Source organism: Streptomyces sp. ME02-8801-2C, from assembly GCF_033793965.1.
Classification (GTDB): Bacteria; Actinomycetota; Actinomycetes; order Streptomycetales; family Streptomycetaceae; genus Streptomyces.
Genome location: NZ_JARAXP010000001.1, coordinates 500520 through 615862 on the forward strand (window position 1 = coordinate 500520; position 115343 = coordinate 615862).

Here is a 115343-nt window from a genome sequence, read left to right on the forward strand (position 1 = left end):
GTCCCCGACCGGCTGGCACCGCTTCGGCCTCCCCCATCTGGCCGACGCCCCCATGGGAGCCCCGGCCGCCGACGCGGTCACCGTCGCGACCCTGCTCGCGAGGGAGGCGTACGCCGGCCCGAAGCCGACCACGTCGGACGGCGACCCGGTGACCGAGGGGGCCTCGACCGACGTGGACGCCATCCCGGCAGCGCTCGGCGAGCCGGACTCATCGGCTGCCGTTCCCTCCGTGCTGCCCTCCGACGCGGTCGACCTGGTCGCACGTGTGGCCGACTCCGTTCGCCGGACCGCCGTCTTCATCAGCGACCGTCGCGCACAGCCGGCCGACGGTCCCGACCTCTTCCTCACCGCCGAGCAGGCGCTCCTGCTCGGCCACCCCCTGCATCCGACCCCGAAGAGCCGCGAAGGGCTCGCCGAGGCCGAAGCCCGGCTCTACTCCCCGGAGTTGCGCGGCGCCTTCCCTCTCCACTGGCTGGCGGTGGCCCCCTCCGTACTCGCCACGGACTCCGCCTGGACCGAACGCGGCCGTCCCATCCGCGCCGAACAGCTCACCGCTCAGCTCATCGGCACCGCACTGCCCCTGCCCGACGGCTACGCGGCCCTGCCCCTGCACCCCTGGCAGATCCGCGAGACCCGGCACCGCCCACAGATCGCCTCCCTGTTCGAAGCCGGGCTGCTCCGAGACCTGTGCACCCACGGCTCCCCCTGGCACCCCACCTCCTCCGTACGGACCGTCCACCGCTCGGGTGCCCCCGCGATGCTGAAGCTCTCGCTGGGCCTGCGCATCACCAACTCCCGGCGCGAGAACCTCCGCAAGGAACTCCACCGGGGCGTGGAGGTGCACCGGCTGCTGCGCGGCGGACTGGCCAAGCAGTGGCAGTCCATCCACCCGGCCTTCGACATCGTCCGTGACCCGGCCTGGCTCGCCGTCGACGACCCGGACGGCCGCCCCGTCCAGGGCCTCGACGTGATGATCCGGCACAACCCCTTCCACCCGGCGGACGACGTGACCTGCGTCGCCGGACTCGTCTCGCCCCGCCCTCGCCCCCACCTGGGCAGCACGACCGACCCGCGACCGGAGGGACCGGTCCTGCGGTCCCGGCTCGCCGAGGTCGTCACAGGGCTCGCCGTACGAACCGGCCGCCCGCGCGGCGCCGTCGCCGCAGAGTGGTTCCTGCGGTACCTGGAGCAGGTCGTCCGGCCCGTGCTCTGGCTGGACAGCGAGGCCGGCATCGCCCTGGAGGCGCACCAGCAGAACACCCTGCTCCTGCTGGACGGCGACGGCTGGCCCCGGGGAGGCCGCTACCGCGACAACCAGGGGTACTACTTCCGCGAGTCCCGGCGCGCCGAACTCGACGCCCGGCTGCCCGGCATCGGCGAACAGAGCGACACGTTCGTCTCCGACGAGGTCACCGACGAGCGTTTCGCCTACTACCTGGGCATCAACAACGTCCTCGGCCTGATCGGCGCGTTCGGCTCGCAGCGCCTCGCCGACGAACAGCTGCTGCTCGCCGCGTTCCGGCGCTTCCTCAAGGACATCGCCTCGGGCCCCGCCCGACCGCGTACGTCCCTGCCCGGCTCCCTGCTCGACTCACCCGTCGTGCGCTGCAAGGCCAATCTGCTCACCCGGCTGCACGGCCTGGACGAGCTCGTCGGCCCGGTCGACACCCAGTCCGTCTACGTCACCATCGCCAACCCCCTCCACTCCTGACACCCGCGACGACAGCGACTCCCCCGCACCTTCACCCCCGAGGAAACCGACACACCCCATCTCCCGAGAGGAGCGTCCCGTGCCTTCCGTCGACGCGAGCACCGACGCCCGTACCGACTTCACCACCGCCCCGACCGCCGAGAACAGCGAGGACACGCTGGAGCTGCGTCTGCCCGCCGAGTTCGTCGCGAGATACACCGAGAGCGGCGAGAGTGCCGACGATCTCCTTGACCGCATCGGGAACTGGGGACCGAGCCGCACGCCAGCGGGGTCGTTCCACCTGGTCCCCGTCCAGGTCGAGCGCGATCTGCCGCTGATCGGCCGCTGGATAAACGACCCCACCGTGGCCACCTTCTGGGAGCTGGCCGGCACCGAGTGCGTGACCGAGGCTCACCTGCGGTCCCAGCTGGACGGCGACGGACGCAGCGTCCCCTGTCTCGGCCTGCTGGACGGGACCCCGATGAGCTACTGGGAGGTCTACCGCGCCGACCTCGACCCACTGGCCCGGCACTACCCCGCCCGGCCCCACGACACCGGAGTGCACCTCCTGCTCGGCGGTGTCGCCGATCGTGGACGCGGCCTCGGCAGCATCCTGCTCAGAGCGGTCGCCGACCTCGTTCTCGACAACCGTCCTTCCTGCGCGCGGGTCGTCGCGGAACCGGATCTGCGCAACACTCCCTCCGTGTCGGCCTTTCTGAGCGCCGGTTTCCGGTTCGCCGCCGAGGTGGATCTGCCCGTCAAGCGGGCCGCTCTCATGATCCGGGACCGGGGTCTGCGCGATGCGCTGTAGACCCCCTGTGCCCCTTCTGATCCCACTGTGCGCTCCCGCCTTGATCACCCGATTGTCAGTGCCGCCCCGTAGGGTGGTCGCGCTATGACGAAGCCCTCACTCCACGAACTCCTGCACGCTGCCGTCACCGCTGTCGGCGGTACGGAGCGCCCCGGCCAGGTGACCATGGCCGAAGCCGTCGCGGAGGCGATCGACGACGGTTCCCATCTGCTGATCCAGGCAGGCACCGGCACCGGAAAGTCGCTCGGCTACCTCGTACCCGCGCTCGCGCACGGCGAGCGGGTCGTGGTCGCGACCGCGACCCTCGCGCTGCAGCGGCAGCTCGTGGAGCGCGACCTGCCACGGACGGTCGACGCCCTGCATCCGGTGCTGCGCCGCCGCCCCGAGTTCGCGATGCTCAAGGGGAGATCGAACTACCTGTGCCTGCACCGCCTCCACGAAGGCGTGCCGCAGGACGAGGACGAGGGTCTCTTCGACCAGTTCGAGGCGGCCGCCCCCACCAGCAAGCTGGGCCAGGACTTGCTGCGCCTGCGCGACTGGTCGGACGAGACCGAGACCGGAGACCGTGACGGCCTCACCCCCGGCGTCTCCGACAAGGCCTGGGCTCAGGTCTCCGTCTCCTCTCGCGAGTGCCTCGGCGCCTCGAAGTGCGCGTACGGAGCCGAATGCTTCGCCGAGATGGCCCGCGAGCGCGCCAAGCTCGCCGAGGTGATCGTCACGAACCACGCGCTGCTCGCGATCGACGCCATCGAGGGCGCGCCCGTCCTGCCGCAGCACGAGGTGCTGATCGTCGACGAGGCGCACGAACTGGTCTCGCGGGTCACCGGAGTGGCCACCGGGGAGCTCACCCCCGGCCAGGTCAACCGTGCCGTGCGCCGGGCGGCGAAGCTCGTCAACGAGAAGGCCGCCGACCAGCTCCAGACGGCGGCCGAGGGCTTCGAGCGGGTGATGGAACTGGCCCTGCCGGGCCGCCTGGAGGAGGTTCCGGAAGACCTCGGGTACGCGCTGATGGCGCTGAGGGACGCGGCCCGCACGGTGATCTCCGCGATCGGCGCGACCCGCGACAAGTCGGTCCAGGACGAGGACGCGGTCCGCAAACAGGCGCTGGCCTCGGTGGAGTCCGTGCACGACGTCGCGGAGCGGATCGCGAACGGCTCGGAGTGGGACGTCGTCTGGTACGAGCGGCACGACCGCTTCGGTGCGTCCCTGCGGGTGGCCCCCATGTCGGTGTCGGGCCTCCTGAGGGAGAAGCTCTTCACGGACCGCTCAGTGGTCCTGACCTCGGCGACACTCAAGCTGGGCGGAGACTTCAACGGCGTCGGGGCCTCCCTGGGGCTCGCCCCCGAGGGCACTGCGGGCGACGACCTTCCGCAGTGGAAGGGCGTCGACGTCGGCTCGCCCTTCGACTACCCGAAGCAGGGCATCCTGTACGTCGCCAAGCACCTGGCTCGTCCCGCGCGCGACGGCGACCGCGGGGACATGCTCGACGAGCTCACGGAGCTGATCCAGGCGGCGGGTGGGCGCACGCTCGGCCTGTTCTCCTCGATGCGGGCCGCTCAGCTCGCCGCGGAGGAACTCCGTTCCCGCATCCCCGAGTTCCCCATCCTCCTGCAGGGTGAGGAGACGCTGGGCGAGCTGATCAAGAACTTCGCGGCCGATCCCAGGACCTGTCTGTTCGGCACGCTGTCGCTCTGGCAGGGAGTCGATGTCCCGGGCGCCAGCTGTCAGTTGGTCGTCATGGACAAGATCCCTTTCCCGCGCCCGGACGACCCGCTGATGAGCGCTCGTCAGAAGGCCGTCGAGGACGCCGGGGGCAACGGCTTCATGGCCGTCGCCGCCACGCACGCGGCGCTGCTCATGGCGCAGGGCGCCGGCCGCCTCGTACGGGCGACGGGGGACCGCGGTGTGGTCGCCGTACTCGACCAGCGGTTGGCCACGGCCCGGTACGGCAGCTATCTGAAGGCCTCGCTGCCGGACTTCTGGTACACCACGGACCCCAACGTGGTCCGGCGCTCGCTGACCGCGATCGATGCCGCGGCGCAGCAGACGGAGAACGCGCCGGCGGCCGAGGAGGCCGAACAGGCGGCGGAGGCCTAGACACCGATGTGCCGGGCACCGACCTCGGTCGGTGCCCGGCACATTCGCGCGCCTGAACACGGGACAACACAGGGCCCCGGAACCGGCGCAGGGGTTCCGGGGCCCGGCCAGGGGTGGGCCCGAAGGCCCACCTCCCGCAGCTCTCACACGCGGCGGAGAACCGCCACCACCTTGCCGAGGATCGTCGCCTCGTCGCCGGGGATCGGCTGGTACGCGGAGTTGTGCGGGAGAAGCCAGACATGGCCGTCCTCGCGCTTGAATCGCTTGACCGTGGCCTCGCCGTCCAGCATCGCGGCCACGATGTCGCCGTTCTCGGCGACCGGCTGGCGGCGCACCGTCACCCAGTCGCCGTCACAGATCGCCGCCTCGATCATCGAGTCACCGACGACCTTCAGGACGAAGAGCTCTCCGTCACCCACCAGTTGGCGGGGGAGCGGGAACACGTCCTCGACCGATTCCTCGGCGAGGATGGGACCGCCGGCGGCGATACGGCCCACAAGGGGGACGTACGACGCGGCGGGCTTGCCCGCGGTGTCCGTGGGCTGCACGGAAGCCCCTTGGTCGGAACCGCGTACTTCATAGGCGCGCGGGCGGTGCGGGTCACGGCGCAGGAATCCCTTGCGCTCCAGGGCCATGAGCTGGTGTGCGACCGATGAAGTACTGGAGAGGCCGACTGCCTGCCCGATCTCGCGCATCGACGGCGGGTAACCGCGTCGTTGCACGGAGTCCCTGATGACCTCGATCACGCGCCGTTGCCGGTCTGTGAGTCCCGAGCTGTCCGCTCGGATTCCTGGAGGTCGTCCAGGGAGGGACCGCTTGTGTCCCTCGGGATTCGTGGCTTCGTTCATCGCATGCACCGGCTCGAGTCGGCCCTGGGAGCGGTCCTGGGCGGTGATGGTGGCACTGTCTGCGGTGGTGGTCACGTCGGCCCCTCTCGATGGTCTCCCGTGCAGTGCAACGGTAGTTGCTTTCGAAAGGTTGCGCCAAACACACGTTCGAGTGAAAAATTGGCGATGGCCTGCCGCGATCAGATTTCTGGGTGTATGGCTGACGAACTGCCGGGCGGACAAAAGGGCTGATTGTTGTACCCTTCACCGCCGGGGTGGCGACCTCGTGGGCCGGTGGTCAAGTCTGCCACCCGGAACCCCGTCAGCCGGGGAGCGGCCCTCGCTGCGCGCGGTTCTCACCGTATCTCCGCAAGTTCCGCAGCGGTATGGCCGTGCGGCACATGCCAATAGCGTTGCGACACGCGTGTGTGCGGTGGATGTACGGGCCAATCCCCACATGTAGTGGTTGGATTACGGCCGTAGCCCAGAAGTTGTGGTCCCCCGGGTCTTCGGTCCCTCGGGCATCACCTATGCTGGGGGCTGCTTCGAGGGGCTCAAGGGTCCTTGCGAGGCCATTGAGTCTGCTGTGAGGGAGGGTTGGAGAACATGCACTGCCCCTTCTGCAGGCACCCCGACAGCCGCGTCGTCGACAGTCGTACGACCGACGACGGCACGTCGATCCGCAGGCGCCGCCAGTGTCCCGACTGCTCTCGCCGGTTCACGACCGTCGAGACGTGCTCGCTCATGGTGGTCAAGCGGTCCGGAGTCACCGAGCCGTTCAGTCGTACGAAGGTCATCAATGGCGTGCGCAAGGCGTGCCAGGGACGACCCGTCACCGAGGACGCGCTCGCCCAACTCGGCCAGCGTGTCGAGGAAGCGGTGCGCGCCACCGGAAGTGCCGAGCTGACCACCCACGACGTGGGGCTGGCCATACTCGGTCCGCTGCAGGAACTCGACCTTGTCGCCTACCTGCGATTCGCGTCCGTCTACCGGGCGTTCGACTCGCTGGACGACTTCGAGGCCGCCATCGCGGAGCTCAGGGAAGCGCCGCGCCGCCCCGCCGTGGACGACGAAGACCCGGATGTGGGGCGCCAGGAAGACGACCGCGGGTCCGGGGGGACTGCTCAGGTCCCCGTGCCCGCCCACGCCGCCGACTGACCGGCGGGCCGGAACCGGACGGCGCGTTCGGACCCGGCCCCGGATCACGGCAGGCGAAGACCTGCTGCGGGCGGCAGGCAAGAGAGTGCCCGCAGCGCAAGAAACAACACCGTGTCATGGGAACAACGTGACACTTCTGGGCGTTTTGCCCGATACAGGGAGGCGGCATGACAGAGACGGCGAGCGGTCCGGCACGGAGTTCCCGAGCCAAGGGGACGAAGGTGGCCAAGGGCCTGCGCATCGAGCGGATCCACACCACCCCGGGCGTGCACCCGTACGACGAGGTCGAGTGGGCGAGCCGTGACGTCGTCATGACCAACTGGCGCGACGGCTCGATCAACTTCGAGCAGCGTGGCGTCGAGTTCCCCGACTTCTGGTCGGTGAACGCGGTCAACATCGTCACCAGCAAGTACTTCCGCGGTGCTGTGGGCACCCCGCAGCGCGAGGTGAGCCTCAAGCAGCTCATCGACCGCATCGTGAAGACGTACACGAAGGCCGGTGAGGACTACAAGTACTTCTCCTCCCCGGCTGACGCGGAGATCTTCGAGCACGAGCTGGCGTACGCCCTCCTGCACCAGATCTTCAGCTTCAACAGCCCGGTCTGGTTCAACGTCGGGACGCCTCAGCCCCAGCAGGTCTCGGCCTGCTTCATCCTGTCCGTCGACGACTCCATGGAGTCGATCCTCGACTGGTACAAGGAAGAGGGCATGATCTTCAAGGGCGGCTCCGGCGCCGGCCTGAACCTCTCCCGGATCCGCTCCTCCAAGGAACTGCTCTCCTCCGGTGGCAACGCCTCCGGCCCGGTCTCCTTCATGCGCGGCGCCGACGCCTCGGCAGGAACGATCAAATCGGGCGGCGCCACCCGCCGCGCGGCCAAGATGGTCATCCTCGACGTCGACCACCCCGACATCGAGGACTTCATCGAGACCAAGGTGAAGGAAGAGGAGAAGATCCGCGCCCTGCGCGACGCGGGCTTCGACATGGACCTGGGCGGCGACGACATCACGTCCGTCCAGTACCAGAACGCCAACAACTCGGTCCGGGTGAACGACACGTTCATGAAGGCGGTCGAGGCGGGCGGCAAGTTCGGTCTCACCTCCCGGATGACCGGCGAGGTCATCGAGGAGGTCGACGCCAAGGCCCTCTTCCGCAAGATGGCCGAGGCGGCCTGGGCCTGCGCCGACCCGGGCATCCAGTACGACGACACGATCAACCGCTGGCACACGTGCCCGGAGTCCGGCCGGATCAACGGCTCGAACCCGTGCAGCGAGTACATGCACCTGGACAACACGTCCTGCAACCTCGCCTCGCTGAACCTGATGAAGTTCCTCAAGGACGACGGCAAGGGCCGTCAGTCCTTCGAGATCGACCGCTTCGCGAAGGTCGTCGAACTCGTCATCACCGCGATGGACATCTCCATCTGCTTCGCCGACTTCCCGACCGAGAAGATCGGCGAGAACACGCGCGCGTTCCGCCAGCTTGGCATCGGCTACGCCAACCTCGGCGCCCTGCTGATGGCGACCGGTCACGCGTACGACTCCGAGGGCGGCCGCGCCCTGGCCGGTGCGATCACCTCCCTGATGACCGGCACGTCGTACCGCCGCTCTGCCGAACTCGCCGCGGTCGTCGGCCCGTACGACGGTTACGCCCGCAACGCGCAGCCGCACCTGCGGGTCATGAAGCAGCACGCCGACGAGAACGACAAGGCCGTCCGGATGGACGACCTGGACACCCCGATCTGGGCCGCCGCCACGGAGGCCTGGCAGGACGTCGTCCGCATCGGCGAGAAGAACGGTTTCCGTAACGCGCAGGCGTCCGTCATCGCCCCGACCGGCACCATCGGTCTCGCGATGTCCTGCGACACCACGGGTCTTGAGCCCGACCTCGCGCTGGTCAAGTTCAAGAAGCTCGTCGGCGGCGGCTCGATGCAGATCGTCAACGGCACGGTCCCGCAGGCCCTGCGCCGCCTGGGCTACCAGGAGGAGCAGATCGAGGCGATCGTCGCCCACATCGGCGAGCACGGCCATGTGATCGACGCCCCGGGCCTCAAGCACGAGCACTACGAGGTGTTCGACTGCGCCATGGGCGAGCGGACCATCTCCGCGATGGGCCACGTGCGCATGATGGCCGCGATCCAGCCGTGGATCTCCGGCGCCCTGTCCAAGACGGTCAACATGCCGGAGTCGGCGACCGTCGAGGAGGTCGAGGAGATCTACTTCGAGGCCTGGAAGATGGGCGTCAAGGCGCTCGCGATCTACCGCGACAACTGCAAGGTCGGCCAGCCGCTCTCCGCCAAGAAGAAGGAGGACGAGAAGGCCGAGGTGACCGCGAAGACCGAGGCGACGATCCGTGAGGCCGTCGAGAAGGTCGTCGAGTACCGGCCGGTCCGCAAGCGCCTCCCCAAGGGCCGTCCCGGCATCACCACGTCCTTCACGGTCGGCGGCGCCGAGGGTTACATGACCGCCAACTCCTACCCGGACGACGGTCTCGGCGAGGTCTTCCTGAAGATGTCCAAGCAGGGCTCCACCCTCGCGGGCATGATGGACGCCTTCTCGATCGCCATCTCGGTGGGTCTGCAGTACGGCGTTCCGCTGGAGACGTACGTCTCGAAGTTCACCAACATGCGCTTCGAGCCGGCCGGTATGACGGACGACCCCGATGTCCGTATGGCCCAGTCGATCGTCGACTACATCTTCCGCCGCCTGGCGCTGGACTTCCTTCCCTTCGAGACGCGTTCCGCCCTCGGCATCCACTCCGCCGACGAGCGCCAGCGCCACCTGGAGACGGGGTCCTACGAGCCGACCGAGGAAGAGGTCGACATCGAGGGCCTGGCCCAGTCGGCGCCCCGAGCCCAGGAACTGAAGGCCGTCGCCACCCCGACGACCGCCGCCGAAAAGGCGCCGGAGCCCGTGCTGGCACAGGTGCACACCAGCGCCGAGCTGGTGGAGATGCAGCTGGGTATCCAGGCGGACGCCCCGCTCTGCTTCTCCTGCGGTACGAAGATGCAGCGGGCCGGCTCCTGCTACATCTGCGAGGGATGCGGGTCGACCAGCGGTTGCAGCTGACCCGACCGACGGTCCCTGACCGGTGAGTGAAGGAGGAGGGGTGCCGGCCATGTGCCGGTGCCCCTCCTTCGTCGTGTCGTGGGTCGCGTAACCTCCGTCCATGGACAACGAGTTGCGGCGTCATGACGGGGACATGGGCGAGCTCTCGGGGGCCGCCCGGGCCGCGGCTCTCGAGGCGCTGGTCATGGATCTCCGCTCCCCGGATCCCGTCGTGCGGGACGAGCAGGCGTACGTCACGGCCGTCCGCTGGACACCCGGCCTCGACTCGGCGGAGCGGCGGTGGCTCGGGGACCGTATGGCCGGACTGTTCGACGATCCCGACATTCAGGCGCGCGCGTTCGCTCCGCTCGTCCTGGCCCGGATCGTCGACGCGGGGGACTGGCGGCAGGAGTGGTGGGAGGCGTTCGCCGGGTGGTACCCCGGCGAGACCGATCTGCGCGGGTACGACCCCGTGCTCGGCTGGGTCCATGCCGCCGCCCACGGGGCCGATCTCCTGGCGGCTCTCGCGCGGCGCCCGCAGCAGAGCCCCGAACCGTTGCTCGCGTTGATCGTCGCGCGCCTGCTGGCCGACACCGGGCAGGTCTTCGACGCACAGGAGGACGACCGCATCGCTCGTGCGCTGGCCAGGATCCTGTGCCGGCCCGGGCTCGGTGCCGCCGAGTCGGTGGGATGGCTGGACGCCGTCGCGGCGGCGTTCCGGACGGGGGAGCCGGGGCCGGTTCCCCCGTGGGCCTCGAACACCATGCGCACGCTGCGGATGCTCTACCTGCTGGCCGACCGCGGGTTGCTGACGCCGGGAGAGGACGGCCCGCCGAGCACGGTCACCCATCGGGAGGCCGTACTCGACGCCCTGGCCGCCACCCTCGCGATCGTCACCCCCTACCTGCCCTCCCCTTCGGGGAGGGATCAGGTCTGACGCGTGCGGCCCATCTCCTCGGTGAATGTCGCGGGGTCGTCCTCGAAGCCCTGGACACCGGAGTGGAAGTCCCACGACCCGGACTCGTCCCGGACGAACTCGGCGACCGTGGCCGCCGTGGATCCCAGCACGCCGCCGAAGTCGTCCTCGGCCAGGACGGTGTAGCCCTCGCGGATGCGCAGGCCGGGACTGAGGACGCTCACGAACGTCCGGTGCGTGGAACGCTGTTGGATGATCACACCGACCACCACGCGCGCGTACTGCGCGCCCAGCCGGTCGAACTCCAGCGTCATGACCTCGTCCCAGCCGAAGCCCTTGCCGTCCTTGCTGTCCCGGTTGAGTGTGATCGTGCCGTCCGGGGAGCGGCTGTCGAAATGCACCACATAGGCGGGATCGCCGTACGGATCGCTCGCCGGGTAGGTCGCGGCAACGATGTCGAGATCGGTGGGCGGCTGCCCGGCCGGACTCGGATCCCACTTCAGTGAGACTTCGGCCTTGCGGATCCCCTTGTTGAGGGCCTTCACCAGACTTCCCTTCCCCGTTCGCCGTGGGCTCTCACCCCAACTGCCGGTACATCACAGCTGGTTGTCCATCGTGCCACGCGCGCGGGGGCGCTCGCGCGGTTGCAGTCCGCCGGAGCGTGACCGACGCCACGCTCCGAGCCCTTACGATGGCGCGGTGCTGGTCAAGTGGATTCGCTGCACCGTGGTGGACCGCCGCGGTTTCGAACGGGGGCAGCGAAAGTGGGCGGGACTTCTGGGGGAGCCGGGATTCCGGGGGCAGGGCGGGGGCTGGAGCCGGGGGCGTCCCGGCGTGGCGCACGTCTTCGCCTTCTGGGAGAGCCGCGCCTTCTACGACTCCTTCATGGCCCGCTCCCATGACCGGCTCGCCACCGCCCAGTCGGGCACCTTCAAGGACCAGCAGGTCAAACTGTTCGATCACCGTTTCGACGTGAAGACCGGCTTCGAGCCGCGCTTCACGGACTCCGACCTGGTACGGGTGGCACACTGCCGCGTCCACGAGGAGCGCGCCGAGCACTTCGCGCTGATGCAGGAGAAGGTCTGGAACCCGGCGATGGCCGGTTCGCCCGGCATGGTGCGAGGCCTGTTCGGCGAGGCGCCGGGGCACGAGTTCCTGATCCTGTCGATGTGGCGATCTGCCGCCGAGCACGGCAAGTACCGGGCCGAGCGGGTGGAGCGACTGGCGCTGCGGGCCCAGCTGGAGGCGGACGTCGCGGCCCTCGCCGGTGACATCGTCGAACTGGAACCCAGCTGGATAGTCTGAGCCGGACGGCCGATTCGGACGGCCCGAGACGCAACGCTGTGTGTTCCAACGCGCACGACATGTGTGACATACGCCGTATAGGGGTCGTGCAAGTGTCCGGTCGGCGCCGACCCGATCTAGGGTTTTGGCATGGTAAGACCACGGCGCATCGTCCTTGTCCGGCACGGCGAGTCAATGGGCAATGCCGATGACACCGTCTACGAGCGCGAGCCGGACCATGCCCTCGCCCTCACCGAACGCGGCTGGCGACAGGCGGAGGAGACAGGCAAGCGGCTGCGCGAGGTGTTCGGGCAGGAGCAGGTCAGCGTGTACGTCTCCCCCTACCGCCGAACGCTCGAGACCCTGCGTGCGTTCGGCCTGAACCCCGACAACATACGCGTACGCGAGGAGCCCCGGCTCCGGGAGCAGGACTGGGGCAACTGGCAGGACCGGGACGATGTACGGCTGCAGAAGGCGTACCGGGACGCCTACGGGCACTTCTTCTACCGCTTCGCCCAGGGGGAGTCCGGTGCCGATGTGTACGACAGGGTCGGCGGGTTCCTGGAGAGCCTCTACCGCAGCTTCGAGGCTCCTGACCATCCGCCGAACGTGTTGCTCGTGACCCATGGCCTGGCGATGCGGCTGTTCTGCATGCGCTGGTTCCACTGGACGGTCGGGGAATTCGAGTCGCTGTCCAATCCGGGGAACGCGGAGATGCGGATGCTCGTTCTCGGGAGCGACGGCAGGTACACCCTCGACCGCCCGTTCGAGCGTTGGTGCGAGCCGGAATCGTACGGAATCACCGGATAGAGTGACAGGGCGATGACTGCTGATTCCTCTTCCCACGAGCGCCTGGAGCGCGCCCTGGCCAGCCTTCGCGGGCTCGCGGTGGGGGACGCGCTGGGGTCGCAGTTCTTCGTACCCGTGAACCACCCCCTGCTCAAGCTCCGCGAGCTGCCGCCCGGTCCATGGCAGTGGACGGACGACACGGAGATGGCATGCTCCGTGCTGGCCGTGCTGGCCGAGCACCATCGCATCGACCAGGACGCGCTGGCCCACTCCTTCGCGCGGCACCACGACTTCGACCGCGGGTACGGGCCAGCGGTGAACCGCCTCCTGCGACTGGTCCGGGAGGGCGGCGACTGGCGTGAGCTGGCGTCCGCCCTGTTCAACGGGCAGGGCTCCTGGGGCAATGGCGCGGCCATGCGCATCGCCCCTCTGGGCGCCTGGTACGCGGACGATCCGGAGCAGGCGACCCATCAGGCGGAGATCTCCGCCTACCCCACGCATCAGCACCGCGAGGCCGTCGTCGGCGCCATGGCGGTCGCCGCTGCCGCCGCCCTGGTGGCCGCTCCGGGCGGTCCGGTGAGTGCCGGTGCACTCCTCGACGGTGTGCTCGCGCTCATCCCGAGAAGCGCGGTCTCCGCGGGGCTGCGACGTGCCCGGGACATGCTCGACTATGCCGACGCCGGCACGGTCGCGGCCGTACTGGGCTGTGGCCGGCGTACGACGGCGCACGACACCGTGCCGTTCGCGCTCTGGTCGGCCGCGCGTGCGCTGGGTGACTACGAGGCCGCCTTCTGGGCGACGGCCCAGGTGGGCGGCGACGTGGACACGAACTGCGCCATCGTGGGCGGCGTACTCGCTGCGGGAAAGGCCGGGGCACCGCCCTCGGCGTGGCTGGAGCGGACGGAATCACTGCCTCTGTGGGCGCCTGCGGGGGCGTAGCACGCGCGCGCGTGCGGCGTGGGGCTGCCGGGGGCTCACGCGGCGGGTGAACGGAGGCCTTCCGGCTCCTCGAGGCGATCTATCGACGGCCGGCCCCCATCGCGATCGCGCAACCACTTTCCGAACGCCGCTCGGGCCGCGTGGGGCCGTGAGCAGCGACTGGGGAGCCGCTGTCGGGAGATCAGCCGCCCGCCGGGCCCGCGGTGCTCGCCGTGCCTGCCAGGGCCTCCAGGTCGCTCTTGCGGACGCGGATCACGAAACAGGCGGTGGCGAGGGCCAGGACGGCCATCGCGGCGGCCGGGATGAAGGCCGTGGAGATGCCGTGGGCGAGTACCTCGTGGCTCCAGGGGGCGGGGAGTTGCTTGGTTTTGGCGAACTCCGCCTTCTGCTCAGGCGTGGCCTCGGCGAGGAATTTGGGCACCTGTTTCGTCGCCTCGTCGCGGCTGGCCGAGCCGAACACCGTCGTCAGGATGGACAGGCCGAGCGAACCACCCACCTGCTGCGTGACGTTGAGCAGCCCGGACGCGGCGCCCGCCTCGTGCACGGCGACCCCGGAGACCGCCGTCAGGGTCAGCGTCACGAAGTTCAGGCCCATGCCGAAGCCGAACACCACCATCGGGCCGAGGACCCCGCCGACGTACGAGCTGTCGGGGGTGATGAAAGCCTGCCAGGTGAGGCCGAGCGCCGCCAGTGTCGATCCGGCGACCATGAATGGTTTGGGCCCGAGGACCGGCAGGAACCGCTGTGAGAGGCCCGCGCCCGTGGCGATCGCGACGGTCACGGGCAGGAAGGCGAGGCCCGCCTCGATCGGCGTGTAGAGCAGGACGTTCTGCACGAACAGGACGATGAAGAAGAACATGCCGAACATCGCGGCGGCCAGGCTCAGCATGATCACGTAGGTGCCCGACCGGTTGCGGTCGGCGAACATCTTCAGCGGCGTGATCGGTTCCTTCGCGCGCATCTCCACGAAGACGAAGACGGCCAACAGGACCAGCGCCGTGCCGAAGGAGGCGAGCGTCAGACCGTCCCGCCAGCCCTCCTCCGCCGCGCGGATGAAGCCGTACACGAGGGACGCCATGCCCAGCGTCGAGGTCAGCGCGCCCACGATGTCGAAGCGGCCCGGATGACGTTCCGACTCGGCGATGTACATCGGCGTGAGCACGGCGATCAGGATGCCGATCGGTACGTTGACGAAGAGCACCCAGCGCCAGTTCAGCCACTCCGTGAGCATGCCGCCGGCGAGCAGGCCGACGGCGCCGCCGCCGGCCGAGACGGCGGCGAAGACCCCGAACGCCCGGTTCCGCTCCGGGCCTTCGGCGAACGTGGTGGTGATGAGCGCCAGCGCGGTGGGCGAGGCGATCGCGCCGCCGACGCCCTGGAGGGCCCGCGCGGCCAGCAACTGCCAGGGTTCCTGGGCGAGTCCGCCCAGCAGGGAGGCGGCGATGAACAGCAGGATGCCGGTCATGAAGACACGGCGGCGGCCCAGGATGTCACCGGCCCGGCCGCCGAGCAGCAGCAGGCCGCCGAAGGTGAGGGTGTAGGCGCTGACCACCCAGGTGAGGTCGGTGGTGCTGAACTTGAGGGCGTCTTGAATGTGCGGCAGTGCGATGTTCACAATCGTCGCATCGAGTACCACCATGAGTTGGCAGGCCGCGATGACGGTGAGCGCTATGCCGGGATGCCCTTCCCGGCGGGCCGCACCTGGTTTCTGGTCCTTCGTCAATGAAGACGTAGTCACTGTTGGGTCCCCCATAAGAGCACTAGTGAACGCTTGCGTTCACTGTCGCGTCGAACGGTAGTGAGTCCCCGACAGTGAACGCAAGCGTTCACTGAACTCGTCCGCCGGGTCGCCTGTCGGTCGCCCGGGTAATCTCTGCGGTTCACCGCGTCGGCGATCATGGCAATACCGACAATCCTGATAATCCTCGCACTCCCCGCTCCCCCTTGCCCGCTGGAGACAGATCAGATGGTTACTTCGCGCTGGACGGCCGCCCCCGCTCGGCCGGCCTCCCCCCGCCGGCGCGGCGCCGTGCTCGAACGCGCGATCCTCGATGCCGCGCTGGAACAACTCAGTACCGTCGGCTGGAACGGGCTCACCATGGAGGGCGTCGCCGCCGGAGCGCAGACCGGCAAGGCCGCGGTGTACCGGCGCTGGCCCTCGAAGGAGGACCTCGTCGCGGACGCGCTCCAGGCCGGACTGCCGCGCTTCGACCGGGCGCCCGACCTCGGGAGCGTTCGGGACGACCTTGTCGAGCTGTGCCGGCAGGCGCGGGCGGCGATGTTCTCGCGCCCCGGATTCGCACTGCGCTCGGTGATTCACGAATGCGACAGCCCGCAGGTGGAGCGCTTCCAGAGCGTGATCTTCGAAGGTTTCGTCGAGCCGGCCGCCAGGCTTCTCCGGGAGATCCTCAACCGAGGAATCGAGCGGGGGGAGACCCGTCCCGACGCCGCGAACGGCTACGTTTTCGACGCCATCCCGGCGATGATGATGTACCGAGCGAAGGTGTGCGGGAGCGAATGGGGGGAGCGGGACATCGAGGAGATGATCGACCAGCTGATGGTTCCACTGCTGCGGGCGGGGAGGGCGTGAAGTCGCTTGCGGGAACCGGGGTGTCGAGCGGGGTTCCGGGCGGCGTAGTCTAAGAGCGCCATGCCGTACGAAGCACCCACCCACACCGTCGAGCGCTCCCTGCGCGCCACGACCGGAGCGAAGGTCATCGCCGGCGTCGACGAGGTCGGGCGGGGCGCGTGGGCCGGTCCCGTCACCGTCTGCGCGGCGGTCACCGGTCTCCGCCGGCCCCCCGAGGGACTCACCGACTCCAAACTCCTCGCGGTCAAGCGGCGTACCCAACTCGCGGAAGTGCTGCGGAGTTGGGTCACGTCGTACGCGTTGGGACACGCCTCTCCGGAGGAGATCGACGATCTGGGGATGACCGCAGCGCTGCGGCTCGCCGCGGAGCGTGCCCTGGAGGCCTTGCCGGTCCGTCCCGACGCGGTCATTCTCGACGGGAAGCACGACTACCTGGGATCGCCGTGGCAGGTCCGCACGGTGATCAGGGGTGACCAGTCGTGTGTGGCGGTCGCGGCGGCGTCCGTGATCGCCAAGGTCCAGCGCGACAAAATGATGGCCGAACTGGGTATCGACCATGCAGACTTCGGTTTTGCGGCCAATGCCGGGTATCCGTCCCCCGTGCACAAGGCCGCGCTGGTGGAGCGGGGGCCCACCCCGTACCACCGGCTGTCGTGGGCGTATCTTGATGCGCTGCCCCAGTGGCGGCATCTCAAGAAGGCCCGCAGTTGGGCGGTCGGGAGCGTTCCGGAGATCGAGGGCCAGCTCGGCTTCGACTTCTGACAATTCCGTCCGCACTCATGTGCCACCCGCCGACGCGAGTCGCACCGGCGTTTGATAAATATCAGGTCATGCCTCTCATTCCCGAGGAGCCTCAGATTCACGAGAGTGCCCAGGGTCCCCGCGTAGCTCCGGCCAGTGGCCGTACCGCGCAGACCCCTCGTCCCGTACCCGGTCCCCGCCCCGTGGCTGTGCCGCGTCCCGGCCGTCCGGGGCCTTTCCGGCCCACGGCGCCGGCCCAGCGCGCACCGCACGACGCGCCAGCGGCCGTGGCCTCGACCGCGGGCGCGGCCAAGCCCGGGCCGTCCGCGGCTCCGGCCGCCCCTGTCCCTTCCGCCCCTGCCTCCCAGGCCCCGGCGACCCCGCAGATCCAGCTGATCCCGGCCTCGGCCGAGGGCGCGCTGGACGCTGCCGAGGAAGCCGTCGACCTGCTCCTGGAGTCGGGTCGGGCCCCGGGCGAGGTGCTGGTGATCACCACCGGCGATCCGCACCCGTGGGCCGCGCATGAGCTGTCCTTCGGCGAGGCGCCGTACTGGGCGCAGCACGACGCGGGTGACGACGTCTTCTACGCCGACGCCGCCGCTCTGAGCCGTGCCGCCTCCCGTCCCGTGGTCGTCGTCGCCGTCAACGGCGGTGCCGACACGGCCGCTGCCGCCCTTCCGCCGGCCCTCGGCCGAGCCGGTGCCCTGTTGATCGTCTGCGGCGACCCGCAGCAGATCAACTCGGTGCTGGGCGCGCGCGTCTGAACCGGTTCCGGTTCGTCCGAGCGGCCCCGGGAACCGTCCCGGGGACGGCCGGTCCAGCGACACCGGACCGGCGGAGGGCGGGTCGCTGAAGCGGTAACGCACGGTGGGCGCTTCGGCGTTCCCGGACGCGGGCATGCCGTGCCGACAGGAGCACGCGTACGCGTGCGGCTGTCGGGCGCGTCGGCTGCCTGCCGTCCAGCGTGGTCGTGTGCCCGCGTGCGTACGCGCGTGCTGTACCGCTGCCGTACGTCGACCGGCGGACGCCGTTGTCCGCGGTGACGTTCTCTGTGTACGACTTACTGCACGCCGCGGCCGTCACTCCTGGCCGACAGGCGTGGCCGCGCGGGGCAGAGGCCGGCGAGACGCCGGAGAGGTCACGCGGGTCGGTCGATGTGCGCCGGGGTCAGCGGGCTGCCGCCCGGCGCAGGATGTCCGAGGCGGCGCCTCCCGTGCGGGGCATCGGCAACGGCGGAGGTGCCTCGGACATGGCGAAGGGCTCAGGCGGCGAATCCGCGTTCGGGCGGCGCCCGCCGCGGCCCTCGCCCAGCACCTGCCAGCCGTCGCGGGTCAGCGTGATGTACGCGCCGCAGCGCAGCCCGTGCAGTGTGCAGGCGTCACGCAGTCCCCACATCCACGCGCCGTCCTCCTGCGTCCATCGGGCGTCGCCGTCACGGCAGTAGAGCAACACGGCGGTGCGCACCGGCGTACGGCGGCGCAGGTCGTGAGGGATGACCCGGCGCAACTGCGCGAGCAGCGAGTTCCGGAACATCCAGCCGTCGGCCGGAGCCGAGCGACGGGTGAACGAGGCGCTCGCCCGCAGTCGCTCGTCCGGATCGAGGACAGCGACGATGGCGGTCGCCGGCCCCGGGCGGTGCCGGGCGTGCAGACCGCTGACGACCTCGCGGGGATTGCGCAGCAGGGGAATCCCGGCTGCGGCCCACTCCGCGGGTTCGAGCATGCGGGCTGCTGAGTTGGTGGAAGCGGCGGACAGGTCGGCAGACGTCGACATGGATGCCGCGGGGGACGGAGCGAATCCGAAGGTCACGGTCCTCCCTTCGGCTACACGCCCACTACGGGCGGGAGATCGGACTTGGGGAGCGCACACCGCGGCGGAGCCCTGCCGGACCACGGACACGCCGTGCGGGGAGCGGACTCCAATTCTTGCTGTCGAACTGGGTTGCGGCAACGAGCAAATGGGGCCACCGACCGGCTTCTGGTGATCTGTGGATTATATCCCTGCCAGGTGTGTCATTTGTAGATGCCTGGGGTGCCCGGGAACGGGCCGTTGGTCCGCTTGTTCGGCTTGGTTCATCTTCCCGTCATCAGGCTGCGGGGCGGGGACCAGTGGTGACGTTCCCCGCACACTGAGTCAGGCCCTCAGTCACAGGCCGCTGTTGCCGGGCGAACGCCTCAACGTGCGTTCCGTGGAGGCCTGTTATCCGGCTGGAATGCGCCCCTTCCGGACTGTCCCTCAGAGATATGTACGCGCGCGTGGCCGCGCCTCACGCGGTTGACGGATCCTGTGATCGGTCGTGCGCGTCTCGTCACCGCCGGGACGGTCGGCCGATTGGGCCGTTGTCAGTGCTGTGGGGTTGCATGGGGGCATGAACAACCAGGAGCTGCGAGCCGAGGCCGATGCCATCCTTGCCGAGCTGGTCGGTGCCCCGGGAGGGTCCGCGCGGCTGCGGGAGGACCAGTGGCAGGCCGTGGCGGCCCTGGTCGAGGAGCGTCGGCGGGCGCTGGTGGTGCAGCGCACCGGCTGGGGCAAGTCGGCGGTGTACTTCGTCGCCACGGCCTTGCTGCGCAGGCGGGGTGCCGGTCCGACGGTGATCATCTCGCCGCTGCTGGCGCTGATGCGGAACCAGGTGGAGTCGGCGTCGCGGGCCGGAATCCGGGCACGCACGATCAACTCGGCCAACCCGGAGGAGTGGGACGCCATCTACGGGGAGGTCGAGCGCGGCGAGACCGACGTTCTCCTCGTCAGTCCGGAGCGCCTCAACTCCGTGGACTTCCGTGATCAGGTGCTGCCCAGACTCGCGGCCACGACCGGCCTGCTGGTGGTCGACGAGGCGCACTGCATCTCCGACTGGGGCCATGACTTCCGCCCGGACTACCGCAGGCTGCGCACGATGCTGGCGGAGCTGCCGGCCGGGGTACCGGTGCTGGCCACGACGGCGACCGCGAACGCGCGAGTGACGGCGGACGTGGCCGAGCAACTGGGCACGGGAGGCGAGGACGCCCTGGTGCTGCGCGGGCCGCTGGACCGGGAGAGCCTGCGGCTGGGGGTGCTGGCCCTGCCGGACGCGGCGCACCGGCTGGCGTGGCTGGGGGAGAGGCTGGGGGAGCTGCCCGGCTCGGGGATCATCTACACGCTGACGGTCGCCGCGGCGGAGGAGGTCGCGGCGTCCCTGCGGCAGCGCGGTTATCCGGTGGCCTCCTACACGGGGAAGACGGAGAACGCCGACCGGCTGCAGGCGGAGGAGGATCTGCTGGCGAACCGGGTGAAGGCGCTGGTGGCGACCTCGGCGCTAGGGATGGGCTTCGACAAGCCGGACCTGGGATTCGTGGTGCACCTGGGGTCGCCCTCGTCCCCGATCGCCTACTACCAGCAGGTGGGGCGCGCGGGACGTGGTGTGGATCATGCGGATGTACTGCTGCTGCCCGGGCGGGAGGACGAGGCGATCTGGGCGTACTTCGCGTCGGTGGGCTTCCCTCCCGAGGAGCAGGTACGACGCACGCTGACGGTTCTGGAGGAGGCGGGGCGCCCGTTGTCGCTGCCGGCGCTGGAACCGCTGGTCGATCTTCGGCGGTCGCGGCTGGAGACGATGCTGAAGGTCCTGGACGTGGACGGGGCCGTCAAGCGCGTCAAGGGGGGCTGGGCCGCGACAGGGCAGCCATGGGCGTACGACGCCGAGCGCTACGCCTGGGTCGCCAAACAGCGGGCCGCCGAGCAGCAGGCCATGCGGGACTATGTGGCCACCGACGGGTGCCGGATGGAGTTCCTGCAGCGGCAGCTCGACGACGAGAAGGCGGTCCCGTGCGGTCGCTGCGACACCTGCGCCGGGCCCTGGCTCGACCCCGCCGTCTCGCCGGGTGCCCTCGCGGCGGCGACCGGCGAGTTGGACCGTCCGGGGGTCGAGGTCGAGCCGCGCCGGATGTGGCCCTCGGGCATGTCCGCCGTCGGAATCGACCTCAAGGGCCGTATCCCCGCGGGCCAGCAGGCGGCCGCAGGGCGCGCACTGGGCCGTCTCTCGGACATCGGCTGGGGCAACCGTCTGCGTCCGCTGCTGTCGGCGCAGGCCGCCGACGGACCTGTTCCGGACGATGTGCTGGCCGCCGTGGTGACGGTGGTGACCGACTGGGCCCGTTCGCCGGGCGGCTGGGCCGACGGCTCCCCCGACGCGATGGCGCGACCGGTGGGCGTCGTCGCCATCCCCTCCCGCACTCGCCCGCAGCTGGTCGCCTCCCTGGCCGGGGGCCTGGCCCGGGTCGGCAGACTTCCGCTGCTGGGCAGCCTCGCCTACACCGAGCAGGCAGACGAGTACGCGGCGCACCGCAGCAACTCGGCCCAGCGTCTGCGCGCCCTGGCGGCCTCGTTCACCGTGCCCGCGAGCCTTGCCGCCGCCCTGGCCGCCACCCCCGGCCCGGTCCTGCTCGTCGACGACTACACCGACTCCGGCTGGACCCTGGCCGTGGGAGCGCGTCTGCTGCGCCAGAACGGAGCCGAGCAGGTACTCCCGCTCACCCTTGCCGTGGCCGGGTGAGCGGGGTGGGCCGTCGCTGAGCACACATCCTCCGCCCGGCGTGGACTTTGATGTGCCCCTGATCGAAGTTATCCACAGGCTCAAGCGGAATCTGGAGATCCGCGAGATCGTCACCGCATGACGAATCACGGCGAAACGCATCAGGTCACCCTCCGCACCCCGGCCGAACTGGCCGACGCCCTGCCCTATTTGCTCGGCTACCACCCCGAGGACAGCATCGTTCTGGTCGCGCTGCACGACAGGGAGGGCCGCGGCCGGTTCGGTGGTCGCGCCCGGCTCGGCATTCCCGCGAACCCGGACGACTGGCCCGCCGCTGCACAGCAACTGACGCACGGTCTGGTGACCGGCAGCGAGCGCAGAGGAGCACGGCCCGAGAGCATGGTGGTGTACCTCTGCCAGGAACCGGCCAAGGGTGAGGCCCGGCACGAGGTGCGGGAACGGCTGCGCCCGCTCGCCCAGTTGCTGCGCACCGCGTGCGGTCGTCTCGACGTACCCGTGGTCGAGGCACTGTGCATCGCCGACAACCGGTTCTGGTCCTACTGCTGTGTGACGCCCGAGTGCTGTCCGGACGAAGGGGTGCCCATGGGCCTGCCCGGGACCTCGGTGCTGGCCGCTGCCGCTACCTATGCCGGCCTACAAGTGCGAGGCACGTTGAGCGAGTTGCGGGCCAGGTTCCATCCCTGGGAGACCGCTGCGGCGCTGGAACAGGAACACGCGCTCGACACCGCCAACGCCCGCCTGGTCCCGCGCATCCTCGACAGCGCGAGCCGTGCGGACGTGGCCGAGGAGACCCTGCGACAGGCACACCGGGTCAGGAGCCGCTTCGCCGAGGCCCCCGCCGTGTCCGGCACGTTCCTGGCGGACCTCCGCGACGACGAACTGCTCACGCACGACGAGGCCGCCACGCTGATTCTGGGCCTGCAGGACCGTACGACCCGCGATCGGGCGGCGGAGTGGATGGAAGGCGACGAGGCGGCGCCCGCCCTGCGCCTCTGGAGGGCTCTCGCGCGCCGCTGCGTCGGGCCGTACCGCGAGCACGCCGCGGCGCCTCTGACACTCGCGGGCTGGGTCGCCTGGTCCACCGGCGACGACCTGGAGGCCAGGGAAGCCCTGGCCATGGCGCTGGGTGCGGATCCCGGTTACCTGTTCGCCCGCCTGCTGCACCAGGCCTGCAACGAGGGTCTGGACCCGGAGTCGATCCGCCGCTGTCTGCGCGCGGAGCGCGGCGGCCGAGCACACACGGCAGTCGGACCGCCCCGGACGAGTCCGTCCGTCGAGCGGACCGGGACTGGCGACGCGGGCGAGGAGACGAGCATCGGCTGGGACGACGAGAGGGGCCCCGGCCGGGATCAGGAAATGGGCGTCGGCTGGGACGAGGACCCGGAAGGGTTCGAGGCCGCGGAGCGGCTCGGAGGACCGAGCGGGGCCGACTACGGGCAGGGGATGGACCGCGACGGCCGGATCGACGGCACCGAACCCGCCACGCCGTCCGATGTCGCGGGCCCCCCGTCCTGCTCGACGTCGGTCACCGGCGCCGCCCGGGCGCTGGAATCGGCCACGAGGCGTCGACGGCGGGTAGGCCCGACAGACGGCGCCGATACCCGCCCCCGTGCCACGGGCACGAGCAGTACTCGTCCTCAGACCTCGGGCAGGCCCGTCGTACGTCGACCCAGCGCCGGCGCGGAAGGAACCGCTCCTCGCCGCGGGAGGACGAGGGGGAACGACGCGTGAAGAGGGGCGGGGTGGTTGACGGGCGCCCGGCCGGGAAGCGGGCGCCGGGCGAGCGGGCCGGCGGGGGCGGGACAGACACCTGGCGTGCGCACGATGAGCGGACCGGCTACCGACGACCGAGCAGCGGCGGAACGCCTGAGGAGCGATCCGCCGGTGACGGCACGACTGCCGGGCGGCAACGCGGCCGAGCGCCGGTGAGCGGGCGGTCCGGCAGCGGTGGAACACGCCGCCGGCGATTGAGCAACGGCAGTGCCGCCCACGTACAACTGAGCGACGCCAGGACGGCTCACGGACGCCTCTCCTTCCCGACCACAACGGACAGCCGACGCGATCGTTCCGGCGCGGGCCGGACGCATGCTCCGCCTCACCGCCATTCGGTCGGCTTGTCCCGCCGGAGGCGTGACTCGGGGAAGCCCTGGTCCGTTCACCTGAGTGGCGGAACCCCTGGACGGGCCGAGCCGCCGCATCACCCCCGTCCCGCCGAGGCCCCCTGCCAGGTGCCGAGCGCGCCCTCGGCGCCCAGAGAGCAGAAGAAGCCGCCCATGCATCCGCCGCACCCGCCCTCGGCCGCCGACGACGACCGGCGGGCTGCAAACACACCCGCACCGCCCTTGCGAGGAGGTGGCGGCGGAGCGCCCGGGAGCGGTGGCGCTCCACGTGGCTCGCAGCCGCGCTTTCCGGTCAGCGAGCCCCCTTCCGCACCTCTGCCGAGGGGCGCACTGCCATCGCCCGCGCCGCCTGTTCCCCCTCGAGCACCCTCTGCTGCGGCACCTGCCGCCCACCGTCCCACCCAGCTGCCCCCCACCCACACCACCCTGATCTGCGTCGCCCTCCCCGGACTCGCGATCTCCACGGATCAAGGGCAGCTCACGGGCCGAGGGCTGGAGGGTTTCTATCGCGGGGGCAGGCGCTTGCTCGCCCGATGCCAGGTCCGCGTGGCTGGTCGTGAGCCTCTCCCGGTACAAGCCCGCATGACCGCCGCCGACCGCGCCCGGTTCGTGGGGACGTTACGCGCGACCCCGGACGGCGGGCCGGACCCTGACGTCGTCGTCGAGCGCATCCGTCACGCGGACGGCACGGAGCGAATCACCCTGCGCAGTTCGGCGCCGCGCCCGCTGCGTTTGCCGGTCGAGGTGTCACTCGGTACCGACCTGGCCGATCTGGGCATGATCGCCGCCGGCACCGCCGGCCCCGAACTGCCCGCCAGCGTGCACGCCTTCGGCCTGCGCTGGTCCGGCGCCACCGGCGGCGTCGCCGTCACGGCCGACCCGCCACCCGCCGACGCGCTGGCCTCCGCCGGTCTGCTGCGGTGGGAACTCGAACTGCCCCCGGGCGGCTCCTCGACCCTGGAGCTGCGGATACGGCAGGACGGGGCGGGACCCGTTCGAGCCGTGGGCCGTGCGGCGACCAGCCCTCTCGCGTCGGCACGGGCCGGCGGCGACGATCCACGCGTCGAGGCGCTCCTCGAAACCAGCATCGACGACCTGCAGGCCCTGCTTCTGCGTGACTCCGCGCATCCCTCCGACACCCATCTCGCGGCAGGAGCACCCTGGCGCTGCGGCATGGCCCCGACCGAAGCCCTTGCCGCCGCCCGAATGACACTGCCTCTGGGCACCGGGCTCGCCGCGGGCACGCTGCGGACCCTCGCCCGCACCCAACTCCCGGGTCCGGGACCGAGATCCGGCATGCTCCCGGGACCACGCCGGGACGCGGGCCCACACCTGCCACCGGGCTGCACGGGTACGGAGGCCACACTGCTCTTCCCTGTGCTCCTGGCCGAGGCCCGTCGCTGGGGGCTGCCGGAACAGACGATCGAGGAACTGCTCCCGACCGCCGAGCGCTGTCTCACCTGGCTGCGCGGGACCGTGGACGAGGGCACCTACCTGCCCGATCCGCAGCCCGGCGGCCCGGTGCGCTGCGAGACGCAGGCTCACGCACACCGCGCCGCCCTTCTGGGCGCCGACCTCCTCGACGCCTACGGCCGGCCGGGCGGTGCCGGGTTGCGGCAGTGGGCCCAGGAGCTGCGCATCGCGTTCCGGGCCGACTTCTGGATGGACGACCTGAGCGGCGGCAGACCCGCGGCTGCCCGAACTCCGGACGGGCGTACCGTGCCGCACTTCGGCGCCGTCGCCGCCCATCTCCTCGACACCGGCCTGCTGGGCGCGGGCGAACATGCCCCCGGGCTGCTCGACAAGGTGCAGACCGAACAGCTCGCCCGGCTCTTCGGCGGGCCGGCCGTGGACTCCGGCTGGGGACTGCGCGGCCTGGGCGTCAAGGAGGCGGGATACAACCCGTTCGGCCACCGGAGTGGAGCCGTGCGGGTCCAGGAGACCGCGGTGGCCGTCGCGGGACTGGCCACCGCCGGGTACGAGAAGGAGGCGAGCGCGCTGCTGCGCGGCATCCTGGCGGCCGCCGAGGCGTTCCAGTTCCGGTTGCCGGAGATGTACGCGGGGGAGCAGCGCACGGACCCGGGCGCCCCGCTGCCCCACCCGGCGGCCTGCCGACCCTCGGCGACCGCAGCCGCCTCGGGGGTGCTGCTGCTGGCCACCCTGGCCGGCATCCGGCCGGACGCCCCGGCGAGCACGGTCAGGCTCCGCCCCGTACGGAGCGTGCCCCTGGGCGAGATCAGCCTGACCGGGCTGCGGATCGCCGGTGCCCCCTTCTCCGTACGGGTCGGTCGGCTCGGTGTCGCCATGGTCGAGGAGGCCGCCGCAGGACTGCAACTGGGGGCGTGACCTCGTACAAGATACCTGTCAGGAGAAGGGAAGCGGCCGGTGGCGCACGTCCCCGACCACTGTGGATCAGCCATGGGTGCGGCCGGAGTAGGGAGTGTTTATCGTCAGGCAGACGACTATGATCACGGCATGCCCTACGACCCGTCAGCCTTCCCGCCCTTCGCCGTCACCGTGGACCTGGTCGTGCTGACCGTGCGTCGTCATGCCCTGTGCGCGCTGGCGGTGCGCAGGGGTGAGCCGCCCTTCCAGGGACGCTGGGCGCTCCCCGGTGGCTTCGTGCGGGCCGACGAGGACCTGTCGCAGGCGGCAGCACGGGAACTGGCCGAGGAGACAGGCCTGCGCGCCCACGATCCGATCGCCCCCGCTCAGGACAACGGCGCGCACCTGGAACAGCTCGCGACCTACGGTGACCCCAAGCGCGACCCCCGGATGCGAGTGGTCAGCGTCGCCCATCTCGCGCTCGCCCCCGACCTGCCCGCCCCCAGGGCGGGCGGCGACGCCAACAGCGCGCGCTGGGCACCCGTCGAGGAACTGCTGCAGCAGGGCGGCTACGGCCGGGACGGCGAACAGGCGGCCCCACTGGCCTTCGACCACGCCCAGATCCTCTCGGACGGCGTGGAGCGCGCCCGCTCCAAGATCGAGTACTCGTCGCTGGCCACGGCGTTCTGCCCGACCGAGTTCACCGTCGGCGAGCTGCGCCGGGTCTACGAGGCCGTGTGGGGCGTCGCCCTCGACCCGCGCAACTTCCACCGCAAGGTCACGGGCACCCCCGGCTTCCTCGTCCCCACCGGGGGTACGACCACCCGGCAGGGCGGGCGCCCGGCCCAGCTCTTCCGAGCCGGAGGCGCCACCCTGCTCAACCCTCCGATGCTGCGTCCCGAGGTCTGACACGGCCCCCGCCGCACCCGGTAAAACGGACATAACGCGCTATCTTGCTACGGGTGATCCAGGCCTTCGGACTGTCCAGCAACCCTCGCAAGGAGCTACCGCCCGCCGTCGACGACGTCTCCTTCGAGGCACGTGCGGGCTGCGTCACCACGATCCTCGGTACCCCGGGCGCCGGTAAGACAACGGTGCTCAGGCTCATGCTCGAGCTCCAACCAGGCCGTGGAATCACCTACTTCAGAGGCCGCCCCCTGCATCGCATCGCCCACCCGTCACGTGAGATCGGCGTTCTCCTGGGTGATGTGCCGGGGCACCCCGCGCGTACCGTCCGAGGCCAACTCCGCATGCTGTGCGCGGCCGCAGGCGTTCCGGCCCGTCGTGCCGACGAGGTTCTCGAGGTGGTCGGCCTGGTCAGCCTGCGCGACGAACGCCTGGGCACTCTGGCACGCGGCATGGACCGCCGGCTCGGTCTTGCCTGCGCATTGCTGGCGGACCCGCACACGCTCGTACTCGATGCCCTCACCGACGGTCTGTCCGCTCGCGAACGCCACTGGCTGCACGGCATGCTGCGCGCGCATGCCACCCAGGGCGGCACCGTCCTGTGCACCACCACCGACGCCAAGGAGGCGGCCCGCACCGCCGACCGGATCATCACTCTGGATCACGGGCGACTCGTCGCCGACCAGGGGGCCGCGGAATTCTCCCGCACCCGACTGCGCCCCCGTGTCGCCGTCCGCAGCCCGCACGCCACCCGTCTCGCGGCCCTGCTGACCAAAGAGGCCCGCACGGCGCAGCGCTCCGTGGAAGTCGTACAGGAGACCGACAACCGGCTTTCCGTGTACGGCAGTACGTGCGCGGACATCGGTGAGACCGCGTTCCGGCACGGCATCCTCGTGCACCAACTCGCCGACGAGGTCGGCGACATGGGGTCCGGCGCCGACTCGGCCCGCCAACCTGAGCCCGAGGATCACCGCGAGACACCGGCACCCCGGACAGTCGGCGAGGTCGACGGTGCGACAGGACGGGAAACCGCCACGGCCATGCCCGAGGACGCTGCTGCCCTGGGTCGGGGCTCTGCCGCCCCAGCGCCGACAGAGGTTTCGACAGCCGGCGGAGCCTCCGCGACGGCAACGTCCGCACGCACCCAGGGCGCCCGCCCACGCCCCTGCGACGCCCTCACCTCCGACAGTCTTCCTCCGCTCCCACCGCCCATCTCCGTCCGCCCCGCTCCCAGCCCACTGCGTCCTCTCCGCTACGAACTGCGCCGCGCCGGTGGTGTCGGCACGGGGTTTCTGACCGTGGCCGCCGTGCTCGTCTCGTCCGCGCTCGTCGCCGTACTCCTGGCCCGCATCGGCCACACTCCGCAGCACCGCCTGCTGGCCGCCTGGCCGCGGGAGCTGCCGCTGCCGCCCGCGGCGATCGGCGCCGGGCTGCTCGGCGCCATCGCCTTCGGTGACGAGTTCCGCCATCCCGCCCTGGCGGTGGACCGCGGCACTGTGCCCCGTCGGCTGGGACTGCTCGCCGCCAAGCTGTTCGTCGCCGCGATCACCGGGCTGCTGCTGGCATTCCTCACCGTGGGCTGCGACGCCGAAGTGCTCTACCTCGTCTACGGACGGGACCTGGCACAGGTTCCCGCGGAGTGGCTCCCGCTGACCGCGAGTTGGATCGGCCTCGTGATCGGCTGCGCCTGGGCCGGGGTGCTGGCCGCGGGCATCTTCCGGTCCACCACCGCCGGGCTCGCGGCGGTGGTCGCCGTACCGGTCCTCGTGGTGCCCCTTGTGCAGAAGGCCGTGGAGGGACCGTCCGTGCGAAGTGCGGCCGGGTTCTCCGTGCGGCTGCGGGAACTGTTCCTGGCGCAGTGGCCGTTCGGGGGCGAGCGGTATCTGGCCGCCGCAGCGCGGATGATCGCCCAACCCGTGGGTGGCGCGCTCGCGTTGTCGCTGACTGCCCTGCTGTGCGCGTATCTGGTCACCACCCTGCGAAGCAGGGTCCGATGACGATCGTCCGCACCCTTCGAGTCCTGCCCTGCGCACAACTCCCCGAGGAACGCCCGTTTCTTTCCGATAAGGCGTCAATTGCGACGGGGTGAGCGATCACCCTTTCGTGTGCTTTTCACCAAAGACCTCAAGGGAGTTGGAGGCAGAGCCGACAAAGGATCCGTGAGTACCCTTGCGCACACCATGATGACCGCCGCCCGCTCCGCAGACTCCGGTCTCGTCGGCCCGGGCGGACTCGACCGCTACCCCTACGCCGAGGCCCCCGGGGCCGGCCGCGTGGGAGTTCCTTCCTGGGACGCCGCGGACCCGGAGCTGGGCCGCGTCGGCCGCCGCAGCGCGGGCAGCCGCGGTCGCGGACTGCACGGTCAACTCGTCCAGCAACTGGGCCAGATGATCGTCTCCGGTGACCTGGGCGCGGACCGCCCCCTAGTGCCCGAGGAGATCGGCCAGCGCTTCGAGGTCTCCCGCACCGTCGTCCGTGAGTCGCTCCGCGTCCTGGAGGCCAAGGGCCTGGTGAGCGCCCGGCCGAACGTGGGCACGCGCGTGCGTCCCGTCAGCGACTGGAACCTCCTCGACCCCGACATTATCGAGTGGCGGGCCTTCGGGCCGCAGCGCGACGACCAGCGTCGTGAGCTCAGCGAGCTGCGCTGGACGATCGAGCCGCTCGCGGCCCGTCTGGCCGCCGGGCACGGGCGCGAGGAGGCTCAGCAGCGGCTCGTCGACATGGTCGAGATCATGGGCCACGCCATGAACCAGGGTGACGCGCTGACGTTCTCGCGCGCCGACGCCGAGTACCACTCGCTGCTCATCCAGCTCGCCGGCAACCGCATGCTGGAACACCTTTCCGGGATCGTGTCCGCCGCCCTCCAGGTGTCCGGCGGTCCGATGACCGGTTGCGACCGGCCCACCGAGGCGTCCTTGGCGCACCACGCCCGGATCGTCGACGCTCTCGCGGCGGGCGACGGCGCGGCGGCGGAGGCGGCCATGCGGCAGCTCCTCGTCGTGCACCCCGAGGTCGAGCGCGTGGTCCCGGCCCCGCGCGAGCACTGATCGCGCCGAGGGCGGCGCCGATCGGGAACCGGGTCACTCTCCGGCAACATCGCTCGCTCGCGAACTGCCACTGCCGGGCCTCGTCGGCGCCCGAAAGGGCTCGGTGGGGTCCGGTAGCGGGACGAAGTGGGGGCGGACCGTCCGCAAACGTCCGCCAGGGCTGTGACGACAGCTGTCGGGGCGGGCACAGTGAGGTCGGGACGGTCTGGTTGCGACCAAGACCGACCACTTCTAGCCGCATCTGATCGCTTTTGAGTGCTTACGGGGTGTGACTCGGGCCACGCAGATTGGGCGTAACGCTCGCGGAAGCAGCGCGATGACCTAAGAGGTGACAGCCGCGGAAGGAATACGGACGCCGTTCAAGGCGCTGTGCATCTTCCCGGCCCTTTGCCCGCGCCGTCGGCCCATCCCCAGTCGGCGGTCGTCGGCCCCTGTCCGTAGTGGACGGGGCCGGAAGCCGTTTTCCAACGTTCCGAGAGGTTGTTCGTGTCGGCCAGCACATCCCGTACGCTCCCGCCCGAGATCGCCGAGTCCGTCTCTGTCATGGCGCTCATCGAGCGGGGAAAGGCTGAGGGGCAGATCGCCGGCGACGACGTACGTCGGGCCTTCGAAGCTGACCAGATTCCGGCCACTCAGTGGAAGAACGTACTGCGCAGCCTCAACCAGATCCTCGAGGAAGAGGGTGTGACGCTGATGGTCAGTGCCGCGGAGCCCAAGCGCACCCGAAAGAGCGTCGCAGCGAAGAGTCCCGCCAAGCGCACCGCCACCAAGACGGTCGCGGCGAAGACGGTGACCACGAAGAAGGCCACCGCCACCGCCACCCCGGCGGCTCCCGTCGCCGAGTCCTCCGCCGAGGACGAGGCGCCCGTGAAGAAGGCCGTAGCCAAGAAGACGACGACCGCCAAGAAGGCGGTCGCGAAGAAGACCGTCGCCAAGAAGACGGCGGCCAAGAAGACGACCGCCGGCAAGGACGACGCCGAAGGCATCGAGGACGAGGTCCTCGAGGACGTCAAGCCCGGCGAAGAGGAAGAGGAGGGTGGCGAGAACAAGGGCTTCGTCCTCTCCGACGACGACGAGGACGACGCGCCGGCCCAGCAGGTCGCCGTGGCCGGTGCCACCGCGGACCCGGTCAAGGACTACCTCAAGCAGATCGGCAAGGTCCCGCTCCTCAACGCCGAGCAGGAGGTCGAGCTCGCCAAGCGCATCGAGGCGGGTCTCTTCGCCGAGGACAAGCTGGCGAACGCCGACAAACTGGCCCCGAAGCTCAAGCGCGAGCTGGAGATCATCGCCGAGGACGGCCGCCGCGCCAAGAACCACCTCCTGGAGGCCAACCTCCGTCTGGTGGTCTCCCTGGCCAAGCGTTACACCGGCCGCGGCATGCTCTTCCTGGACCTGATCCAGGAAGGCAACCTCGGTCTGATCCGCGCGGTCGAGAAGTTCGACTACACCAAGGGCTACAAGTTCTCGACGTACGCCACCTGGTGGATCCGTCAGGCGATCACCCGCGCCATGGCGGACCAGGCCCGCACCATCCGTATTCCGGTGCACATGGTCGAGGTCATCAACAAGCTCGCGCGCGTGCAGCGCCAGATGCTCCAGGACCTGGGCCGCGAGCCCACCCCGGAGGAGCTGGCCAAGGAACTCGACATGACCCCGGAGAAGGTCATCGAGGTCCAGAAGTACGGCCGCGAGCCGATCTCCCTCCACACCCCCCTGGGTGAGGACGGCGACAGCGAGTTCGGTGACCTCATCGAGGACTCCGAGGCGGTCGTCCCGGCCGACGCGGTCAGCTTCACGCTCCTCCAGGAGCAGCTGCACTCGGTCCTCGACACCCTCTCCGAGCGCGAGGCAGGCGTCGTCTCGATGCGCTTCGGTCTCACCGACGGTCAGCCGAAGACCCTCGACGAGATCGGCAAGGTGTACGGCGTCACGCGCGAGCGCATCCGCCAGATCGAGTCCAAGACCATGTCGAAGCTGCGTCACCCGTCGCGCTCCCAGGTGCTGCGCGACTACCTCGACTAGGACGCGGTCGTACGACACGGAAGGCCCGGCTCCCCTCAGGGGAACCGGGCCTTCGTGTTGAGCGGTGCGGCTCGTCGCACCGGCGTGCGAGGAGCGCTGCCCGGCGCGTGCGCGATGAAGTGCTCCAGTCGGCGGCGTCCCTCTTTCGTGGCCCGCGCGTGCGGGGCCGAGCTGGTTGGATCACTCTGGGTTTCTCGTGATCACCCCAGAGTGAGGAGCGCGCATGCGTCACCCCTTTGTCCGGGCCCTGTCCCGGACGCTGACCCGGTCGCTGGTTCTGGCGGCCGCGGCGGCCGTGATACCGCTGGCATCCGCCACCCCGGTGGCTGCCGACGGCGTCGTCGTCGGCGGATTCCCGGTCGAGGTGTCCGAAGGCCCGTGGACGGTGGCGCTGTCCAGCCGTGACCGGTTCGGTGGTACGAGGGTGGGGCAGTTCTGCGGCGGCGTGGCCGTCGGCAGGACCACCGTACTGACGGCGGCCCACTGCATGGGCGAGGACGTCCTGGGAGCGCCGCCCAACCGTGTTCGGGATCTGAAGGTCATCACCGGGCGCACCGACCTGACGTCGACTCAGGGCAAGGAGATCGCAGTCCGCGACACCTGGGTCAATCCCGGCTACGACAAGATCAGCAATGCCGGGGACTTCGCCGTGCTCACCCTCGCCGAGGCCCTCCCGCAGGGCTCGGTCATCGGGATGGCCGGCGCCGGCGATCCGGCCTATCGGCCCGGTACGAGCGCCACGGTCTACGGCTGGGGCGACGTCACGGGCGGCGGGGACTACGCGCGCAGGCTGCGGGCCGCGCGCGTGCACGTGCTGTCCGACGCGCTCTGCGAGCGGGCCTATCCCGGCAGCGCCGACGGGACGTATCGAGCGGACAGCATGCTGTGTGCCGGTGAGGCGGTCGGGGGGCCGGATGCCTGCCAAGGGGACAGCGGAGGGCCGCTGGTCGCCCAGGGGCGACTGGTCGGGCTCGTGTCCTGGGGGAGTGGCTGCGGACGGCCCGGCAGCCCGGGCGTCTACACGCGGCTCTCGGACGTCGTACGGACACTGGGGTGGGATACCCCCGCTGCTCCCGGTAACGGCGGCTGAGTGTCCATGTGCGGATTCCGAGGGACCTCGCAGCGCTGGCCCGCTCGACTGGGCCTGGTGGGCCGTGAGCGGCTTGTGAAGCGGGGCTTGTGAAGCGGGCGGCCACTCCTGAGTGCAGGAGTGGCCGCCCGAATCAACCGGCCTGTGCCGGGGGTGGCTCGTCGTCGAAGCGCGGTATCAGCGGTCTTCTTCGGTGGAGCTGGCTGGAACGGTCGTCAGTCGCTCCGTCTCGTCCTGTATCTCAGCGGCGATCTTCTTGAGTTCCGGCTCGAACTTGCGACCGTGGTGGGCGCAGAAGAGCAGTTCTCCGCCGCTCGCCAAGACAACGCGAAGGTATGCCTGGGCGCCGCAGCGGTCGCAGCGATCAGCGGCCGTCAGCGGGCTCGCGGGGGTCAGAACAGTAGTCACGTCGCCTCTTCTCTAGCTCGACGAGCTGTCGTACCAGGGTCAACATCCAACCAGGCCGAAAACGTTCCCGCTCGTGGCTCTTCCTCGAAAAAATCTTTCGAGACGGCTGTCTGCTGCCGGTTGGCGGCGAATGTGCCGTATTGCGTGTCTTTGTGTCTGTACGGGTTCGCGCTGTCTGTCGTCTGTAGGGGTGTTGGTCCTCCCGGCTGGGTTGCCGGTTGTTCTTGAGGACGTGCCCGGAGCCTAAATGGTTCATGCCTGGAAGGGAACGTGATATGTACTTCACTCCAACGAGGGATCGAACGGTTATGCGACTCTGGTTTAGTCTGAGTTTCAGACGAGGGTGGCGTTACATCGGCTCTACCAGGCCTCGGTACCCTCTGAGCGGTGACCGAAGCCGGGCCCTTACCCACCAGGGCCCCAACTGAAATTCAGCGAGGAGCGAACCGCGTGACCGCCGATACGTCCGTGCCGTCCACAGCGCTGCTGGCAGGAGCAGACCGGGACGGTTCCAACTACACCGCGCGGCACCTGCTCGTCCTCGAGGGGCTCGAGGCAGTGCGCAAGCGTCCGGGCATGTACATCGGGTCGACCGACAGTCGCGGCCTGATGCACTGCCTCTGGGAGATCATCGACAACTCAGTGGACGAGGCCCTCGGGGGCTACTGCGACCACATCGACGTCATCCTGCACGATGACGGCTCCGTCGAGGTGCGGGACAACGGCCGCGGCATCCCTGTGGATGTCGAGCCCAAGACCGGCCTTTCCGGTGTCGAGGTCGTCATGACCAAGCTGCACGCCGGCGGCAAGTTCGGTGGCGGCTCGTACGCCGCTTCCGGCGGCCTGCACGGCGTGGGCGCGTCGGTGGTGAACGCTCTCTCGGCCCGCCTGGACGTCGAGGTCGACCGCGGGGGGAACACCCACGCGATCAGCTTCCGCCGCGGCGTGCCCGGCTCCTTCGGCGCCGTCGGTCCGGACGCCACGTTCGAGACCGGCGGCCTGCGCAAGACCAAGCGGATCCCCAAGACCCGTACCGGCACGCGCGTGCGGTACTGGGCCGACCGCCAGATCTTCCTCAAGGACGCCAAGCTCTCTCTGGAGAACCTCCACCAGCGTGCCCGGCAGACCGCGTTCCTGGTGCCCGGACTCACCATCGTCGTGCGTGACGAGTTCGGGCTCGGCGAAGGCGGCAGCAAGGGGGAGGAGTCCTTCCGTTTCGACGGAGGCATCAGCGAGTTCTGCGAGTACCTGGCCGCCGACAAGCCCGTCTGCGACGTCCTCCGTTTCTCCGGACAGGGCCTCTTCAAGGAGACGGTCCCGGTCCTGGACGACCACGGTCAGATGACACCCACCGAGGTCACCCGCGAGCTGGGTGTCGACGTGGCGCTGCGCTGGGGGACGGGCTACGACACGAACCTCAAGTCGTTCGTGAACATCATCGCCACGCCCAAGGGCGGCACCCACGTCGCGGGCTTCGAGCAGGCCGTCGCGAAGACGATGAACGAGGTCCTGCGCACCAAGAAAATGCTGCGCGTGGCCGAGGACGACATCGTCAAGGACGACGCCCTGGAGGGCCTCACCGCGGTCGTCACGGTTCGCCTCGCCGAGCCGCAGTTCGAGGGTCAGACCAAGGAGGTGCTCGGCACCTCGGCGGCCCGACGCATTGTGACGAATGTGGTGTCCAAGGAGCTCAAGGACTTTCTGACCTCCACCAAGCGGGACGCGGCGGCCCAGGCCCGGGTGGTCATGGAGAAAGCTGTGGCCGCCGCGCGTACGCGCATCGCGGCTCGTCAGCACAAGGACGCACAGCGCCGGAAGACGGCCCTGGAATCCTCCTCGCTGCCCGCCAAGCTCGCCGACTGCCGTAGTGACGACGTCGAGCGCAGCGAACTGTTCATCGTGGAGGGCGACTCCGCGCTCGGTACCGCCAAGCTCGCCCGGAACTCGGAGTTCCAGGCGCTGCTGCCGATCCGGGGCAAGATCCTCAACGTCCAGAAGTCGTCCGTGACGGACATGCTGAAGAACGCCGAGTGCGGCGCGATCATCCAGGTCATAGGGGCCGGATCCGGTCGTACGTTCGATATCGATGCGGCTCGCTACGGCAAGATCATCATGATGACCGACGCCGACGTCGACGGCTCCCACATCCGCACCCTGCTCCTGACGCTGTTCCACCGCTACATGCGGCCCATGGTCGAAGCGGGCAGGGTGTTCGCCGCGGTGCCGCCGTTGCACCGCATCGAGCTCATCCAGCCGAAGAAGGGCCAGGACAAGTACGTCTACACGTACTCGGACCGTGAACTGCGCGAGAGGCTGCTGGAGTTCCAGAGCAAGGGGGTCCGTTACAAGGACTCGATCCAGCGCTACAAGGGCCTCGGCGAGATGGACGCCGACCAGCTGGCCGAGACCACGATGGATCCGCGCCATCGCACACTGCGCCGGATCAACCTGTCCGACCTGGAGTCGGCCGAGCAGGTCTTCGACCTTCTGATGGGCAACGACGTCGCCCCTCGCAAGGAGTTCATCTCCAGTTCGGCTGCCACGCTGGACAGGTCTCGAATCGACGCGTGATCCATTCGGGACTCGCGGCCGGGGCGGTACTTCCACGTGCCGCCCCGGCGCCGTTTCTCCACCCCCGGGTGGAGGTCGGTGCCGCTGTGAATCCACCCTCCGTCCACCCCTGCTCCGATCCTGTGACGTGCCGTTTTCCGTAGCGTCGAAGGCGTCGACAGCACCCGCTGCCGGCGTCGCCCCTTCTTCGTCCACGGAGGCCTGCATGTCCGGGCTTGCTGACGCCTTGCTGATCGTCGCCGTCGCCGGCCTGGTGGTCGTGCGACTGTTCCGCACCCGCCGGATAGACGGCGACCGGCGCTGGTGGGTCGTGCCCGTGATCCTGGCCGTCGTGGCACTGCGTGAGCCCGGCCTGATCGACGCCCATCATCGAGCGGAGTCGATCAGTCTGTTCGCGGCCGAGCTGTTCATCGGCCTCGCCACCGGGGCCGGCTGGGCCTGGACCACCCGCGTCTGGGCCGAACCGGGCGGCGAGGTGTGGAGTCGGAGCACCAAGGCGAGCGTAGCCGTGTGGATCATCGGGATCGGTCTCCGTGCCGGCCTCTTCGCCCTGAGCGCGGCGCTCGGCGTCCATCAGGGCACTTCGGCACTGCTCCTCGCTCTCGCGGCGACCCTTCTGCTCCGCGCCGGAATCCTGCGCTGGCGATCGAACTCCCTGCGTGCGACATCCCCGCACCCGGATTCGCTTCGCCCCGCGTCCACGCCCTCGGCGCAACGGCAGAACACGGCCTACGGTGACAGCGTGCCTCTGCGGAAGGAGCACCTGTGACGAAGAACGACTGGTTGCGCTGGCCTTCCAGGGAGGCGCTCGGCCGCGAGGGCCGCACCCCCAACCGCCGTCGGCTCGCCTGGGCCACCCGGCTGCTGATCCTCGGCATGCTGCTGTGGGGAACCGTCAGCAGCAGCCCGCCCCGGGGCAGCGACTCGGCTCTGGCCGTCGGGGGAGTTCTCCTCGCCGCCCTGCTCGCCTGGGCGCTCCACCGGACAACGCTCCAACACCGACTGTGGCCCTCTCTGGCGCTCCTGCTGCTGCTTCAGGGCCTCGCGGTCGCGGGTCAGGCTGCGGGGTTCCGGGTACCGGCACTCGTCCTGTGGTGCGGGTGCGCGATCACGGCGCTGGAAAGACTGCCCCTGTCAGCCGCAGTGCCCACGAGCGTGGTAGCCCTCGGTTCGTACGCGGTGGTCGATAACGACCCCTTGCTCACCACAGCCGTCACCAGCATCGGTCTCGCGCTCGCCGGGTACGTTCTGAGGCTCGACGCCGAAGCGCGTGGCAACGCCCAGCGGCTGCTTGCCCAGGAACGAGCCGCGCGGGCAGCCGAAGCGGAGTCGGCGGCGCTCGCGGAACGGGCCCGGATCGCGCGGGAGATCCACGACGTGCTCGCGCACAGCCTCTCGGCGCAACTGGTCCACCTGGAAGCGGCCCGCCTGCTGATCGAGCGGGGCGCCGACCGGGACCGGATACTCGAACGGGTGGTCGCGGCGCGGGGAATGGCCCGTGACGGTCTGGCCGAGACGAGACAGGCCCTGTCCGCGCTGAGGGGCGAGATGTCCCCGCTGGAGGACTACCTGAGCGAAATCGTCGGCGTGACGGACGATGTGGGCGTCACCATTACGGGTGAGCGCAGACCGCTGCCGGCGGAGGCGTCACAGGCCGTGCGCCGGGTGGCCCAGGAGGCGCTGACCAACGTCCGCAAGCATGCTCCCGGCGCCAAGGTCCAGGTGCGGCTGGACTACAGCGAGCACCAAGTGACGCTCGACGTAAGGGACTCGGGCGGTTCGCCGGGCGAACTCACGGGGGTGGGCGGCGGGTACGGTCTGCTCGGCATGCGCGAGCGTGCCGAGTTGCTGGGCGGTTCGCTGGATGCCGGGCCGGACGAGAAGGGTTTCGTGGTGACCTTGAGGGTGCCGACATGACGGCGGATGCCGGGCGGGAACCCGCGCGGGTCGTGGTGGCGGACGACCAGACCGTCGTACGTGAAGGCATCGTGATGCTGCTCGGCCTGCTGCCAGGGATCGAGGTCGTCGGAGCGGCAGGGGACGGGGACGAGGCCGTCCAGCTCGTCGCACAACTCGCGCCGGATGTTGTGCTGATGGACCTGCGCATGCCGCGTTGCGACGGCGTCGAGGCGACCCGGCGGATCAGGGCCGAGTACCCCGGGACCCAGGTCGTGGTGCTCACGACGTTCGCCGACGACGAGTCGCTGTTCCGCGCGTTGCGGGCAGGTGCGCGTGGCTATCTCACCAAGGACGCGGACGGCGACGACATCGTCAGGGCGGTGCACAGCGTGCTGTCCGGGGACGCGGGGCTGGCGCCGAGCATCCAACGAAGGCTCCTGGAGCGGCTGACGGAGTCCGAGAATAAGCCGGCCCCGCCCGCGGAGCCGCCCGACGGGCTCACCACGAGGGAGGCCGAAGTGCTGATACTGATCGCGGACGGCCTCAGCAATCAGGAGATCGCGCTCAAGCTCCATGTCTCCACGGCGACCGTGAAGACTCACATCAACAACCTCTTCGCCAAGACGGGGATCAAGGACCGTGCGCAGGCGGTGCGTTACGCCTATGGAAAGGGGTTGGTGCGGCCTCCCACAGCGTGAATCACCTAATGGGGTGAACACCGTGGCGAAGAAGAGTCGGGGATCTTCCCGTTCTGTCCATCCTTGGGCATGCAGTCAAGCACCGGTCGTCCTCGCAGGCGCGGGGGCGGTCCTAAGAGTTCGGCCGAGACCCACGAAGGTCATGCCGCCGTCCCGACCCATGTGGAGACGGGCGGGGACACGCGGTTCGACGACCCCTGGTACGACGCGCTCGCCTCTGGCTGGGGCGAGTTGGACGGGACGGGCGCACCCGCTCCCGTTGTCCCGCCCATGCGCCGGGAGCAGGAGAACCGGGGCTGCGGTGCGGCCGACGTCTATCTGGAGGTGCAGCGCAGCGCGGCCTTCCAGGAGGTGCGCAGGCGGTACCGCAGGTTCGTGATTCCCGGCGCCGCGGTCTTTTTCTCCTGGTACGTGGGCTATGTGGTGACCGCGACCACGGCGCCCGGGTTCATGGCGCGGCCCGTGGTGGGCGCGGTGAACGTGGCGATGCTGGCGGGACTCGGGCAGTTCCTGACGACCTTCCTGTTCACCTGGGCGTATGCGCGGCACGCACGGTTGCGCAGGGACCGGGCGGCGCTCGATCTGCGCTGGGACACCCAGGAACTGACGCGTGGCCTCCGAGGTGGTGGATCGTGACCGGCAACCATCAGATGCTGGCGCTGGCGCTTTTCAGCGCCTTCGTCGCCGTCACGTTGGGCATCACCACGTGGGTCAGCCGACACCGTCAGGGTTCGGCGGAGGAGTTCTACGCGGGAAGTCGGCTCTTCTCCCCGATGGAGAATGGTTTTGCCATCGCGGGTGACTACATGTCCGCCGCGTCCTTCCTCGGCATCTCCGGCCTCATCGCACTCTTCGGGTACGACGGGCTGCTGTACTCGGTCGGATTCCTGGTGGCCTGGCTGGTTGTGCTGTTCCTGGTCGCCGAACTGGTGCGTAACTGCGGGCGGTTCACGCTGGCCGACGTCATCGCGGCGCGGATGCGGGAGCGGCCGGTGCGGATCGCGGCGGGAACTTCGTCGGTCACCGTGTCCGTTCTCTATTTGGTGGCGCAAATGGTGGGAGCGGGCAGCCTGGTCGCGCTGCTGCTGGGCGGGACCAGCGAGGCAGCACAGTCCTGGACGGTGATCGCGGTCGGCGCGCTCATGGTGATCTATGTGTCGTTGGGAGGGATGCGAGCCACTACCTGGATCCAGATCGTCAAGGCGGTCCTGCTGATGGGCGGAGCGATCGCACTGACCATGCTGGTGCTGGTGCGCTTCCACGGCGACTTCGACCAACTGCTGCGCACGGCGGCCGAGCGCAGTGGACACGGTGACGCGTTCCTCGCCCCCGGGCTGAGGTACGGAGGTGACTGGACCTCGCGTTTCGACTTCATCAGCCTGGGGCTCGCCCTTGTGCTGGGGACGGCCGGACTGCCGCACATCCTGTCCCGCTTCTACACTGTGCCGACCGCTCGGGCAGCGCGTCGCTCGGTCGTCTGGTCGATCGGGCTCATCGGCGGCTTCTATCTGATGACGATCGTCCTCGGCTTCGGCGCGGCAGCGATCGTGGGACCTCAGGCTGTCCGCGGCTCGAACGCGGCCGGGAACACGGCGGTTCCGCTGCTGGCCCTAGATCTGGGCGGCGGCGCGGACTCCACAGGCGGAACGGTTCTGTTCGCGATCGTCGCCGCCATCGCCTTCGCAACCATTCTCGCCGTGGTCGCGGGCATCACGCTCGCGTCCTCGGCATCAGTGGCCCACGACCTGTACGCGTCGCTGCGTCGCCCGCGCGCCAAGCCGCGCAGCGAGGTGGCCGTGGCCCGCACCGCGGCGGTCGGCATCGGCGTCGTCGCGATCGCCCTCGGTCTGCTGGCCCGAGACCTCAACGTCGCCTTCCTGGTGGGCCTCGCCTTCGCCGTCGCGGCGTCCGCGAATCTACCGGTGCTGCTCTACTCCCTGTTCTGGGGCGGCTTCACCACCCGGGGTGCGGTGTGGTCGGTGTACGGGGGGCTGGTTCCGTCGGTGGTCCTCGTGCTGCTGTCGCCGGTGGTGTCGGGCAGCCCTGATTCGCTGTTCCCGGGAGTGGACTTCCAGTATTTCCCCTTGCAGAACCCGGGTCTCGTCTCGATCCCGCTGGGATTCCTCGCCGGCTGGCTCGGCACGGTTACCTCGGCGGAGGACCCGGACAAGGCCAAGCACGCGGAGACCGAGGTGCGGTCGCTCACGGGAGCGGGCGCCGTTTAGGGGCGGTGATGTCAGGCTCGTAGGCCCCCTGCGGTGGAGGCAGGACGCTCAGGGGGCCACCCATGCGTACCGGTGTTCGGGGCGGCCTGTGTCGCCGTACTTGAGGGAGAGGCGCAGTCGGCCCGCCTGTTCCAGGTGGCGGAGGTAGCGCTGGGCGGTGGAGCGGCTCAATCCTGTCTCGGCGGCCACCTCGTGAGCCGAGAGCGGGTGGCCGGCGCGGTGGAGCACTCCGCAGATGAGGTCCGTGGTCGGTTCCGAGTGGCCGGTCGGGAGGCCGGGGGCCGAAGGTGCCGGCGGGGTGCGCAGCGCGCCGAAGATCCGGTCGACCTGCTCCTGGCCGGTGTGGTCCCGGTCGCCGACGCGGTCGACCGTGCGGCGCAGGGCCGCGTAGGAGTCCAGGCGGGCGCGCAGTGCGGCGAAGGTGAACGGCTTGACCAGGTAGTGCAGTGCTCCCACGCGCATCGCGGCCTGCACAGTGACGACGTCGCTTGCCGCCGTGATCATGATGACGTCGGTGCAGTGGCCCTGTTCCCGCATGCGGTGGACGAGTTCGAGCCCTGTCTGGTCGGGCAGGTAGTGGTCGAGCAGGACCAGGTCGATGGTGCCCTGCTGCACGGCGGCCAGGCCCTGGGCGGCACTGTGCGCACGGGCGGCGACCCTGAAGCCGGGAACCCTTCCCACATATCTGGCGTTGATCTCCGCGACGCGAAGATCGTCGTCCACTACCAGGACGTCAATCATCGGGCCTCTCCCTCAGGGCCGACGAGCACAACAGACTCTTGCAGACGAAAGAACGACTCGCGTCCAGAAGACCGATGTTGTGGCATACGCCATTCCTTCCGCCATCGAACTACGGCGCACGGGCAAGATCTTCACACTTCCGTCAGGTCCCCCTGTGCCTCAGGAGCGGGTCGCCCAGACGTAACGGTGCTCCGGGCGGCCCGCGTCGCCGTACTTGAGCGTCAGTCTGGCGCGTCCCGTGCGCTCCAGGAGCTTCAGATAGCGCTGGGCGGTCTGGCGGCTCACCCCCGTCCGCTCGGCGATCTCCTGGGCCGACAGGGGGCCTTCGGCGTTCACCAGGGCGCGGCGCACGAGTTCCGCGGTGGTGGGGGAGTGCCCTTTGGGCAGTTCGGGCTCGGGTCCGGAGGACAGGGCGCCGAAGATCCGGTCCACCTCGGCCTGTTCGGCCTCGCCGCCACCGTCGAGGGTGCGGCGCAGCTCCGCGTACGCCTCCAGCTTGGAGCGCAGCCCCGCGAAGGCGAACGGCTTGACCAGATACTGCAGCGCCCCCTGCCGCATCGCCGCCTGCACAGTCGACACGTCCCGGGCCGCCGTCACCATGATCACGTCGGTCTCGTGGCCGCGCCGGCGCATCTCCTGGACGACCGACAGGCCCGTGTCGTCGGGCAGATAGTGGTCCATGAGGACGAGGTCCAGGTGCGGGAGCAGCTCCAACTGCCGCAGCGCCTCGGCCGCGCTGTGAGCCTCCCCGGCGACGTGGAAACCGGGCACCTTCTCCACGTAGGCGGCGTTGACGCGCGCCACGCGGATGTCGTCGTCCACGACCAGTACCTCGATCATCGCGGCTCCTCCTCGGCGGCGGTGGCGCCCGTGTCCGCAGTAGCGGCCGGCTCCAGTGGTGGTGGTGCGTCCGGGACGCGCGCGTGCTCCGCCTCCGGGGCGCGGCCGGGGCGTGGTTGCGGCGCCGGGTCCGGCTCGGCGAGTGCCTCCGGCAGTACGACCATGAACTCGGCGCCCCCGCCGTCGGCATCGGCCACGCGCGCGCTTCCGCCCTGCCGCTCCGCCAGCCGACGTACCAGGGGGAGACCGATCCCGCGTTTGCCGTGCGCCGGCGGCTTCTTCGTGGACCACCCCTCCGTGAAGATCAACTCGCGCTGTTCCGCCGGGATTCCGGGCCCCGTGTCGCGCACCCGGAGGATCGCCGTACGGCCCTCCGCGCGCAGCTCGACCTCCACGCGCGCGTGCGCGGTACCGGCGACCGCGTCCAGCGCGTTGTCGACCAGGTTGCCGACGACGGTGACCAGCCCCCTGGGATCGATCAGCCGGTCCGGGAGCAGTGTCCGGTCCGAGACGAGCAGGGCGACACCGCGCTCTGCCGCCACGGTCGCCTTGCCGACCAGCAGAGCCGCGAGCAGCGGATCGCGGATCTTCTCGGCGACCTGCTCCGCGGTGGCCCGATGGTCGCCCACCACTTCGCCCACGAACTCCACGGCGTCGTCGAACATCTCCAGTTCGAGCAGGCCCAGGAGCGTGTGCATGCGGTTGGCGTGTTCGTGGTCCTGGGCACGCAGGGCGTCGAGCAGACCGTGCGTGGAGTCGAGCTCGCGGCCGAGTTGTTCCAGTTCGGTCCGGTCACGGAGGGTGGCCACGGCGCCGCCGTCGTCGGTGGGCATGCGGTTGGCGACCAGCACCCGCTGGCCGCGCACGGTGAGCAAATCGGTTCCGGTCACGCGGCCGGCCAGCACATCGGTCGTACGTCCGGCGCCGAGCGCCTCGTCCAGTGAGCGGCCCACGGCCTCCTCGCCGATGCCCAGCAGGCGCTGTGCCTCGTCGTTGAGGAGCCGGACGCGGCCCGCGCGGTCCAGGGCGACGACCCCCTCGCGGATGCCGTGCAGGACGGCCTCGCGCTCCGCGAGCAGCGACGCGATGTCCGAGAAGGCCAGGTCGCGGGTCTGTCGTTGCACCCGTCGGGAGATCAGCCAGGCGGCCAGGGCGCCCACAGCCATGGCGCCGCCCGCGTAGGCGAGCAGCCCCGGGATCGCGTGGAACAGCCGGGCGCGCACGCTGTCGTACTCGATGCCGACCGAGACCGCCCCGACGACCCTGCCGCCGGTGTCACGCAGCGGCACCTTGCCTCGGGCGGAGCGGCCCAGGGTGCCGCTGTCGATCTCCATGACCTCCTTGCCCGCCAGCGCCTGGCGGGGGTCGGTGGAGACCACCCGGCCGATCTCCTTCGGATCCGTGTGCGACCAGCGCACGCCCCGCATGTCCATCACCACGACGTACTCGGCCCCGCTGGCCTTCCGGATCCGCTCCGCCTCGGCCTGCACCGGCCCGTCGACCGACGGCTTGCTGTCCTGCAGGTCTTCGGCGATCTGCGGCTGGGCCGCGGTGGTCTGCGCGATGGCCAGCGCCCGGCGCATCGCCTGGTCGTCCAGTTGGTCGCTGAGCGGCGCGAGGAACAGCCCGGTCGCGAGCACCGCCACTCCCGCGGCGATCGCCACCTGCATCAGCAGCACCTGCGAGAACATCCGCTTCGGCAGACCGAGGCGCAGGCGGCGTACGGGGGGAGTGGGGCTCATACCCATGACGGTACGGGGACGAGCGGCCCAGGCCGTAGTGGGGTGACGTGGATCGCTTGATCAATGCGTGTACAGACCGTGCGCGGATATGTACGGGTGCTTGACGGGTGGACTGTGGGCCGCCCGGGTCGACGCCGTACGGATTGACGCGTACGGATTGACGCCGTGCGGTCAGCGCGGCGGAGCCGCCGACTCCAGTTCGCGCACCGCCACCACGTCCAGCCGCGCCGGTGAACCCAACGCGGATCCGCAGCTCTCCGGGCGCGGCGGCAGCGAGGCGCCCTGCGTCACGGCGACACTCCACCGACGGCCGTCCGTGTGGGCGACGGTCACCTCCCAGTGGGGCGCCGAGCCGTCTGTGTGTTCGACGCTGAGTGCGTCCATCGCGTATTCGTGCACCGCCGAGCGGACGGCCAGTTCCGCGGCCTGTCCGGGCCGCTCCCAGGCAGAGCCGCCGCGGCAGCCCTCCACCTCGAGACGCCCTTCGCGCACGCCCTGGAGGATCTCCTTGACGTGCGGGGCCTGGGCGCGGCCGTACGCGTATCCGTACGGAAGGACGAGCAGCGTGGGGGAGAAGCGGTGACCACCGAGGTGCGTGACCTCCCAGGCGCCCTCGACCCCGGAGGCGGCCAGCTCGGCGGCGAGAGGGCGGCCGAGCAGCGCACAACAGCGGTCGCGCTTGCCGTTGGTGCAGACGAGGGCGAGGGGGTCGCCGGTGTGGGGCCGCCCCTGAAGCACCGTGTCGAAGGTGCGTGGGTCGCCCTCACCGAGAGCGGCGAAGTCAAGGTCGAGCAGCTGTTCGGGGTCACATGTCGTGGCACTGTGCAGCCAGACGTCTCCGGGCGTGGTGTGGGCCGCGTACACCTGCCGTACGGCGGATGGCCCGAAGTCGGCATGCCGGCCTGGGCGGCGGATCAGGGCGATCCGTACGCCGGTTCCCTCGGCGGCCTTCTCGAGGGCGCGGCCGAGAGCAGGGTCCAGATGGCTCATGGTGAGCGCCTGGGCACCCCACGGTCCGGGCTGCTCCACCAGCAGCCAGGTCCTCGCGGTCGCCGCGGTTCCCGCGATGGGCTCGTCGAGGTCCCGGGAGACGGTTGCGCACCTACTCACAGAGGTGAGCCTAACCTGACTTGGGGTGGGGCGACTTCCAGCCGCGCGGAACGGGTGGTCCAGCCCCATCCGGCTACTCCGGGAGCGGTTGCGGAGGGCGCTCACCCACGTAGGTTCCGGACGGGCGCATCCGCAGCGGACGTTCGCCGTACTCCTCCAGGGCGTGCGCGATCCAGCCCGCCGTACGGGCGACGGCGAAGATCGTCTCGCCTGCCGACGCTCCCATGCCGCAGGCGACGGTGAACACGGCCAGGGCGAGGTCCACGTTGGCGTGCAGCGGGGTGTGGCGGGCGGCGGTGGTCACGATGTCGTGGGCCGCGGCGAGGGCGGGAGCGGCCTGCGGCATCTCCTCCAGGAGCGCGAAGAGGGCACGCGCGCGTGGATCCTCGCCGGGGTAGAGCCGGTGACCCAGCCCCGGGACACGGCGGCCCGCCCGCAGCTCGGCTGCGACCACGGGAGCCGCGTCGCCCTCGTCGAGCACGTCGACGAGCATCCTGTGCGCCAGACCGCTGGCGGCGCCGTGGAGCGGGCCCTCGAGGACGCCGAGCCCGGCCGAGACGGCTGCGTAGGGGTGCGCGCGGGCGGACGCGGCGACGCGAACGGCGAGGGTCGAGGCGGCCAGGTCGTGGTCGACGAGGAGACCGAGTGCCGTGTCCAGGGTGCGCAGCGAGGCCTCGTCGGCGATCCGGACGGAGAGCCGGGCCCAGAGGCGGTGCGCCAGTGAGCCTTCGTCGCGGTGGCCGGCCGACAGTGGCGGCAGGGCGGCGACAAGGGTGGGGATGAGGGTGCGGGCTGTGCCCAGGACGGTGTCCTCGGAGAGGTCGAAGCGGAGTGGATCGACCGCGGCCGCGGCGATGGCGGCGACCCGGAGGCGGTCTACGGGGTCGCTGTGTTCCGGCAGCGCGTTCACGGAGCGGCGGGCGGCGGCGACGAAGGCCTTGGGCGCGGTGAAGGTGACTCCGGGACGCAGAGTGCCGGTCCACAGCCACTCGGCGACTTCTTCGTAGGAGTGGCGAGAGGCCAGTTCGGTGGCGTCGACGCCCCGGAAGTAGTACCGGTCCTTGTCGATGAGGGTGAGCCGGGTGCGTACGGACAGATCCCCGCCGGATCCCGGACTTCCGCCGCTCTCCCGCTTGTTGCGGCGGGCGAGCGACTCCACCTCGCGGGCGTCGAAGGTGCTGCCGCGGCCACCGGGGTCGCGCCGGCTGTCGAGCTGACCGCGACTCACGTACGCGTACACGGTTTCAGGCTTCACGCCGAGCAGTTCGGCGGTCTCCTTGGTGCTCAGGCGGCGGCTCGTGTGATCGGGTGCGGGCTCTTGATCGCGCATGGGTGTCACCGTATCCATCTGGACTGTATATTGATTGGATCAATATTGACATCGTTTCAGTCAATCATGGACAGTCGAATCAAGTCCAAGGAGGAAACATGTCGATCAACCGGGCCGCTACCGCCGCAACCGCCGCCGTCGACGTACCGCGGGGCCTCGCGGGCGTCGTCGTCACCGACACCCGAATTGGGGACGTCCGGGGGGGCGAGGGCTTTTACCACTACCGCCAGTACTCCGCTGTCGAACTCGCGCAGACCCGGAGCTTCGAGGACGTCTGGCATCTCCTCGTCCACGGGGGACTGCCGGACGCGGATCGTCTCGCCGCCTTCACCGCGCAGACCGCGGCGCTGCGACGGCTGCCCGACGAGGTGCGAGCGGCCCTGCCGGCGATCGCGGCGGCGAGCGGCCGGTCCGGACCGCTGGCCGGAATGCGCACGGCGCTGTCGCTGCTCGGCGCGGCCAAGGGCTTCCGTCCCGTCTACGACATCGACGCCGAGCAGCGATGCGCGGACGCACTGGCCGCCTCGGCGGCCGTACCGACCGTGCTGACGGCGCTGTATCGGCTGGGCCGGGGCCTTGACCCCGTGGAGCCGAGGGGTGACCTCCCCTATGCGGCCAACTACCTGTACATGTTGACCGGATCGGAGCCGGACCCGCTGCACGCCAGGGCGATCGAGCAATACCTGATCTCAACCATTGACCACGGATTCAATGCATCAACGTTCACGGCTCGGGTCATCACGTCGACGGGCGCGGATGTGGTGGCGTGTCTGGTGGGAGCCGTCGGAGCGCTGTCCGGCCCGTTGCACGGAGGTGCCCCGAGCCGCGCGCTGGACACCCTGGACGCGATCGGGACGCCGGACCGCATCGACCCCTGGATCCGCGAACGCGTCCTCGCCGGTGACCGCATCATGGGCTTCGGACACCCGGTCTACCGCACCGAGGACCCCCGCTCCCGCATGCTGCGGGGAATCGCGGAGCAGTTCGGCGGCCCGCTGGTGGATCTGGCGGTCGAGGTCGAACGCCGGGTGGAGGCGATCCTGGCCGAATTGAAGCCGGGCCGTGAGCTGCACACGAACGTCGAGTTCTACGCGGGCGTGGTCATGGAACTGTGCGGTCTGCCGCGCGAGATGTTCACACCGACGTTCGCCGCGGCCCGCGTGGTGGGCTGGAGCGCCAACATCCTGGAGCAGGCGGAGGACTCGAAGATCATCCGGCCGGCGGCCCGGTATGTGGGGCCCGTACCCCCGGTGGCGGTACCGGGCGCCGCCTGAGGCCAGGAGGGCGGTACCGCGCGGGTCGCTCACTCGGCGACGATTTCTCTGGCTCGTATCCTGGGGCGGCATTCGTTCCTCGTACGTGTGCGAGGCCATGAGCCGGTGTGCGCGCCGGCGTGAGAGAGGTCGCAGAGTGAGTCAGCCGAGTCCGAGCCAGAGCCCTCGGCAGATCCCCGTCATCGTCCTCGCCGGCTTCCTCGGTTCCGGCAAGACCACTCTCCTCAACCATCTCCTCCACCGCAGCGGTGGCAGCCGTATCGGCGCCATCGTCAACGACTTCGGCGCCATCGAGATCGACGCGATGGCAGTCGCGGGAGCACTGGGGGACTCCACGGTCTCGCTGGGCAACGGATGTCTGTGCTGCGCTGTTGATGCGAGCGAACTTGATGTCTATCTTGATCGACTCACTCAACCCTCGGCCCGGATCGACGTCATCGTCATCGAGGCCAGCGGGCTCGCCGAACCGCAGGAACTCGTACGGATGATGCTCGCCAGCGAGAACCCCCGGGTCGTGTACGGCGGGCTCGTCGAGGTCGTCGACGCGGTCGAGTTCGACGTCACGCGCGTGAAGCACCCCGAGATCGACCGGCACCTCGCCCTCGCCGATCTCGTCGTCGTCAACAAGGTCGGGCAGGTCGCCGACGGCGGTGAGCGCGTCCTGAGCGCAGTCCACGGGCTGGTCGACCGGGCGGCTGTCGTGTCCGCCGACTACGGGCGCGTCGACCCCGAGTTCCTCTTCGACTGCCGGCCGAGCGAGGAGCGCATCGGTCAGCTGACCTTCGACGACCTGCACGATCACGGCAAGGACGAGGACGAGGACGGTCACGACGAGAACGGCACGGGAGACCATTCAGGGCATTTGCACGCCGCCTACGACAGCCTCTCCTTCATCTCCTCGACGCCCCTCCACCCGCGCCGGCTGATGGACTTCCTCGACAGCCGGCCCGAAGGGCTCTACCGCATCAAGGGGTACGTCGACTTCGGGCCGCACGACCCGCGCAACCGGTACACCGTGCACGCCGTCGGGCGGTTCCTGCGGTTCTACCCGGAGCCCTGGGCCGACGGCGAGGAGCGTCTCAGCCGGCTCGTCCTCATCGGAACCGGCATCCAGCTCCCCACCCTCGGCAAGGACCTGGAGGCCTGCATGGACGACGCCCCACACGCCGACGAGCACAGCATGTGGGGCGTCCTGAGGTACGTACCGGAGCGGAGCCCGGAGGATTCCGAGGAAGCAGGCGGGCCCACTTCGGGCTGACTAGACCGGGCCCGCCACCACACCCACCGTCTTCGGCAGGGACACGCCCGAGCCGTCGCGGCGCGGATCCATCTCGGGGAGCTCCGCCGGGACGCCGTTCCGCTGGGAGGCACGCGCGGGTGCCGGGCCCGCCCAGCCCAGGGACAGACAGTCCTCGCCCTTCAGGAACCGCTGGCAGCGCACGCCGCCGGTGGCACGACCCTTGCGCGGGTACTGGTCGAACGGGGTCAGTTTCGCCGTCGTCTGCACGGAGTCGTCCAGAGTGCCCCGCGAGCCCGCGACCGTGAAGACGACCGCGTCCACCGCCGGGTCCACCGCCGTGAACGAGATGACCTTGGCGCCGTCCGTGAGCTTGATGCCGGCCATACCACCGGCCGGGCGGCCCTGCGGGCGGACGTGGGAAGCCTGGAAACGCAGCAGTTGGGCGTCGTCCGTGATGAAGACGAGGTCCTCCTCGCCGGTGCGCAGCTCGGCGGCGCCCACGATCCGGTCGCCGTCCCTGAGCGTGATGACCTCCAGCTCCTCCTTGTTGGAGGGATAGTCAGGGACCACACGCTTGACGACACCCTGCTCCGTGCCGATCGCGAGGCCCGGGGACGACTCGTCGAGCGTCGTCAGACAGACCACCGTCTCCCCGTCCTCCAGGGAGAGGAACTCCGAAAGGGGGGCGCCACCCGAGAGGTTGGGCGCCGCCATCGTGTCGGGGAGCCGGGGAAGGTCGATGACGTTGATCCGCAGCAGCCGGCCGGCCGAGGTCACCGCACCCACCTCGCCCCGCGCCGTGGCCGGGACCGCGGAGACGATCAGGTCGTGCTTCGCGCGCCGGCCGTCCTCGTCGACCGGGAACGGCTCGCCGTTCGCCGTACGCGCCAGCAGGTCCGTCGAGGACAGCAGGACCCGGCACGGGTCGTCGGCCACCTGGAGCGGGACCGCGGCGGTGGCGGGGGCACCGGCCGACTCCAGCAGGACCGTACGCCGCTCGGTGCCGAACTTCTTGGCCACCGCGGCCAGTTCGGCCGACACCAGCTTGCGGAGCTCCGCGTCCGACTCCAGGATCCGGGTCAGCTCCGCGATCTCGGCGGCCAGCCGGTCCTTCTCGGACTCCAGCTCGATACGGTCGAACCGGGTCAGCCGGCGCAGCGGGGTGTCCAGGATGTACTGCGTCTGGATCTCCGAGAGGGAGAACCGCTCCATCAGGCGTTCCTTCGCCTGCGCGGAGTTGTCACTGGAGCGGATCAGCCGGATGACCTCGTCGATGTCGACGAGCGCGGTGAGCAGGCCCTCGACCAGGTGCAGCCGGTCGCGGCGCTTGCCGCGGCGGAACTCCGAGCGACGCCGTACGACCTCGAAACGGTGGTCGAGATAGACCTCCAGGAGCTCCTTGAGGCCCAGAGTGAGCGGCTGGCCGTCCACCAGCGCCACGTTGTTGATGCCGAAGGACTCCTCCATCGGCGTCAGCTTGTAGAGCTGCTCCAGGACGGCCTCCGGCACGAAGCCGTTCTTGATCTCGATGACCAGACGCAGACCGTGACTGCGGTCGGTGAGGTCCTTGACGTCGGCGATGCCCTGGAGCTTCTTCGAGCCGACCAGGTCCTTGATCTTGGCGATCACCTTCTCCGGGCCGACCGTGAACGGCAGTTCGGTGACGACCAGGCCCATCCGGCGTGCCGTCACGTTCTCCACCGACACGGTCGCACGGATCTTGAACGTGCCGCGGCCCGTCTCGTACGCGTCCCTGATCCCGGCGAGACCGACAATCCGGCCGCCGGTGGGCAGGTCGGGCCCCGGAACGTGCCGCATCAGGGTGTCGAGGTCGGCGTTCGGGTAGCGGATGAGATGGCGGGCGGCCGAGATGACCTCGCCGAGGTTGTGCGGCGGCATGTTCGTGGCCATCCCGACGGCGATGCCCGACGCGCCGTTCACCAGCAGGTTCGGGAAGGCGGCGGGCAGCGCCACCGGTTCCTGTTCCTGCCCGTCGTAGTTGGGGGCGAAGTCGACCGTGTCCTCGTCGATGGACTCCGTCATCAGGGAAGTCGCGTCGGCCATCCGGCACTCGGTGTAACGCATGGCGGCCGGTGGGTCGTCGTTGCCCAGCGAACCGAAGTTGCCATGGCCGTCGACCAGTGGCACGCGCATGGAGAACGGCTGGGCGAGACGCACCAGGGCGTCGTAGATCGACGAGTCGCCGTGTGGGTGCAGCTTGCCCATGACCTCGCCGACGACCCGGGCGCACTTCACATAGCCGCGGTCCGGGCGCAGGCCCATCTCGTTCATCTGGTAGACGATGCGGCGGTGTACGGGCTTGAGACCGTCGCGGGCGTCGGGCAGGGCCCGGGAGTAGATGACCGAGTACGCGTACTCGAGGAAGGAGCCCTGCATCTCGTCGACGACGTCAATGTCGAGGATCCGCTCCTCGAAGTCATCGGGCGGCGGGGTCTTCGTGCTGCGGCGGGCCATCGCTGCCGGCTCCTTCTGTTTCCTGGTCGTTCGCTTACACGGCGCTTAGATCGGTGACATGAACGGCATCTGATGCGGACCATTGTGGACTGCCGCACTGACAACGTGGACCAAGGGCCGTCCCTGAGGCGGTGCTGGGCTGTGGACGACGATGCTGAAACGTACCGCCTGCCGCCTCACGAATCTCGCTGTAGGCGTACGTCCGCCGGGAACTTCGCCAGCACTCCACACGCTTGCATACAGTGGCAGGACCGGCAGGAAAACAGCGGTTGCAACAACCGCATCCGCGATCGAAGGGACGTACATGCCCATGGGTCACACGGCCACAGCCGAGGCAGGCTCCGGCGGCCTGACAGCTACAGAGCACCGCCTCGCCAACGGGCTGCGCGTGGTGCTCTCCGAGGACCACCTGACCCCGGTCGCGGCGGTGTGCCTCTGGTACGACGTCGGATCGCGCCACGAGGTCAAGGGCCGTACGGGCCTTGCTCACCTCTTCGAGCACCTGATGTTCCAGGGCTCCGGCCAGGTGAAGGGCAACGGCCACTTCGAACTGGTCCAGGGCGCGGGCGGCTCGCTCAACGGCACCACCAGCTTCGAGCGCACCAACTACTTCGAGACCATGCCCACCCACCAGCTGGAGCTCGCCCTCTGGCTGGAGGCGGACCGCATGGGCTCGCTGCTCGCGGCCCTCGACGACGAGTCCATGGAGAACCAGCGGGACGTCGTGAAGAACGAGCGCCGGCAGCGCTACGACAACGTCCCCTACGGGACGGCGTTCGAGAAGCTGACCGCCCTCGCCTACCCGGAGGGCCACCCCTACCACCACACGCCGATCGGCTCGATGGCCGACCTGGACGCGGCGACCCTGGAGGACGCGCGCGCGTTCTTCCGCACGTACTACGCGCCCAACAACGCCGTTCTGTCGGTCGTCGGGGACATCGATCCCGAGGAGACCCTCGCCTGGGTCGAGAAGTACTTCGGATCCATCGCCGGACATGACGGCAAGCCCGCGCCGCGCTCCGGCGCCCTTCCCGACGCCATCGGCGAAGAACTGCGCGAGGTCGTCGTGGAGGAGGTTCCCTCGCGCGCGTTGATGGCCGCCTACCGGCTCCCGGAGGACGGCACGCGCGCGTGCGACGCGGCCGACCTGGCGCTCACCATCCTCGGCGGCGGAGAGTCCTCCCGTCTCTACAACCGGCTCGTACGGCGGGACCGTACGGCGGTGGCGGCCGGGTTCGGCCTGCTGCGGCTGGCCGGAGCACCCTCCTTGGGGTGGCTGGACGTCAAGACGTCCGCGGACGTCGAGGTGCCGGTCATCGAGGCCGCCGTGGACGAGGAGCTCGCCCGGTTCGCCGCCGACGGCCCCACGGCCGAGGAAATGGAGCGCGCTCAGGCCCAGTTGGAGCGCGAGTGGCTGGACCGGCTCGGTACGGTCGCGGGCCGCGCCGACGAACTGTGCCGCTTCGCGGTGCTGTTCGGCGACCCGCAGCTCGCGCTGACCGCTGTGCAGCGCGTGCTCGAGGTGACGGCCGAGGAGGTCCAGCAGGCCGCCAAGGAGCGACTGCGCCCCGACAACCGCGCGGTGCTCGTCTACGAGCCCCTGAGCGCCGACAGCGACACCGACACCGACGAGGAGGCGGCCAAGTGACCGAGCTCGCCACGATGGAGTTCCACCCCCAGCCCCAGGCGGGCGAGGCCAAGCCCTGGGCCTTCCCGGCCCCCGGGCGGGACACGCTCGGCAACGGTCTGACGGTCCTGCGGTGCCATCGCCCCGGCCAGCAGGTCGTCGCCGTCGAGGTGCTCGTCGACGCCCCCCTGGAGGCCGAGCCCGCCGGTCTCGACGGAGTGGCCACGATCATGGCCCGGGCCTTCTCCGAAGGCACCGACAAGCACTCCGCCGAGGACTTCGCCGCCGAACTGGAGCGCTGCGGCGCCACCCTCGACGCGCACGCCGACCACCCCGGCGTCCGCCTCAGCCTCGAAGTCCCCGTGTCGCGACTGCCCAAGGCGCTCGGTCTGCTGGCCGACGCCCTCAGGGCGCCCGCCTTCACGGACAGCGAGATCGAGCGGCTGGTGCGCAACCGGCTCGACGAGATCCCGCACGAGACGGCCAACCCGGCCCGCCGCTCCGCCAAGCAGCTGTACAAGGAGCTGTTCCCGGCGGCCTCACGCATGTCGCGTCCGCGCCAGGGCACCGAGGACACGGTCGCCAAGATCGACTCGGCGGCCGTACGCGCCTTCTACGACAGCCACGTCCGGCCCGCCACGGCCACCGCGGTGGTCGTCGGCGACCTCACCGGCATCGACTTGGACGCGCTCCTCGGCGACACCCTGGGCGCCTGGACGGGCACTTCGGCCGAGCCGCGGCCGGTGCCGCCGGTGACCGCCGACGACACCGGCCGGGTCGTCATCGTGGACCGCCCGGGCGCCGTGCAGACCCAGCTGCTCATCGGCCGCATCGGCGCCGACCGGCACGACCGGGTCTGGTCCGCCCAGGTCCTCGGCACGTACTGCCTCGGTGGCACCCTCACCTCCCGTCTGGACCGTGTCCTGCGCGAGGAGAAGGGCTACACCTACGGCGTGCGGGCGTTCGGTCAGGTCCTCCGCTCCGCTCCGGACGGTACGGGTGCCGCGCTGCTCGCCATCAGCGGCTCCTTCGACACCCCGAACACCGGTCCCGCCCTCGAGGACCTCTGGAAGGTGCTGCGCACGCTCGCGGCCGAGGGGCTCACCGACGCCGAGCGTGATGTCGCGGTGCAGAACCTGGTCGGCGTCGCCCCGCTCAAGTACGAGACCGCGGCGGCCGTGGCGAGCACCCTGGCCGACCAGGTCGAGCAGCACCTGCCCGACGACTACCAGGCGACGCTGTACCGCCAGCTCGCGGCGACCGGCACCGTGGAAGCCACCGCGGCGGCCGTCAACGCCTTCCCGGTCGACCGGCTGGTGACGGTCCTCGTGGGCGACGCGGCGGAGATCGAGGCGCCCGTCAGGGCTCTCGGCATCGGCGAAGTGAGCGTCGTACCCGCCGAGTAGAGACACCGTCCGCAGAGGCGTCGTAGACGTCGTAGACGGCAGGGGCCCGGTGACGGAAGCGTCACCGGGCCCCTGTTTGTCCATGTTGATGCGCAAGTTGCCCGTATTGATGGAGAGGTTGACAGTCTGCACTGTGGCATGTGCGACAAAACCCGTGATCGGTTTGTTATTTGAAAGTAGTCGCGCTTAGCGTCTGTCCGGCTGTCCGTCACGCAGTGCGCCGCAGTCGCGGCACCGGACAGTCATCGCCGAGTCCCCGTACGGCGCGAGCCAGGGGAGCCGGGGACCCACGTTGTGCAGTCCCTGGGGTGAATCGGACGCCCGCGCGTGCCGCGAGGGAGCCCGTAGGAGACCTTCCTGCTCCGAACCCGTCAGCTAACCCGGTAGGCGAGAAGGAGGAAAGGAACAACCACTACATGGCGTTCACCCGCGCCACCGGGAAGCACCGTCGTCCCAGCCGCCCCAGCCTTGTCAACCGTACGACCGCTCGCGCGGCCAGCGTCGCGGCCCTCGCGACCACCGGCGTCGTGGGCGCCCTCGCCGCCCCGGCACTCGCCACGGAGTCCGCCGTCGAGCAGACCGGGCTCACCCCGGTGATCTCCATCGGTGAGTCGCTCGCCGAGCAGATAGACGCTCAGGCCGCCGCCCAGGAGCAGGCAGCCGAACAGGCCGCCGCCGAGAAGCGGATCGAGGCCGCGGAGAAGCGGGCCGCGGCCGCCGCCAAGAAGCTGGCCGAGGAACGCGTCAAGCAGGAGCGCGAGGTGAAGGCCCGCGCCGCCCGTGAGGCCGAGCGCAAGCGCCTCAACGCCTTCGTCGCCCCGATCTCCGGCTCGTACATCTCCACCGGCTACAAGGCGGGCGGCGCCGTCTGGTCCTCCGGCAGCCACACCGGCGTCGACTTCCACGCCGCGTCCGGCACCACAGTCCACGCGGTGGGCTCCGGCACGGTCGTCGAGGCCGGCTGGGGCGGGTCCTACGGCAACAACATCGTGATCAAGATGATTGATGGTACGTACACTCAGTACGGTCACCTGTCCTCCATCAATGTCTCCGTCGGCCAGACGGTCACCCCGGGCCAGCAGATCGGCCTCTCCGGGGCCACCGGCAACGTCACCGGTGCTCATCTTCACTTCGAGGCCCGCACGACCCCGGAGTACGGCTCGGACATCAACCCGGTCGCCTACCTCCGCTCGCACGGCGTGAACGTCTGACACCTCTTCGCATCACTCGTCGTGGCCCCGGCTCCTCCAGCCGGGGCTTTCGGCGTTTCGGGGTGTCCTGTGTCCAAAAAATATCCACGGATTCCGGCCTGCCGTCGGAAATTCCGGTTCTCTGCAATAGAGTCACTGAACACACGTCAATCGTCGACGTTTCACGGGGATTAAAGCGGAGGTCGGACATGCGTATTCCGGCGCACTCGGTATGCACGGCGATCCGGGACGACATCGTCGCCGGTGTCTACGAGCGCGGCAGCCGGCTCACCGAGGAACTGCTCGCCCGCCGGTACGGCGTCTCGCGCGTCCCCGTCCGCGAGGCCCTGCGCACCCTGGAGGCCGAGGGCTTCGTGGTGACCCGGCGGCACGCGGGCGCGTGCGTCGCGGAACCCACTGAGCAGGAGGCCTCCGACCTGCTGGAGATGCGCATGCTCCTGGAACCGCTGGGCGCCTCCCGGGCCGCCCAGCGGCGCACCGAGGCCCATCTCAAGGTGCTGCGCGGCCTGGTCAGACTCGGCCAGGAGCGGGCCAGAAGGGGCAACAGCGAGGATCTGCGCTCCTTGGGGGGCTGGTTCCACGAGACGCTCACCCAGTCCTCCGGCAGCCATGCCCTGGCCTCGACGCTCACCCAGCTGCGGCACAAGATCGCCTGGATGTACGCGGTGGAGGCACCGCCCAACCCCGTCGAGTCCTGGGCGGAGCACGGGGCGATCGTGGACGCGGTGGCGCGCGGCGACGGCGAGCGCGCGCGGGCGGTCACGGCACTGCACACCGAGCGGGCGACCCTCGCGCACCGGCTGCGCTTTCCGGGCGACGGGGACCGTCCGGATCGTGTGAGGACTTCGCAACATCCCGTAAACATGATGGGCCTGCGTCATTAACACGGGCGCCGTATACAAAGAGGGTTGAATTCGCGGGGGATTATTTCTGCTGCCCGTGACCGGGAATTACGAAGGGTCCGCCCGATATTCGGGCGGGCCCTTCGACGTGTGCGGGTGGTGCATTTCGGGTGACGTTCGCCGCCACCGTCGACCGAGGACCCCGCAGGGTTCCTCAGACCGTTTCGGGAAGTTCCTCGAGTCCCTCGGCCACCAGCTTCGCCAGACGGTCGAGCGCCGCGTCGGCGCCCTCCGCCTCGGAGGCGAGGACGATCTCCTCGCCGCCCTGGGCACCCAGGCCGAGGACCGCCAGCATGGAGGCCGCGTTGACGGGATTGCCGTCGGCCTTGGCGATCGTCATGGGGACGCCGGCGGCCGTGGCCGCACGGACGAAGATGGAGGCGGGGCGGGCGTGGAGGCCCTCCGCCCAGCCGACGTTGACGCGGCGCTCAGCCATGTGATGCTGCCCTTCACTGTCTCAGGGTTGTCTAGACCATTGTTCCATAGCGTGAAGCGTGCCGGGAAGCGGGCACTGACCCGTCCCGGAACCGCGTTCGAACCCCGGCCTGGGCCCGACTTCGGTCCCCACAGACTGCCCTGCGACGTTGTCGGACGCGAGCCGTACTCTGGGGCGCATGCAGAACTCGTCGGACCGGCACGAGTACCCCGCCCACTGGGAGGCGGACGTCGTCCTGCGCGACGGCGGCACCGCCCGCATCCGCCCCATCACCGTGGACGACGCCGACCGGCTGGTCAGCTTCTACGAACAGGTTTCGGACGAGTCGAAGTACTACCGCTTCTTCGCGCCGTATCCGCGTCTGTCCGCCAAGGACGTCCACCGCTTCACCCACCACGACTTCGTGGACCGGGTGGGGCTCGCGGCCACGGTCGGCGGCGAGTTCATCGCCACCGTACGCTATGACCGGATTGATGCCGACGGACTGCCCGCCTCCGGTCCCGCCAACGAGGCCGAGGTCGCTTTCCTGGTGCAGGACGCGCACCAGGGCCGGGGCGTCGCCTCCGCCCTCCTCGAGCACATCGGTGCTGTCGCCCGGGAGCGCGGGATCCGCCGCTTCGCCGCCGAGGTGCTGCCGGCCAACACCAAGATGATCAAGGTGTTCACGGACGCCGGCTACACCCAGAAGCGCAGCTTCGAGGACGGTGTCGTACGCCTGGAGTTCGACCTGGAGCCCACCGACCGTTCGCTCGCCGTGCAACGCGCGCGTGAGCAGCGGGCTGAGGCGCGCTCCGTACGGCGTCTGCTCGTCCCGGGCGCCGTGGCCGTCGTCGGCGTGGGCCGCGCCCCCGGAGGTGTCGGCCGCAGCGTCCTCGACCACATCAGGGACGCCGGTTTCACCGGTGACCTGTACGCGGTCAACAGCGCCTTCCCGGCGGACCAGAAGGACATCGACGGAGTACCGGCCCACCGGTCGGTGCGCGACATCGCGGGCCCCGTGGACCTGGCCGTCGTCGCCGTTCCGGCCGCGCACGTCCCCGATGTCGTCACCGAGTGCGGTGAGCACGGCGTGCAGGGGCTCGTCGTGGTCTCCGCCGGGTACGCGGAGAGCGGCCCGGAGGGACGCGAGCGACAGCGTGAACTCGTACGGCACGCGCGTACGTACGGGATGCGCATCATCGGCCCCAACGCCTTCGGCGTCATCAACACGGCTGAGGACGTCCGGCTGAACGCGTCACTCGCCCCGGAGATGCCGAGGCCCGGCCGGATCGGCCTGTTCGCGCAGTCCGGTGCCATCGGGATCGCGCTACTGTCCCGGCTGCACCGGCGCGGCGGAGGCGTCACCGGCGTCACCGGTGTGTCCACCTTCGTCTCGTCCGGCAACCGGGCCGACGTGTCCGGCAACGACGTACTCCAGTACTGGTACGACGACCCGGACACCGATGTCGTCCTCATGTACCTCGAATCCATCGGCAACCCGCGCAAGTTCACGCGCCTCGCTCGGCGCACGGCGGCGGCGAAGCCCCTGGTGGTCGTGCAGGGGGCGCGGCACAGCGGCGCCGCTCCCCAGGGCCACGCCGTACGGGCCACGCGGCTGTCGCACGCGACGGTGTCCGCACTGCTGCGCCAGGCCGGGGTGATCCGGGTGGACACGATCACCGAACTGGTCGACGCGGGGCTGCTGCTGGCCCGCCAGCCGCTGCCCGCCGGGCCCCGGGTGGCGATCCTCGGCAACTCGGAGTCGCTCGGACTGCTGACGTACGACGCGTGTCTGTCCGAGGGACTGCGGCCGTCGGCCCCGCTGGACCTGACCACGGGGGCCTCGCCGGAGGACTTCCACCGGGCGTTGGCCCAGGCGCTGGCGAGCGACACCTGCGACGCGGTCGTCGTCACCGCGATCCCCACCGTCGGGGAGGCCGGCGCCCGGGACGCCGCCCTGGCCGAGGCGCTGCGGTCGGCCGCGGCCGAGGTGCCCGGGAAGCCGGTGCTGGTGGTTCACGTCGAGCTGGGCGGGCTGGCGGAGGCCCTGTCGGCCGCGGCCAGCACCGCGCCGCATGCGAGGCAGTCGTCCCCCGCGCCGGCGTCGCAGGCCCCGGCGTCCGCGCCCGTACCCACCGCCGCCCCCGGCTCCGGCTCGCGTCTGATCCCCGCCTACCCCGCGGCCGAGCGTGCCGTGCGGGCCCTCGGGGAAGCCGTGAAGTACGCCCAGTGGCGGCGGGAGGCCGCCGAGCCCGGCAAGGTCCCCGGCTACGAGGACATCGACGAGAAGGCGGCCGCCGACCTGATCGGCGGGCTCCTCGCGCGCGGACAGGGGCTCACCCTCGGTACGGACGAGACGTGCGAGCTCCTCGGGACCTACGGCATCCCGGTGCGCGGCGCCCTGCCCGCCCCGAGCCCCGACGAGGCCGTGACCGCCGCGCGGAACATCGGTTACCCCGTCGCCCTCAAGGCCACCGCCCCGCACCTGCGACACCGCGCCGACCTGGGCGGCGTACGCCTGGACCTCGCGGACGAGGAGCAACTGCGGCGGGCGTACGCCGAACTGACCGGCCTCTTCGGCAGCCCGGACGAGGTACGGCCCGTCGTCCAGGGGATGGCACCGCGGGGAGTCGACACCGTCGTACGGGCGGTGATCGACCCGGCGGCCGGCGCGGTGCTCTCCTTCGGGCTCGCCGGGCCCGCCTCCCAGCTGCTCGGGGACACCGCGCACCGGCTGATACCGGTCACCGACCGCGACGCGTCCTCGCTGATCCGGTCGATCCGCACGGCACCGATCCTCTTCGGCTGGCGCGGCTCCGCACCGGTCGACACCGGGGCGCTGGAGGAGCTGCTGCTCAGGGTGTCGCGGCTCGTCGACGACCATCCCGAGGTCATCGCGGTCTCCCTGGAGCCGGTGGTCGTCGCGCAGCACGGCCTGAGCGTCCTCGGGGCGTCGGTGCGGCTGGCGCCGCCGCCCGTGCGCGACGACCTGGGCCCCCGGACACTTCCTGTGTACTGAGCGGTGCCTCGCAGTCAGTGTGCCCCCGTAGGATGGGCACATGGCCAAGACCAGTACGTCGACCCAGGGGCTGCGAGCGGCGATCGAGCGCAGCGGCTACTACCCGGCCCTCGTGGCCGAGGCGGTGGAGGCCGCGATCGGCGGCGACTCCATCCGGTCGTACCTGGTCCACCAGGAGACGACATTCGACGCGAACGAGGTGCGTCGGCACGTGACCGTGCTCGTCCTCACGGGCAACCGTTTCATTGTCAGCCACACCGACGAGCAGGCCGAGGACACGACGTCCCCGACGCCGTACGCCACCACGTCCACGGAGTCCGTGAAGCTGGGCCGGATCTCGTCCGTCGTCGTCAGCAGGGTTGTCGCCAACCCGGAGTCGTACACGCCGGGCACACTGCCCCGCGAGGTCGTCCTGACCATCGGCTGGGGAGCCGTCTCCCGCATCGACCTGGAGCCTGCAGCCTGCGGCGACCCCAATTGCGAGGCGGACCACGGCTACACGGGCAACTCGACGGCCGACGACCTGAGCCTGCGCGTCAGCGAGGCGGGTGACGGCCCGGAGACGGTCCGGCAGGCCCTCGTCTTCGCGCAGGCCCTCTCGGAAGCGACCGCGGACGTCACGCGCTGATGTCCCACCCGACCACCTGGGACCACCCGGAGCCGCTGGCCGTCTCCTCCGCCCCCGTCCCGCACTACGGCACGGGCTCGCTCGCCGACCTGCTGCCCACCCTGGCCGCCGGGATGGACGTACCGGACATGTCCCGGGCGATCCCGGAGCTGGAACCCGCCGACCGGAACTGCGTGTTCCTGATCGACGGCCTGGGCTGGGAGCAGCTCCGGGACCACCCGGACGAGGCCCCTTTCATGAGCTCGCTCATGAGCAGCTCGCGCGGTGGCACGGGGCGGCCGATCACCACCGGCTACCCGGCGACCACCGCGACCTCCCTCGCCTCCGTCGGCACCGGGCTGCCTCCCGGCGCACATGGTCTGCCCGGTTACACCGTGCGCGATCCGGCCACCGGCCAGCTGATGAACCAGCTGCGCTGGCAGCCGTGGACGGACCCGCGCGCGTGGCAGCCCTATCCCACGGTCTTCCAACTGGCCGACCGGGCGGGTGTGCACACCGCCCAGGTCTCCTCACCGACCTTCGAGAACACCCCGCTGACGAAGATCGCGCTCAGTGGCGGAACGTTCCGGGGGAAGCTCACCGGCGAGGACCGCATGGACCTCGCGGCGGAGCAACTGGCCGCCGGTGACCGCTCGTTGGTCTACACGTACTACGCCGAGGTGGACGGCAAGGGGCACCGCTTCGGGGTCGACTCGGACGCCTGGCGCGGTCAGCTCATGTACGTCGACCGGCTCGTCCAGCGACTGGCGGAGCAACTCCCGCCACGCGCCGCGCTGTATGTCACCGCGGACCACGGCATGATCGACATCCCGTTCGACGAGCAGCACCGCATCGACTTCGACGAGGACTGGGAACTGCGCGCCGGAGTCGCCCTGTTGGGCGGCGAGGGCCGGGCACGGCACGTGTACGCCGTGCCGGGCGCCGAGGCCGACGTACTGACCTGCTGGCGTGAGGTGCTCGGCGAGCAGTTCTGGGTGGCCTCGCGGGAAGAGGCGATCGCGGCGGGCTGGTTCGGACCGACGGTCGACGAACGCGTGTACGCGCGGATAGGCGATGTGGTCGCGGCGGCCCGGGACGACGTCCTGATCGTCGCCTCGGAGCGGGAGCCGAGGGAGTCGGCGATGGTCGGCAACCACGGTTCGATGACCCCTGCGGAACAACTGGTCCCGCTCCTGCAAGTACGCTCCTGAGGCCCGTCCCGCCCCGACAGTCCCGTCTCTCGCCGAAAGGTGCTCAACCTCCCATGCCCGAGCTGGTGTTCTTCTCCGGAACGATGGACTGCGGGAAGTCGACGCTGGCACTCCAGATCGGGCACAACCGGTCGGCCCGGGGTCTGCAGGGCGTGATCTTCACCCGCGACGACCGGGCGGGGGAGGGCAAGCTCTCCTCCCGGCTCGGTCTGGTGACGGAGGCCGTCGAGGCGGCCGTGGGCATGGATCTGCACGCCTACCTGGTGGACCAGATGTCCAGGGGCGGCAAGGTCGACTATGTGATCGTGGACGAGGCGCAGTTCCTCGCGCCCGACCAGATCGACCAGTTGGCGCGGGTGGTGGACGACCTGGGGCTGGACGTCTTCGCGTTCGGCATCACCACCGACTTCCGTACGAAGCTCTTCCCGGGCTCCCAGCGGCTGATCGAGCTGGCCGACCGGATAGAGACCCTTCAGGTCGAGGCGATGTGCTGGTGCGGGGCGCGGGCCACGCACAACGCCCGCACGGTCGGGGGCGTGATGGTCGTGGAGGGCGAGCAGGTCGTCGTCGGTGATGTGAACCGCCCGGCTGCGGACATCGGCTACGAGGTGCTGTGCCGACGCCACCACCGGCGCCGTATGACGAGCGCCTCCGCGCACGCCTCCGTCATCTCCCCGGACGTCCTGCCGGTCAATTCGGCTTGATCGTGCTTGCCGGGCGCTCTTTCCGGCCGTTCTGGATACGATGAAGGTCACAATAACGTATCGGGCATTTCGCGCTTCAACCTTCACCTGAAGCACACAAGTTGGCTAAGTTGACCTCCGAACAACTTCCCGAACCTGCCGTACATACCTGACGGTTGGCCGGGAGGACGTACACGGAAGGAGCTCGTCCCGCATGGCGCCGGAACGAACCCGAGATGATGGGCCGAGCCGTGAGGAGGTCCAGCAGCGGATCAACAGCCTCTACGACCAGGCCGAAAGCTTCACCGGGACCTTCAACGCCACCCGCGCGATGAGGCTCGGGATACGCAAGCGCGTCAAACCGGTGCCCGACACCGCGCGCAGGCGCTCCGATCCCGCACTCGACGAGGTCGCCCGTCCCTGGTTCGACGTGGGCCGCGCCCAACTCGGCCCGACCGTGCCGGCGGTGCTGCCGCCGGACAGGAGACCGGCCCGCGCGCCGGAGGCCCGGCCCGCGCGACCCGCCGCTCCTCCCGCCGAGCCGACCGCCCGTCCCCTGCCGGAGTTGACCGCAGCACTGCCCACCGGGCCGACGGCCACGCCGCAACCCGGGCCCATGGCCGCGCTGCCGCCCGCGCCGGTCGCCGCGCTGTCCGCCGCACCCACGACCGTCCTGCCCGCTGTGCCCGCACCTCGGCAGGAGGCCCAGGGGGGCCTGAACGCGCCTTCGACCGAGCCCAGTTGGTTCCCGACGGCTACCCAGAGCGCCACCCCGTTCCCGGCGACCGGCGCGCTGCCCGCCGAGGACACCTGGCGCCTCCCCGACTCCGTGGACCAGGCTCGCCCCCAGCCCGCCGAGGAATGGCAGTTGCCCCAGTCGGTCGGCCGGAGCGCGGACCCGTCCCTCGACGCGGGGACGCCCCTCTACGCGGGCACACTGCGTGACGGTGACTACGCCCTAGTCACCGAACTCCCCCTCGTCACCGAACCGTTCCCGGTCGCCGACCCGTTCCCCGTCACGGAGACGGCCTACGGCACGCAGACACCGCCCCACGGCATTCAGACGTCGTACGCCACCGAGACGTCGTACGCCACCGAGGCGTCGTACGCCACCGAGACGTCGTACGCCACCGAGGCGTCGTACGGAACCCACACACCGCCCCACGGGACGCAGACGTCCTACGGCACGGGCACGCACTACTTCGGCGCCGACGCGTTCACCGCTCCCGGGGCCGGCGCGAGCATCGGCAACGGCATCGCGTTCGTCGTGGACTCCGGCGCGAAGGCCGCGAAGGCGGTCGCCTTCGCCCGTGCGCAGATCGGCAGGCCGTGTGTCTGGGGCGCGGCCGGGCCGGGGTCGTACGACAACTCCGGTCTCATCCAGGCCGCATGGAAGGCCGCCGGCGTTTCGCTCCCGCGTGCCGTGCACGAGCAGGCGAGCGCCGGCATGGCGATCAACGTCGCCGACATCCTGCCCGGTGACCTGGTGTTCTTCCACGGCGACGCGGGCCATGTCGGCCATGTGGGCATCTTCGTCGGCGACGGAATGATGATGCACGCGCCGAGCCCGGGAGCGCGGGTGCGCGAGGACTCGATCTTCGCCGCCGGCGAGGCCGCGATCCACAGCGTCCTGCGTCCCGCGTAAAGGCCCTCCGGGGGGCCGTCAGTGGGCCCCCTGGATCAGCGAGAACAGCGCCCCTTCCGGGTCCGTCACCGTCGCCACACGGCCGTGCTCGCTGTCGTGCGGCGGTTTGACGACATGGCCGCCCAGGTCCACCAGGCGGGCGGCGGCCGTGTCCGTGTCGGCGACCTCGAAGTACGTCATCCAATGCGGGCCCCGGCCGCGGGGCAGGAAGTTGCCCACGCCGTGGACACCGGCGACGGGACGCCCCTCGACGTGCAGCGTGACGTAGTCGAAGTCCGCCGACACCACGGGCTCCTCCTCGTAGCCGAAGACGGTCCTGTAGAACTTGGTGACGCTCGACGAGTCGCGGGTCACCAACTCGTTCCAGGCGGGCGTGCCGGGGACTCCGGTGATGCCCGTGCCCAGGTGGGCGGCGGTCTGCCAGATGCCGAACACCGCCCCCATCGGGTCGGAGGCGATCGCCAGCCGGCCGGCGTCGGCCGCGTCCAGGGGGCCCACCCCCACGGTGCCGCCCGAGTGCCGGATCATCCCCGCGGTGAGGTCCACGTCGTCCGAGGCGAGGTAGGGCGTCCAGGCGACGGGAAGGTGGCGGTCCGGCGGCAGCTGGCCGATGCCGGCCACCTCATGGCCGTCCAGCAGGGCCCGTACGTACCAACCGAGCTGCTGGGGCCCCAGCTCGAACTCCCAGCCGAACAACTCCCCGTAGAAATCCTGGGTCGCTGTCACCTCGTGCACCATCAGACTCACCCAGCAGGGTGTACCGGGCGCGTGCCGGGCATGTGTTTCGCTGCTCCGGCCGGCCGACTCCCGTGCCTCGGTCATCGTCACTCTCTCCTCGACCCCTCGCGGTGGCCGTGTCACTTCCGCTGTCCGCCCCGTCGGCGGATCTGCCGCACGCCGTTCGTGGGGCGTGCTCCGTTGCGTACGTCGGTGTGCCGTGCCGCGGTGTCGTGTGCACGGACGCTCCGTGCCGATGCTCGCACCACCCGCGGTACCGCGCCCCCGGGCCGCGCCGACCCCGCACGTCCTCGTCCGAGGGTGCCCGAACCGTCGCCACCCGCCGATTTCCGGGCGATCGCCGCGGACTGTCCATCGGTCGTACAGCACGTGCCCGATCCCGTACGCCACGTGATCGGACCTGTCCGGCGGGAGAGTAGCCCGAGCGGGCCGTCGCGGCCACCCCGTGCGCAAGGATGGAGCCATGAACACCATCATCTCCGCACCCGAACTAGTGAACGAGTTGGCCGGTTCTCGACCGCCGGTTCTCCTCGACGTCCGCTGGCAGCTCAGCATGCCCGCCGCGGGCGGCGCGGCGCCCTTCGACGGGCGTGCCGAGTACGCGTCCGGGCACCTCCCCGGCGCGGTGTTCGTCGACCTGGACCGGGAACTGGCCTCGGCGTCGGGACCGGCCGGCCGGCATCCGCTGCCCGACCCCGAGGTGTTCGGCGCAGCCATGCGCCGGGCGGGCGTCTCGGCCGGCGTCCCGGTCGTCGTGTACGACGGCGGGCAGGGCTGGGCGGCGGCCCGCGCCTGGTGGTTGCTGCGCTGGACGGGTCACCCGGACGTGCGGGTCCTCGACGGCGGGTTGCCGTCCTGGGAGGGGGTGCTCGACACGGACGTACCCGCGCCCGCCGAGGGCGACTTCACGCCGGTGCCGGGCGCTGTCGAGCTGCTCGACGCGGACGGGGCCGCCGCGCTGGCCCGCTCCGGGCTGCTGCTCGACGCGCGCGCGGGGGAGCGTTACCGGGGCGAGGTCGAGCCCATCGACCGGGTCGGCGGGCACATCCCGGGCGCTGTCTCGGCGCCCACGAACGAGAACGTGGGGGCGGACGGACGCTTCCTGCCCTCGGACGAACTGGCAGCCCGGTTCAAGACCCTGGGCGCGGCGGACACCACCGCGGTGGGCGTGTACTGCGGATCGGGTGTCTCGGGCGCCCACGAGGTCCTGGCCCTGGCGGTCGCGGGGATCCCGGCCGCGCTGTACGTCGGCTCCTGGTCGGAGTGGTCGGGGGACCCGGCACGGCCGGTGGCCGTCGGCCCGGATCCGCAGTAGCTCGGCAACTCCGCGCCCCCGTTCGCCCGAACGGGGGCGCGGGGAACCGCGCGACCAGCCCCCACCGGCCCGCAGCAAACGAGCTGCCTGACCGGCGGAGCTACTCCTTGTTCTTCCGGCGCGTGCCGAACACGATCTCGTCCCAGCTCGGTACCGCCGCTCTACGGCCGGGACGGACACCGTCCGCCTCGGCCTGGCGGTCGGTGGCGCCGACCAGCCGGTCGCGGTGGGCGCCGACCGAACGGGGCATGAGCACGTCCGCGTACGCGGAACCGGCCGAGGCCGCGGGAGCCGGAGGCTCCTCCACCTCGGTCTCGGGTACCGGGTCCTCCGGGGCTTCCGTGGAGGTGGCGCGTTCCGGCACGACCATGTCGCCGCGGAAACTCGGTACCGCTTCCAGAAGGCTCGTCAGCGAGTCACGTTCGCTCGCGCTCACGCCTTCCTCGGACAGCTCTGCCGACGGCGCGGGCGGGACCGGACGGTCCAGCGGGCGGTCGCGCGGCAGCCGGGCGATACGCGGTACGAACGGGAAACTGGGCTCGGGCGCCGCGAGGTCGTCCGACTCGCCGATCAGCGAGCGGGCCTCGTCGTCGACAGCCTGTACGAGCCGCCGGGGCGGGTCGTACGTCCAGCTCGCCGAGTGGGGTTCGCCGGCCACCAGGTAGACCAGCAGGACTTCCCAGGTGCCGTCGTCGCGGCGCCAGGAGTCCCACTGGACGGTGTCCTTCTCGGCGCCACGGATCAACAGCCGCTCCTGCACGGCCTCGCCGAGCTGAGGACCGGCGTTCTCGCCGGGCCGACGGACCGGAGTCTTCCGGGCCCGCTCGGCCATGAAGGCTCGCTCGGCCAGCACGGGGCCCTCGAAGCGACGCACGCGGTCGACCGGAATCCCGGCGAGCTGCGCCACTTCTTCCGCGGACGCGCCGGCACGTATACGTGCCTGGATGTCGCGGGGGCGGAGATGACTCTCCACCTCGATCTCGATCTGGCCGAGGCGGGGACGGTCGCCGCGAACGGCGGCGCGCAGACGCTCATCGATCGGAAGCGTGTACTCCGTGCTGTCCGCAGCCTTCAGCACCAGCCGTGTGCCGTCGTTAGAGACGGCCACGACACGCAGTTCGGGCATGGGGACCTCCCGGGTGGTGCCTGCCGACGTCACGTGCGTCGCTGCTTCCGCTAGTCGAGTGTGGCCTGCCCGGGTGCAGCCTGCCACAACCTTGCCGAGTTGCCCGGCGTGTCGGGCAGGGGCCCGAGATCGCCGTTATGCCACGGTTATCTATTCGCAACGCTAAGTGACAAACTCCGTCACCCTGTGCAACGAGCCCCCTCTTGGCGATCCTGGAAGGCCCCGGACGCCCAGGCGGGAGACCGGACCCAGGGCTCGCAACAGTACTCCATTTGGGCCACGTGCGTGGATTGGCACGCCACCCAATTCCTGCCGGGGAGTGCGAGTTGGCCGTTCTCCCGCCGGTTCCGTGACCTCGGACGCAGCGCAGTTCGCGTAAACGTCGGAAACGGAACCAATTGCTTCGCTAGGCGCCGAGAACCCGCCGCAAGTAGTCATTTTGGAACAGGCGTTGAGGGTCGAGCTTGTCCCGCAGTGCGGTGAACTCCCCGAAGCGGGGGTAGACACCGGCGAAGTACTCCGCGTCCCGTGTGTGCACCTTGCCCCAGTGCGGGCGTCCCTCGTGCGCCGTGAAGATGCGCTCGGCCGCGGTGAAGTACGCCTGGTAGGGCGTCCCGCGGAACATGTGGACCGCGACATAGGCGCTGTCGCGGCCCGAGGCCGTCGAGAGCGCGATGTCGTCCGCGGGGGCCGTACGCACCTCCACGGGGAAGCTGATCCGCATGTCCGACCGGTCGACCATCGCCTTGAGTTCGCGCAGCGTCTCCACCAGGGCCTCGCGCGGAACGGCGTACTCCATCTCCACGAAGCGCACCCGGCGAGGCGATGTGTAGACCTTGTACGGGATGTCGGTGTAGGTCCGCGCGGACAGGGCCTTGCTGGAGATCTGGGCGATCGTCGGGATCGTGGCGGGTACCGTGCGGCCGACCAACTGGGCCACCTGGAAGACGCCGTTGGAGAGGAACTCGTCCTCGATCCAGCCGCTGATCGGGCTGACCGGCTTCTCTGGCCCCGCGCTGCGGTTGTTGCGCTTGGTGTTGGTGTTGCCGGTGTGCGGGAACCAGTAGAACTCGAAGTGCTCGTTCTCCGCCCAGAGTTCGTCGAAGGTGCTGGTGACCTTGTCGAAACTCATCGGCTCCTCGCGGGCGGTGAGCAGGAAGAGGGGCTCCACGGCGAACGTGATCGCGGTGATGATCCCGAGGGCGCCGATGCCCACGCGGGCCGCCGCGAAGACCTCCGGGTTCTCCTTCTCGGAGCAGACGAGCACCGAACCGTCCGCCGTCACCAGCTCGAGCCCCCTGATCTGGGCGGCGATCGAACCCGACTCGCGGCCGGTGCCGTGCGTGCCCGTGCTCGTGGCCCCCGAGACCGTCTGCTCCATGATGTCGCCCATGTTCGTGAGCGACAGGCCCTCACGCGCGAGAGCCCTGTTGAGTCTCTTGAGGGGGGTTCCCGCCTCGACCGTGACCGTCATGTTGTCGCGGTCAATATTGCGGATGCCGGTCAACAGTTGAGGGCGGATCAGCACCCCGTCGGTGGCCGCGGCCGCGGTGAAGGAGTGCCCGGTGCCGACGGCCTTCACCCTGAGGCCCTCGGCGGCTGCCGCCCGCACGGCCGCGGACAGTTCCTCCACGGAAGCGGGCGTGACCTCCCGGACGGGCCGGGCGACGACGTTGCCCGCCCAGTTACGCCACGTGCCGCTCTTGCCGCTCACTGTGCTGCTCAACGGTGCCTCCCCGACGCGGAGCCGGTCTCTTCAGCCGGCGGTACCCGAGGAAACCGACCGCGACCGCGACGGCCCCGGACGCCACCGGAACCCCGTACCCGGCGCTCGCACCGGCGGCGTCGATCACCCAGCCGGACACGGAGGAGCCGAGCGCGACACCGACCGCGAGCCCGGTGCTCACCCAGGTCATGCCTTCGGTCAGTTGCGCGCGTGGTACGTGCTGCTCGATGAGGGACATCGTCGTGATCATCGTGGGAGCGATGGACAGACCCGCAACGAACAGCGCCACGGCCAGAAACGGCAAGTTTCCGACCAGTAGGAACGGGATCATACTCACGGCCATCGCACATATGCCCAGTAGCCATCGGCGTTCCGGGGCTCCCGACAGGTGCAGCAGCCCGAACACGGCTCCCGCGACGCAGGAGCCCGCCGCGTAAAGGGCCAGCACGACGCTCGCGGCGCCCTTGTGACCCCGTTCCTCGGCGAAGGCGACGGTGACCACGTCGACGGCGCCGAAGATCGCCCCGGTCGCCGCGAAAGTGGTCACCAGGACCTGGAGACCGGGGGAGCGCAACGCCGAACCGCTCCTGTCCCGCGCGCGGGGATGCGCCTTCGGCTCGGTCCCGCGCTGGGACGTCAGCCAGAAGACGCCGACCGCCAGAAAACAGGCGGCGAGCAGCGGACCCGCCTCCGGGAACCACGCCGTGGACAGTCCGATCGAGATGATCGGCCCGAAGATGAAGCAGACCTCGTCCATCACGGACTCGAAGGAGTACGCGGTGTGCAGTCGCGGAGTGTCCCGGTAGAGGGCCGCCCAGCGTGCCCGGGTCATCGCGCCGACGCTCGGGACACAGCCGATGCCGGCGCTGCACACGAACAGCACCCAGTCCGGCCACGCGAAGTGCGCCGCGAGCAGCAGCCCCGCCGAAGCGAGCAGCGCGCAGAGTGTCGCGGGGCGCAGCACGCGGCGCTGCCCGTACTGGTCGACCAGACGCGATATCTGCGGGCCCGCCGACGCGGCGGCGAGAGCGATGGTCGCGGCGAGGGCGCCCGCGAGCCCGTAGCGGCCGGTGAGCTGGGAGATCATCGTGACCACACCGATGCCCATCATCGACATCGGCATCCGGCCGAGCAGCCCCGCGGCGGTGAAGCCCTTGGAGCCGGGGGCGGCGAACAGGGCGCGGTAGGGGCTGGGCACTGCGGTCTCCGGTCGATCCGGTGAGAAGTGTCTGACACGCGAGTAAGGCGTGCAGTAGGCCGATACAGCTTACTGACCAGGTGAACCCGACGCACCCGCGGGGGCAGGCCGGGATCCCGGCTGTCAGAGGGGGGTGGCAGGATCGGAACCATGCCAGATGCGCTCGACGCCACCCCCTACGACGCCCTGCTCCTGCTCTCCTTCGGCGGCCCCGAGGGCCCGGACGACGTGGTCCCGTTCCTCGAGAACGTGACCCGTGGGCGGGGCATCCCCAAGGAACGCCTCAAGGAAGTCGGACAGCACTACTTCCTGTTCGGCGGGGTCAGCCCGATCAACGACCAGAACCGCGCCCTCCTGGACGCCCTGCGCAAGGACTTCGCGGACCACGGTCTCGACCTGCCCGTCTACTGGGGCAACCGCAACTGGGCCCCGTACCTGACCGACACGCTGCGCGAGATGGTCCAGGACGGCAGACGCCGCATCCTTGTCCTCGCCACCAGCGCGTATGCCTCGTACTCGGGCTGCCGCCAGTACCGCGAGAACCTCGCGGACTCCCTGGCCGTCCTGGAGAACGAGGGCCTCGACCTGCCCGAGGTCGACAAGCTGCGGCACTACTTCAACCACCCCGGCTTCCTGGAGCCCATGATCGAGGGCGTGCTCACCTCCCTCGCCGAGCTCCCCGAGGACGTCAGGACCGGGGCGCACCTCGCCTTCTCGACCCACTCCATCCCGACCGCGTCCGCCGACACCTCAGGGCCGGTCGAGGACCACGGCGACGGCGGGGCGTACGTGAAGCAGCACCTGGACACCGCGCGGCTGATCGCGGACGCCGTGCGCGAGCGGACCGGTGTCGACCATCCCTGGCGGCTCGTCTACCAGTCGCGTTCCGGAGCCCCGCACATCCCGTGGCTGGAGCCCGACATCTGCGACCACCTCGAGGAGCTGCACGGCGCCGCTGTGCCGGCGGTCGTGATCGCGCCGATCGGGTTCGTGTCGGACCACATGGAGGTCCTGTACGACCTCGACACGGAGGCCAGGGCGAAGGCGGCCGAACTGGGCCTGCCCATGCGCCGCTCCGCGACCGTGGGAGCCGACCCGCGCTTCGCCGCCGCGATCCGCGAACTCGTCCTGGAGCGTGCCGCCACCGAGAGCGGGCAGGAGATCACGCCGTGCGCCCTGGGCGCGCTCGGCGCGACCCGGGACCTCTGCCCCGTGGGCTGCTGCCCATCCCGTGCCCCCAGGCCCGCCGCCGCGGGCGCCGACAGCCCGTACGCGTGAGGACTCCTGTGAGCGACCCCCTGCTGCCCGAACTCCTCCGGCTCGCCCAGGAGGCGGCCCGCCGGGCCGGTGAGCTGCTGCGGGACGGCCGGCCGGCCGATCTCACGGTCGCCGCCACCAAGTCCAGCCCCATCGACGTCGTCACCGAGATGGACATCGCGGCGGAGAAGCTGATCACCGACGTGATCTCCAGCCATCGCCCGGACGACGGCTTCCTCGGCGAGGAGGGTGCGGCGAGCGAGGGCAGCAGCGGTATCCGCTGGGTCGTCGACCCGCTCGACGGCACGGTCAACTACCTTTACGGGCTGCCTACTTGGTCCGTCTCCATCGCGGCCGAGCGGGACGGCGAGCGGATCGTCGGCGTGGTCGCGGCGCCGATGCGCGGTGAGACGTACCACGCGGTGCTCGGCGGGGGAGCGTGGGCCAGCGGCGCGTGGGAGGGCGAGCGCCGGCTCGCCGTCCGCCCGGCCCCGCCCCTGGACCAGGCCCTGGTGTCGACGGGCTTCAACTATGTCGCCGAGGTCAAGGCCCACCAGGCCGAGGTGGCCCGGCGGCTGATCCCGCTGTTGCGCGACATCCGACGAGGCGGCTCGGCGGCGGTCGACCTGTGCGATGTGGCGGCGGGCCGCCTGGACGGCTACTACGAGCGGGGCCTCAACGCGTGGGACGTCGCCGCGGGCGACCTGATCGCGCGTGAGGCGGGTGCGCTGACCGGTGGACGCCCCGGAGAGCGCCCCTCACGCGACCTGACGGTCGCTGGCACCCCGGGCGTCTTCGAACCCCTCCAACACCTCCTGGAGGACTTCGGAGCCTGGCACGACTGAGCGAACCAAAAAAGGGGGAAGCCCCGGCACTGGATCGATGCCGGGGTCCCCTTTTTCTTTTTTGCGGGCTGATCAGACGCTTGCCGCGCCGACCTCCACACCGTGTTCGGCGGCGAGGCGGCGCAGGTCGTCGAGCTCGGCCTGTTCCACCTCGACGAGGAAGTCGTCGCCGTCGTCTCGAGCCCGCGTCAGGTCGGTCTCGGTCGCCCTTATGCGCTGCAGAAGTCCTGCGGTGAATGCGTCCATGCTGCGCCCCCTCGTCCTGGGTCGTGGGTCGATGGCACGGGGGTGTGCCGTTCGGAAGGGGCGATCACGTCTCCAACTGGGTGCCCAGCGCTGCCCTGCTGGGCGGCGACGGTGCCGGACACCCACGCCCGCTCTGCGGAAGCGGATCGGCGTACCACTAGGTGTCATGGCACACGCAGAGCGTGATCGCGGGGTGTAAAACCGTCCTCCCCCCGCTCCGTCCGAGGGAAACCTCAACCCGCCGAGAATTCTTCCCGCCTCCGTCGCCGGGGCCTCTTACAACCGGTTTACGGGCGAAAGCGGCAGGATGGTGGCCTGACCACACGAACAGTTTCCGCCAACGTGCCGTCCCGGCTCGCGGGCGAACCCGAGGAAGGACCAACGACGTGCGCGTACTCGTCGTCGAGGACGAGCAACTGCTCGCCGATGCGGTGGCCACCGGACTGCGCCGGGAGGCCATGGCCGTCGACGTCGTGTACGACGGTGCGGCGGCCCTGGAGCGCATCGGCGTCAACGACTACGACGTGGTCGTCCTCGACCGGGACCTCCCGCTCGTGCACGGCGACGACGTCTGCCGCAAGATCGTCGAACTCGGCATGCCCACGCGCGTGCTGATGCTCACCGCCTCCGGAGACGTCAGCGACCGGGTCGAGGGGCTGGAGATCGGCGCGGACGACTACCTCCCCAAACCCTTCGCCTTCAGCGAGCTGACGGCACGTGTGCGTGCCCTCGGCCGCCGTACGAGCCTGCCCCTGCCGCCCGTCCTGGAGCGTGCCGGGATCAAGCTCGACCCGAATCGTCGCGAGGTCTTCCGCGACGGTAAGGAGGTCCAGCTGGCTCCCAAGGAGTTCGCCGTCCTGGAGGTGCTGCTGCGCAGCGAGGGCGCGGTCGTCTCCGCCGAACAGCTCCTCGAGAAGGCCTGGGACGAGAACACCGACCCCTTCACCAATGTCGTACGGGTGACCGTGATGACCCTGCGCCGCAAGCTGGGCGAGCCTCCTGTGATCGTCACCGTGCCGGGTTCCGGCTACCGGATCTGATGTCGATGGCCACGACACCCGCTCCCCCGAAGGCGCCTCCGAAGCCCACCTGGGATCCGAGGAAGCCGCAGCAGCTGCCGCTGCCCTGGCTGCGCCCGACCATTCGCATACGGCTCACGCTGCTCTACGGCGGCATGTTCCTGATCGCCGGCATCCTGCTGCTGTCGATCATCTATCTGCTGGCCGCCCAGGCCATCCGCGGGGGCAGCAACCAGTCCTTCCAGATCTCCGGCAGCGGTATCAGCATCACCAGTGACACGTGCCCGGTGCTGAACGCCGCGAACAACGACGACCAGCGCAACGCCGCGCTCAAGGCCTGTAACGACGCCCTGCGGCAGCACGCCCTGGACGATCTGCTCAGCCGCTCGCTGCTCACGCTCCTGGGCCTCGCCGTGATCGCCTTCGCCTTCGGTTACGCCATGGCCGGCCGGGTCCTGACGCCGCTCGGCCGGATCACCCGCACCGCCCGTGCGGTGGCCGGCTCGGACCTGTCGCGCCGGATCGACCTGGACGGCCCCGACGACGAGCTGAAGGAGCTGGCGGACACTCTGGACGACATGCTGGAGCGCCTCCAGCGGGCGTTCACCGCGCAACAGCGGTTCGTCGGCAACGCCTCGCACGAGCTGAGAACACCGCTCGCGATCAATCGCACGCTCCTCGAAGTGCACCTGTCCGATCCGGGGGCGCCGGCGGAGCTCCAGCAGCTCGGCAAGACACTGCTGGCCACCAACGAGCGCAGTGAGCAGCTCGTCGAGGGGCTGCTGCTGCTCGCCCGCAGCGACAACCAGATCATCGAGCGCAAACCGGTCGACCTCGCCGAGGTCGCCTCGCAGGCCGTCGACCAGACGCATGCCGAGGCCGAGGCCAAGGGGGTCGAGTTCCGGGGGAAGCGCGATCCCGCGGTCCTCCAGGGCAACGGCGTACTGCTGGAGCGGATCGCGCTGAACCTCGTCCAGAACGCGGTGCGGTACAACGTGCCGGAGGGCGGCTGGGTCGAGGTGAACACCGTGCTCCAGCACGGGCAGGCGGTGCTGGTCGTCTCAAACACGGGTCCGGTGGTCCCGGCGTACGAGATCGACAACCTCTTCGAGCCCTTCAGGCGGCTGCGTACGGAACGAACGGGCAGTGACAAGGGTGTGGGCCTCGGCCTGTCGATCGCACGCTCTGTGGCGCGCGCTCACGGCGGTCACATTTCGGCCCAGCCGCGTGAGGGGGGTGGGCTCGTGATGCGAGTCGCCCTGCCGATCTGAGATCATGTCGCCGACACGCGAGGATGTTCGCTTTGCGCGGAATTTCCGGGGTACCCTCCCGGCGACTTCGTGTGCGATCGATCACAAGGGCGAATGTGGGCCCATCCACTCTCCGTGATCATGCAGATCACCGTAAGCCCCGGTAAATCCGGGTTTTCGGGGGTCTTGATCACGGGAAGTACACGGTGGGGGCCTTTGAAGTGTGGCAAAGGGACCGTGTACGGTCCCGATCGCCATCCACGCCGATCTCTCCTGAGGGGGTCGGTTGGGTGTCGATTGAGTAACAGACCTTGATGTGAGGCAAAATCTCCGCCTCAGGTCGGGCACAAGTCCGGCCTCTCACGCGTTACCTGCGCTGAGACACCGCAGACACCCAGAGGGGGAGAGCGCGACATGGCAACGGATTACGACACCCCACGCAAGACCGACGACGACGTCGACTCGGACAGTCTTGAAGAACTGAAGGCCAGGAGGAACGACAAGTCGACTTCCTCCGTGGACGTCGACGAGTTCGAGGCCGCCGAGGGCCTCGAGCTGCCCGGAGCGGACCTCTCGAACGAGGAGTTGGCCGTCCGGGTGCTGCCCAAGCAGCAGGACGAGTTCACCTGCATGACCTGCTTCCTGGTGCACCACCGCAGCCAGCTGGCCCGCGAGAAGAACGGTCAGCCGATCTGCCGCGACTGCGACTGAGGCAGGGTCGGCCGTGACTGGCTCGACCCCTCCTTGGAAGCGCCGTCTGCCCTCGCGGGCAGCGGACCACGAGCGAGGCTCATCCGATCCCGGATCGGCCTCGCTCGAACCGGCCGCCGGGCCGGCCGATCACGGGGACGACCTCCCGGTGCCGGCCGTGCCTTCCGTCCCCGTCGCGGGGCGACGGACGGCGGCGATCCGGCAGAAGGCCAGGGAAGGCGTCCGTAAGGGCGGCAGCCGGGCCAGGGCGGGTCTCGCCCACCTCACCGACCGGGTCATCGATATCGCCCCGCGTATCCCCGTACGCGACCTCGCCACCCTCCGCCGGCAGTTCCCGGGCCTCGGGCCCGAGCAGCTCGCGGACAAACTCGTCGCGGGGGCCGCGAGTGCTACGGCGACCGTCGGGGCGGGCATCGGGGCCGCGGCGATGATGCCGGTGCCACCGGCCATGCCGACCGAGCTGGCCGCCGAGATCACCGGCGTGGCCGCGATCGAGCTGAAGCTGATCGCCGAACTGCACGAGGTCTACGGCGCACGGCCACCGGGCAACCTGAAGCAGCGCAGCACCGCGTATCTGAACTCGTGGTCGGGTGAGCGCGGGATCGACGTGACGAAGCCGTCGACGATCAACTCGGCCCTCGGGGGCCAGATGAAGCGCGAACTGCGCCAGCAGATCATGAAGCGGATGGTCCGGGACCTGCCCAACCTGATGCCGTTCATGGTGGGCGCCGCGGTCGGCGCGGTCATGAACCGGCGCGACACCAGAAAGCTCGCGGACCGCATCCGCAAGGACCTGCGCACGTTCCAGATCCCCTGGGACCAGCTCCCGGAACTGCCCGCGCTCAAGCCGCCCGCCGACGCGCTGGACATCGGGAACGGGCCGAAGGAACTCGGGAAGTAGGCGCCCGCGGGGCGACGCGGGTGACCGTGGTGTGCCCACGTGGCGGGCGGGGAAGTCTTTTGCCCGCCACGGAAGAAGAATTTGCCGAGGCGTCCAGCCGCCGCCCGAGCCGCAGTCCGGGACCGCTCAGCCCGCGTCGCGCGCGACAGCCGCCCGCGCAGACTCCAGCGCCGCCACCAGCTGTTCGGGCTCCCGCGTCGACAGATACAGGTACGGGGTCGGGTCCTCGGGGTCCGTGACCTGGACGCGCAGCGCCGTGGGGATGTAGGCGCGCAGCAGCATGAAGGCACGGGTGTCCGCCTTGTACGTCCGCCACGCGCGCGCCTCCTCCGGGCCCAGGATCTCCGCCTCGCCCAGGGCCGCCACCGGGATCTTCGCCTCGCCCGCGATCAACGCGTCGCCCACGACCCGGATCCGGATCGAGCCGTACGAACTCGCCGCCACCGCGGCCACCGCCGTGCCGCCCACCAGGCCGCCGAGCAGGGGCAGCGTGCCGAACGGGAGCAGGATCAGGGCGAAGGAGACGCCGACCAGGAACGAGATCAGCCACCAGGAACGGGGGGCCGTGAGGCGTTCTTCGTAGGGGGAGGCGGAAGGCTGCATGGAGCCAAGCTTGGCATGGTGTCGGTCGACGGCCGACTCGCGGGTAAGGTCTGCGGCTGTGAGTGGTCCTTCCGCAGCTCTGCAGCCTCCCGCCGACGCCGTGGCGCCCGTGCGGCACCCGGACGCGCCCGCGCCGGGCGAGCTCCTCGGTGCCCACTACGAACAGTGTTTCGGATGTGGCGGTGAGCAGGCGCACGGCCTGCACCTGGCCGCGCGGGCCGGAGACGGGGTCACGGTCACCGCCGAGTTCACCGTCCGGGCCGCACACCAGGGCGCTCCCGGCCTTGCCCACGGCGGCGTGCTCGCCAGCGCGCTCGACGAGACCCTCGGCTCGCTGAACTGGCTGCTGCGGACCATCGCGGTGACCGGGCGGCTGGAGACCGAGTTCGTCCGGCCCGTGCCCCTCGGCACCCTGCTGCATCTGGAGGCCGAGGTCACGGCGGTGGCCCGGCGGAAGATCTACTCGACCGCCGTCGGACGCATCGGCGGCCCCGACGGGCCCGTCGCGGTGCGCGCCGACGCCCTCTTCATCGAGGTCAAGGTCGACCACTTCATCGAGAACGGCAGCCCGGAGGAGATTCAGGCGGCCATGAGCGACCCGGACCAGGTCCGGCGCGCCCGCGCATTCGAGGTGAACCCGTGAGCACCGCACCCATGGGCCGGGAGCCTCTGGACGTCCTCATCCGCCGCGTCGATCCGGACGTACCGCTTCCGGCGTATGCGCAGCCGGGCGACGCCGGGGCCGATCTGCGGACCACGCAGGGGTGCGAACTGGCGCCCGGCGAACGGACTGTTCTGCCCACGGGCGTGTCTGTCGCGCTCCCGGAGGGGTACGCGGCCTTCGTGCACCCCCGGTCCGGGCTCGCCGCCCGTTGCGGTGTCGCTCTGGTGAATGCCCCGGGGACGGTTGATGCCGGGTACCGTGGGGAGATCAAGGTGATCGTGGTGAATCTCGACCCGCACGAACCCGTGCGATTCGAGCGCTTCGACAGGATTGCCCAACTGGTCGTCCAGCAGGTCGAGAAGGTCCGCTTCCGGGAGGTCGCGGAACTTCCCGGCTCGGTGCGGGCCGACGGGGGCTTCGGCTCCACCGGCGGTCACGCGGCGGTGGGCGGTGCGAGCGGTCACAGCGGTCAGGCCGCAGTGGGCGGCACAACGGGTGGGAATCGATACGCTTCGGTCGTATCCGACCGGGAAGGACAGTGACGTGTTCGGACGTCGCAAGAAGAAGGGTGCCGCCGAGGACGCGGCCGGCGAGGCCGAGCAGGTCGTCGACAGCGTCGACACTGAGGCGGACGAAGCAGCGGGTTCGCGTGCGCGCGTCCGGCTGGAGCCGGAACCGCGTCCCGACGGGCCCTGGGACGACACCGAGGTGCGCGAGCCCGGCGAGGGCCGGGTGGACCTGGGCGGACTGTTCGTGCCCGGGGTCGACGGCATGGAGCTGCGGGTCGAGGTCGCGGGTGACGCGATCGTCGCGGCGACCGTAGTGCTGCGCGACAGCGCCGTGCAGCTCCAGGCCTTCGCCGCGCCCAAACGCGAGGGCATCTGGGGCGAGGTGCGCGAGGAGATCGCCGGCGGCATCACCCAGCAGGGTGGCATCGTCGACGAGGTCGAGGGGCCGCTGGGCTGGGAGCTGCGGGCGCAGGTGCCGGTGCAGCTGCCGGACGGCACGGGCGGCTTCCAGGTCGTGCGGTTCGTCGGTGTGGACGGTCCGCGGTGGTTCCTGCGGGGTGTCATCTCCGGGCAGGGCGCCGTGCAGCCGCAGGCCGCGGGTCTGCTGGAGCAGATCTTCCGGGACACGGTCGTCGTCCGTGGCGAGGGGCCGATGGCTCCGCGCGACCCGATCGTCCTCAAGCTGCCGAACGACGCGCAGATGGTGCCCGAGGGTGTCCAGCAGGAGGAGCAGGGTTCGCGCTTCGGCGGTGGCATGGGCCAGCTGCAGCGGGGGCCGGAGATCACAGAGGTTCGATAGGTCGGTTGTCTGGCGCCGGCCAGGTGGGGGCTGGTCGCGCCCCGCGGCGGAGCCGCAGATCAGATACAGCCCCGCGCCCCATTCCGGGCTTCGCCCCGGAATGGGGCGCGGTGCGTTCGTCGGTGCGTCAGGGTTGCGTCAAAGACGTGCTCCGGCCTGTCTGCCGTCCCTTTTGTCAACATTGTTGGACGTAGGGTCGACGCTGCGTGAGCAGTGGACACGGGAAGACAATGAGGCCATGGGTCGCGGCAAGCTTCGGATATACCTCGGTGCGGCACCGGGCGTCGGCAAGACGTACGCGATGCTGTCCGAGGCGCACCGCCGTGTGGAGCGGGGCACGGACTGTGTGGTCGCGTTCGTGGAGCACCACAGCAGGCCGCGTACGGAAGTGATGCTGCACGGGCTCGAGGAGATCCCGCGCCAGGAGCTGCCCTACCGCGGAACCGTCTTCACCGAGATGGACGTGGACGCCGTGCTCGCCCGCCGGCCGCAGATCGCCCTGGTGGACGAACTGCCGCACACCAACATCCCCGGCTCGCGCAACACCAAGCGCTGGCAGGACGTGGAGGAGCTGCTGGCGGCGGGTATTGACGTGATATCGACGGTCAACATTCAACATCTTGAGTCGTTGGGTGATGTGGTTGAGTCGATCACTGGTGTACGTCAACAGGAGACCGTCCCCGACGAGGTGGTCCGGCGCGCTGATCAGATCGAGCTCGTCGACATGTCCCCGCAGGCGCTCCGGCGGCGGATGGCCCACGGCAACATCTACAAGTCGGACAAGGTCGATGCGGCTCTCGCCAACTACTTCCGACCGGGGAACCTGACCGCTCTGCGGGAGCTGGCGCTGCTCTGGGTGGCGGACCGGGTCGACGAGTACCTGACCGAGTACCGCAGCGAGCACCAGGTCTCCAGGATCTGGGGCTCGCGCGAGCGGATCGTCGTCGGGCTGACCGGCGGCCCCGAGGGCCGTACGTTGATCCGGCGGGCCGCGCGGCTCGCGGAGAAGGGCGCGGGCGGCGAGGTCATGGCTGTCTACGTCGCCCGCAGCGACGGGCTGACGAACGCCTCGCCGAAGGAGCTGGCCCTCCAGCGCACGCTGGTCGAGGACCTCGGAGGAACGTTTCACCATGTGGTCGGGGACGACGTCCCGGTGGCCCTCCTGGACTTCGCGCGGGGCGTGAACGCCACGCAGATCGTGCTGGGCGTCTCCCGGCGCAAGACCTGGCAGTACGTCTTCGGACCCGGGGTCGGCGCGACCGTGGCCCGGGACTCGGGGCCCGACCTCGATGTCCACCTGATCACCCACGACGAGGCCGGCAAGGGACGAGGGCTGCCCGTCGCCCGGGGAGCGCGGCTCGGGCGGGCGCGGATCATCTCCGGCTGGCTGGTCGGCGTGGCCGGCCCGCTGTTCCTCGCGCTGCTGCTGAACGCCGTGGACCTCGGTCTCGCCAACGACATGCTGCTGTTCCTGGCGCTCACGGTGGCGGCGGCCCTGCTCGGCGGCCTCTACCCGGCCCTCGCCTCGGCGGCCTTCGGCTCGCTGCTGCTGAACTACTACTACACGCCGCCGTACCACCGGCTGACCATCGCCAACCCGAAGAACATCGTCGCCCTGGTGATCTTCTTCGGGGTCGCCCTGTCGGTGGCGTCCGTGGTGGACCTGGCGGCCCGGCGTACACACCAGGCGGCCCGGCTGCGGGCCGAGTCGGAGATCCTCTCCTTCCTCGCGGGGAGCGTTCTGCGCGGTGAGACCAGCCTGGAGGCCCTTCTGGACCGGGTTCGGGAGACATTCGGCATGGAGTCGGTGGCGCTGCTGGAGCGGGCGAGCGATGTCGACCCCTGGACCTGCGCGGGCAGCGTCGGCACCCGGCAGGCCGTGGAGCGGCCGGAGGACGCCGATGTGGACATGCCCGTCGGCGACCACATGGCCCTCGCGCTCTCCGGCCGGGTACTGCCGGCCGCCGACCGGCGTGTGCTGGCCGCGTTCGCCGCCCAGGCGGCCGTGGTGCTGGACCGCCGACGCCTCCAGTCCCAGGCGGACCAGGCCCGCGCCCTCGCCGAGGGCAACCGCATCCGCACGGCGCTGCTCGCCGCCGTCAGCCATGACCTGCGTACACCGCTGGCCGGGATCAAGGCGGCCGTCTCGTCGCTGCGGTCGGACGACGTGGCGTGGTCCGAGGAGGATCAGGCCGAACTGCTGGCCGGCATCGAGGACGGCGCCGACCGGCTCGACCACCTCGTGGGCAACCTGCTGGACATGTCCCGGCTCCAGACCGGCACCGTCACCCCGCTGATCAGGGAGATCGACCTCGACGAGGTCGTGCCGATGGCGCTGGGAGGCGTACCCGAGGACCGTGTCGAGCTGGACATCCCGGAGACCCTGCCGATGGTCGCCGTCGACCCGGGGCTGCTGGAGCGGTCGGTGGCCAACCTGGTCGAGAACGCCGTCAAGTACAGCCCCGACGGGCGGACGGTTCTGGTGGCCGCCAGCGCCATCGCCGAGCGGGTGGAGGTGCGGGTGGTGGACCGTGGGCCGGGCGTGCCGGACGAGGCGAAGGACCGCATTTTCGAGCCGTTCCAGCGATACGGTGACGCTCCGCGCGGGGCCGGGGTGGGACTGGGGCTCGCGGTCGCCCGGGGGTTCGCCGAGGCGATGGGCGGCACCCTGCGTGCCGAGGACACGCCAGGGGGCGGGCTGAGCATGGTGCTCACGGTGCGTGCGACCGAGGCAGCGGCCGGGGCGGCGGGAACAGAGGTGTCGGCGGAGTCGGCGGTGGCCGCGGTTTTGGCGGAGTCGGAGAGGCAGGTGTCATGACCCGGGTGCTGGTGGTCGAGGACGAGCCGCAGATCGTGCGCGCCCTCGTGATCAACCTCAGGGCGCGCAAGTACGAGGTCGACGCGGCCCCCGACGGCGCCACCGCCCTCGAACTCGCCGCCGCCCGGCACCCCGATGTGGTCGTGCTCGACCTCGGACTGCCCGACATGGACGGCGTCGAGGTGATCAAGGGACTCCGGGGCTGGACCCGGGTGCCCATCCTGGTGCTCTCCGCCCGGCACTCGTCCGACGAGAAGGTCGAGGCGCTCGACGCGGGCGCCGACGACTACGTCACCAAGCCCTTCGGCATGGACGAACTGCTGGCCCGGCTGCGGGCGGCCGTCCGCCGGGCCGAGCCCGTCGGGAGCGGTGAGGACGACGTCCTGGTGGAGACCGACGGGTTCACCGTCGACCTGGCCGCGAAAAAGGTCCACCGCGGGGGGCGTGACGTACGGCTGACTCCCACGGAGTGGCATCTGCTGGAGGTGCTCGTGCGCAACACGGGACGGCTGGTCAGCCAGAAACAGCTGCTCCAGGAGGTCTGGGGGCCGTCGTACGGCACGGAGACCAACTATCTACGCGTGTACATGGCACAGCTGCGGCGCAAGCTGGAGGCGGATCCCTCGCACCCGAAGCACTTCATCACCGAACCCGGGATGGGGTATCGGTTCGAGAGGTAGCGGGTACGTCGGTGTCGGTGGGCGCCGGTACGCTTCAGTTATGAGTGCTGTTCCTCGTTCCGAGAAGCCGGTGGGCCGGTTTCGGCGCATGCTCGACCGGCTGTCCTCGTCACAGGAGGACCTGGAGTCCGAGGAGTTGCGCGAGGACACCGTGATCGCCGGCTGTACGCGCATCGGTGACTGCCACGACCGACAGATAGTGACGGTTACTGGTACCTTGCGCACGGTCACGCTACGGCCGAGAGCGGGGGTTCCGGCCCTGGAGGCCGAGCTCTTCGACGGCTCGGCCGCGCTGGACGTGGTGTGGCTCGGCAGACGTTCCATCGTCGGGATAGAGCCGGGGCGCAAGCTGATCGCGTCGGGGCGGATCTCGATGAGCCGGGGCAGGCGTGTGCTGTTCAATCCGAAATACGAACTGAGACCTCTCGGACGGGAGTAGCCGGTGACGTCGCTCGACAAGCCGACCGAAGACGCCCAGCACGATTCCAGGGCGGTGACCGAGGCCGCGCTCTTCGAGGCGTTCGGCGGTCTGCGGGGCATGATCGAGACGGTCCTGCCGGGGCTGCTCTTCGTCACGATCTACACGATCAACAAGGACCTGCACTCGTCGGCCATCGCGGCTCTCGGTGTCTCGGTGCTGCTGGTCGTGGTGCGCCTCGTCATGAAGGACACCGTCAAGCACGCCTTCAGCGGTGTCTTCGGCGTGGCCTTCGGTGTCGTCTTCGCGATGATGACGGGCAACGCCAAGGACTTCTATCTGCCCGGCATGCTCTACACGCTGGGGCTGGCGCTGCTGTACATCATCACGACGTTGTTCGGGGTGCCGTTGCTCGGGGTGATCCTCGGCCCGGTCTTCAAGGAGAACCTCTCCTGGCGCACGCGTAATCCGGGGCGCAAGAAGGCCTACGCGAAGGCCAGTTGGGCGTGGGGGCTGATTCTGCTCGCCAAGTGCGCGATTCTGTTCCCGCTGTACTGGTGGGCGGACACGGCGTCGCTCGGGTGGGTGCTGGTGGCGTTGAAGATCCCGCCGTTCCTGCTGGCCGTGTGGCTCACCTGGGTGTTCCTGGCGAAGGCGCCGGCGCCGATCGATGTGTTCGCGGAGATGGAGGCGGAGGAGCGGGCGGAGGAGCAGCGGAAGGCTGCGGCTTCTTCTTCCGAGTAGGGCGGTGTGTGGGGGTGGGCGTCGGGGATTTTCGCCCCCGCCGCCCCTACCCGTTCCATCCCTTCTGGGGGCTGTGCCCCCAGACCCCCCCTTTCGCGCTGCACGCGCTCGTCCTCAAACGCCGGACGGGCTGAGAGTCAGCTCGGGGCTTCTTCCTTGCGGACCGACAAGAGGTCTTCCAGCTGTTCCTCCCTGGCCTGGGCGGCTACGAACAGGAGTTCGTCGCCTGCTTCCAGGGAGTCCTCCCGGGACGGGGTCAGCACCCGGGTGCCGCGGATGATCGTCACCAGGGACGTGTCCTCCGGCCACTCCACGTCGCCGACCCGGGTACCGGCCAGCGCCGACTCCGGGGGGAGGGTCAGTTCGACGAGGTTGGCGTCGCCGTGGCTGAAGCGGAGCAGGCGTACCAGGTCGCCTACGCTCACCGCCTCCTCGACCAGGGCCGACATCAGACGCGGGGTGGAGACCGCCACGTCCACGCCCCAGGACTCGTTGAACAGCCACTCGTTCTTGGGGTTGTTCACGCGAGCGACGACGCGCGGAACGCCGTACTCCGTCTTCGCGAGCAGGGAGACGACCAGGTTCACCTTGTCGTCGCCCGTCGCGGCGATCACTACGTTGCAGCGCTGCAGCGCGGCCTCGTCCAGTGACGTGATCTCGCAGGCGTCGGCGAGCAGCCACTCCGCCTGGGGTACGCGTTCGACCGAGATGGCCGTGGGGGCCTTGTCGATCAGCAGGATCTCGTGCCCGTTCTCCAGCAGCTCGCCCGCGATCGAGCGGCCCACGGCACCGGCACCGGCAATGGCGACCCTCATCAGTGACCGGCCTCCTCTTCAGGGCCCTCGGCGAAGGACGCCTCGACCTTTTCGACGTCGTCCGTACGCATCATCACGTGCACCAGGTCACCCTCCTGGAGCACCGTCTGCGAGGTGGGCAGTACCGCCTCGCCCAAGCGGGTGAGGAAGGCGACGCGCACGCCGGTCTCGTCCTGCATCCTGCTGATCTTGTGGCCCACCCAGGCCGACGACGCGTGCACCTCGGCGAGCTGGACGCCCCCGGTGGGATCCCGCCACAGCGGCTCCGCGCCGGACGGCAGCAGGCGACGCAGCATCTGGTCGGCCGTCCAGCGGACGGTGGCGACCGTCGGGATGCCCAGGCGCTGGTAGACCTCGGCGCGGCGGGGGTCGTAGATACGGGCCGCGACGTTCTCGATGCCGAACATCTCGCGGGCCACCCGGGCCGCGATGATGTTCGAGTTGTCACCGCTGGAGACGGCGGCGAATGCGCCCGCCTCCTCGATGCCCGCCTCGCGCAGGGTGTCCTGGTCGAAGCCGACCCCGGTGACGCGACGGCCGCCGAACCCGGAGCCCAGTCGTCGGAAGGCGGTGGGGTCCTGGTCGATCACCGCGACCGTGTGCCCCTGTTGCTCCAGGGTCTGCGCGAGAGCGGAGCCCACTCTGCCGCAGCCCATGATGACGATGTGCACGACCGTCCTTCCATCCGTTGACTTGGCTTGAACAGGGTCTCAGACCCCCGCCCAAGCTTCACACGCACGGTCGCCGGAGGGCACCCCTCTACCTGCGGCTGATGCTGCGGACGCTGGCCAGGGTCAGCAGGGCGAGGGCGACGAGAGTGGCGCCGGCGCCGATCAGTTCCGCGGCGAGATCTGGCATGGGGGCTCCTGGAGGACACGGCGGAAGTAAGGGGGGTAAAGCGGGCGTAAGGAGTGCGGTGGTTTCGTCATATAGCCATGAGGACGCGGTCCCGGGGGTGTCCGCCTGTCTCGCATGCCGGAATTTCACTCGGCAGACCGGCGGGATTTCACCCGGATGTGCTCAGAGCAAGTCAGGGAGCTTACGATCCTGTCCGTGTCCAAACTGACCGACGTGCCCAAACGGATCCTGATCGGGCGCGCACTGCGCAGTGATCGGCTCGGCGAAACGCTCCTGCCGAAGCGCATCGCTCTCCCCGTCTTCGCCTCCGACCCGCTCTCCTCCGTCGCCTACGCGCCCGGGGAAGTGCTGCTGGTCCTGTCGATCGCGGGCGTGTCGGCGTACCACTTCAGCCCGTGGATCGCGGTCGCTGTCGTCGTACTGATGTTCACTGTGGTCGCCTCCTATCGGCAGAACGTGCACGCGTACCCGAGCGGTGGCGGCGACTACGAGGTGGCGAACACCAACCTCGGCCCCAAGGCCGGCCTCACGGTCGCCAGTGCCCTGCTCGTCGACTACGTGCTCACCGTCGCCGTGTCGATCGCCTCCGGCATCGAGAACCTCGGCTCCGCCGTCCCCTTCGTCGTCGAGCACAAGGTGTTCTGCGCGATCGCCGTCATCGTGCTGCTGACGCTGATGAACCTCCGGGGCGTCAAGGAGTCCGGGAAGCTCTTCGCGATTCCGACGTATGTGTTCGTCGCGGGCGTCTTCATCATGATCGCGTGGGGTGCGTTCCGCGGCCTGGTGCTCGATGAGACCATGCGTGCGCCGACCGCCGGCTACGAGATCAAGGCCGAACACCAGGGGCTGGCCGGATTCGCGCTGGTGTTCCTGCTGCTGCGTGCCTTCTCCTCCGGCTGCGCCGCGCTCACCGGCGTCGAGGCCATCTCCAACGGCGTGCCGGCCTTCCGTAAGCCCAAGTCCAAGAACGCGGCGACCACGCTCGCGGCGATGGGTCTCCTCGCCGTCACCATGTTCTGCGGAATCATCGTGCTGGCCATGACCACCAAGGTGCGCATGGCCGAGAACCCCGCGCACGACCTGCTGGACAAGGGGGTCGAGGTCGGCTCCGGATACGTCCAGAACCCGGTGATCTCACAGGTCGCCGAGGCCGTGTTCGGTGACGGCAGCTTCTTCTTCATCCTGCTCGCCGCCGCCACCGCACTGGTGCTCTTCCTGGCCGCCAACACCGCGTACAACGGCTTCCCGCTGCTCGGCTCGATCCTCGCGCAGGACCGCTACCTCCCGCGCCAGCTGCACACGCGCGGCGACCGGCTCGCCTTCTCCAACGGCATCGTGCTGCTCGCCGGTGCGGCCGTCCTGCTGGTGTGGATCTACGGGGCGGACTCGACCCGCCTCATCCAGCTGTACATCGTCGGCGTGTTCGTGTCCTTCACGCTCAGCCAGACCGGCATGGTCCGGCACTGGAACCGCCACCTGGCCACCGAGAAGGACCAGGTGAAGCGCCGGCAGATGATGCGCTCCCGCGCGATCAACGCTTTCGGCGCCTTCTTCACCGGCCTTGTGCTGGTCGTCGTACTCGGTACGAAGTTCACGCACGGTGCCTGGGTCGCACTGCTCGGCATGGTGATCTTCTACGCCGTGATGACCGCCATCCGTAAGCACTACGACCGGGTCTCCGAGGAGATCGCCGCCCCGGAGGGCCCGGGCGACGACAGCGCGCGGCCCTCGAGGGTGCACTCGGTCGTCCTGATCTCGAAGATCCACCGGCCCACGCTGCGGGCGCTCGCGTACGCGAAACTGATGCGCTCCGACACCCTGGAGGCGCTCAGCGTCAACGTCGACCCGGTGGAGACGAAGGCGCTGCGGGAGGAGTGGGAGCGGCGGGGGATCACCGTGCCGCTCAAGGTGCTCGACTCGCCGTACCGGGAGATCACCCGGCCGGTGATCGAGTACGTGAAGGGCCTGCGCCGGGAATCGCCGCGCGACGCCGTGTCCGTGATCATCCCGGAGTACGTGGTCGGCCACTGGTACGAGCAGCTGCTGCACAACCAGAGCGCGCTGCGCCTCAAGGGCCGCCTGCTGTTCACACCGGGCGTCATGGTGACGTCGGTGCCCTACCAGCTCCAGTCGTCCGAGGTGGCCAAGAAGCGGGCCCGCAAGCGGCAGGAGTGGAACGCCCCCGGATCCGTGCGGCGCGGGCCCGCGGAGGAGCGGACGAGGGAACCGGGCGCGAAGGACTGACGGCTGTCGGCGACCGGGTCCGGTACGACGGACTTGTGGTGAGCGGCCGGGCGACGCCCACGTAGACTGGTGGGCTGTTGTCCGGCCGTTCCCTTTTCTCATCCCTGGAGTCACCCCGCCATGCAGGCAGAACCCAAGAAATCGCTGGTGGGCCAGGAGTACGAGGTCGAGGTCGGTCCCGTCGCGCACGGCGGCCACTGCATCGCCCGTACGGATGAAGGGCAGGTGCTCTTCGTACGGCACACGTTGCCCGGTGAGCGCGTCGTGGCCCGGGTGACGGAGGGCGAGGAAGGGGCGCGGTTCCTGCGCGCGGACGCGGTGGAGGTGCTGACGGCTTCCAAGGACCGGGTCGAGGCGCCCTGTCCGTACGCCGGCCCCGGCCGCTGCGGCGGTTGCGACTGGCAGCACGCCAAGCCGGGCGCACAGCGCCGCCTCAAGGGCGAGGTCATCGCCGAACAGCTCAAGCGGCTCGCCGGCCTGACCCCGGAGGAGGCCGGCTGGGACGGCACGGTGATGCCGGCCGAGGGCGACAAACTGCCGCCCGGCGAGGTGCCTCAGTGGCGTACGAGGGTGCAGTACGCGGTCGACGCGGACGGCAACGCCGGTCTGCGGCACCACCGTTCGCACGAGGTCGAGCCGATCGAGCACTGCATGATCGCGGCGCCGGGCGTCAGCGAACTCGGCATCGAGCAGCGCGACTGGGCCGGGATGGAGTCCGTCGACGCGATCGCCGCGACCGGATCACAGGACCGCATGGTCATCCTGGAGCCCAAGCCCGGCGCCCGCCTGCCCCTGGTCGAGCTCGACAGGCCCGTCTCCGTCATGCGCGTCGAGGAGCACGACGGCGGTATCCATCGTGTCCACGGCCGTGCGTTCGTGCGCGAGCGGGCCGACGGGCGTACCTACCGGGTCGGCAGCGGCGGCTTCTGGCAGGTCCACCCGATGGCGGCGGACACGCTGATGAAGGCGGTCATGCAGGGCCTGCTCCCGCGCAAGGGCGACATGGCCCTCGACCTCTACTGCGGCGTCGGCCTGTTCGCGGGCGCCCTCGCCGACCGGATCGGCGACAAGGGCGCGGTCCTCGGCATCGAGTCGGGCAAGCGCGCGGTCGAGGACGCCCGGCACAACCTGGCCGCCTTCGACCGTGTCCGCATCGAACAGGGCAAGGTCGAGGCGGTTCTGCCGCGCACGGGTATCACCGAGGTCGACCTGATCGTCCTGGACCCGCCGCGGGCGGGTGCGGGGAAGAAGACGGTCGAGCAGCTGGTGCGGTTGGGGGCGCGGAAGATCGCGTATGTGGCGTGCGATCCGGCGGCGCTGGCGCGGGATTTGGGGTACTTCCGGGATGGGGGGTATCGGGTGCGGACTTTGCGGGCTTTTGATTTGTTTCCGATGACGCATCATGTGGAGTGTGTCGCGATCCTTGAGCCGGTAACCAAGGGGGCCTGACCTGCGATTTCGTCGACGGCTGGGTGGTTCGACCTGGTTCCGGTCAGCCAGCAGGTTGAGTTGGTCGGCTTCTTGTCTTCGGTGTTCTGAGCTGCCGTTTTTCGTGATACCGGCGACCAGGCTGGCAGCGGCTCCACTTTGCAGCCCAGGAAGGTTGACGCTCAAACGATGCTTGTCCTGAGCGCTTGACAGAAGCTTCCGGTCAGTCGACGTCCGGCTCTTCGGACTCGCCAGGAAGCAAGGTCGCAAGGGCGTCGGCCCAATTCAGGGCCCAGGCGCGTAGCGCAGTGATGGTGGAGTCGTCGAGTCCGTAGGAGGCGAAAGCCTCGTCGTCCTCCACTCGGCGCCCGTGAAGGCTGGCCTGCGGGTCTCCCCGCTCGAAGCGGCCACGAGCGTCTCCACGACCGAATTCTTTGAGGCCGGCCGTGCTCCAGCGGCGGGAAGCTGCGAAGACGTCGATCAGGTCGTGGGGGGCTCCACGGTCGGCGAGGGCGCGGACCTTGGTCCCGATCACGTCTTCCACCGAGAGGACGGGTCCGTACGGGCTCTGGCGGCCGGTCGCCAGAAGATCTCCTTGAGGATGTCGACCTCGCACTCCCGTCGGTGGCCGGGTCAAACACGGTGAAGCGGGCGGACAGAGGGGCGGTCTTCAGTGTCTGCACCTGCCAGCCTCGGGTTTCAAGACCGTTGCGGAGCGTGGCCGCGCTTCGGCCATGGGAGGAGGGTTCTCGGTGGCGACATCGAGGTCCTGGCTCGGGCGGTTCACCAGATGGTGTGCCCGGACGGCGTATCCCGGTGAGGACCAGCGCATACGGAGAACCAAGCGCGATCACATTCGCCAGAAGCCGCGCGTGCAGTTCCGGCAAGTCACGCGGCTGGCCGGGCGCGGGAGGCGAGTTGGGGGAAGACAGCACCGGCCACAGCTGGGACGCGGGTCCTGATTGAGGTATAGGGACAGGTCGTCACTCAGGCCCTCGTGCAGGACGGTGCGGTACAGACCCATTTGCTGGCGCGGCTTGCTCAGGTCGTACGAGTTCATTGCGGACCAGGCCACATGCAGGGGCGGTCTACGACTCCCTGCGCGGGGCCGTGCAACTCGTCCAGGGACTCCGGCACACGGCGCCGAAACTTTTCCCGGTACAGCGCGAGGTCCTCGGCGTATGCCCCGACCGGTCTTTCGGCGCGGACACTTGGGGCTGTGGGCCAGCGGCCATAACCCCCACTTTGGCGGGCTCGAGCGGCAGCGCGGACCCATGCTGTGTGGGGCGGCGGGAGCTTTCTCGTAGGCGCGGACCAGGGCCGGACGCTCGCCTGCCGTTCGGCGGCCCCCTACGACATGCTGGGCGCGCAGCGTGGAGTACCGACACTCTGGCCGAGGTTGACCACCAGGTGCCCATTGGCTGCCGCTCAGGGGGCATTGGACGCCTCAGCAGCTCGTCCGTGACGGAAAAGAACGGAGAGGGGACGACAACTGTTTCTTCTGTATCCGGAGCAGCAGCGCGTACTCCGTCCGGAGCCAGGTGAAAGGCCGAGGGGCGGGAAGCCTGAGCAATTCGTGTCTGCTGGCTCCTGGGCTCAATGGCATTGACGTCATTGCTCGTTTCGCCTGAGCGAATCGCTCTGTCAGTCCATGGCGGTAGGCTCCACCAGGGCATTTGGTGGGCCTTGGGTGTCGAGTGGCGAGGGAGACCGGCGCAGTGGCAGTAACGGGAGGGGACCCGGCGCGGAGGTCCGGATCGGCCGTGCCCAAGCCGGGACCGGCGAAGCCCGCTCAGCAGTGGTTCCAGGACCGTCCCTCTCCCTACTCCTGGGAACAGGAGGCGCTCGACCACGTCAGGCGCCTCATGCCCGCGGCCGAGCCCTACCGCGCCTGGGCGACCTTTTCCTTCACGGCCCAGTCGGGCCGGGTCAACGAGTGCGATCTGCTGGTCGCCGTCCCCGCCGGCCTCTTCCTCGTGGAGATCAAGAGCCATCCCGGCGAGCTCCGCAACACTGGCTCGACCTGGAACTTCCGCGGCGACGACCGTGTCCGCACCATCAACAATCCGCTGCACTTCAACGACCTCAAGTCCAAGGAGCTGCGCAGCCAGCTCCAGTGGGCGGCCCGCAAGCTCTACAAGACCGACCGGATGGTCCCGCGTATCGAGCCGGCCGTCTTCCTGTCGGCTCCCGACCTGGTCAGCCACCTCGACGACGTCCAGCGCCTCCGGGTGTACGGGCGTGACGACGGCGGCAGCGGCCTGAGCCGTATCTGGCAGGACTTCCTCGGTCTGCCGCCCGACCGGCCTGAGCGGCGCATCACCGAGGAGTTCTCCCGGCACCGGCTTCCGCAGCTGCTCAAGACCATCGGCATTCGCCAGTCCACCGGCCATTTGCGCTTCGGTGACGCCTGGAAGATGGAACCGCACCCCCTCGACGCCGGGGCGTCCTGGGAGGACCGTCTCGCCAAGCGGGACGACGGTCTCGCCCAGGAGGAGGGCCGCGTCCGTATCTACCTGGTCAGCCAGGGCGCGACCGACACGGACCGGAAGTCCACGCAGCGCGCGGCCCGCCGTGAGTACCAGGTGCTGCAGGGCATCACGCACCGGGGCATCGTCGACGCCGTCGAACTGCGCGACCACGAGGGCGGCCCGGCGATCCTCTTCCGCCACCGCCACTCCGACCTGCGCCTGGACCAGTACCTGGACACCTACGGCGGCAGACTCACCCCCGAGATCCGCCTCGACCTCGTCCGCCAGCTCGCCGAGGCCGTTCGCCACGCGCACAGCCGCTCCCTGTACCACCGCGCGCTGGCGGCCCGTTCCGTGTACGTGTCCTTCCGCGGTGAGGGCGCCCATCCGGAACTGCGCATCACCGACTGGCAGACCGCGGCCCGGGACTTCGACAGCAACGCCACGTTCTTCCGGTCCATCGGCGGCTCGGCGCTGGACGCCGCGCTGATCGAGGACGCGGCGCACGTCTATCTCGCCCCGGAGACCGACCAGCCGTTCCCGGATCCGGGGGACCTGGACATCTTCGGTCTGGGCGCCATCTCCTATCTGATCCTGACCGGCAAGCCACCGGCCCCGCAGCGCAGTGTCCTCAAGGAGCGGCTGCGCACCGAGTCGGGCCTGCACCTGTTCGCGGTCGCCGACGGTGTCTCCGACGCACTCGACGCCCTGGTCTTCAAGGCGACTCGGGCCGATGCCAACGACCGGCTCAGTTCCGCGGAGGAGTTCCTGGACCTCCTCGACGAGGCGGAACGGGCGGGTGTCGTCCCCGACTCCGCGGCCGCCCCCGTCGTCGACCCGCTGGAGGCGCTCCCTGGTCAGGCTCTGGACACCGAATGGTCGGTGCGCAGGGTCCTCGGCACGGGCGCCACGGCACGCGCACTGCTCGTGGAGCGTGCCGTGGAGGACGACGACGGCACGATCCGGGTCGAAGAGCGTGTCTTCAAGGTGGCGCTCGACGAGCAGAAGGCCGACCGGCTGCGCGCCGAGGAGCGCGCCCTGAAGCTGGTCGGTGGCGGCGCCGTGGTCCACCTGCGCGGCGAGGGCCTGCGGGAGTTCGGCCCCCGTACCGTCCTGCAGCTGGAGTACGCCGGTGAGCAGTCCCTCGGCGCCCGGCTGCGCGGCAAGGGGCAGCTCAGCTACGACGAACTGGAGCGGTTCGGCGAGGACCTGTTCCTGGCCCTCGACCAGCTTGCCGCGAACGGCGTCCGCCACCGCGACATCAAGCCGGACAACCTGGGCATCCAACGGCGCAAGGACTTCACCTGGCAGCTGAAGCTGTTCGACTTCTCGCTGACCGACGCCTCCGACCGCGATGTGAAGGCCGGCACCCGCGGCTATCTCGACCCGTTCCTCGGTTCGGTGCGCCGGCCGCACTTCGACGACCACGCCGAGCGTTACGCCGCGGCCGTCACCCTGCACGAGATGGCGAGCGGCGAGCGGCCGCTGTGGGGCGACGGGCGCATAGACCCGCTCACCAACGAGTCCGCCGAGCTGAACCTCGCCGGTGAACTCTTCCACCGGCCCCTGCAGTCCGGCCTGACGGACTTCTTCCAGCGCGCCCTGCACCGCGACATCGAGCACCGCTTCGACACGTTGCGGCAGATGAAGGACGCCTGGCAGAAGGTGTTCCGGGACGCCGACACGGACCGGCCGCCTACCACCCCGTCGACCGTGGGCTCCGAGGCGGAGGACGCGGAGCAGGCACGGGACCGCGCGGCCCTGGCCGCCGACGCCGATACGGAACTGGAGCTCGCCGGCCTGTCCCCGCGCGCGGTCACGGTCGCCGCCGGTCTCGGCGCCACCAAGGTGGGCGAGCTGCTGGAGATCCAGCCGTCCGTCATCTCCAAGGCCCGGGGCGCAGGACCGCTGGTGCGCAAGGAGCTGAACCGCCGCCGCAACCAGTGGGGGGCCGCACTGCGCGGCAGGACGGCTGGGGCCGCCGCCGTACGCAGGGCTGCCGCTCCCGCGAAGGGCGGGGAGCCGGAGCCGGGCGTCACCGGCATCCTGTCGGTCGACGACATGGCGGACCTGCTGACTCCGCCGCCCGGCCGCAAGAACTCGCACCGCGCCGACGTCGTACGCCTCACCCTCGGGCTGCCGACCGAGGACGGCGGCCTCTCACCACTGGGTCCCTGGCCCGTGCAGGCGCGGATCGCCGAGCATCTGGGCATCAAGCAGCCGCCGGTCTCCCGCCACCACCGCGCCGAGATCAAGCGGTGGGCGGAGGCCGAGTGGCTGCGGGCGGTGTGCACCGAACTGGTCGAGATCGTCGGAAACTTCGGCCGGGTGATGACCGCTTCGCAGGCCGCTCAGGAACTGCGCGCTCTGCACGGTGCACAGGACGACACCCCTGAACGTGTCCTGGCCCGGTCGCTGGCCGTCGTCCGCGCCGCTGTCGAGGCCGAGACCCGTGAGGAGGAGGGGCACGAGCCCCGGCTCGCCGTGCACCGGCACGGCGACACACTGTTGCTGGCGTCCGAGTCGCTGCCGGGCACCGACGACCCGAACCCCCGCGAGCTGGCCGACTACGCCGCGGACCTCGGCACGAGCGCTGAACAGCTCGCCCGCCGAGAGCCTCTCCCTGGCCGCGCCGAGGTGGTACGCGAACTGCGCGCGGTGCCCGCGCCGGAGGGCTTCGCGCCGCTCGCCGACACCCGCCTGGTGCCACTGGCCGCCGCTGTGGCACCGCTGGTGGAGTGCAGCCCCCGTCTTGAGCTGTACCGGCGTGACCTGAGCCTGGAGCGCGCGCTGCGCATCTCACAGGCGGGGGCCGGGGTGCGGGCCGACCGGGGTATCCCGGCGACCGAACTCGTAGCCCGGGTGCGAGCCCGCTTCCCGGACCTCGACGTCCTGGCAGGCGGTCGTGAGCCGACTCCCGTCGTACTGGAGGACGCACTCCAGGCGGCCCGCTTCGACCTGCGGCACGACGACGAGGCCGGACGTTTCTACCCCCCGGCGCCGAGGTCGACCGGCCCCTGGACTTCCACCGGATCGCACACCAGCATGCTGCCCCCCGTCCGCGTTCACGCGCGTCGCGTGCCCGACGACCCGCACGGCGCGCTGCGCGAGCAGCTCACCGAGAGCGTCCGCCGAGGTGGCTTCCTCGCCCTGACGGTCAAGGCCGCCCGCCTGCCAGGCACCGCGGAGACGATCGCAGCAGAGTTTCCCGTTGTACCGGTCGACCTCGGGGAACTGTTCCTGCGCGAGTTCAGACGGCTCGTGGCGGAGAAGGGCCAGGACTGGCAGGTGGTCCTGCGCGCCGACGCCGCCTCCGCCCCCGGCCGTATCAAGCCGGGCCTGGCCACGTTCGTCCGCGTCGTGTGGCAGCGCGTCGCCGAGCTCCTGGACTCCCGCTCGTCCGAGCCGCGCACGGTCCTCTTCCTCCATGACGCGGGCCTGGTCTCCCGCTACTGGGACGAGGGCGGCCGTACGTTCCTGGTCGCACTCCAGGCCGCCGCCCGCCTTCCGTCCAAGGGCCCGCACGGCCTGTGGCTGCTGTGCCCGGTGGAGTCCAGCACCCAGGATCCGCATCTGGACGGCCACACGGTCGAGGCGCTGCGCAATGACGGAGAACTGGCCTACCTGGACGGCGAGTTCTTGAAGCAGTCCGCGTCGTCGATTGGCAGCAGTGCACTGTGATGGGGGCTCACGTCTCCGCAGGACGGCTGCCGTCCGCCGTCACACGGGCATACGGGGGACGCCGCCCCTGCGGCTGATGTCGAAGGCGAGACGGTAGATGTCGGGCAAATCGACGGTGTCCGTGCCCCGCCTGGTCACGACGCCGAGGTCGTCGAGCTCCTTGAGGAGTGCCACGGGATCGTCGATATTGTGCGGGCCGCTGCCTCCCTTCTCGCTCTCCAGCAGGGCCCGCACCTTCGAAGTGAGCGATCCGACGTGCCAGGCGTAGTGCACGGTGGTCGCCTCCATCGGGACCTGCTCGCCTTCGAGTTGCTCGACGGCGAGCGCGGCCCACCCGAGGTCGTCCTTGAGTTCGGCCACGCGGACGGCGGAGGCGGTGCTGAGGCTTTCGGAGATGGCGTCGTAGTGCAGGGGCACGGGATGCCCGGCCCAGCGCTCGCCCGTCAGCCGCGCCGCCTTGCCCAGGCTGGACAGCCAGGTGCGCGGGCTCACCTGGGCTTTGCCGTCCTGCAGATGGTTCGGAATCCAGGTGTAGGTGTGGCCCTTGCGGCGGTCCTTGCCCATGAACGGCCCCGCCAGGGTGATGAAGACCTGTTCCTGCCGCTTCTGGTCGGCTAGGAGCGCCACCGGGGGCAGATACCGTCCGTCGCCCTCCGCGTGCCACTCTCCCGTCGCTTCGCGGAACTTCTTCGCCTCGGGACCGTCGTGGTTGCCGAGTTGATGGAAGAGGAGCCCGTAGAGGTTCTCGCGACTCCAGTTGAGGTTGGTCGCGTTCGCGCCGAGTTTGGAGGCGTCCGCGAACGCCTTGGGCGCGCTGTCGTACATGTCCGGCCGTACGAAGATCTTGGCGCGCAGTGTTCCGGTGGTGAGGCGCAGCTCCAGCGCGAGCTGGAAGAGTCCCGACAGCAGGAGATCGGCCTCACGACGGTCCGTGTGGAGGTGTTCCAGCCCGTCGAAGAGCAGGACCAGCGTCTCCTTCTTCTCCCGCGTCTCCCGGTCGGCCCGGCGCAGCGCGTCGCCGTAGGCCTCGAAGTTCTCCCGTGTCCAGCGGACGCGCTCGGTCCAGTTGGCCAGCTTCCGTACCTCGGGGTTGCCAAGGACGTTCAGGATCACGGCGGACCACAGTTCGTCCGGCTTGACACCGGCAGCGACGAGACCACGGATGGTGCGTGTGTCCGGGAACGCGGGGTCGTTGCTCCGGTCGGTTCCGAACCCTGTGCGCACCTCGGTGCGTTTGAGCCGAGGCATCATGTACGCGTCGGCGGCGACCCGGCGCAACTCCGGGTCGGTGAGCGCCTTCGCCCAGCAAGTCTTGCCCGTGCCCCGGAACCCCCGCACGACGGTGACGTCCGGGTCCAGGGCGAGGCGGTGCGACGACGGAGTGAACAGGGTGCGGAAGTCCGGCCCGGCGGTGTCGGCGTCGGTCGGCGCCCCGAGCGCCTGGGTCAGCAGGGCACGGTAGTCGTGAACGGTCGGCTCGCTCATGCCGTCTCCTTGCGGCGCGGCAGCAGAAGGCGTTCGACGGAGGTCACGAAGGTCCGGTACGCGGCTTCCACGAACGGCAGCTCCGGCCAGGCGCGGCTGCGCAGCGGGTCGAGCCCGACCAGGTCGTTGCCGAAGAGGATGGGGATGGGGGCGTACGGCCTGTCGTCCTCCTCCCAGTCGGGGGCGAGGAAAGGCTCGGCGTCGTCGTCGCCGTCGTCCGGCAGGTTGTACAGCGTCTCTGTGAACACGTCGTACGCGTGTTTGCGCAGGATGCTGAGCCGCCGTATGTCCCCGGCGGAGTGGAACATCGCGGCCACGATCCTGATCCGCTCCCGCAGTTCGCGTGCGCGTTCCGGCCGCCGCTGCCACTCGGAGAGCAGCATCCGGTAGCCCTCCCATGTCGAGGGGTTGTCCACGGCGAACAGCAGGGCGAGTCCGCTGAGTCGGGTCAGGACGACCGCCGCGATGTCGTGAATGCCCGCGCGGCTGTCCAGCAGTACGACGTCGGGCTTACGGGACAGCTCGGCGACCTGGTCCTCGCAGGCGGCGATCGCGTGCTCCAGGCGCACGGCGAACGGGCGGGGGGACCCACCTGGTTCGGCCGCCGGGAGGTCGCTGTAGATGCGGTTGAGTTTGGCGAGGTAGTCGTACTGTTCGTTCTCCAGTGGCCGGCCCCCTGCCGGTGCCAGCCACACCTCCCCGTTGCCGGTGTAGGGAAGAACCGAGGTACGGGCGACCAGCTCCAGGCCGTCGGCGTTGCCGACTCCCGCCTCCACCAGATGGTCGACGATGCCGTGCCGCGGCATCCCCGCAGGGTCGGCGAGCAGGTTGGAGACGCCCGGTGACTCCAGGTCGAGGTCGACGACGAGCACACAGTGGCCCTGGTCCGCCAGATACCGAGCCAGGACGGTCGTCGCCGTGGAGCGGCCCACCCCGCCCTTGAACCCGTACAGCGCGACACGCCGCTCCTGCCGGGTTTCCGCGGTGGCCGCCCGGGTGTCGTCCTCGCCCTCCGCCTCCGGGCCCTGGAGCCAGTCCGTACCGACGACCGTGCGTTCGAGGACGGCGACTCTGCCGACACCGTCCTCCCGGGGAGTGACCTCGGTCAGCTCCGGTACGTCGAAGAACAGTTCGGGGGCGAAGAGCGCACTTGCCGTCTGCGTCGGTTCCAGGCCGGTGAAGGGCCGGGTGGCCTTGATGAACTCCGTCCGAATGGAGACGAGTTCGGGATCGTCAGGTGCGAGGGGCTCGGCACGGTCGTCGATGAGGAGGGACGCCCGGCCCAGCAGGTCGCGGGCCAGCACGATGTCTCGTCCGCCCTTGGCGGCCTGAGCGGCGAGGGCGAGCGCGGCCTGCCACGCCGCGTCGAAACGGGCTGGCTGTTCGGTGGTCATGCGAGGGTGCCGGTTCCTAGGATGCGGGCCTGCTCGTGAGCGGCGATGAGGTCGTACGCGGCCTGCAGATGCCGTGCGAGATCGGCTTCGGTGATCGTGGTGCCGTCGCAGTATCGCCCGGCGACGTGCCAGTCGTGAAACGGGTTCTGCTGGATCAACTGCATGAAGCCAGGACCGGCTTCGCGGCCCTTCCTGCGGTTGGCGATGGCACTCAGCTGCCCCCACAACTCGGGCAGGTGCTCGTGCAGGTATTCCTTCTGGTCCTGCTTCTTCGCCTTCTGCCCGGGGGCGGCCGGCGGGGGCGTGACCATCAGCTCGGGGCTGTACGGTCGGCTCTTCTGATTGAGCTGGGAGCCGAGGTAGTCGAGCAGGATCGCCTTGATCGCGCATTCCGCCGAAAGGCCCGCGAGATGGTCGGCGGATATCGGTAACCGGTTCCCGGCGGCCAGCTTGGCGGTGTGGTAGTGGTTGCCGCTCGCCGTCCTGAACGCCGGAGGCGGGGCAACGGAGGGGGTCGGAGCCGTCACGTCGATCACTTTATCGGCGTGATCGCCGTGCAAGAAGGTGTTTGCGCCTGACAGCCGCCCTGCGACCGTCATGTTCTGCCTGGCAGGATTGGGACTCTGAGCGCGGACGAACGTGGCGGCGGCAGGAGCCGCGAGGGAACGTGCAGTGCATCGAGAAGGAAGCGGAACGTGACGGACGTCAAGGCTGGTGTGGACCGGGCGGCTCTGCTCAAGGATCTGAAGCGGCAGGTCGCGGCCCTGGAGGGCGATCTTCGGGCGCGTACCGAGTCCGTGGACGAGATCCGCGTTCGCCTGGAGGCCGAGTACCGGCACGCCCGGGAGGCTCGGCGCACGGCCGCACCGTACGGGGCGTGGCGCGACGAGCGGGTCACGCAATCCGCTGCGGCCTGGGTGCTGGCCTGCGTGTTCGTCCGCTTCTGTGAGGACAACGGCCTCATCGACGAGCCGTTCATCGCGGGCCCGGGGGAGCGGCTGGCGGAGGCGGAGGCCCGGCATGAGGCGTTCTTCCGGGACAACCCGACCAAGAACAACCGCGACTGGCTGTTCGCCGCGTTCGACGCCCTCGCCGCGGCGAACGACACGGCCGCCGGCCTCTTCGACGAGGCCCACAACCCGCTGTGGGACATCACCCCGGGGTACGAGGCCGCGACCGAGCTGCTGTCGTTCTGGCGGCGGTGGGGCGCGGAGGGCGAGATCCGCTACGACTTCACCGACCCGGAGTGGGACACCCGTTTCCTCGGTGACCTGTACCAGGACCTGAGCGAGCACGCCCGCAAGACGTACGCGCTGCTCCAGACACCGGAGTTCGTGGAGGAGTTCATCCTCGACCTGACATTGGAACCGGCGGTTTCGACGGACGCGTTCGGCCTGAACCCGGTGTGGAAGGACCCGAACGGGGAGGAGCGGCGGGGGCTGCGGACCATCGACCCGGCCTGCGGGTCCGGTCACTTCCTACTGGGCATCTTCCACCGCCTGTTCGCCAAGTGGCGCGCGGCCGAGCCCGGTACGGACGTGTGGACGCTGGTACGCCGGTCCCTGGAGTCCGTCCACGGCTGCGACAAGAACCCGTACGCGGTGAGCATCGCCCGCTTCCGGTTGCTGGTTGCGGCGATGCGGGCTGCGGGGGCGGGGCGGTTGAAGGACGCGCCGGCGTTCCCCATCAATGTGGCGGTGGGGGACTCGTTGCTGCACGGGCGGGATGCGGCGGGTATTCAGACGGACCTGGACACGTTGTTCGCGGAGATGTCGGTGGGGCGAGAGGAGGGGGCGTTCGCGTACTCGACGGAGGATGTTTGGGAGTACGCGAAGCGGGTGGATTTGCTGGGGCGGGGGTCTTATCACGTGGTGGTGGGGAATCCGCCTTATATTACGGTTAAGGATAAGCAAGAGAAAGAGAACTATAAAAAGGGCTATGATGCCTGTATTGGTCAGTATGCCCTTTCTGTTCCCTTCGCGCAACGGCTCTTCGGCTTGGCGATAAAGGGTGCCGGTGGAATGGTCGGCGGCGGCGGATTCGTTGGGCAGATCACTGCCAACTCTTTCATGAAGCGGGAGTTCGGAAAGAAGCTGATCGAGGATTTTTTTTGGGAGCGTGCCGAGCTGTCCCATGTGATTGACACCTCCGGTGCCTATATTCCAGGGCACGGAACCCCCACGGTGATCCTCGTGGGGCGCAATCGAGTTCCAAGTGAGCGGAATGCCGTGCGAGCTGTGCTTGGGCTGCGGGGTGAGCCGCAACAGCCCACGATTGCCTCTCAGGGGACTGTCTGGCAATCCATTGTCAATCTGGTTCGTCGGCCAGGTGAGGCCTCGGAATGGGTGAGTGTCGATGACTTGCGGCGCACGCAACTCGCAGATTTCCCGTGGTCTTTGAGTGGCGGCGGTGCAGGTGCCCTGATGCAACATCTCAACGATGTGCGGAGCGCTCGGCTCGGTGACCGTGTAGAGAATATTGGTTTTTGTGCGGTTACGAGGGAAGATGATGCTTATTTGGTAGGACGTGGTTTCGGGCAACGTAGAGGGTTTTCGGCTGGTCAGGCTCGACCAATTCTTGGTGGCGGTGATGTTCGAGACTGGAACCTCGGCCCTGGCACCGAGTCGATCTTTCCATACTCGGATTCTTCGCGCTCAGCTGAGGGCGATGCCTTGACTCTGCGGGAGCTCTGGCCTAATCGGACGCTTCTGAAACTGCGCAAGGCGCTTTCTGGAACACAGGAAGAGCAGGGTTTGGCTTGGTACGAGTACTCCAGTTTTTCGCCGCTACGTTATTGGGCCAAGTGGCTGATCAGCTTTCCCTTCGTTTCGACCCACAATCACTTTGCGCTTCGCCGGAATTCGGAGGTGTTCATTCGGACTGCACCTGTGATCAGATTGCCGGACAATCTGGGGGAGGATGAGCACTTGGAGTTGTTGGGGGTGTTGAACTCTGCGACGGCTTGTTTCTGGCTGAAACAGGTAAGTCACGACAAGGGAAGTCAGGGAGTCAACGAAGGTTTCAAATCCCAAGAGTGGGAGCGATTTTACGAGTTCACGGGAACGAAGCTTCAGGAGTTTCCTCTGCCACAGAGGCTGCCGCTTGAGCTTAGTCGGGAGCTGGATGTCCTAGCCCAGGAGTTGGCGGGCCTTGAGCCCAACGTCGTATGCCAAGCGGGCGCCCCTTCTCGGGCCTTGCTCGACGAAGCGCGTGCCGACTATGTCTGCAAGCGAAACAGCTTGATCGCCCAGCAGGAAGAGCTGGACTGGCAGGTGTACGGCCTATACGGACTGCTCAGCGCGTCAGACGTGGGTCGTAGCGTCGCGACCACCCAAGGCGTCGTCCCTCCCGAAGTGGCACTTGGTGAGCGCGCCTTCGAGATCGTGCTCGCGCGCAAGGTGGCCGCCGGTGAGGCCGAAACCGCCTGGTTCACCCGGCATGGTTCCACGCCCGTCACGGAGATCCCCGCTCACTGGCCCGACTGGTACCGCGACATCGTTCAGGCGCGCATCGACATCATCAACGCCCGCAAGGACATCGCCCTCATTGAGCGCCCCGAGTGTAAGCGCCGCTGGTCTGCCGAGCCGTGGGAGAAGAAGGAACGCACCGCGCTGCGAAATTGGTTGCTGGACCGGTGCGAAGCGTCCACGCTGTGGTCCGAGGTCCGGGACGGGCTCAAGCGGCCCCGCCCGATGACCGTCAACTACCTTGCGGACCAGCTCAGTACGGACGAGGAGTTCGTCTCCGTCGCCGCGCTCTACGCCTCCGACCACCTCGACAAGCCGGACCTGCCGCTCGCGCAGGTCCTGACCGAGGTGATCGCCGACGAACACGTGCCCTACCTCGCAGCCATGCGCTACAAGGATTCCGGTCTGCGTAAGCGCGCTGACTGGGAAGAGGTCTGGCAGCAGCAGCGCGAGGAGGACCGTACGGGGCAGCGGCTCAACATCCCCGTACCACCCAAGTACACGTCCGCCGACTTCGCCCGCGTCTCCTTTTGGTCGAACCGCGGCAAGCTTGACGTGCCCAAGGAACGGTTCATCTCATACCCCGAGGCAGGACCCGACAGCGACTCGACTCTGATGCTCGGGTGGGCTGGTTGGGACCACAAGGACCAGGCGCAGGCACTCTTCGAACTGCTGGCGGCCCGCACAACGCGCGACGGCTGGAGCTCCGAGCGGATCGTTCCGCTCCTCGCCGGCCTCGATGAGGTCATGCCGTGGGTCAAGCAGTGGCACGGCGAGTACGACGACGAGTGGGGTGACGTACCGGCCGACGAGCTGGAGGCGGAGTACGAGAACCAGCTCCGCAAGCATCAGGCAAGTGCCGAGGACTTGAAAGCATGGCGTCCGGTGCGGAAGACGCGTGGCCGCAAGGCGGCGGCGAAGCAGCCCCCGTCGGACGTGGAGTAGGCGTGCCGTGTTCGGTGGGACAGCGGCAGGCGCTGGCCCACCGGAAGTTCAGATGCGCGAGTCGGACGCCAGTGTCGTGAACGCCGACCAGGCCTCGCGGGAGACGGCCAGGGACTGCCTCACGGTGTCCTTCGAGTCCCGGACAAGAACGACGCTGGGGCGTAGTGCAACCTCGATGCAGTTGTCACCGCCACCGCCGCTGTAGCTGCTTTTGAACCAGGCCAACTCGCTGGTGCTCATAGCGCTCCTCGCATCTGCTCCAGCAGGCTCACCGTGGCTTGATGGCTCAGAGCCTGCGAGCGCATCTTGCCATAGCGCTGAAGCATGTGACTTACAGATTTCGGGTCGCTGATGAGCATGCTGGTGCCGTGGCCCTCGACGTAGCCGACCCAGCTGTGATCGGCAGTCTCAGCAAGGTACATCTCGCCCTCGAAGCCCGAGTGTTCCTCTTGGAGCAGGGGCATGACCTGAAGCTCTACGTTGCGGTACCGGCCGACTGTGATGAGGTGGTCGAGGAGAGCCTTCGTCACGGCAGCCCCTCCCATGCGGCGCTCCAACAGTGCCTGTTCGAAGACGAAGCTGAACGTCGTGTTGGGACGATCGATAAGAAGTTGCTGTCTGGCCAACCGCGCCATCACTTGCCGCTCTGACTGCTCCTCGGTGAGCGGAGGAAGGTAACGGTCGAAGAGAGCTCGAATGTAAGGCTCGGGCTGCAACAGGCCTGGAATGACTCGGCTTTCATATGCGTACAGCGAAAGGGCTTCCTCTTCGATCGTGGCCCACTGCAAGAACCACGACGCCAGCCCCGCCTTCCGAGTCAGACTCTTCGCCGCCGCTCTCAGTACACGCCCCGCGACCGCCCCCAGCGCCTCCTCCGACCGGTCCAGCAGATCCCTCGGCGGAAACCGCTTCCCCTGCTCGATCTTGGCGATGTACGCGGCCGAGTACCGTACCAGCGGCGCGAACTGTTCCTGCGTCAGGCGGGCTTCCTCCCGCAGGGCCTTGAGGACCGCGCCGAACGTCTTCAAACTGTCCGACAGTTCCGGTTCGCAACCCCCGCCCTGCCCGGCGCTGGCCCCGCCCGCCCCGCCGCCGTTGTCGTCCGTCGCCATCGCAGCCGCCTTCCTCCGTGCCGCCGGGCCGTACCCGCGACCGCCCGAACCCGTGCCGTACCGTGCGTCGTCCGCGCTGCGCCACGCCCCGACCGACCCATGCTCACGTACAGCGACCGACCCAGTCCAGTGAGTGAACCAGTACAACGCGATCTGTATCAGCGCCGGACCTGCCGAAGGGGCCGCAACTCCCCGCAGGCTGGCCGGCATGCCAGCCCCACACACCCAAACCCCCACCGTCGTACGAACGTTCGCGCAGCGCTTCTCTGCCACCCGGCGCGGTGCCCGCCTCGCCCGCCTGCTGGCGGCGCACCAGCTCGCCGAGTGGGGCCACCCCCACGGCACCGAGACCCACGACACCGTTGTCCTCGTCGTAGCCGAACTCGCGGCGAATTCCGTCCTCCACGGCCGCGTCCCCGGAAGGGACTTCGGCCTGTCCCTGTCCCGCGACGAGAGCCGGGGCGTCCTCCGGATCGAGGTGACCGACACCCACCCCGCCCAGCCGGTGCGAAGGACGCCAGGCCCGGACGAGGACCAAGGCCGTGGCCTGGTCCTCGTCGACGCGCTCGCCGCCCGATGGGGCGTCTGCGATCGGGTCGGCCCGGGCAAGACCATCTGGGCCGAGTGCGCCATGCGCCTGGGCTTTGAGGCGTCGGGTACTCGACCACGCGCCGATTAGGCGCCGGCACCTGGCCCCGCGCGCCGGTGGGCGGGGTCCCGAAGGTCGGGGGCTGGGCTCCTGGGCACGGAACGCGGCTGGGAGTCGATCACCCGGGACGCTGTTGCGCATAGCCTGGGTGCTCACGCCGAGCCTTGCCTTGGGAGGGACTTCCGGATGCCCAGAACTACCCAGCTGCGCACCTACACCGTCCGTGACGGCCTGCTCGACGAGTGGGTTGAGCGGTGGCGCGAGGAAATCGTCCCGTTGCGACTTGAGTTGGGGTTCACCATCGGTGGGGCGTGGGTCGACCGCGAGCGTAACCAGTTCGTCTGGCTGATTTCCTACGACGGTCCGGAGACGTTCGCCGACCGTAACGCGATGTACTGGGCGTCACCCGCTCGCGAGGCCATGAACCTTGCCCCGGACGACTACCTGCTGCACACCGACGACCGCACGGTCGAAGTGCAGTACTGACCGCAGAGGCGGGGACTATGAAGGAGGGAGCGGCGGCAGCAGGTGCTGACGCCGTTCCTCCTCGCTCAGCGTGCGGAAGACCCGTCCCCGGGCGTGTGCTTCGAGCCGGTCGAAGTCGGGGTCGGCGGACCACACGCGGGCTGTTCCGTCGTAGGAAGCCGTGAGCAGCCTCGTACCGTCCTGTGACCAGGCGGCCGACGTCACTTTGTCCTGGTGGACGCCGACGATCGCGATCTCCTCGAAGGTGGCGGAGGACCACACCCGTACGGTGCGGTCGTCGGAGCCGGTGGCGATGAATCTGCCGTCGGGGGACCAGGCGACGGCGCGGACCCGCCCCTCGTGGCCTTTGAGGACATCGATTCGGCGTCCTGTGGCCACGTCCCACACCGCGGCCGTCCAGTCGCCGGAGGCCGTCGCGACCCGACGCTCGTCCGGCGCCCAGGCGACATCGTCCACATAGTTGTCGTGGCCGCGCAGCACGGTGAGCTGACGGTTCTCGCTGACGTCCCACAGCCGACAGGTGCGATCGTCGGAGGAGCTGGCGAGCATCCGGCCGCTGGGTGACCACGCGATACGGCCGACCCAGTCCTGGTGCCCGGTGAGGGTCTGCAGTTCGGTACCTCCCTGCGCCGAACGGATGCGAACGGTGCCGTCGTGCCCGCCGGTGGCGATGCGGCGGCCGTCCGGGGACCAGGCGCAGGCTTCGACCACCTCGCCCCGGTGTTCGAACTGGACATTGCCCGCATCGTCTGTCACACGGAAGACGCCGTCATTGGTACTGAGAGCGAGCCGGTTGGTCTGTGGCGACCAGTCCACGCTCCAGACCCGGTCGCCGAACGGCGCCGTACGCCCCGTGGGAGCCCCGATGGCCGCGTCCCACACGCGCACGGTGCCGTCGTCGGAGGCGGTGGCGAGACGGGCTTCATCGGGGGACCACACTGCCTGGTTCACGGGCCCGGTGTGCCCATGGGCGAGTACCTGCTCGGCTCCTCGCGGCCGTAGGTCCCACACGATTCCAGTGCCGTCGGTCGAACTCGTGGCCAGCTGTGTGCCCGTGGGTGACCAGGTCACTCCCCAGACGGTGTCGGTGTGGCCACGCAGTACGGCCAGGACCTTCGCGTCCTCGGTGCTGACGACGCGTACGGTCTGGTCGGACGAGGCAGAGGCCAGCATCCGACCGTCCGGGGACCAGGCCAGACTCCATACGTAGTCGGTGTGTCCGCGAAGGAGGAGCCGCAGGTCACCTGTCTCCGCGTCCCAGATGCGGGCGGTGTGGTCGCCGGATCCTGTGGCGATGGAGCATCCGTCGGGAGACCATGCGATGCCCTCGACAAAGTCCGAGTGGCCGGTCATGGTCGTCGCAACCGTGCCTGTTGCCAGGTTCCAGACGATTGCTGTCTGGTCGTGAGAGACGGAGGCGAGTCGGGTGCCGTCCGGGGACCACGCCACGCCCCAGACGTCGTCGCGATGTCCGCGCAGTTCGTGTACGAGTGTGGCTGTTTCGGCTTCCCAGACGCGTACGACACAGTCCTTCCACGTGGCGGCGAGATGTCTCCCATCGGGCGACCACGCCACCTGCCTGCCGGCCTCCACTGGCCCGGTCAGCAGCCGGACGGGAGCGCCGGAGGTGGCGTTCCATATCCGGACAACGCAGTCTCGGCCCGCAGTGGCGATGTGCGAGGAGTCGGGGGACCAGGCAACCGACTCCACCATGGCACCGTCGGAGGGGAGGACGAGCAGGGCCTGTCCGGAGCGGGCGTCGAAGACCCGGCCAGTGCCGTCCCGCGACGCCGTGGCCAGCCGCTGCCCGTCGGGGGACCAGGCGATGTGGCGGACCGTGTCCGTGTGTCCGTCGAGCCGGATACGAAGATGGCTGGACGCCAGCGCAGTCATCAGACCCCGGCGAGCCGACGGCGTCGGAGTGCACTCGTCGAGCGCGGTGAGCGACAGGAGAATAGCTCGCTCCGGCTGGGTCTCCGCGCTGCCGAGCACCTGCCGACCGATGCTGTCGGAGACCCGGCGAAGGAAGGCCTGATCACGTCGCTGGGAAGAATGGACGAGTGCTCGTGCCGGACCGGAGGCTTGCCCCGCCTCTTCCAGCGCTGCCAGCCAGCTTTGTGCCAGGGACAGTCGTTCCCCGGTCAGCAGGTAGTCGTCGCTGCGTCCTGAATGCTCCCAGTCCTCGGCCCACCGCTCCAGCTCGGCGCGTTCGCGCAGCCGCTCGACACGTGCTTCGACCTCTTGCCTCAGGGGAGCCCACCGGCGGAACAGCGCCTCGTGCGTCACTTCGGCATAGGGCTCCTGGCCGGACAGTGCGTCGCCGCCCGCGCCGGACCGCAGCAACCGCGCATCTACGAAGGCATCCACGACATGGCGCTCCCGCTCGTCGAGCTCGGACAACGGCACACGCCGACGGGCCACTTCCTGCCCCTGGACCGTGACGAATCTGAGGAGCACTCGGAGTACGTGGTCGATTCCGTCCCCCGGACCGAGCTCCGCGACAGTGTTGTCCGCCTGCCGCGACAGAGCGCCTGCCACACCGCCGAGGCGGCGGTACAAATCCTCGGTGACCGTCTCTCCCGGGCCGGAGGCGAAGTAGAGCTCCTGCAGGAGATAGGCGAGCAACGGCAGGGCATCGTCGGTACCCGTCTCGTCCACGATCGTGTCGACCACGCCAGGAGCGAAGGAGAGATCCACCAGCGCTCCAGGGCGCTCCACCACCTGAGCCAACTGGCCTCTGCTCAACGTTCCGATGGTGATGGGGTGCTGGACGACCTCGGCGTGCCCAGTGCCAAGGAGCCGCCCCAGGAAGTCGACCCGGAGTGTGGCCAGTACGTGGATACCGGAATCCTGTTCCACACAGGAACGGAGCGCTTCTAGGAACTGCGCCCGCTCCCGTTCGCCGGCGAGAGTGACCACCTCCTCGAACTGGTCGATCACAAGCAACGTCCGACGGAATCGGCCGTCGCGAAGCCTCGACAACTCCGTACCCAGCGAACCCGGGCCCTGGCGCAGACGGCGCAGGACAGCGCTCACCGGTTCCTGCCCTCCACCGGCTGCCACGATTGTCGAAGCCAGGGCGCCGAGGGGGTTCGGCCCGGGGGAGAAGGCGGGCAGGACCGTCCAGCGCCGGTCCCGCAGTCGCGGCATCACACCGGCTCTGACCAGCGAGGACTTTCCGCTGCCTGAAGCTCCGACGAGCACCAGAAACCGGTCGGCAGGCCGCTGTGGCGAGGTGTGCAGCCTGCGCGTCAATTCGGCTGCCTGCGCCTCTCTGCCGAAGAAGACCGCCGCCTCGTCCTCCACGAAGGCGTCAAGACCGGGGTAGGGCACCCGATCGCGTGGCCATTGCACCGGCGGCGGCGCGGGATTCTCCAGCCGGTACACGACGACTTGCCCGACCACCATGGCGACGATCAGCAGGCCGATGGCGGGTACGGACGCCCGCTGAATGGCCTGGAACAACCAGGGCGCGTCCTCCGTACCGGTGGCGTAGTTGGTAGCGATGCCGAGCAGGCTCGCGACAAGCACCAGCATGATCTGCAACGCAAGTTGCATGCGATGCCTCATGAAGCAGCTACCGATACGTCGTCGTTTCCCCGCAGCACTGCACGTCCCCCTCAAGCCGCCGCAAAACATCATCGAACGTGGCGAAGTCGATCTCAACAGCATGTGACAGAACAAGCCACGGTCCTCAGCGCCTGCCACCACCCAACCGAATGTCCTGATTCCACGCGTCGCTCCTGCCATTCGCCCCCGTCTTGCACACCATGTCGTAACAGCGCCAGAACCAGGTGCTGTTCTTCCGGCGGCGCAGTTCGATGCTCGTGCCGCCGCAGCGGGCGCACTTCGGCGGGCGGGTGAACAGCTCGGCGTGCTCGTGTTCCAGCAGTTTGCGGGCGAAGTGGCCGCCGCGCATCGTCAGCATCACCTCGCGGGTCCAGGACTGGGACAGGGTGTTGAGGCTGCCGATCATCACCGTCTGCTCGTCGATCACCGCGATCTTCTGGTGCATGACGTTGACCGGGATGACTGTGTGGACGACGGCCCGGAGGTCGGCGATGAGGCTCTGGTTGGCCGGGCGGGCCTGGAGCTGGTCCGTGTCGTCGCGGAGGAACACGGTGACGCGTACGCCGCGTTCGGCGGCGTCGCGCAGCAGGGGCAGGATGCCGCGTACGCGCTTCGCCACCCAGGGTGCCCACAGCCACAGCGAGGCACGGGCCTTGCGGATCTCGTCCTCGAACGTGCTGAAGAAGGTCAACTCGTCGTCGATGCCGGTCACTTCGACATGCCTGGCCAGGACATCGGCCAGGGCCGCGCCGAAACCTCCCAGGTTCCGTTCGTTCTCCTGGGGAGGCGTGATCAGGTGGTTGGCCCGCAGCCGCCGTACTCCGTGGGTGTTGACCAGCGCGGCCAGGTGCGCGAAGACCGTGCCGTCCTTCGCGGCTTCGATGCGCTCCCAACTGCCGATGACATAGAGGCGGGTCTGGGCGCGGGTCGCCGCGACATTGAACAGGCGCACACCGTCCCGCAGCCAGTCGGAGGCGCCCGGCCCCCGGTGCGCCATCGACATCCACAGGTCCCTGCCGTCGGCGCCCTCGACCGTGTCGAAGACGACGACGGGGAACTCCCGCCCCTGGAAACGGTGTGCCGTGCCCACCTCCGCGAGCGGGCCGCCGCCGCTCTCCACGTCCCGCAGGGCCTCAAGGGTCGCGTCCGACTGGGCGCCGTACGGCGTGACGATGCCCGTCTCCTCACCCTTCGCGCGGTGGTACTCCACCAGCGCCCTGGCGATCAGCGACCCGGCCGGCCACCAGCCGCTGCGGCTGCCCGTCAGGTGGGGCCTGGCCAGTTCGTGGAGCCCGTCGGTGTCGACGATGACGATCTCGGGGTCGTCCTCGGGCCTGGGCGCCGCGGTCTGCTTGCCGCCCTCCAGCATTCCCCCGTACGCGAGCGAGTTGGCCAGCCGCATCACCGCCGGACCGAAGCGGTGCTGCTGGACGAGGGCGACGCAGGCCGGATGACGTCGCGCGTCCTCCGGGTCCCGTATACCGCAGTGCTGGAAGACGTCCGGGAGCAGCCAGCGTTTGACGTCCGGGCGGTCGAGGTCCTTGAGCTGCGACTCGATGACCGGGCCGAGCTGCATGAAGTCACCCAGCAGGACGGCCGTGCGGGTCGCCTTCGCCGTCGCGAGGATCACCTCGGGCAGGGTCGCCGCGCCCGCCTCGTCGACCAGGACGACGTCGTACGGGCCCTCGAAGACCGCCTTGTTGGTGCGGAACCGGGCGAGGGTGGTGGCCACCAGCCTGGCGCCCTTGATGATTTCGCCCTGGGCATTGCGGGAGAGGCGTTCGTACTCCTCCTGGACCTGCTGGAACTGCTCCTCCAACGAGGCTCGTTGGGCGGCGTCGGCTGTCACCTGGGGGCGTAATCGCTCGGCGCGGGCGTGCCCGGTCGGCCAGTTCTGCCGCTCGGCGAGGGCGGTCAGCGCCGCTGCCTCCTGGGCGCGGAGTACAGCCTTCTCCAGGCGGGTGGCTTTGTCGCGGCGGGCGGTCACGAGTTCCAGGGCCGACTTGACGGTGGACTGCGCCAAGGTGAGTGCCTGCTCCAGCGTGTTGATCTGCTGAGGGGTGTGGGCGATGCCGGCGACAAGGGCTGTCACCTCGGTCTCCAGCGCGGTGATGTGCGCGTTCGCCGTGATGCGTGCGGCCTTCGCCGCACGGCGCTCGCGGGCCGCGTCTTCAGCCGTGATGGCCAGCTGATCGCGGATTTGCTGCCGTTTCTCACGGGCGCGCCACCGTGCCATGGAGCCCTTGGCGTCGAGTTCCTTCGCCTCTTCCCGCAGATCGCGGAGGTAGTCGTCGGTCATCAGGACGTCGGCCTCCTTCCGCTCCGCTGCTCTGAGGATGCGGGTCTGCTCCTTGCGCAGACGGTCGACCTCGGCCCACCCTCGGCGCGACGCCTCCGCCTCTTCGCTGCGCCGCCGGGCCGTCTCCGCCGCTGTTCGCACCGAGTCCCGTAGCGCCACGGCCTCCTCCGCCAGAGCCGCGGCCTCGGTCGCCCTGTCCTGCACGGAGACCGGATCCTGGCCGGGCGTGCGCAGCAGCTTCAGCGCGTCGAAGTACGCCGTGGGATCGAAGCGCACGAGTGCCGTGTCCAGCGCGGCCAGTTCCGCCGCACGCGCGCGGATGCCCACCAGCGCCGCCTCGATCCGGCTACGGCGCTCGGCCGTCTCCGCGAGACGCTCGCGGACCATGAGCGGCAGCGACACCTCGGGGTTGTCGGCCACCTCCCGCAGTTGCGGAGGGCCCACCCGCACGACGTCACCGGGGCCGTGCCGGTTCTCCTTCACCACGCCCAACAGGGCGTTGTCCACCGCGATGTTGGTGGCGGAGACCAGCAGCACACGCTCTCCCCGGGCGATCAGGTCACCGATGGCCCGCTTCAGAACCGTCGTCTTGCCTGTGCCCGGCGGACCCCACACCAGATGGACACCCTGGCCGAGACACGCGCGGTAGGCATCACCCTGGGCGGGATGCAGCCCGGGAGGGTCGGGATCGGGGGAGGATGTACCGCCGATCGAGCCGGCAGCCAGCGCGTTCGCCAGCGGGGCCTCGCCCAGCCCCGCGATGCCGTCGCGCAGAGCCTCGACGAGGAAGGTCGGCGGCTGCTTGAGCATCCACAGATACGGATCCTTGAGGTCGGCGAACTCGGCGACCTTCAGCGTGAGCAGAGAGCCGTTCTGTACGGTCTCCGAGACCGAGAAGCCCTTCGTCTCGATGCCGTCCGGATCCGGGCCCCCGAGGCGCACACTGTCCAGTTGGTCCGGTCCGATGTCGGAGCCGCGCACGTCGACGGCGTACCAGCCGTCCTCCCCGGTGCGGACCGCGCGCCCGACCCGCTGCCAGCGCGGCCGTTTACCCGTACCGCCCATGATCGTGACCAGTTCGCCCAAGGCTGTAGCGATCTCCTCGCGCCACCCCACCTGCCGTCGCCCCCGCTCCCGTTCACCGACGGATCCCGCGCAGACCCTACCCAGCGGGCACCCGCGGTGATCCACCGGGCACGGTGCGATACGGCGAATCCGGCCCGGGAGGCGTCGATGTCGGTCCCACCTGGCAGGATTGGGGAGCGCGAAAGCAGCGCGCGAGACATTGAGCGGAACCGTGCAGTAGACAGCGCGATAGAACAGCGCAGCAGAACAGTGCGGCCGAGAGAGGGACTGATCGCCTGATGCCCACCAGTGAGCTCTTCCTCAAAGATGTCATCGACATCAAGGAGGACGTCCATGCCGGCGACTTCAAGATCGAGCTCTCCCAGGGTTTCACCGAGTCCGACGCGCGGGTGGCCGAGTACGTGGTCACCGAGCAGCTCCAGGAGGCCTTCCGGCAGGCGCTGAGCATCGTGTCGTCCTCCGTCCGGTCGGGCAACTCGCAGGCCGCCTATCTGCACGGTTCGTTCGGCTCCGGCAAGAGCCACTTCCTGACCGTGCTGCACGCCGTGCTGAACAACCACGCCGCGGTGCGCGCCAAGCCTCGGCTCATGGAGGTCGTGGCGCCGCACGACGACTGGCTGCGCCGGAGCCGGTTCCTGATGGTGCCCTACCACCTCGTCGGCTCCGCCGACCTCGACTCCGCGCTCCTCGGTGGCTATGTCCACACCGTCCGCGAACTCCACCCCGACCAGCCACTGCCCGCCGTGTACCGGGCCGACGCGCTCCTCGCCGACGCCCGTACCCAGCGGGAGTTCCTCGGCGACGACGCCAAGTTCCTGCAGTGGCTCGGCAAGGGTGCCGCGGCCCTCGCCCCGACCGGGACCGCCCCCGTGGAGGCCGACCCGGACGACATGCCGATGCTGGACGGCGGAGCGGTGGAGGCGCTGCCCGCCGGGACCTGGACCGGCGCCGACTTCGACCGGGCCTTCGCCGCGAGCGCGCAGGACGACCCGTACCGCGAGAAGCTGGTCGCCGCCCTGCTCAGCGGTCCCATGGCCTCCTACGCACAGGGCGTGCGCGGCGAGGCAAGTGCGTTCGTGCCGCTGGAGAACGGACTCAAGGTCATCTCCCGGCATGCCCAGTCCCTCGGCTACACCGGAGTCGTCCTCTTCCTCGACGAACTGGTTCTGTGGCTCCAGGCGAAGATGGGCGATCAGGACTTCGTCCGCGACCAGGTGCAGCGACTGGTCAAGCTGATCGAGTCGGGGGACAGCGGCCGACCCGTCCCGATCGTGTCGTTCGTCTCCCGGCAGCGTGACCTGTCCCAGCTGATCGGCTCCGATGTCGTCGGGGCCGATATCAGCAACCTCGAGCAGCAGATCGAGTACCTCGCCGAGCGATTCGACGTCGTCGACCTCGAGGACAGCAACCTCGTCGAGATCATCAAGCACCGTGTGCTGTCCCCGAAACCGGGCATGGAGTCGGTGCGCGACGACGCGTTCAAACTGGTCGAGTCGTCCAACGACGAGGTGCGCCAGATCCTCCTGGACGCGCAGGGGCGCACCGAGGCGTCATGGGACGACTTCCGGGAGCTGTACCCGCTCTCGCCGGCGCTGCTCAACGTGCTCGTCGACCTGTCGGGCGCGTTGCAGCGGGAGCGCACCGGCCTCAAGCTCGTGCAGGAACTGCTGCGCCGCCGCCGCGAGGACCTGAAGCTGGGCGAACTCATCCCGCTCGGTGACCTGTGGGACGTCATCATGAAACGCTCCGGCGCGGCGTTCACACCCCGGCTGCGCAAGGATGCCGAGATCGCCGGAGACTTCCACGAGCGGGTGCGCGAGGAACTGCTGCGCAAGTACAAATCTCCCGACGACAAACGGTTCCAGGCCGACGAGCGGTTGATGAAGACCCTGCTCCTGGCGGCCCTCGCACCCAACGTGCCCGCGCTGACCCGGCTGAACGGCACCAGGCTCGCCGCGCTGAACCACGGCTCCATCCGCACCCGGGTAGGTGACGCCGGCTCCGTCGCCGCCAAGCGGCTGCGGGAGCTGCAGATCACCTTCGACAGCGAGTTGCGCAGCGAGGGCGACCGCGCCGACCCCGTCTTCCACCTGCATCTTTCCGATGTCGACGTCGAACCGCTCCTCGAAGAGGTCCAGGGCGTCGCCGACCAGCTCGGCTACCGACGGCAGTGGATCAAGGACCAGCTCTGGCGCGAGCTCGGCATCCAGGACACCCAGCCCTTCGTCTGTGAACGGGACGTCGTCTGGCGCGGCACCAAACGGACCGTCGAGTTCATCTTCGGCAATGTGCGCGACACACGCCTGCCCGACGACGAGTTCGCGCCCCAGCAGCGCGGAAACCTCCGCATCGTCTTCGACTACCCCTTCGACGAGGGCGACCACGGACCGGTCGAGGACCTCCAGCGCGTCGCCAAGCTTCAGCGGGCGGGCCGACGCGAACCCACGCTCGTCTGGCTGCCCGACTTCCTCTCCGAGCAGACCTCCCGGCAGCTCGGCCGCCTGCTGAAGATCAACTATCTGCTGGAACGCGACCGGCTCGACGAGCACACCGCGACCCGCCCCGTCGAGGAGCGGGCACAGATCCGCAACCAGCTCAAGGTGTCCCGCGACAACATCAGCGGCCACCTCACCGAGGCCCTGCTCCAGTTGTACGGGATCAACCGCGCCGAACCGGAGATCGTCGGGGCGACCGTGCCCGACGGGCAGCATCTCGTGTCCCTGCAACCGGGGTTCACCCGCACCCGGCCGGAGCCGTCGGTCGGCTTCGAGCAGAACCTGCTGCTGCTCGCCGACGGCATGTTCGCCGCCCGCTACCCCAAACACCCCGACTTCGACCCCCGGCTGACCCGCAAGGCCATCACACTGCGCGAGCTCAAAACCACCATGGAGTGGATCACCCGTGCGATGGCGGACGGATCCCGGCGGGTCGTCGTGGACAGCCATCACCTGCCCGTCGTCCGGAAGATCGTGCACGCGCTGGGCCTCGGCGAGGTCCACGACGGCCCGCTCAACGTGACCAACGACTGGCGGCTGCGCATCAACAAGAAGGCCGCCGAGACCCCCGACACGAACGAGGACCTGGCGGTCGAGACGATCCGCGGCTGGATCACCCAGCTCGGCTACGAAGGCCTCGACCGCAACGTCGGCAACCTGATCATCGCCACCTACGCACTGCTCGACGACCGGACCTGGATCTACCAGACCCAGGAGGCCCCGCAGGCCCCCGAACTGGACCGGATCGTCCCCGGCTACGGCCTGCGCGCCGTAGCCCTCCCCGACGAGGACACCTTCGCCACCGCGCTGCGACGCGCCGGAGCGATCTTCGGGCAGAGCGTGTCGCCCGTCCTCTTCGCCAGGAACGTCGCGCGGCTCGCCGCACAGGTGCGCACCGTCGCCGACGAGCACCGGGCGGCGGTGGGGGAGACCCGGTCGCTGCTCCACGACAACGCCATACGGCTCGGCCTCGAAGGACCCGGTGGCGCGGACGCACCGCGGCTGAAATCCACCAAGGCCGCCGCCGACCTGATCGCCAGACTGCTGCGCACCGGTGACGCGACACTCTTCGCCCAGGAACTGGCGGG

At 69.7% G+C, this 115343-nt stretch carries 85 protein-coding genes, 1 pseudogene and 1 riboswitch (2 of these 87 cut by a window edge); of the genes and pseudogenes, 58 read left to right on the forward strand and 28 right to left on the reverse strand.

Translation table 11 applies throughout. The features are described from left to right. The 3 genes from PV396_RS02250 to PV396_RS02260 form a co-directional block, all read left to right on the forward strand. Positions 1-1711: the 3' portion of an IucA/IucC family protein gene (locus tag PV396_RS02250; protein WP_319199858.1), read on the forward strand. 224 nt of this gene lie to the left of the window's left edge; only the last 1711 of its 1935 coding nucleotides appear in the window; its start codon lies off the left edge, out of view; the stop codon is at positions 1709-1711. 79 nt (positions 1712-1790) lie between these two features. Then, a complete protein-coding gene (locus PV396_RS02255; RefSeq protein WP_319199859.1) occupies positions 1791-2501 on the forward strand; it encodes a GNAT family N-acetyltransferase in 711 nt (236 codons plus the stop codon). 84 nt (positions 2502-2585) lie between these two features. Then, entirely contained in the window at positions 2586-4598 is a 2013-nt protein-coding gene (locus PV396_RS02260; RefSeq protein ID WP_319199860.1) for an ATP-dependent DNA helicase, read from the forward strand. A gap of 143 nt (positions 4599-4741) precedes the next feature. On the opposite strand, the gene lexA is transcribed toward PV396_RS02260, so the two are convergent. Further along, the gene (gene lexA / locus PV396_RS02265; protein ID WP_319199861.1) at positions 4742-5521 is read right to left on the reverse strand and encodes a transcriptional repressor LexA; all 780 of its coding nucleotides are present in this window, start codon (positions 5519-5521) and stop codon (positions 4742-4744) included. Positions 5522-6031: 510 nt separating this feature from the next. Here lexA and nrdR point away from each other — a divergent pair. The 3 genes from nrdR (at position 6032) to PV396_RS02280 (ending at position 10564) form a co-directional block, all read left to right on the forward strand. Beyond that, positions 6032-6583 carry a transcriptional regulator NrdR gene (gene nrdR / locus PV396_RS02270; protein ID WP_319199862.1) on the forward strand — a complete coding sequence of 184 codons (552 nt, stop codon included), beginning with the start codon at positions 6032-6034 and terminating at the stop codon, positions 6581-6583. Positions 6584-6750: 167 nt separating this feature from the next. Further along, positions 6751-9648, forward strand: coding sequence for a vitamin B12-dependent ribonucleotide reductase (locus PV396_RS02275; protein ID WP_319199863.1), 2898 nt, complete (start codon positions 6751-6753; stop codon positions 9646-9648). A 100-nt stretch (positions 9649-9748) separates the two neighbouring features. Then, entirely contained in the window at positions 9749-10564 is an 816-nt protein-coding gene (locus PV396_RS02280) for a DUF2785 domain-containing protein (protein WP_319199864.1), read from the forward strand. Here PV396_RS02280 and PV396_RS02285 read toward each other — a convergent pair. Further along, positions 10555-11088: a TerD family protein gene (locus PV396_RS02285; RefSeq protein WP_319199865.1), complete on the reverse strand. Its 534-nt coding sequence runs from the start codon at positions 11086-11088 to the stop codon at positions 10555-10557. The two genes, PV396_RS02280 and PV396_RS02285, sit on opposite strands and share 10 nt — an antisense overlap. Before the next feature lie 154 nt (positions 11089-11242). On the opposite strand from PV396_RS02285, the gene PV396_RS02290 reads away from it, so the two are divergent. The 3 genes from PV396_RS02290 to PV396_RS02300 all read left to right on the forward strand — a co-directional run bounded on the left by PV396_RS02290 (position 11243) and on the right by PV396_RS02300 (position 13555). Next, positions 11243-11848, forward strand: a complete 606-nt coding sequence (locus tag PV396_RS02290; protein ID WP_044473835.1) for a YdbC family protein — start codon at positions 11243-11245, stop codon at positions 11846-11848. A 129-nt stretch (positions 11849-11977) separates the two neighbouring features. Further along, positions 11978-12637: a histidine phosphatase family protein gene (locus PV396_RS02295; RefSeq protein WP_319199866.1), complete on the forward strand. Its 660-nt coding sequence runs from the start codon at positions 11978-11980 to the stop codon at positions 12635-12637. 12 nt (positions 12638-12649) lie between these two features. After that, the gene (locus PV396_RS02300; RefSeq protein ID WP_319199867.1) at positions 12650-13555 is read left to right on the forward strand and encodes an ADP-ribosylglycohydrolase family protein; all 906 of its coding nucleotides are present in this window, start codon (positions 12650-12652) and stop codon (positions 13553-13555) included. 181 nt (positions 13556-13736) lie between these two features. Here the strand turns inward: PV396_RS02300 and PV396_RS02305 are convergent, their stop codons facing one another. Beyond that, complete coding sequence (locus PV396_RS02305; RefSeq protein ID WP_319199868.1) at positions 13737-15293, reverse strand: MFS transporter; 1557 nt, start codon at positions 15291-15293, stop codon at positions 13737-13739. 228 nt (positions 15294-15521) lie between these two features. On the opposite strand from PV396_RS02305, the gene PV396_RS02310 reads away from it, so the two are divergent. From PV396_RS02310 to PV396_RS02320, 3 genes are all read left to right on the forward strand, one after another. Continuing rightward, positions 15522-16145: a TetR/AcrR family transcriptional regulator gene (locus tag PV396_RS02310; RefSeq protein ID WP_319199869.1), complete on the forward strand. Its 624-nt coding sequence runs from the start codon at positions 15522-15524 to the stop codon at positions 16143-16145. A 60-nt stretch (positions 16146-16205) separates the two neighbouring features. Beyond that, positions 16206-16907 (forward strand): ribonuclease HII, encoded by a 702-nt coding sequence (locus tag PV396_RS02315; protein WP_319199870.1) that lies wholly within the window; start codon positions 16206-16208, stop codon positions 16905-16907. 68 nt (positions 16908-16975) lie between these two features. Next, entirely contained in the window at positions 16976-17650 is a 675-nt protein-coding gene (locus PV396_RS02320; protein WP_319199871.1) for a hypothetical protein, read from the forward strand. Between the two features lie 403 nt (positions 17651-18053). Here PV396_RS02320 and PV396_RS02325 read toward each other — a convergent pair whose 3' ends face one another. Continuing rightward, a complete protein-coding gene (locus PV396_RS02325) occupies positions 18054-18695 on the reverse strand; it encodes a hypothetical protein (RefSeq protein WP_319199872.1) in 642 nt (213 codons plus the stop codon). Positions 18696-19254: 559 nt separating this feature from the next. Between PV396_RS02325 and PV396_RS02330 the strand changes: the two genes are divergently transcribed. The 8 genes from PV396_RS02330 (at position 19255) to PV396_RS02365 (ending at position 32924) form a co-directional block, all read left to right on the forward strand. Then, on the forward strand, positions 19255-21414 hold the full coding sequence (locus PV396_RS02330) for a RecQ family ATP-dependent DNA helicase (protein ID WP_319199873.1): 2160 nt from the start codon (positions 19255-19257) through the stop codon (positions 21412-21414). 117 nt (positions 21415-21531) lie between these two features. Next, positions 21532-23145 carry a DUF4192 domain-containing protein gene (locus PV396_RS02335; protein ID WP_319199874.1) on the forward strand — a complete coding sequence of 538 codons (1614 nt, stop codon included), beginning with the start codon at positions 21532-21534 and terminating at the stop codon, positions 23143-23145. Between the two features lie 818 nt (positions 23146-23963). Next, positions 23964-25880 (forward strand): glycogen debranching N-terminal domain-containing protein, encoded by a 1917-nt coding sequence (locus PV396_RS02340; protein WP_416071326.1) that lies wholly within the window; start codon positions 23964-23966, stop codon positions 25878-25880. 129 nt (positions 25881-26009) lie between these two features. Continuing rightward, entirely contained in the window at positions 26010-26768 is a 759-nt protein-coding gene (locus PV396_RS02345; protein WP_319199876.1) for an NUDIX hydrolase, read from the forward strand. Between the two features lie 53 nt (positions 26769-26821). Beyond that, on the forward strand, positions 26822-28762 hold the full coding sequence (locus tag PV396_RS02350) for an ABC transporter ATP-binding protein (RefSeq protein WP_319199877.1): 1941 nt from the start codon (positions 26822-26824) through the stop codon (positions 28760-28762). A 162-nt stretch (positions 28763-28924) separates the two neighbouring features. Next, complete coding sequence (locus PV396_RS02355; protein WP_319199878.1) at positions 28925-29812, forward strand: FadR/GntR family transcriptional regulator; 888 nt, start codon at positions 28925-28927, stop codon at positions 29810-29812. A gap of 486 nt (positions 29813-30298) precedes the next feature. Continuing rightward, positions 30299-31834 (forward strand): RNA polymerase sigma factor, encoded by a 1536-nt coding sequence (locus PV396_RS02360; RefSeq protein WP_319199879.1) that lies wholly within the window; start codon positions 30299-30301, stop codon positions 31832-31834. 223 nt (positions 31835-32057) lie between these two features. Beyond that, a complete protein-coding gene (locus tag PV396_RS02365; protein ID WP_319199880.1) occupies positions 32058-32924 on the forward strand; it encodes a serine protease in 867 nt (288 codons plus the stop codon). 177 nt (positions 32925-33101) lie between these two features. On the opposite strand, the gene PV396_RS02370 is transcribed toward PV396_RS02365, so the two are convergent. Then, positions 33102-33332 carry a hypothetical protein gene (locus PV396_RS02370; RefSeq protein ID WP_044471628.1) on the reverse strand — a complete coding sequence of 77 codons (231 nt, stop codon included), beginning with the start codon at positions 33330-33332 and terminating at the stop codon, positions 33102-33104. 450 nt (positions 33333-33782) lie between these two features. On the opposite strand from PV396_RS02370, the gene PV396_RS02375 reads away from it, so the two are divergent. From PV396_RS02375 to PV396_RS02400, 6 genes are all read left to right on the forward strand, one after another. Beyond that, complete coding sequence (locus PV396_RS02375; RefSeq protein ID WP_319199881.1) at positions 33783-35903, forward strand: DNA topoisomerase IV subunit B; 2121 nt, start codon at positions 33783-33785, stop codon at positions 35901-35903. Positions 35904-36108: 205 nt separating this feature from the next. After that, positions 36109-36672: a DUF1453 domain-containing protein gene (locus tag PV396_RS02380; RefSeq protein WP_319199882.1), complete on the forward strand. Its 564-nt coding sequence runs from the start codon at positions 36109-36111 to the stop codon at positions 36670-36672. Continuing rightward, complete coding sequence (locus PV396_RS02385) at positions 36669-37820, forward strand: sensor histidine kinase (RefSeq protein WP_319199883.1); 1152 nt, start codon at positions 36669-36671, stop codon at positions 37818-37820. Before PV396_RS02380 ends, PV396_RS02385 begins: the two co-directional genes overlap by 4 nt. Continuing rightward, positions 37817-38500 (forward strand): response regulator transcription factor, encoded by a 684-nt coding sequence (locus PV396_RS02390; protein ID WP_319199884.1) that lies wholly within the window; start codon positions 37817-37819, stop codon positions 38498-38500. Before PV396_RS02385 ends, PV396_RS02390 begins: the two co-directional genes overlap by 4 nt. A 69-nt stretch (positions 38501-38569) precedes the next feature. After that, positions 38570-39136 (forward strand): DUF485 domain-containing protein, encoded by a 567-nt coding sequence (locus PV396_RS02395; RefSeq protein WP_319199885.1) that lies wholly within the window; start codon positions 38570-38572, stop codon positions 39134-39136. Further along, positions 39133-40725 (forward strand): cation acetate symporter, encoded by a 1593-nt coding sequence (locus tag PV396_RS02400; RefSeq protein ID WP_319199886.1) that lies wholly within the window; start codon positions 39133-39135, stop codon positions 40723-40725. Before PV396_RS02395 ends, PV396_RS02400 begins: the two co-directional genes overlap by 4 nt. A gap of 48 nt (positions 40726-40773) precedes the next feature. On the opposite strand, the gene PV396_RS02405 is transcribed toward PV396_RS02400, so the two are convergent. The 5 genes from PV396_RS02405 to PV396_RS02425 all read right to left on the reverse strand — a co-directional run bounded on the left by PV396_RS02405 (position 40774) and on the right by PV396_RS02425 (position 46488). Continuing rightward, entirely contained in the window at positions 40774-41466 is a 693-nt protein-coding gene (locus PV396_RS02405) for a response regulator (protein ID WP_319199887.1), read from the reverse strand. A gap of 159 nt (positions 41467-41625) precedes the next feature. Then, on the reverse strand, positions 41626-42306 hold the full coding sequence (locus PV396_RS02410) for a response regulator (RefSeq protein WP_319199888.1): 681 nt from the start codon (positions 42304-42306) through the stop codon (positions 41626-41628). Then, the gene (locus PV396_RS02415) at positions 42303-44048 is read right to left on the reverse strand and encodes a sensor histidine kinase (RefSeq protein ID WP_319199889.1); all 1746 of its coding nucleotides are present in this window, start codon (positions 44046-44048) and stop codon (positions 42303-42305) included. Before PV396_RS02415 ends, PV396_RS02410 begins: the two co-directional genes overlap by 4 nt. A gap of 171 nt (positions 44049-44219) precedes the next feature. After that, positions 44220-45158, reverse strand: coding sequence for a sucrase ferredoxin (locus PV396_RS02420; RefSeq protein ID WP_319199890.1), 939 nt, complete (start codon positions 45156-45158; stop codon positions 44220-44222). 73 nt (positions 45159-45231) lie between these two features. Continuing rightward, positions 45232-46488, reverse strand: a complete 1257-nt coding sequence (locus PV396_RS02425; RefSeq protein WP_319199891.1) for a citrate synthase — start codon at positions 46486-46488, stop codon at positions 45232-45234. 98 nt (positions 46489-46586) lie between these two features. Between PV396_RS02425 and PV396_RS02430 the strand changes: the two genes are divergently transcribed. Further along, on the forward strand, positions 46587-47762 hold the full coding sequence (locus PV396_RS02430; protein ID WP_319199892.1) for a citrate synthase/methylcitrate synthase: 1176 nt from the start codon (positions 46587-46589) through the stop codon (positions 47760-47762). 136 nt (positions 47763-47898) lie between these two features. Then, positions 47899-49020 carry a GTP-binding protein gene (locus PV396_RS02435; protein ID WP_319199893.1) on the forward strand — a complete coding sequence of 374 codons (1122 nt, stop codon included), beginning with the start codon at positions 47899-47901 and terminating at the stop codon, positions 49018-49020. Here PV396_RS02435 and PV396_RS02440 read toward each other — a convergent pair whose 3' ends face one another. Next, positions 49021-51477: a DNA topoisomerase IV subunit A gene (locus tag PV396_RS02440; RefSeq protein ID WP_319199894.1), complete on the reverse strand. Its 2457-nt coding sequence runs from the start codon at positions 51475-51477 to the stop codon at positions 49021-49023. Between the two features lie 310 nt (positions 51478-51787). On the opposite strand from PV396_RS02440, the gene PV396_RS02445 reads away from it, so the two are divergent. The 4 genes from PV396_RS02445 (at position 51788) to PV396_RS02460 (ending at position 56605) form a co-directional block, all read left to right on the forward strand. Continuing rightward, positions 51788-53125 carry a pitrilysin family protein gene (locus PV396_RS02445; RefSeq protein ID WP_319200627.1) on the forward strand — a complete coding sequence of 446 codons (1338 nt, stop codon included), beginning with the start codon at positions 51788-51790 and terminating at the stop codon, positions 53123-53125. Beyond that, positions 53122-54510, forward strand: a complete 1389-nt coding sequence (locus tag PV396_RS02450; protein ID WP_319199895.1) for a pitrilysin family protein — start codon at positions 53122-53124, stop codon at positions 54508-54510. The genes PV396_RS02445 and PV396_RS02450 overlap by 4 nt, the downstream gene beginning before the upstream one ends. A 236-nt stretch (positions 54511-54746) precedes the next feature. Next, a riboswitch (cyclic di-AMP (ydaO/yuaA leader) is annotated at positions 54747-54915 on the forward strand. An 11-nt stretch (positions 54916-54926) separates the two neighbouring features. Continuing rightward, positions 54927-55721 (forward strand): M23 family metallopeptidase, encoded by a 795-nt coding sequence (locus PV396_RS02455; RefSeq protein ID WP_319199896.1) that lies wholly within the window; start codon positions 54927-54929, stop codon positions 55719-55721. A 188-nt stretch (positions 55722-55909) separates the two neighbouring features. Then, positions 55910-56605, forward strand: a complete 696-nt coding sequence (locus PV396_RS02460; RefSeq protein ID WP_319199897.1) for a GntR family transcriptional regulator — start codon at positions 55910-55912, stop codon at positions 56603-56605. 172 nt (positions 56606-56777) lie between these two features. Here PV396_RS02460 and PV396_RS02465 read toward each other — a convergent pair whose 3' ends face one another. Beyond that, positions 56778-57059: an HPr family phosphocarrier protein gene (locus PV396_RS02465; protein WP_006379745.1), complete on the reverse strand. Its 282-nt coding sequence runs from the start codon at positions 57057-57059 to the stop codon at positions 56778-56780. Positions 57060-57237: 178 nt separating this feature from the next. Here PV396_RS02465 and PV396_RS02470 point away from each other — a divergent pair, with 178 nt between their 5' ends. The 5 genes from PV396_RS02470 to PV396_RS02490 all read left to right on the forward strand — a co-directional run bounded on the left by PV396_RS02470 (position 57238) and on the right by PV396_RS02490 (position 64203). Further along, positions 57238-60057, forward strand: a complete 2820-nt coding sequence (locus PV396_RS02470; protein WP_319199898.1) for a GNAT family N-acetyltransferase — start codon at positions 57238-57240, stop codon at positions 60055-60057. A gap of 40 nt (positions 60058-60097) precedes the next feature. Next, on the forward strand, positions 60098-60685 hold the full coding sequence (locus PV396_RS02475) for a DUF5998 family protein (protein WP_319199899.1): 588 nt from the start codon (positions 60098-60100) through the stop codon (positions 60683-60685). Beyond that, positions 60685-61875 carry an alkaline phosphatase family protein gene (locus tag PV396_RS02480; protein ID WP_319199900.1) on the forward strand — a complete coding sequence of 397 codons (1191 nt, stop codon included), beginning with the start codon at positions 60685-60687 and terminating at the stop codon, positions 61873-61875. Before PV396_RS02475 ends, PV396_RS02480 begins: the two co-directional genes overlap by 1 nt. Before the next feature lie 53 nt (positions 61876-61928). Continuing rightward, positions 61929-62579 (forward strand): thymidine kinase, encoded by a 651-nt coding sequence (locus PV396_RS02485; RefSeq protein ID WP_319199901.1) that lies wholly within the window; start codon positions 61929-61931, stop codon positions 62577-62579. Between the two features lie 193 nt (positions 62580-62772). Next, the gene (locus tag PV396_RS02490) at positions 62773-64203 is read left to right on the forward strand and encodes a C40 family peptidase (RefSeq protein WP_319199902.1); all 1431 of its coding nucleotides are present in this window, start codon (positions 62773-62775) and stop codon (positions 64201-64203) included. A gap of 18 nt (positions 64204-64221) precedes the next feature. Here PV396_RS02490 and PV396_RS02495 read toward each other — a convergent pair whose 3' ends face one another. Next, positions 64222-65025, reverse strand: coding sequence for a VOC family protein (locus PV396_RS02495; RefSeq protein ID WP_319199903.1), 804 nt, complete (start codon positions 65023-65025; stop codon positions 64222-64224). Positions 65026-65404: 379 nt separating this feature from the next. On the opposite strand from PV396_RS02495, the gene PV396_RS02500 reads away from it, so the two are divergent. Next, entirely contained in the window at positions 65405-66256 is an 852-nt protein-coding gene (locus PV396_RS02500; RefSeq protein ID WP_319199904.1) for a sulfurtransferase, read from the forward strand. Between the two features lie 100 nt (positions 66257-66356). Here PV396_RS02500 and sepH read toward each other — a convergent pair whose 3' ends face one another. The 3 genes from sepH to PV396_RS02515 all read right to left on the reverse strand — a co-directional run bounded on the left by sepH (position 66357) and on the right by PV396_RS02515 (position 70306). After that, complete coding sequence (sepH, locus tag PV396_RS02505; protein WP_319199905.1) at positions 66357-67382, reverse strand: septation protein SepH; 1026 nt, start codon at positions 67380-67382, stop codon at positions 66357-66359. Positions 67383-67788: 406 nt separating this feature from the next. Further along, positions 67789-69108, reverse strand: a complete 1320-nt coding sequence (locus PV396_RS02510) for a D-arabinono-1,4-lactone oxidase (RefSeq protein ID WP_319199906.1) — start codon at positions 69106-69108, stop codon at positions 67789-67791. After that, entirely contained in the window at positions 69068-70306 is a 1239-nt protein-coding gene (locus PV396_RS02515) for an MFS transporter (protein WP_319199907.1), read from the reverse strand. Before PV396_RS02515 ends, PV396_RS02510 begins: the two co-directional genes overlap by 41 nt. A gap of 150 nt (positions 70307-70456) precedes the next feature. Between PV396_RS02515 and PV396_RS02520 the strand changes: the two genes are divergently transcribed. Together PV396_RS02520 and PV396_RS02525 are read left to right on the forward strand one after the other, a co-directional pair. Further along, entirely contained in the window at positions 70457-71584 is a 1128-nt protein-coding gene (locus tag PV396_RS02520; RefSeq protein WP_319199908.1) for a ferrochelatase, read from the forward strand. A gap of 8 nt (positions 71585-71592) precedes the next feature. Next, positions 71593-72408 (forward strand): inositol monophosphatase family protein, encoded by an 816-nt coding sequence (locus tag PV396_RS02525; protein WP_319199909.1) that lies wholly within the window; start codon positions 71593-71595, stop codon positions 72406-72408. Between the two features lie 72 nt (positions 72409-72480). On the opposite strand, the gene PV396_RS02530 is transcribed toward PV396_RS02525, so the two are convergent. Beyond that, complete coding sequence (locus tag PV396_RS02530) at positions 72481-72654, reverse strand: hypothetical protein (protein ID WP_199834879.1); 174 nt, start codon at positions 72652-72654, stop codon at positions 72481-72483. A 386-nt stretch (positions 72655-73040) separates the two neighbouring features. On the opposite strand from PV396_RS02530, the gene PV396_RS02535 reads away from it, so the two are divergent. The 4 genes from PV396_RS02535 to PV396_RS02550 all read left to right on the forward strand — a co-directional run bounded on the left by PV396_RS02535 (position 73041) and on the right by PV396_RS02550 (position 76535). Next, positions 73041-73694: a response regulator transcription factor gene (locus PV396_RS02535; RefSeq protein ID WP_006380516.1), complete on the forward strand. Its 654-nt coding sequence runs from the start codon at positions 73041-73043 to the stop codon at positions 73692-73694. A 5-nt stretch (positions 73695-73699) separates the two neighbouring features. Next, positions 73700-74944 (forward strand): HAMP domain-containing sensor histidine kinase, encoded by a 1245-nt coding sequence (locus PV396_RS02540; RefSeq protein ID WP_319199910.1) that lies wholly within the window; start codon positions 73700-73702, stop codon positions 74942-74944. 393 nt (positions 74945-75337) lie between these two features. Beyond that, positions 75338-75634: a DUF4193 domain-containing protein gene (locus tag PV396_RS02545; RefSeq protein WP_006380512.1), complete on the forward strand. Its 297-nt coding sequence runs from the start codon at positions 75338-75340 to the stop codon at positions 75632-75634. 13 nt (positions 75635-75647) lie between these two features. Then, positions 75648-76535: a hypothetical protein gene (locus tag PV396_RS02550; protein WP_319199911.1), complete on the forward strand. Its 888-nt coding sequence runs from the start codon at positions 75648-75650 to the stop codon at positions 76533-76535. Between the two features lie 126 nt (positions 76536-76661). Here the strand turns inward: PV396_RS02550 and PV396_RS02555 are convergent, their stop codons facing one another. Continuing rightward, positions 76662-77138 carry a DUF3093 domain-containing protein gene (locus PV396_RS02555; RefSeq protein WP_319199912.1) on the reverse strand — a complete coding sequence of 159 codons (477 nt, stop codon included), beginning with the start codon at positions 77136-77138 and terminating at the stop codon, positions 76662-76664. Between the two features lie 58 nt (positions 77139-77196). Between PV396_RS02555 and PV396_RS02560 the strand changes: the two genes are divergently transcribed. The 7 genes from PV396_RS02560 to PV396_RS02590 all read left to right on the forward strand — a co-directional run bounded on the left by PV396_RS02560 (position 77197) and on the right by PV396_RS02590 (position 83770). Continuing rightward, positions 77197-77781, forward strand: coding sequence for a PaaI family thioesterase (locus PV396_RS02560; RefSeq protein ID WP_319199913.1), 585 nt, complete (start codon positions 77197-77199; stop codon positions 77779-77781). A gap of 11 nt (positions 77782-77792) precedes the next feature. Beyond that, on the forward strand, positions 77793-78344 hold the full coding sequence (dut, locus tag PV396_RS02565; RefSeq protein WP_319200629.1) for a dUTP diphosphatase: 552 nt from the start codon (positions 77793-77795) through the stop codon (positions 78342-78344). A gap of 1 nt (position 78345) precedes the next feature. After that, complete coding sequence (locus PV396_RS02570; RefSeq protein WP_319199914.1) at positions 78346-79110, forward strand: DUF3710 domain-containing protein; 765 nt, start codon at positions 78346-78348, stop codon at positions 79108-79110. Positions 79111-79348: 238 nt separating this feature from the next. Next, on the forward strand, positions 79349-81928 hold the full coding sequence (locus tag PV396_RS02575; protein WP_319199915.1) for a sensor histidine kinase KdpD: 2580 nt from the start codon (positions 79349-79351) through the stop codon (positions 81926-81928). Beyond that, on the forward strand, positions 81925-82608 hold the full coding sequence (locus PV396_RS02580; protein WP_319199916.1) for a response regulator: 684 nt from the start codon (positions 81925-81927) through the stop codon (positions 82606-82608). Before PV396_RS02575 ends, PV396_RS02580 begins: the two co-directional genes overlap by 4 nt. Positions 82609-82648: 40 nt before the next feature. After that, entirely contained in the window at positions 82649-83047 is a 399-nt protein-coding gene (locus PV396_RS02585; RefSeq protein ID WP_319199917.1) for an OB-fold nucleic acid binding domain-containing protein, read from the forward strand. Positions 83048-83050: 3 nt separating this feature from the next. Further along, a complete protein-coding gene (locus PV396_RS02590; RefSeq protein WP_319199918.1) occupies positions 83051-83770 on the forward strand; it encodes a DUF3159 domain-containing protein in 720 nt (239 codons plus the stop codon). A 137-nt stretch (positions 83771-83907) separates the two neighbouring features. On the opposite strand, the gene PV396_RS02595 is transcribed toward PV396_RS02590, so the two are convergent. Further along, complete coding sequence (locus tag PV396_RS02595) at positions 83908-84585, reverse strand: TrkA family potassium uptake protein (protein WP_319199919.1); 678 nt, start codon at positions 84583-84585, stop codon at positions 83908-83910. Next, positions 84585-85256, reverse strand: coding sequence for a potassium channel family protein (locus PV396_RS02600; RefSeq protein ID WP_319199920.1), 672 nt, complete (start codon positions 85254-85256; stop codon positions 84585-84587). Before PV396_RS02600 ends, PV396_RS02595 begins: the two co-directional genes overlap by 1 nt. A gap of 382 nt (positions 85257-85638) precedes the next feature. Here PV396_RS02600 and PV396_RS02605 point away from each other — a divergent pair, with 382 nt between their 5' ends. Together PV396_RS02605 and PV396_RS02610 are read left to right on the forward strand one after the other, a co-directional pair. Beyond that, positions 85639-87687, forward strand: coding sequence for an APC family permease (locus PV396_RS02605; RefSeq protein WP_319199921.1), 2049 nt, complete (start codon positions 85639-85641; stop codon positions 87685-87687). 120 nt (positions 87688-87807) lie between these two features. Then, the gene (locus PV396_RS02610; protein ID WP_319199922.1) at positions 87808-89136 is read left to right on the forward strand and encodes a class I SAM-dependent RNA methyltransferase; all 1329 of its coding nucleotides are present in this window, start codon (positions 87808-87810) and stop codon (positions 89134-89136) included. A gap of 202 nt (positions 89137-89338) precedes the next feature. On the opposite strand, the pseudogene PV396_RS02615 reads toward PV396_RS02610, so the two are convergent. After that, positions 89339-90002: pseudogene (locus tag PV396_RS02615) on the reverse strand (nucleotidyl transferase AbiEii/AbiGii toxin family protein). An 876-nt stretch (positions 90003-90878) separates the two neighbouring features. Between PV396_RS02615 and pglW the strand changes: the two are divergent. Further along, on the forward strand, positions 90879-95267 hold the full coding sequence (pglW, locus tag PV396_RS02620; RefSeq protein ID WP_319199923.1) for a BREX system serine/threonine kinase PglW: 4389 nt from the start codon (positions 90879-90881) through the stop codon (positions 95265-95267). A 39-nt stretch (positions 95268-95306) separates the two neighbouring features. On the opposite strand, the gene PV396_RS02625 is transcribed toward pglW, so the two are convergent. Genes PV396_RS02625 through PV396_RS02635 form a run of 3 tightly spaced genes read right to left on the reverse strand, consistent with a single transcriptional unit; the run spans position 95307 to position 98745 of the window. Further along, positions 95307-96752: a hypothetical protein gene (locus PV396_RS02625; protein WP_319199924.1), complete on the reverse strand. Its 1446-nt coding sequence runs from the start codon at positions 96750-96752 to the stop codon at positions 95307-95309. After that, on the reverse strand, positions 96749-98146 hold the full coding sequence (locus PV396_RS02630) for a KGGVGR-motif variant AAA ATPase (protein ID WP_319199925.1): 1398 nt from the start codon (positions 98144-98146) through the stop codon (positions 96749-96751). The genes PV396_RS02625 and PV396_RS02630 overlap by 4 nt, the downstream gene beginning before the upstream one ends. Beyond that, positions 98143-98745 carry a hypothetical protein gene (locus PV396_RS02635; RefSeq protein ID WP_319199926.1) on the reverse strand — a complete coding sequence of 201 codons (603 nt, stop codon included), beginning with the start codon at positions 98743-98745 and terminating at the stop codon, positions 98143-98145. Before PV396_RS02635 ends, PV396_RS02630 begins: the two co-directional genes overlap by 4 nt. 96 nt (positions 98746-98841) lie before the next feature. Here PV396_RS02635 and pglX point away from each other — a divergent pair, with 96 nt between their 5' ends. Continuing rightward, the gene (pglX, locus tag PV396_RS02640; RefSeq protein WP_319199927.1) at positions 98842-102558 is read left to right on the forward strand and encodes a BREX-2 system adenine-specific DNA-methyltransferase PglX; all 3717 of its coding nucleotides are present in this window, start codon (positions 98842-98844) and stop codon (positions 102556-102558) included. Between the two features lie 48 nt (positions 102559-102606). On the opposite strand, the gene PV396_RS02645 is transcribed toward pglX, so the two are convergent. After that, positions 102607-102798, reverse strand: a complete 192-nt coding sequence (locus tag PV396_RS02645) for a DUF397 domain-containing protein (RefSeq protein WP_319199928.1) — start codon at positions 102796-102798, stop codon at positions 102607-102609. Next, positions 102795-103670, reverse strand: coding sequence for a helix-turn-helix transcriptional regulator (locus PV396_RS02650; RefSeq protein ID WP_319199929.1), 876 nt, complete (start codon positions 103668-103670; stop codon positions 102795-102797). The genes PV396_RS02645 and PV396_RS02650 overlap by 4 nt, the downstream gene beginning before the upstream one ends. Before the next feature lie 208 nt (positions 103671-103878). Between PV396_RS02650 and PV396_RS02655 the strand changes: the two genes are divergently transcribed. Both PV396_RS02655 and PV396_RS02660 read left to right on the forward strand, forming a co-directional pair. Next, positions 103879-104349, forward strand: coding sequence for an ATP-binding protein (locus PV396_RS02655; RefSeq protein ID WP_319199930.1), 471 nt, complete (start codon positions 103879-103881; stop codon positions 104347-104349). A gap of 156 nt (positions 104350-104505) precedes the next feature. Continuing rightward, positions 104506-104805 (forward strand): NIPSNAP family protein, encoded by a 300-nt coding sequence (locus PV396_RS02660; RefSeq protein ID WP_319199931.1) that lies wholly within the window; start codon positions 104506-104508, stop codon positions 104803-104805. A 15-nt stretch (positions 104806-104820) separates the two neighbouring features. Here the strand turns inward: PV396_RS02660 and PV396_RS02665 are convergent, their stop codons facing one another. Both PV396_RS02665 and PV396_RS02670 read right to left on the reverse strand, forming a co-directional pair. Further along, positions 104821-108363, reverse strand: a complete 3543-nt coding sequence (locus PV396_RS02665; RefSeq protein ID WP_319199932.1) for a WD40 repeat domain-containing protein — start codon at positions 108361-108363, stop codon at positions 104821-104823. A 136-nt stretch (positions 108364-108499) separates the two neighbouring features. After that, a complete protein-coding gene (locus tag PV396_RS02670) occupies positions 108500-111760 on the reverse strand; it encodes an AAA domain-containing protein (protein ID WP_319199933.1) in 3261 nt (1086 codons plus the stop codon). A 278-nt stretch (positions 111761-112038) separates the two neighbouring features. Between PV396_RS02670 and PV396_RS02675 the strand changes: the two genes are divergently transcribed. Beyond that, positions 112039-115343, forward strand: the 5' portion of a protein-coding gene (locus tag PV396_RS02675) for a PglY protein (protein ID WP_319199934.1). The gene runs 688 nt beyond the window's last position; 3305 of the gene's 3993 nt are visible here — the first part of the coding sequence; the start codon lies at positions 112039-112041; its stop codon lies beyond the right edge, outside the window.

Coding starts and splice junctions, on each gene's coding strand:
- PV396_RS02260 (WP_319199860.1), top strand. CDS start 2,586: ATGACGAAGCCCTCACTCCACGAACTCCTGCACGCTGCCGTCACCGCT.
- nrdR (WP_319199862.1), top strand. CDS start 6,032: ATGCACTGCCCCTTCTGCAGGCACCCCGACAGCCGCGTCGTCGACAGT.
- PV396_RS02275 (WP_319199863.1), top strand. CDS start 6,751: ATGACAGAGACGGCGAGCGGTCCGGCACGGAGTTCCCGAGCCAAGGGG.
- PV396_RS02280 (WP_319199864.1), top strand. CDS start 9,749: ATGGACAACGAGTTGCGGCGTCATGACGGGGACATGGGCGAGCTCTCG.
- PV396_RS02295 (WP_319199866.1), top strand. CDS start 11,978: ATGGTAAGACCACGGCGCATCGTCCTTGTCCGGCACGGCGAGTCAATG.
- PV396_RS02300 (WP_319199867.1), top strand. CDS start 12,650: ATGACTGCTGATTCCTCTTCCCACGAGCGCCTGGAGCGCGCCCTGGCC.
- PV396_RS02310 (WP_319199869.1), top strand. CDS start 15,522: ATGGTTACTTCGCGCTGGACGGCCGCCCCCGCTCGGCCGGCCTCCCCC.
- PV396_RS02315 (WP_319199870.1), top strand. CDS start 16,206: ATGCCGTACGAAGCACCCACCCACACCGTCGAGCGCTCCCTGCGCGCC.
- PV396_RS02320 (WP_319199871.1), top strand. CDS start 16,976: ATGCCTCTCATTCCCGAGGAGCCTCAGATTCACGAGAGTGCCCAGGGT.
- PV396_RS02330 (WP_319199873.1), top strand. CDS start 19,255: ATGAACAACCAGGAGCTGCGAGCCGAGGCCGATGCCATCCTTGCCGAG.
- PV396_RS02335 (WP_319199874.1), top strand. CDS start 21,532: ATGACGAATCACGGCGAAACGCATCAGGTCACCCTCCGCACCCCGGCC.
- PV396_RS02345 (WP_319199876.1), top strand. CDS start 26,010: ATGCCCTACGACCCGTCAGCCTTCCCGCCCTTCGCCGTCACCGTGGAC.
- PV396_RS02365 (WP_319199880.1), top strand. CDS start 32,058: ATGCGTCACCCCTTTGTCCGGGCCCTGTCCCGGACGCTGACCCGGTCG.
- PV396_RS02380 (WP_319199882.1), top strand. CDS start 36,109: ATGTCCGGGCTTGCTGACGCCTTGCTGATCGTCGCCGTCGCCGGCCTG.
- PV396_RS02390 (WP_319199884.1), top strand. CDS start 37,817: ATGACGGCGGATGCCGGGCGGGAACCCGCGCGGGTCGTGGTGGCGGAC.
- PV396_RS02395 (WP_319199885.1), top strand. CDS start 38,570: ATGCAGTCAAGCACCGGTCGTCCTCGCAGGCGCGGGGGCGGTCCTAAG.
- PV396_RS02405 (WP_319199887.1), bottom strand. CDS start 41,466: ATGATTGACGTCCTGGTAGTGGACGACGATCTTCGCGTCGCGGAGATC.
- PV396_RS02410 (WP_319199888.1), bottom strand. CDS start 42,306: ATGATCGAGGTACTGGTCGTGGACGACGACATCCGCGTGGCGCGCGTC.
- PV396_RS02415 (WP_319199889.1), bottom strand. CDS start 44,048: ATGAGCCCCACTCCCCCCGTACGCCGCCTGCGCCTCGGTCTGCCGAAG.
- PV396_RS02425 (WP_319199891.1), bottom strand. CDS start 46,488: ATGCGCGATCAAGAGCCCGCACCCGATCACACGAGCCGCCGCCTGAGC.
- PV396_RS02430 (WP_319199892.1), top strand. CDS start 46,587: ATGTCGATCAACCGGGCCGCTACCGCCGCAACCGCCGCCGTCGACGTA.
- PV396_RS02440 (WP_319199894.1), bottom strand. CDS start 51,477: ATGGCCCGCCGCAGCACGAAGACCCCGCCGCCCGATGACTTCGAGGAG.
- PV396_RS02445 (WP_319200627.1), top strand. CDS start 51,788: ATGGGTCACACGGCCACAGCCGAGGCAGGCTCCGGCGGCCTGACAGCT.
- PV396_RS02455 (WP_319199896.1), top strand. CDS start 54,927: ATGGCGTTCACCCGCGCCACCGGGAAGCACCGTCGTCCCAGCCGCCCC.
- PV396_RS02460 (WP_319199897.1), top strand. CDS start 55,910: ATGCGTATTCCGGCGCACTCGGTATGCACGGCGATCCGGGACGACATC.
- PV396_RS02465 (WP_006379745.1), bottom strand. CDS start 57,059: ATGGCTGAGCGCCGCGTCAACGTCGGCTGGGCGGAGGGCCTCCACGCC.
- PV396_RS02470 (WP_319199898.1), top strand. CDS start 57,238: ATGCAGAACTCGTCGGACCGGCACGAGTACCCCGCCCACTGGGAGGCG.
- PV396_RS02475 (WP_319199899.1), top strand. CDS start 60,098: ATGGCCAAGACCAGTACGTCGACCCAGGGGCTGCGAGCGGCGATCGAG.
- PV396_RS02480 (WP_319199900.1), top strand. CDS start 60,685: ATGTCCCACCCGACCACCTGGGACCACCCGGAGCCGCTGGCCGTCTCC.
- PV396_RS02485 (WP_319199901.1), top strand. CDS start 61,929: ATGCCCGAGCTGGTGTTCTTCTCCGGAACGATGGACTGCGGGAAGTCG.
- PV396_RS02490 (WP_319199902.1), top strand. CDS start 62,773: ATGGCGCCGGAACGAACCCGAGATGATGGGCCGAGCCGTGAGGAGGTC.
- PV396_RS02495 (WP_319199903.1), bottom strand. CDS start 65,025: ATGACCGAGGCACGGGAGTCGGCCGGCCGGAGCAGCGAAACACATGCC.
- PV396_RS02500 (WP_319199904.1), top strand. CDS start 65,405: ATGAACACCATCATCTCCGCACCCGAACTAGTGAACGAGTTGGCCGGT.
- sepH (WP_319199905.1), bottom strand. CDS start 67,382: ATGCCCGAACTGCGTGTCGTGGCCGTCTCTAACGACGGCACACGGCTG.
- PV396_RS02520 (WP_319199908.1), top strand. CDS start 70,457: ATGCCAGATGCGCTCGACGCCACCCCCTACGACGCCCTGCTCCTGCTC.
- PV396_RS02530 (WP_199834879.1), bottom strand. CDS start 72,654: ATGGACGCATTCACCGCAGGACTTCTGCAGCGCATAAGGGCGACCGAG.
- PV396_RS02540 (WP_319199910.1), top strand. CDS start 73,700: ATGGCCACGACACCCGCTCCCCCGAAGGCGCCTCCGAAGCCCACCTGG.
- PV396_RS02545 (WP_006380512.1), top strand. CDS start 75,338: ATGGCAACGGATTACGACACCCCACGCAAGACCGACGACGACGTCGAC.
- PV396_RS02555 (WP_319199912.1), bottom strand. CDS start 77,138: ATGCAGCCTTCCGCCTCCCCCTACGAAGAACGCCTCACGGCCCCCCGT.
- dut (WP_319200629.1), top strand. CDS start 77,793: ATGGGCCGGGAGCCTCTGGACGTCCTCATCCGCCGCGTCGATCCGGAC.
- PV396_RS02575 (WP_319199915.1), top strand. CDS start 79,349: ATGGGTCGCGGCAAGCTTCGGATATACCTCGGTGCGGCACCGGGCGTC.
- PV396_RS02580 (WP_319199916.1), top strand. CDS start 81,925: ATGACCCGGGTGCTGGTGGTCGAGGACGAGCCGCAGATCGTGCGCGCC.
- PV396_RS02585 (WP_319199917.1), top strand. CDS start 82,649: ATGAGTGCTGTTCCTCGTTCCGAGAAGCCGGTGGGCCGGTTTCGGCGC.
- PV396_RS02595 (WP_319199919.1), bottom strand. CDS start 84,585: ATGAGGGTCGCCATTGCCGGTGCCGGTGCCGTGGGCCGCTCGATCGCG.
- PV396_RS02610 (WP_319199922.1), top strand. CDS start 87,808: ATGCAGGCAGAACCCAAGAAATCGCTGGTGGGCCAGGAGTACGAGGTC.
- PV396_RS02625 (WP_319199924.1), bottom strand. CDS start 96,752: ATGAGCGAGCCGACCGTTCACGACTACCGTGCCCTGCTGACCCAGGCG.
- PV396_RS02630 (WP_319199925.1), bottom strand. CDS start 98,146: ATGACCACCGAACAGCCAGCCCGTTTCGACGCGGCGTGGCAGGCCGCG.
- PV396_RS02635 (WP_319199926.1), bottom strand. CDS start 98,745: ATGACGGTCGCAGGGCGGCTGTCAGGCGCAAACACCTTCTTGCACGGC.
- PV396_RS02645 (WP_319199928.1), bottom strand. CDS start 102,798: ATGAGCACCAGCGAGTTGGCCTGGTTCAAAAGCAGCTACAGCGGCGGT.
- PV396_RS02650 (WP_319199929.1), bottom strand. CDS start 103,670: ATGGCGACGGACGACAACGGCGGCGGGGCGGGCGGGGCCAGCGCCGGG.
- PV396_RS02655 (WP_319199930.1), top strand. CDS start 103,879: ATGCCAGCCCCACACACCCAAACCCCCACCGTCGTACGAACGTTCGCG.
- PV396_RS02660 (WP_319199931.1), top strand. CDS start 104,506: ATGCCCAGAACTACCCAGCTGCGCACCTACACCGTCCGTGACGGCCTG.
- PV396_RS02665 (WP_319199932.1), bottom strand. CDS start 108,363: ATGCAACTTGCGTTGCAGATCATGCTGGTGCTTGTCGCGAGCCTGCTC.